This is a genomic window from Vibrio furnissii CIP 102972 (assembly GCF_000176175.1).
Lineage (GTDB): Bacteria > Pseudomonadota > Gammaproteobacteria > Enterobacterales > Vibrionaceae > Vibrio > Vibrio furnissii.
Map to the genome: position 1 here is coordinate 517,126 of NZ_ACZP01000013.1, position 115,343 is coordinate 632,468.

The window sequence follows — 115,343 nt, forward strand, 5'->3', positions numbered from 1 at the left end:
GTTTGGTTTGCCACTTGAACAGGGCAATTTATCGGGCGTACCGAAACTTGAAAATGCGCTGAACCGCCTGAAAATTCATGCCCTAACGCAAACCATTGAGTTTGACACGCAAACCGGTGAACTCGATGCGTGGTGGGTGAATGGTGAGCAGCAACTGACGCGTGGCCTGCGAGACAACTTTTATCGCGCGCCGCTGGATAACGACATTGGCACCAGTGAAGCCAATAAAGTGGATCCAAATTCTTGGATTGCGCGCTGGGATGCCATGGGTTTACCGCACTTGAAACGCGAGTGCGTGCAGTTTCGTCACCACCAGTTGAGTGATTGCTGTTGGATTGACGTGCGGTATGTCCACAGCTTTGAAGGCATGGCCGTGATTCACACCCAATGGCAGTACCACATTTATGCCGATGGGGAAGTGCGACTCAGCGTGGATGTGCAAACTGCGTCTGGATTGCCGTCATTACCACGTGTGGGGATTGAACTGGCGCTAGCCGATAAGATTGACGACATCCGTTGGTTTGGTAGAGGCCCGCATGAGAATTATCCGGATCGCAAAACATCGGCGCACATCGGCGCCTATCAAGCTTCGGTGGCCGAGATGCACACGCCCTATATTTTCCCAAGCGACAGTGGGTTGCGCTGCGATGTGAAAGAAAGTGTAGTAGGCGGCTTCACGGTGACTGGGCTGCACCATTTGTCGGTCAGCCGCTATGATGCACAGGGCGTTGCCAACGCGCGCCATACCCACGAGTTACACCCCAATGGCAAACTGTGGGTACGGTTGGATGCCGAGCACATGGGGGTTGGCGGCGACGACTCTTGGACGCCAAGTGTTCATCTGCAATATCAACTGCTCAAACGTCATTATCATTATCAATTCACCTTGGCATTTCGTTAAGCAGTGTCGCAAATTCAAGGGGAGCCGCTTGCTCCCCGAATGCACTCGCGCTACATTGTAAACGTTTACTCAATCCTGCCTCATGGCAGTCTCATTTCGTCTGCAAAATTCGATCATCACCCCCTGCGAAAAAGAGAACCGGATCTCGCTGTTACACTGTGTTACGTTGGCGGCTCTTATTTGTAATTAGCTTCAAAATATTTAAACAAAATTTTACATTTGGATGCGATTGCAACCAAAACATTAACTGCTTCACATTAATTGTCCTTTTGCTCACTATACTTGGCCAAGTAAACGTTTCCATGCAAGTTGCATTTCGATAACGTTTGTCCCCTACATCTATATAACAAAACAACAAATAGGACTTGTTCAATGAGAAAGTTAACTGTACTCGCGATGCTGACTGCCGGCATGGGCTTCGGTTCTCAAGCAATGGCTGACACCACCGTAGGTTTTACCATCTACAAATACGACGACAACTTCATGTCGGTCGTGCGTCAAGCGATTGAGAAAGAAGCAGCAGCAGATAGCAACACTCGCATCCTGATGAACGACTCTCAAAACAGCCAATCGATGCAGAACGACCAAATTGACGTCATGCTGGCTCGTGGTGTGCAAGCGCTAGCTGTCAACTTGGTTGACCCAGCGGCCGCGAAAACCATCATCCAAAAGGCGAAAATGGACGATGTACCCGTGGTGTTCTACAACAAAGAACCAAGCGCGGATGCGATGGCAAGTTACGACAAAGTATTCTACGTCGGCACGGACTCGAAAGAGTCTGGCATCATTCAAGGTGACTTGATTTCTCAGCAGTGGAAAGCAAATCCATCTTGGGACAAAAATGGTGACGGCGTGCTGCAATACGTGATGCTGAAAGGCGAACCAGGCCACCCAGACGCGGAAGCACGTACCACCTATTCTGTGAAAACCATCAACGAAAACGGCATCAAAACCGAACAATTGCACATGGATACCGGCATGTGGGATACCGCGATGGCAAAAGACAAGATGGATGCATGGTTGTCTGGCCCGAACGGTGCGAAGATTGAAGTGGTCATTGCGAACAACGACGGCATGGCGATGGGTGCAGTTGAAGCCCTGCGTGGCGCGGGTGCGAAAATCCCAGTCTTTGGTGTCGATGCGTTGAGCGAAGCGCTGGCGCTGGTGAAATCAGGCGACATGGCGGGTACGGTGCTAAATGACGCGGATTCACAAGCCAAAGCGACCTTTGAACTGGCGCGTAACCTGGCGGAAGGCAAAGAGCCAACCGCAGGCACCCAATGGCAAATGGTGAACAAAGTGGTTCGTGTACCTTACGTGGGCGTGGATAAATCGACCCTCGAATAATGCACGGATTTGGGGGAGGGCATGTGCGCTCCCCAATACCACTTTAACCAATCACCTTTACCCACGATGCAATCAAACGACACACAGATCATGCGCGATGGCATGAGGTCAGGTTTCGTTTGTTCATCGTCGGGAATATGTATCTAAGCGATATTTATTGGTTCTCGTTTAAAAACAGAAAAGTGATGCCATGGTCGATCAAACACATGAATTCCTGTTAGAAATGACAGGCGTGAGCAAATCATTTCCAGGCGTAAAAGCATTGGACCGCGTCAATTTAAAAGTGCGTCCGCATTCCGTCCATGCACTGATGGGCGAAAACGGTGCGGGTAAATCGACGCTGTTGAAATGTTTGTTTGGAATCTATGAAAAAGATGAAGGCGATATTCTTTTCTTAGGAAAGCATATTAATTTCTCATCATCAAAAGAGGCCCTGGAATCTGGCGTTTCCATGGTGCACCAAGAATTAAACCAAGTAAAACAGTGTTCAGTGATGGACAATATTTGGCTTGGCCGTTATCCGAAAAAAGGTTTATTTGTCGATCACGATAAAATGTATCGGGATACCAAAGCTATTTTCGAAGAACTCGATATTCATATCGACCCGAAAGTGAAAGTTGCCACGTTATCGGTTTCGCAAATGCAAATGCTGGAAATCGCCAAAGCATTCTCTTACGACGCGAAAGTGGTGATTATGGACGAACCCACGTCCTCACTGACGGAAAAAGAAGTCAATCACCTGTTCACCATCATCAACAAGCTGAAAGAGAAAGGCTGTGGCGTGGTGTACATCTCGCACAAGATGGAAGAGATCTTCTCCATTTGTGATGAAATCACGATCCTGCGTGATGGCCAGTGGGTGGAAACACGTCCGCTGAAAGGCCTCGATATGGATCAGATCATCGCGATGATGGTGGGCCGTGAACTGACGCACCGTTTCCCGGAAAAAACCAACACACCGAAAGATGTCATTCTGGAAGTGAAAAACCTGACTGCGTTGAATCAGCCGTCGATCAGCGACATTTCGTTTGACCTACGCGCTGGCGAAATTTTGGGCGTTGCGGGGCTGGTGGGATCGCGCCGAACCGACATTGTTGAAACCATTTTTGGCGTGCGCGAACGCAGTGAAGGGCATATTCAACTCCATGGCCGCGAGATGAAAAACCGCGATGCCCATGAAGCGATTCGCAACGGTTTTGCATTGGTGACAGAAGAGCGTCGCTCGACGGGCATCTACAGTAACTTGGACATTACGTTCAACTCACTGGTGGCCAACGTCGATGAGTACAAAACTCCTTATGGTCTGCTGAGCGACAAAAAAATGAAGAGCGATACGCAGTGGGTGATTGACTCCATGCGTGTGAAAACGCCATCGCATCAAACTTCGATCGGTTCTTTGTCGGGCGGCAACCAACAGAAAGTCATTATTGGTCGCTGGCTGTTAACCCAACCTGAAATATTAATGTTGGATGAACCGACTCGCGGCATTGATGTGGGCGCGAAGTTCGAAATTTACCAACTGATTCTGGAACTGGCGAAGAAAAATAAAGGCATCATTATTATTTCCTCTGAAATGCCAGAGTTATTAGGAATTACAGACCGTATTTTAGTGATGAGTAACGGTCGTGCCGCAGGTATTGTGAATACCAAAGAAACCACACAAAACGAAATATTAGAGCTAGCCTCTCGTTACCTCTAGGGAATGTATTATGGATGCAGTTAAATCTTTTGCACTAAAGCATTTAAAAGAAGGCGCGATCTACGCAGTATTATTTGTATTGCTCGCCGTGATCGTGATTCAGGAGCCTTCCTTCTTAAGTCTTCGTAACCTGAGTAATATTCTGACTCAGTCTTCCGTGCGCATTATTATCGCACTGGGTGTTGCGGGGTTGATCGTCACGCAGGGCACAGACCTTTCCGCCGGTCGTCAGGTGGGTTTGGCTGCGGTGATTTCCGCGACCTTGCTTCAATCCATCGACAATGTGAACAAGGTGTTCCCAAGTATTGGTGAAGTGCCCATCATTGCCGTCATCATCTGCGTGTGTCTGATCGGTGCCATCATTGGCTTGGTCAACGGTGTGATTGTCGCTTACCTCAAAGTGACGCCATTTATCGCCACATTGGGCACGATGATCATCGTGTACGGTATCAACTCGCTTTACTACGACGCGGTTGGTGCATCACCCATTGCTGGCTTTGATGACCGCTTCACGGCATTCACCCAAGGCTTTATTCGAATCGGCGGGTTCAGGTTCTCCTACATCACCTTCTACGCCATTATTGCGACGGTGTTCATGTGGATTCTGTGGAACAAAACCGTGTTCGGCAAAAACATTTTTGCGGTCGGGGGCAACCCTGAAGCGGCGAAAGTATCCGGTGTGAACGTGCCACTGACGTTGCTGAAAGTGTATGCATTGTCAGGTGTCTTCTATGCATTCGGGGGGATGCTGGAAGCGGGACGTATCGGTAGCGCAACCAACAACTTGGGCTTTTTATACGAGCTCGACGCCATTGCAGCGTGTGTGGTTGGTGGCGTGTCCTTCGCGGGCGGTGTGGGGAGCATCGCTGGCGTGGTAACGGGGGTTTTGATCTTCACCGTTATCAACTACGGTATGACGTACATTGGGGTCAGCCCTTACTGGCAATACATCATCAAGGGTTCCATCATCGTCTTCGCGGTGGCACTGGATTCCATGAAGTACGCCAATAAAAAGTAAAACTAACGACACAGTTGCTGCTGGTTCAAAACCGCTCCCTCGGGAGCGGTTTTTCTTTTTCTGTTTCTTTGGTTCGCGACATGATCGTCAAACCCATTGCATGACGTCTAAAACTGACTCAAATCCAAATCAACCGCATCACCCAGCCACGATGCGTACGTGGTGTGATCGGCCAAATCATCGCCGGTATCGGCATGCACCAACACACTCAATTCGCCGCGTTGCTGATCCAGCCACGGAATGAACTGATCGAAATCGTCATGGCTGAACAGGATTTGGTAGCTCCACATGGTATGCGGGCCAACGAGACGTTGATGCAGCCTGCCGAGTTGGAGCGGGAACGTTTGTCCGATGCGCTCATACAAGCGGGTCGCAAACGCCAATGTGTTGGCATCAAAGTACACATGCGCGTGGTACATCGCATGATCGTTCACGGGTCTTTTTTCTGTTTTCACGGCGTCACACTTCATTTGAATGGAGACACGCTGCCGGTCATGGGATTGATTTCCATGTATTTGGCAGGGCGCTTTTTTGATGCAAGGGAGGGTAACACACTCGGCGGGAAAGTCAGGGGAAACGTGAACAAGTTGCGTCGGCGGCAACGCTTTGTGTGTCACACGGCGAGACGAAAAAGCCCGACCAATTGGCCGGGCTGAATCACGTTCACGGAATTATTCGTGTGCTTTATTTGAATTACAGGATTTTGATGAGGTTGAATGGCCACGGACTTTGTTGACCACCATCATCACGATTGGGCTGGCCAGAATCACCACCGACAGGGCTGTAAACGCCAGCGTGATTGGACGCTCCCACAAGAAGCTCAGCTCGCCGTCGGTAATCATCAGCGCGCGGCGCAGGTTTTCTTCCATCAGGCCGCCAAGGATAAAGCCCAACAATAACGGCGCGAGCGGGAAGTTCGCCAAACGCAGCGCAATCGCGCCCATCGCGACAAGCAGCATGATGAAGACATCCATGGTGTTGAACGACACCAGATATACACCGGTGATAGAGAAAAACAGAATCATCGGCAGCAGCACGGTGCGAGGCACAGCCAGCAGCTTCGAAATGTACGGAATCAGCGGCAGGTTGAGGATCAACAGCACAATGTTCCCCACGTACATCGAGATGATGACGGACCAGAACACATCCGGGTGATCGACAAACAGACGTGGGCCGGGTTGGATGCCGTAAGCAAGCAGGGCGCCGAGCATGATCGCCGTGGTGCCTGAACCCGGAATCCCCAGCGTGAGTAGCGGAACAAATGAACCACTAGACGCTGCGTTGTTGGCGGATTCTGGCGCAACCAGACCGCGAATGGAGCCGTGACCAAACTCCTCGCGTTTGTCTTTCGGCGCCAGATTACGTTCCATGCCGTAGCTGAGGAAGGCGGCAATGGTTGCGCCTGCGCCCGGTAGTACGCCGGTAAAGAAGCCAAGGATAGAAGAACGAATCGACACGGGCGCCGCTTCACGCACTTCTTCTTTGGTGATCTTCATGCTGCCGATGTTGCTCAACTTGCTGTTTTCTTCATCGCGCGTGTCGGATTCAGGTTTCAAAATGCCCATCAAGGTTTCGCCTAAAGCAAAGGTCGCCATGGCGAGCAGCAGGAAGCTAAAGCCATCCATCAGGTCGGTCAGGCCGAAGGTGAAACGTTCCACACCTACGCCTTTATCGATACCCACTGTTGAGAGCATCAAACCCAAAATGGTCATCATCCACGCTTTGATTACCTGACCTTTCCCTGCGAACGCTGCCACGGCAGACAAGCCCAGCAGCATCAACGCAAAGTAGTCGGCTGACTGGAAACTCAGAGAAACCTGAGCCAGTGCAGGCGCTGCGACCAGCAGCATGATTGCCGACAGTGTCCCGCCCGTGAATGAGGCATATGCCGCCAGTGCCAAGGCTTTACCCGCTTGGCCTTTTTGCGCCATGGGGTAGCCGTCAAACGCGGTTACCACAGTCGATGAACAGCCCGGCGCGTTGATCAGAATTGATGACGTGGAGCCGCCAAAAATGGCGCCGTAGTACACGCCCGCCATCAGGATCAGGCCGGATGACGGTTCCAGACCGTAAGTAATCGGAATCATCAACGCGATGGCGGAGATAGGGCCAAGGCCCGGTAGCATCCCAATGAAGGTTCCCACGAAACAGCCGACGATCACCATCAGCAGGTTAAAAGGCATGACTGCAGTCGACAGTCCTTGCAAAATTCCGTCTAACATAATCCTTTCCTACCAAAGCGTGAAAATCAGACCCGGTTCCAGATACACATCCAAACCTTGAGTCAGCAGTAAATAAAAGGCGATCACAAACGGGAACGATGCACCGAATAGAATCGATTTACGGCGTTCACCCAGAATGTAGAAGCCTGCCATGAGGAAGAAACCGGTCGCCAGCACAAAGCCAAGATAGGTTAATCCTGCGCCGTAGAGCGCCATCAGCACCAAAAAGCCAATCAGCAGTTTCCAGTTGAACGACATCACTGCGCCGCTCTTTTTGTCCGGTTGACCAACCACTAATAACAGCAGTGACAAGCCGACACCGGCGTAAGTGAGCAGGGTCGGGAGGGTGCGCGCGGTAAACGGTTCGTACTCGTCGCCGGGAAACATAGGAATGAGTGTGCTTTGATAGCCGTAGCACAGGCTAAGGACAAGAAAGATCATCGCGCCGACGCGATCGCGGCACAGTAGATATTCCTTGCTGAATAATTTGGTTGGCAGATCCGACATATCCAACTCCATGACATCAGGTGGTGGTGAAGAAAAGGCCGCAGACAAGCGGAGTTAACGAAGGAATTAACTAAGGGTAAACGGATTGCTGCTAGTCAAAACATCTACCAAAACAAAGGAGTAATTTTTCGCTCGTCTGCGGCAAAGGTGCTGGAACGAGGCAACACTCGGTTGCCCGTTCCGTTGTTTGTGGAGAAAACGCAGCGTTATTTGAGGAAGCCCAGTTCACGCATCAGGTCGCCCATCTGCTTTTCCTGATCTTCGAGGAAAGCGAAGAACTCTTTATCCGCTTTGTAGCTGTCAATCCAGCCGTTGCGGTCACGAACCACTTTCCACTCATCTGTGTCGTACATTTTCTTCAGCGCGACGTTCCATTCATCAATCTTCTCTTGGCTGACACCCGGTGCGGCGAAGAAACCACGCCAGTTCGCAAACACAGTTGGGTTGTTGTATTCAGACAAGGTTGGAATGTTTGGCGCAACGTCCAAGCGTTTCGGGGCGGTGATTGCGAGGATCTTTACCTGACCGCTTTTCGACATTTCGAGCACTTCACCAAGGCCGGTGGACAGGACTTGTGTTTCGCCAGACAGCAATGCTGCCATCGCTTTACCGCCCGCATCGTAGGCGATGTAGCGCACTTCTTTTGGATCGAGCCCTTGGCCTTTGAATGCCGCTGCGGCGACAAGGTGGTCCATACTGCCGCGTGCAGAACCGCCCGCGATTTTCACTTTGCGTGGGTTGTCTTTAAAGTCGGCAACCACTTCTTCCCAGCTGTTGTATTTGGAATCACCCGCAACCACGAACGCGCCGTAATCGGACACGGTCGCTGCCACTGGGGTTAAATCACGGAACGATTGGGGGAAAACGCCGGAGAGCGAACGCACCACGATAGGCGTTGAGTTCACCATCAGGGTGTCTTCTTGACGATCAGCCGTCTCGATCAGGTGTGCAATGGCTTTACCGCCGCCGCCGCCCGAAAGGTTTTGATAGGAAACATTGTCGATCAGGTGTGTTTTCATCAGCACGTCACCGGTGCCACGGGCCGTCATGTCCCAGCCACCGCCTGCGCCGCCGGGGATCAGAAAGTGGATTTTTTCCAGATCCGCTGCCAGAGCAGAGAAAGAGAAGGTGGCGGCAAGCAGCGACGCTGCGAGGGTCGGTTTGAAATGCTTCAACATATTCACGTTCCTTATGTAGGTGCATCATCCAGAGGTATGACGCTTATCGTTATCATCGCGGTAGCAGGGCAGAAGTTTGCTACCGTGTTATTGTAGGTTAAGAATGTGTTAATGGTTTGTCTCTAAAGCGGCGATAAAAACATTATTGGGCATAAAGGGAGTTATGTTCATAAAGTTCACGGCACATTCGCCCGCATCGCCCTGCGCAATTTTGTTCAATATTCTCCCGTTTCCGCTGGTTACTATCACCCCGTGAAAACGCACGAAAGGACGGGATGATGGTTTCTTTATTAAGCGCAATGGCGCTGTTTGCTTTTGTTGGGGCGGTCTCTCCAGGGCCGGTGAATGTGATGGCGACTTACGCGGGCGCGCAGTTTGGCTGGCGCAAAGCGTCCATCCATGTGTTGGGTGCCTCCGTGGCTTACGTGTTGGTGGTGTTTATCTGTGGCGTGGCACTTGGTGAAATGAGCCAAGGCATCCCGCTGCTGGTGCCGGTTATGCGTTGGGTGGGCAGTTTGTATTTGCTCTATTTGGCCGTACGTATCCTGCTGGCTAAGGATTTGGGGCTCAACTCCAATCCGCAAATGGCGATGAAAGCGCTGTTTGTGCAAGGCAGTTTGATACAATTACTCAACCCAAAAGCGTGGATTTTTGCCAGTTCCGGGGTTAGCTTGTATGTTTTGAATCAGGTGAACACGCACTCGGCATTGGGATGGTTTTGCTCGCTGTCGCTGGTGATCTGTTTTATTGGCGTGGGGGTGTGGGCAGTGCTCGGCCAATCGGTCGCGCAATGGCTCAATTCACCACGGCGTCAACGCTGGTTTCAACTCATTTTGGCGGCGATGCTCTGTGGGTCGATGGTCATCATCTGGATGTGAGGATAGGGAATGTCAACATCGTTAAGCAGCAACATCATGCGCCCAACGGCGCTGCCGCAGGTCGAAGCGCGCATCGCCAAGTGGTCACATGTCTGTTATCAAAAGCATTCTCACGACGAATTTTCGTTTGGCATCATTGATAGCGGCAGAGCGCGCTACGACAATCACGTGCGCCAGCATCAAATCGGCGGTGGCGATGTGGTCACCATCAATCCTGCAGACATGCACTCGTGCAACCCACATGAGGGCGAATGGTCGTATCGAATGCTATTTGTCGACACATTATGGATGGGGCAGATGCAGCAAGAGGTATTAGGGCGCCGCCAGATGGATTACTACGCCTTTATTTCGGACTTTGAACGTCGCGCCGATTTCAGCCTTCAGTTTGAACAGTTATTTGCCGCACTCCTGCAAGAACAAGATGCTTTGTCTGCGCATACCTTGATGTATGAATTCATCGAACGATTGTATACGCCGTCGGCGGTGGTGACCGACGGCAGCCAGCTTGCCACCCAGCGCAAACGTGCCCCGGATTATCTGCTGCGCGCCCGTGAGCGCCTGTTTGATGAAATCGATCAGTCGATTGGTCTCGATGCGCTCGCCAATGAGGTGGGCGTCAGTCCGTATCATCTGATCCGCACGTTCAAGCAATACTTTGGCCTGTCGCCCCATGCGTACCTCATGGATGAACGCATCAAACGCGCCAAACAGTTACTGAAGCAGGGTGAAACAATTGTCGACACCTCACTTGCTTTAGGATTTGCTGATCAAGCTCACTTTCAACGTAGTTTTAAAAGTCGTATTGCACTGACACCTAAGAAATATCAGTCCTTCTTCACACTTTAAACCGCCTCAAATCTCCCTATCAGGTCTGCTTACGACCTTAGTCTAAATTGTCGACAATTTGCTTGATTGTCGACAATTTGATCGTCTATCTTAAGTTTAACCCTTTGGTAAGCCCTTCATCGTTGGATGACTTTTCTTGGCTTACCCACTTTGTAGAAGATGAGATGATGACGACTGAATTAAAGAAGCGCGCGGCAGGCGAGAAAGAACATACCAAATCAGAAAGCCTGACCGAATTTTTGATCGAAGCGATCGTAGAAGGGGGCATGGCGCCGGGCAGTAAAATCTCGGAACCCGAGCTGGCCAAGCGTTTCCAAGTGAGCCGCGGCCCGCTGCGTGAAGCGTTAATGCGTGTGGAAGGGTTGGGGTTGATCGAGCGCATTCCGCATGTCGGGGCGCGTGTGATTCAGTTCTCCACGGAAAAATTGTTGGAGCTGTACGCGGTTCGTGAAGCGCTGGAAGGCATGGCGGCACGCTTAGCGGCGCGCAATATTACTGAAATCGAACTGGCTGGGCTGGAAACGTTATTGTCGACACATTCGGCGCACATCGATCAAGTTGATGGCGCGTCGTATTTCCACCAGCAAGGAGATTTCGATTTCCATTACCGTATTATTAAAGCCAGCCGCAACACACAACTGGTGTCGCTATTGTGCGATGAGCTTTACCACTTGCTGCGCATGTACCGCTATCAATCGCCACGCGCTCATTCGCGTCCGATTGAAGCGTTGGAAGAACACAAATTCATTCTGCAAGCGATTCGCGATCGCGATGAAGAGCTGGCAGAAATGCTGATGCGTCGACACATTTCAGGTAGTCGTCGCCTAATCGAAAAACAGATACAAAACGAAGCCCAAGATTAAGGAGAATCCCATGAGCTTAAGTCCGGGTGCGAAGTTCAGGCTCGCTATTCAAACCAATCAGCCGTTGCAGATTGTTGGCACGATCAACCCTTACTGCGCCATGATGGCGAAGAAACTGGGGCATCAGGCGATTTATCTGTCGGGTGGTGGTATCGCTAACGCGTCTTATGGCTTGCCGGATCTCGGGATCACGACACTCAACGACGTGCTGGTGGACGTAGAACGCATCACCAACGCGTGTGATTTGCCTTTGTTGGTCGACATCGACACCGGTTTTGGCGGCGCATTTAACATTGCCCGTACCATCAAAGCGATGGAAAAAGCTGGCGCCGCAGCGGTGCACATGGAAGACCAAGTGGCGCAGAAACGCTGTGGTCACCGACCCAACAAAGCGATTGTCAGCCAGCAAGAGATGGTTGACCGCGTGAAAGCGGCGGTGGATGCGCGTGACAATCCGGAATTCGTCATCATGGCGCGTACCGATGCATTGGCAGTAGAAGGCATGGACAGTGCGATTGAGCGCGCGATTGCGTGTGTGGAAGCCGGCGCTGACATGATTTTCCCAGAAGCAATGACCGAACTGAAACAGTACGAGCAGTTCTCGACCGCGCTGCATTCGGCAACCGGTAAGCATGTGCCGATTCTGGCCAACATCACTGAGTTTGGTCAAACACCGCTCTACAACTGTGAAGATTTAGCCAAATCGAACGTGGATATGGTGCTTTACCCATTGAGTGCGTTCCGCGCGATGAACAAAGCGGCCGAGATGGTGTATCGCCACCTGCTGGAGATGGGCAATCAGGAAGCCTTGCTTGGTCAAATGCAGACGCGTAAAGAGCTGTATGAATACCTCAATTACCATGATTACGAAGACAAGCTGGATCAGCTGTTTTCGGAAGGAAAGTAGGCGACGTTGAACCTGGATTCGACGAGGTTCAGCGCGAAAGCCCATAGAAAAAGCGAAGCCCAAGAAAAATAAAATCGGAAAGAAAAATAGTATCGGAAAGAAACAGGCCCCGACCGGACCATGTGTCAGGCGGGGAACACCCAATAACGTGAAACCGCTGCGCCATCGAGCTTAAGCTGGCCCAATGAGGCCGATTCAACAGGATCCGAAGCGCGGCAAGAAAAGGAGTTCTACATGCCTCAGTCTTTGACAAAGAAAGCTGAATTAGGCGGAGCAGGCCTGCGTGGCCAAAGCGCTGGAAGCACAGCTCTATGTACGGTTGGTAAAACCGGAACCGGTCTAACCTACCGTGGTTATGACATCACGGATCTGGCAAATCATGCGCAATTTGAAGAAGTCGCGCATCTGCTGCTCGTCGGTCACTTGCCCACGCAAGCTGAACTGGATCAATACAAAACCCGCCTGATTGGCCTGCGTGGCCTGCCGCAAGCATTGAAAGAAGTGCTAGAGCGTATTCCTGCCGACGCGCACCCGATGGACGTGATGCGTACCGGGTGTTCCATGCTGGGGAACTTGGAAACTGAACACGATTTTTCACAGCAGCTCGCTGCGACAGAACGCATGCTGGCGCTCTTCCCAGCCATTATCTGTTATTGGTATCGCTTTAGCCATGATGGCGTGCGCATCGATACCGAAGACACCAGCGAATCTTGTATCGGTGGTTATTTCCTGAAAATGCTGACCGACCAAGCGCCGAGCGATCTGTTCAAGCAAGTGATGCACTGCTCGTTGATTCTTTACGCAGAGCACGAGTTCAACGCGTCTACCTTCACGGCTCGCGTGTGTGCGTCCACATTGTCTGACCTTCATTCGTGTGTGACTGGTGCAATTGGCACGCTGCGCGGACCGCTGCATGGCGGCGCCAACGAAGCGGCGATGGCGATGATTGAGAACTGGAAAACGCCGGATGAAGCGGAACAAAACATTCTGCGCATGCTGGAAAACAAAGACAAAATCATGGGCTTTGGTCATGCGATTTACCGTGAGAGCGATCCGCGTAATGCCCTGATCAAACGCTGGTCAAAAGAGCTGTCCGAAAAAGTAGGTGACACCCATTTGTATGCGGTTTCTGAACGCGTGGAAGCGGTGATGAAACGTGAGAAAGGCTTGTTCTGTAACGCCGATTTCTTCCATGCCTCGGCGTATCACTTCATGGGGATTCCAACCAAACTGTTCACGCCCATCTTTGTGATGAGTCGTTTGACGGGTTGGGCTGCCCATGTGTACGAGCAGCGTGCGAACAACCGCATCATTCGTCCAAGTGCGGACTATGTTGGCCCGGAACATCAGCAATGGTTGCCGATTGAAAAACGCGGTTAACTCGCTCAGCAATGACCGTGCGATTGAGCGCGGTCATCATGGATTTGCGATTCGCTGACGGGCGAATTTGCCTGCCACGGTTGTGACGCCCAAACAACTTAAAGCGCTTGCGACACGCTTGCTGCTTTAAGTGGCAAGGGAATAGTAATGAATCGGATGGATACTATGACCACTCAAAACGATATGAACAGCCAATACCGGAAACTGCTAGCCGGCACAAATATCAGTTATTTTGATGCCGAAGAAGCGGTCAACGCAATTGCGCCCGGTGCCTACGCGACGCTGCCTTATACCTCTCGCGTTCTGGCTGAAAACTTGGTTCGCCGCTGCGAACCCGAAGCACTGACAGACTCCCTGAAACAACTGATTGAACGCAAACGCGACCTTGATTTCCCTTGGTATCCGGCGCGCGTGGTGTGTCACGACATTCTTGGTCAAACCGCATTGGTTGATTTGGCTGGCCTGCGCGATGCGATTGCAGAGCAGGGCGGCGATCCGGCTAAAGTGAACCCGGTGGTGGAAACGCAGTTGATTGTCGACCACTCGCTTGCGGTCGAACACGCAGGGTTTGAACCGGATGCGTTTGAGAAAAACCGCGCGATTGAAGATCGCCGCAACGAAGACCGTTTTCACTTCATCGAATGGTGTAAAACCGCGTTTAAAAACGTCAGCGTGATTCCTGCCGGCAACGGCATCATGCACCAGATCAACCTGGAAAAAATGTCGCCCGTGGTGCAACTGAAAAACGGTGTGGCGTTTCCTGATACGTGTGTCGGCACCGACAGCCACACGCCGCACGTCGATTCTCTTGGCGTCATCGCGATTGGTGTCGGCGGTTTGGAAGCCGAAACCGTGATGCTTGGTCGCCCATCCATGATGCGCCTGCCGGACATTGTCGGCGTGAAACTGACCGGCAAACGCAAACCGGGCATTACCGCCACTGATATCGTTTTGGCAATCACTGAATTTCTACGCGGCGAACGCGTGGTGTCGTCTTATCTTGAATTTTTCGGTGAAGGGGCGAAACAGCTCACCATCGGCGACCGCGCGACCATTTCCAATATGACGCCGGAATATGGTGCCAGCGCGGGCATGTTCTACATCGATGAACAGACCATCAATTACCTGAAATTGACCGGCCGCGATGCTGAACAAGTGGCGTTGGTTGAACAGTACGCCAAACAAACCGGCCTGTGGGCGGATGCGCTGGAGACGGCGCAATACGAACGCGTATTGGAGTTTGATCTCTCCCAAGTAGAACGTAACTTGGCTGGGCCTTCGAACCCGCATCGCCGCTTGCCCACCTCGCAACTGGCTGAGCGCGGTATCGCCGGAAAATGGGAACAGAAAGCGGGCGAAATGCCCGATGGCGCTGTGATCATCGCCGCAATTACGTCGTGTACCAACACCAGTAACCCACGCAACGTGGTCGCGGCTGGCTTGGTGGCGAAAAAAGCCAATGAACTGGGCTTGGTGCGTAAACCGTGGGTGAAAACCTCGTTTGCGCCGGGCTCGAAAGTCGCCAAATTGTATCTTGAAGAAGCCAAGCTGCTGCCTGAATTGGAACAGTTGGGCTTTGGCATCGTGGCGTATGCGTGTACCACCTGTAACGGCATGAGTGGCGCGCTGGATCCGACCATCCAACAAGAGATCATCGATCGCGATCTGTACGCGACCGCAGTGCTTTCAGGCAACCGCAACTTTGATGGCCGGATTCACCCCTACGCCAAACAGGCGTTTCTGGCCTCGCCACCGCTGGTCGTCGCTTATGCGCTGGCGGGTACGATTCGCTTTGATATCGAGCGAGATGCGCTGGGACATGATGCCAACGGGAAGCCGATTTACCTCAACGACATCTGGCCAAGCGATGAAGAGATTGATGCGATTGTGAATCAGCACGTTAAACCGGAGCAGTTCAATCAAGTCTACATTCAGATGTTTAAACTCGATGACGCCGAGCAAAACAGCAATCCGCTGTACGACTGGCGCCCAATGAGTACCTACATTCGCCGTCCGCCGTATTGGGAAGGCGCACTGGCGGGTGAACGCACGCTCAAAGGCATGCGCCCATTGGCGGTGGTGGGTGACAACATCACCACCGACCATTTGTCGCCATCGAATGCGATTCTGGCCAGCAGCGCCGCTGGTGAATACCTGACTAAAATGGGCGTGCCGGAAGAGGACTTTAACTCCTACGCGACGCATCGCGGCGATCACCTGACGGCGCAGCGCGCAACGTTTGCCAACCCGAAACTGTTCAATGAAATGGTCAAAGAGAATGGCGACGTGGTGCAAGGCTCGCTTGCGCGTATTGAACCGGACGGCAAAGTGACGCGCATGTGGGAAGCGATTGAAACCTACATGCAGCGCAAACAGCCGCTGATCATTGTGGCGGGCGCCGACTACGGCCAAGGGTCTTCACGTGACTGGGCAGCCAAAGGCGTGCGCTTAGCGGGTGTGGAAGCAATTGTCGCCGAAGGCTTTGAGCGCATCCACCGTACCAATCTGGTCGGCATGGGTGTGTTGCCCCTGCAATTCAAAGAGGGCGTGAACCGCCTCACGCTGAGGCTCGATGGCACCGAACTGTACGACGTAGTGGGCGATATCAAACCGGGCTGCGATTTGGCGCTGGTGATCACGCGTCAAAGCGGCGAGAAGCTGGATGTCGCGGTGACGTGCCGTTTAGATACCGCCGATGAAGTGCATGTGTATAACGCAGGCGGTGTGCTGCAGCGTTTTGCGCAAGACTTTCTGGCCAACTGAGAAGGAGTGATGCAATGAGCAATGTCAGCACAACTTCTCCATGGACCACGGCTGAGATGCTGTCTCAGCCCCTATCTTTTCAAAACCGAGAGTCTTCTCAAACCCGAGTGCCTGCGACGTACATGCGTGGCGGCACCAGCAAAGGGGTGTTTTTCCGTCTGTGCGATCTGCCGCCTGCGGCACAGGTGGCGGGCGCGGCGCGCGATCGCTTACTCATGCGCGTGATTGGCAGCCCGGATCCGTACGGTAAACAGATTGACGGCATGGGCGGTGCAACCTCAAGCACCAGTAAAACCGTGATTGTGTCGCAAAGCACCCAAGCGGATCACGACGTCGATTATCTGTTTGGACAAGTGTCGATTGATAAAGCGTTTGTCGACTGGAGTGGTAACTGCGGCAATTTGTCGGCGGCGATTGGCCCGTTTGCGATTTACGCCGGATTCATTGCGCCCGAGCGCATTCCTCACAACGGTGTGGTTGCGGTGCGTGTGTGGCAGGTCAATATCAGCAAAACCATCGTGGTGCATGTGCCGATCAAAGATGGCTTGGTGCAGGAAACTGGCGAGTTTGAACTTGATGGTGTGACGTTCCCAGCGGCTGAAATTCAGGTCGATTTTATGGATCCGGCTGATGGGGAAGGTTCTATGTTCCCGACCGGAAATTTGGTCGATGATCTTGATGTTCCGGGCGTCGGCACATTGAACGCCACGCTCATCAACGCGGGAATTCCGACGATTTTTGTCGATGCTGCGTCGATTGGTTATCAGGGCACGGAGCTACAGGATGACATCAACAATGACAGCCAAGCGCTGGCAATGTTTGAAACCATTCGTGCTTACGGCGCGCTGAAAATGGGGCTGATTCAAGACCTCAGCGAAGCGCAAACCCGCCAGCATACGCCCAAAATTGCGTTTGTCTCCACACCGCAAACCTACACCGCATCCAGCGGCAAACCCGTTGTGGCCAGTGATGTCGATGTACTGGTGCGCGCGTTGTCGATGGGCAAATTACATCACGCCATGATGGGAACCGCTGCCGTTGCCATCGCTGCCGCGGCGTGTGTGCCAGGAACGTTGGTCAATTTGGCCGCCGGTGGCGGAGAGAAAACGTCGGTGACCTTTGGTCACCCTTCGGGAACATTAAAAGTTGGCGCCAGTGCAAGCGAAACGACGCAAGGTTGGGTGGTTAAAAAAGCCGTGATGGGTCGCAGCGCACGTATTTTGATGGAAGGTTGGGTGCGCGTGCCCGCAGAAACCATCAACCACGGCTAAGCCAGAACAATCAAGGAGAAGCACCATGTCTGCATATTTAAAGGAATATCAATGGGCTAAGGATGAGCCGCAAGCGTTCTGGAAAGCGCAAGCCCAAAACATCGACTGGTTTGAATTCCCTCAAACCATTTTGCAAAAAGACGAACACGGCATTGAACGCTGGTTCCCGGATGGTTTACTCAACACCTCGTGGTTGGCGTTGGATTACCACTGTGAGCAGGGTCGTGGCGATCAAACCGCGCTGATTTATGACTCGCCGGTGACGGGTAAAAAGCAGCGTTACAGCTACACCGCGCTGCGGGATTGTGTCGCGCGCGTGGCGGGTATGTTGGCCGCGCAGGGCGTCACCAAAGGCGATCGCGTGATTATCTACATGCCGATGATCCCCGAAGCGGCGATGGCGATGCTGGCGTGTGCGCGTTTGGGCGCTATTCACTCGGTGGTATTTGGTGGTTTTGCGCCAAACGAGCTGGCGGTGCGAATTGAAGACGCCGAACCCAAAGTCATTATGACGGCCTCTTGCGGCGTAGAAGTCAACAAAGTGATTCCTTATAAGCCCTTGGTGGATAAGGCGATCATGGATAGCCGCTGGAAACCTGAACACGTGTTGGTGTATCAACGTCCGGAATGCCCGGCCGATTTAACCAGCGAGCGCGATTTGGAATGGAACACGCTGATTCAAAGTGCGCTACCGCACGCGTGTGTGCCCGTGTTGGCGACCGACCCGCTATACATTCTGTACACCTCGGGCACGACCGGTAAACCGAAAGGCGTGGTGCGCGACAACGGCGGTCACGCGGTGGCGCTCAAGTACTCGATGAGCAGTATTTATGACATGCCACAAGATGGCGTGTTTTGGGCTGCATCTGACGTGGGTTGGGTGGTGGGGCACTCATACATTGTTTACGCACCGCTGCTGCACGGCTGTACGACCATTTTGTACGAAGGCAAACCGGTGCGCACACCGGATCCGGGTGCTTTCTGGCGTGTGTGTCAGGAATATAAAGTGACCGCGCTGTTCTCTGCACCAACGGCTTTCCGTGCCATCAAAAAAGAAGATCCGGAAGGGGAACACCTCAAAAAGTATGACTTGTCGAGCGTGAAAACCATCTTTATGGCGGGTGAACGTTTGGATCCGCCGACTTTAGAATGGGTGGAATCAAAAACCGATAAGCCGGTGATTGACCACTGGTGGCAAACCGAAACGGGCTGGGCGATTGCCGGTAATCCGACCGGCATTGAGCTGATGCCGATTAAAGCGGGTTCAGCGACCAAGCCGATTCCGGGGTATCAAGTGGAGATCCTCAATGAACTCGGCGAGGTGCTGCCACCCAATCAACAAGGCTTTGTGGCGTTAAAACGCCCGTTGCCGCCCAGCTGTTTGCCGACTGTGTGGCGCAACCACGACCGTTTTGAGACCGGTTATCTGTCGCAATTTCCGGGGTACTACGTCTCGGGTGACGGCGGTTATCTCGATGAAGACGGTTATCTGTTCATCATGGGCCGCATTGACGATGTGATTAACGTTGCTGGCCATCGCCTCTCGACGGGTGAGATGGAAGAGATCGTCGGCGCCCACCCTGCGGTGGCGGAATGCGCGGTAGTCGGCGTGCACGATGAACTGAAAGGGCAGTTGCCACTCGGACTTGTGGTGCTGAAAGATGGCGTGAAGATCGATGCGTTGGCGCTGGAAACCGAATTGGTCAGCAGCGTGCGCAGTCAAATTGGCGCGGTGGCGTGTTTTAAACACGCACTGGTGGTGGAGCGATTACCCAAAACCCGTTCAGGTAAGATTTTGCGCCGCATTATCCGCCAGATTGCGGATGGCGAAAGTTACACGGTTCCATCCACCATTGACGATCCAACCAGCCTCAACGAATTGGAAAAGGTGCTGCATCATTAAGGTGTAGCTTGTGCTCAAGCCGCGTGAGGACGTTCTGGCATGCGGCCTGAGGAAACTAGGGGAAACGCAGTTCATTTTGACCCTTTGTGCTCCGCGCTCGCGGAGCATTTTTTTACCTGCCGCATACGATTCATTCTATGTATTCAAAATATATATGGGTAATTGCCTGAAATTTATCAACTTATGCAAATACTCATTATTTATTTCAATTAGTAGGCTTTACATATAGTAAGTAAAGCTTACTATATGCTTAACTTGTTTCTAAATGTAACCATACATTGAGAAAGATGAATAACATAAATCAAAAGGCGAAGTTATGACGGCTCCATCCATTGGCTATTTACTGTGGGATGTTATGCGTCTGGTACGGAAACAGTATCAGGAAGAATCGGGGGCGAATTGCCTCACCATTGCACAAGCCAAAGCGCTGTCACAGATCGCCCGTTATCAGGGCATCAAGCAGGTGGAGCTGGCGGAACTTCTCGAAATCAAACCGATGAGCTTGGTACGAGTGATCGACTCGTTGGTCGAAGAAGGGTTGGTTGAACGTCGTCCTGATCCCAAAGACCGCCGTGCCCATCAAATTTATTTGTTGCCTGATGCTGAGGCGCAATTAGTGAAAATTAAAGCCGTGAGCAATCGTATTTGGGATGAAGCCTTGCAAGGTTTAACTCCAGAAGCGCGCGAGCAATTCATCAGTACGCTGGAACACATTCACAGCAATCTCTCCAAATAAACAATACGTATCAGGAATATCTTGTATGTCTCACGAACAATCACAGACGCCTTCCCAACCTGCATCCAAACCACGTCGTAAAACCAAGCGGACCGTACTGCTTTTTCTGGTGCCCATCATGGCGGTGGCGGGAAGCGTGGCAGTCTATCTGCATGGGGGCCGTTATGTGGAAACCGATAACGCGTATGTGAAAGCTGATAAAACGTCAATTACTGCGGAAGTCTCCGGGCGCATCATCAATGTTCCGGTGGAAGAGAACCAACATGTCAAAGCGGGCGAGTTGCTGCTGCAAATCGACCCAACCTCATACGACATCGCGGTGGCACAGGCGCGCGCCAATCTTAATGATGTCAGCACCTCACTGACTACTTTGAAGGCAGAATACCAGAGCAAACTGGCGAACATTGAGGTGTCTAAAAGTCAGCATGAATACCTCAATAAAGAGGAAGCGCGTCAGTTTAACTTGTTGAAGAAAAAATACATTTCTGAATCTCAGTTTGATTCGGCGCGCCAGAAAACCCTGGTTGTGGAACTTGAAGTCAACGCACTGAAAAAAGAACTTAAGCAAATTGAAGAGAGCTTAGGCGGCGATGTGACGGCGCCAGTGGAACTGCATCCGAAATATCGTGCGGCGTTGGCAGCTCTGGAAAAAGCGGAAAACGATCTGCAACACGTCAATGTGTACGCGCCCGCAGATGGTGTGGTCACCAAAGTGGTCGAGAAAGGGCAATACACGTCACCGGGCACATTGGCGATGATGCTGATTTCAGCCTCGGATATTTGGATTGAAGCGAATTTTACCGAAACCGAATTGACGCACGTTCAGGTTGGCCAGGACGTGGACATCAATGTCGACTACGCGCCGGATTTCAAATGGCATGGCGTGGTGGAAAGCCTAAGCCCAGCAACTGGATCCGAATTCTCAATCATTCCGGCGCAAAATGCGACGGGCAACTGGGTAAAAATTGCACAACGCTTGCCGATTCGTATCCGCATTGAGGCAAACCCAGAAGCGCCGCAACTGCGTGCAGGGTTAAGTGCCGTCGTGACGGTTGATACCAAACATCAACGTCATCTGTCGCTGTAAGGGTGAGGCGTTCAGATGGAAAGTCATGCGACATCTGTCGCGAGTGATGACAGCGGTAAACGCGGGTTTATTACGCTGTCGGTCATGCTTGCGACCATCATGCAGGCACTCGATACCACCATTGCAAACGTGGCGCTGCCGCACATGCAAGGTGCCATGAGTGCAACGCAGGATCAAATCTCATGGGTTCTGACGTCGTACATCGTCGCCGCCGCAATTGCGATGCCCCTGACGGGCTTTATCGCGGCGCGCATTGGGCGTAAGCGTCTGTTCCTCTATTCAGTGGTTGGATTTACGTTTGCGTCAGTGCTGTGTGGTGCGGCGCAATCGCTGGAACAAATCATCCTCTTTCGCTTGTTGCAAGGGATCTTCGGTGCTAGCTTGGTGCCGCTCTCCCAGTCGGTGCTGCTCGACACGTATCCCACTGAACAACATGGTTCGGCGATGGCGATGTGGGGCGTGGGTGTCATGGTTGGGCCGATTCTTGGCCCGTCATTGGGGGGCTGGCTCACCGAGTACTACAACTGGCGCTGGGTGTTTTACATCAACGTGCCGTTTGGGATCTTGGCGTGGCTTGGCATTGCGGCGTTTGTGAAAGAAACCAAGTTAGACCCCAGTCGGCGCTTTGATGTATTTGGCTTTGCGCTGCTCGGCCTTGCGATTGGGTGCTTGCAGATGTTTCTCGATCGCGGTGAATCGCAGAACTGGTTCTCTAGTATGGAGATCGTCATTGAAGCGGGCATTTCCGTGTTGGCGTTTTACATGTTCACCGTGCACATGTTTACTGCCAAAGCACCGTTTTTAGAGCCGGTCATGTTCAAAGACCGCAACTTTGTGGTCGGGCTGTTGTTTGGCTTCATGATGGGCGTGATTTTGCTCGCGACGATGGCGTTATTGCCGCCGTTCCTGCAAAACTTTATGGATTATCCGGTGTTGGATGTTGGCTTACTGCTCACGCCACGCGGTTTTGGCACCATGGTCGGCATGATGATCGTCGGGCGGTTATCGGGCAAAGTGGATTTGCGTTACCTGATCACCATTGGGTTATTGCTGATGATCTTCTCGTTGTGGGAAATGACGCACTTTTCAGTGTTCGTCACACGTTGGGAAATCATTCATACCGGGATTGTGCAGGGGCTGGGGCTGGGATTGGTCTTTGTGCCGCTGTCGACGCTCACGTTCTCCACATTGGAACCGCGCTATCGGAATGAAGGAACGGCGCTATTTAGCCTGATTCGTAACATTGGTAGCAGCATCGGTATTTCGATGGTGGTAACTTATCTTGCGCACCGCGCGCAGATTAACCATGCGGTCTATTCCGAGCACATCAATCTGTTCAATCCGGCGTTGCAAGAGGCGGTGCAGAAAGGGGTGTATGACATCTCGAGCACGGCGGGATTGGTTGAAGTCAACAGCATGGTCAGCAGCCAAGCCTATATTTTCGGCTATTTGCAGGATTTCCGTTTCATGATGTACGTCTGTGTGGTGATGATTCCGCTTTTGGTTTTGTTACGCAAGCCGGGGAAACGTTAAGTTTCTATTGAATAAAACGCCGCTCTGCGGCGTTTTTGTTTTATTTTCTCAAGTATTAATCTCAATACTTAGCTTTTTGCGATAAAAACTCACCACACCACGATGTTTTTTTCTCGGACGATCTTATAAAATCTCCTCAAGACTTCTTGATTAACTTCACAAAAATGTCATCAGTTTCGCTCCAAGCGGCCCAAATAGCAGATTTAGAAATTTTGAATCAATTGATGTTCGACCTACACGATGAACACCATCGCGCCTGCCCGGAATATTTCAAAACGGCAGAAGAGGTGGAGCAGGAAAAGAGTATCGCGCGCTATATTGAAAATCCGGATTGCTTGGTGCTGGTAGCGAAAGTCGATACCCAGATCGTCGGTTTCATTACGGGGTATTTTAGTGAATTAGTCTCATCGGTCAGTAAGCCTGTGCCGATGGGCAGTATTGATGAGCTCTATGTGATGCCGCAATACCGCCAACAAGGCATCGCACGCCAACTGTTTTCTCGTTTAGAGCAAACGTTTGTTGAGTATGGCGTGGCCGAGGTGTTTGTCGAAGTCTGGGATTTTAACAAGGAAGCACAATTATTTTATCAGGATGTCGGTTTTTCCCATCATATTCATTGGTTGAGAAAGTCAGTGCGTCGTTCTTAGGTGGCTGACCCTTTGTGATAATAGGTTATTAGTGTGTACAAGCGATTGTCAGTACTCGGCTTCAGTTTAGTGATTTCTCTCGCGGCGTCGTTTTTTACGTATGCCGCTCCCCAAGTCGCGCCCGAGCATTTAAGAGGGGCGCTGTGCCTTGTTCGAGCTGACGACAAAATTGTGTTGGTCGACGAGATCATTACCAAACAACTCTCCCTGCCTGGCGGTACCATTGAAGGCGGGGAATCACCAGAATTGACGGCACAACGTGAAACGTGGGAAGAAACAGGCTTGGTGGTAACGGTCGGCAAACTGCTGGGCTATACCGAAAGTGCCGCCGTTTATGATTGCGTCAGCGATTCAGACATCATCGTGTATCAATACATCAATCGCTGGGGCGGGTATGAATTGCCAGTGTGGTTTGCACCGCATTACGGCATTGAAGTGTCACAAGCGATGTTGGTGCATCCGAGCCGAATTGCAGACAGCCAATATCGTTTCCCCAAACAGTGGGCGCATATTCAAACGCTATTTAAGGACGCGACCAATCAGTCAACCAATGTGGTGCCTGAACTGATTAAAGCGGCCCCCGCGCTGCATCAAACCGAAATCGGTTGGATTGTGGCGCTGCAATACGCAGTGGCAAGTTTGCCGCACGTGGTTGAAATGGCGTTGAGCCAACTGATTTTGGTCAGCGGTGCGTTGGCATCACCAGTGCTGGGGCTGTTGCTGTTTCCGTTTTTTTATTGGCAAAGTGGCCGCGCGTTTTGCTACAAAGCTTTCTTTTCTGTCACGGTGATTTCGCTGGTGTGCTTGATCGCTCAGCAAGGGTTTGCCTTGCCGCGCCCACATGCGTACATGCCATCGATTCAACTGGTGAGCAGCTCGGGTCATGGCTTCCCTAGTTTACCGTTGGCGGTGTGGGTGTGTTTAGGCATTCTCTGGCTGCTGGAAAATGAAAAACTGGGTTGGAACAAAAGTACAGGCGCGCTGCTGGTCTCAGTGTTGTGGTTGTCGTTATCCAAGTTCTATTCAGGCAGCGCGTTTATCGTCGATATGTTGGTCGGTGCGGTGCTGGGTGCGTTGGTTGCATGGCACATTGTGCGTCTGGATGAAAAGGCGCAAATTCAGGTGGATCGCTTGCTGTGCTCAAGAGGGCCGTGGCTCACTTTGACGGCGATCGCCGCGGTGGTTACGTATTTGTGGCCGATGCCTGTGTTCACCTCTTGGCTGGTCGTGTTAGCGGTCATGACCGTGGTGGTGATGCTGACGCGAGATGCCAACACCCATGCGATGTCATTTCGACAACTGCTGTTTGTCATTATGGCCTTACTGCTCGCAAATGAGCTGGTGAGTTACGCTGCAACGTTCGTGTCATCCAGTGGCACATGGTCGTTGGCGTTGAGCACACTGCGCGAGCCGATTCTGATCATCTTGTTCGTGCTCATGGCACGGCTCGCAACGCGGCAGTCCGTCACGGAAGTGACTCCCTCATGCGATTGAACAAAGCCCGGTGATCTCACCGGGTTTTTTATTTCCTGTCCTTTGCTCATTACGCCCTTCGAATAATATTCTGTTATTTCAACAAATTGTTCGAGTATTCCTCTCATCAGTAAATTGGCCTGATTCGGCCGGTTTCTGCACCGACTTAATTTCACGCGAAATCATCATGTCATCTGAATATTTGGAAATGGCCGATTTCTTATTGCGATAACGTACTGATATATAATCAGTAAAAATTATTGTAAGAATTTATTTATTAAATATTAATATGAAACGCTTGTCATAAAATTACCGTAGTCATAGGATAGCTGAGAACACTTTTTGTACAGGATATGTGCAAAAGATTCGTCTGGTTTTGACAAAATTATCTATACGTTATGGTCATTCCATCTGAAATGACCTCATGGAGGATACAAGATGTGTAATGTTTTAGTGTCTTTTGCTGAACAGGTAAAAGCGGCCCCAAACAGCATCGCAGTGAGTCACGGTGATCGACATTTAACTTATCAGGAACTTGCCCACAGAAGTGACGCATTGTGTGGCGTTCTACAGCAAAACAACGTGCAGTCTGGCGACATTGTCCCTTTAATTGCACAGCGAACCCCGGAATTTATCATCGGCATCTTGGCCATTTTAAAAGCAGGGGCAAGTTACATTCCCGTCGATATTCATTACCCGCAAAAGCGCATTATTAACATTACCGAGCAAAGCCATGCACCGGTGATCCTCCTGAGTCACAACGCGTTTTCTTCCATCCTTGGCGACACCGACAAACGGGTGATTGCCATCGATCGCGAGACAGTAAGCAGCGCAAATACGTTCACGCCAGTGCCGATTGCCGCCGACAGTACCGCCTATGTGATCTTTACGTCGGGCACCACGGGCGTGCCCAAAGGCGTGATGGTGTCGCATGCATCCTTATACAACTTAGTGAAATGGCATAACGATGAATTCGACATGACGCCCGCCAGTCGTAGTTCCTTGATTGCGGGGATCAGTTTCGACGTCGCGCAATGGGAGGTTTGGTCGCCGCTGATGTGTGGGGCGCGATTGGTGTTGCCAGACAACGAAGAAACCCGCTTACAACCTGCCAGTTTGTTGAAGTTCTTTGCCAAAAACGACATCACACACGGTTTTGTGCCCACGGTGATGGTGGCTGAGTTGGTCGGTCAGCCGCAGCCCGATACGCTGGCGCTGCGTTACTTGTTCACCGCTGGTGAAAAACTCAGTCCGCTTAATTTGAGCCAAGTGCCTTACCAAGTGGTCGATTATTATGGGCCAACGGAAGCCACCATTTTTGCCACGTGCAACCCGGTGGAATGCGTTACCCACAATCCACAACCGAGCATTGGTTTCCCAATTGCAGGCGCCGAGGTGTTTATTTTAGATGAGCAGTTGCAGCGCGTGCCCAAAGGGGAGCCGGGGGAACTCTTTATTGCCGGACCTGGGCTTGCTAAAGGGTATCTTCACAATCCTGAGTTGACCGATCAAGCGTTTGTTACCGCGCCTTCGGTGCCGAATATGCGTTTGTATCGCAGTGGTGACCGCGCGCGTCAATTGGCAGATGGGCGGATTCAGTTCTTGGGGCGTTTGGATGATCAGGTGAAAATCCGTGGGAACCGAATTGAGTTGGGCGAAATTGAAAGCGTTCTGCTGCAAGTGAAAGGGGTAACTTCAGCCGTGGCTCTGGTCACCGATGAAGCGTCGTTGGGTGAGAAAAAAATCCTCGCCTTTGTGGCGGCAGACGGCGTGGAAACGGCGACGTTGCGCGACAAATTAGCAGAGTTGCTCCCGGACTATTTCATGCCTGCGGCGATTCGAATTCTACCGCGTTTGCCATTAACGCCGAATGGCAAAACTGACAAACCCGCGCTGCTGGCGAGTTACCGCGCCGAAGTGGCGCACGAATCCAATGCGGTCTTCCAAGGGCTTGAAGCGGTGTTGGCCGAAATCTGGAAAAGACTGTTGGGCATGACGATTGCGTCGGCGGATGACAATTTCTTTGACCTTGGTGGCCATTCGTTGATGGCGGCCAAACTCGCCACGGCCATCACCCAGAAAACGGGCACACGTGCTTACGTGCGTGATATTTACGACTCACCGACCATTCGCACGTTGGCACAGACATTAGAAGAGCGCAGCAAAGAAACACCACCGACTGCAGATAGCGAGCCGCTGCGTATTTTGCAAGACGATGTGTTTCTCTCGGATGACATCGTGTTCAACAACGATTGGCGTGCTGAACAGATCACCGCGCCACGCACGATTTTCCTCACCGGCGCCACCGGTTTTGTCGGCTCACAGCTGTTAGCGGATCTGTTAAAAACAACGTCGGCGCACATTTATTGCGTGGTTCGCAGCCACAGTGACGAACAAGCGCGCAAACGCATTGGCGACACCTTAGCGCGCCATGCCGTAGGGTTGTCGGCGGAGCAAGCGGAGCGAGTTCATCCGTTAGCCGGAGACTTGGCTGAGCCGAATTTCGCGCTGTCGCCAGAGGTGTACCAGCAATTGTGCCAAGACACCGACATTATTTATCACTCGGCTAGCGCAGTGAACTTCATTCAACCCTATTCGTGGATGAAGCGCGATAACGTGCAAGGGCTGCGCGAAGTCATTCGGTTTGCTGGCGCGACCCGCACCAAACCGCTGATGTTGCTGTCGACCATCTCCGTTTACAGTTGGGGACACCTGCATACAGGGAAAACGGTGATGCGCGAAGTTGACAGCATCGATCAGAACTTGCCTGCGGTGATCACCGATATCGGCTACGTGCGCAGTAAATGGGTGATGGAGAAAATTGCGGATCTGGCTGAATCACGCGGCTTGCCGTTGATGACGTTCCGCCTTGGTTACGCCACTTGCCACAGTCAATCGGGGGCGAGTGCGGATTATCAATGGTGGGGACGTTTGGTGAAAACCTGCTTGGAAAGCAAAACAATGCCGATCTTGCGCGATCTGCGAGAAGGGTTAACCACCGTCGATTACATGACGCAGTCGATTGCGGTCATCACCCGTAATCCAGAGGCGTTGGGGCACAAGTTCAACCTCATTCATGAGCAGAAAAATAACCTGACGTTGGAAGCCTTCTTCCAAAAACTGGAGCATGAGTTCAACCTACAATTTAAACGCATGCCATTCACAGACTGGCTCGCGCAGTGGGAAGAGGATGTCGATGCGCCATTGTATCCGCTGCTGAGTCTGTTTAAAGACAACATGACGGGCGGGCAATCAACCGTGCAGCTTTACCAAGACACATATATATGGGATTGCAGTAACGTGAAAGCGTTTTTGCAGGGCAGTGGTGTTGAGGAACCGATCTTTAACCGCGAGCTGCTAGAGCGCTACTTGCAACGCTCGATCGGTTATACGATTCCTCAATCCGCCAATGTGGCCGAGGAAATGTTGAGTTGAGCGTGACGCCGCTTCAATTCGAACGGTGATTCACCTTATTTGTCATTCACCTAATGGGTGATTCACTGTTTCATTTTATCGGTAGTTCATTTGATTGATAATGGAAAAAGGGCGTCTCAATTGAGTTTGAGACGCCCTTGTTTCTTAAGGTTGAAGTGTTTACCGATTAGCTTTCAAGGCTGAGGTAAGTTTCCAAGAATTGGCACACTTTTACCAAGTCATCGACGGCGATGTACTCTTCGGTGGTGTGTACTTTGGCCATCCCAGTCGAGATGTTCACCGTGGTCAAGCCTTTCTCATTGAAGTTGTTGGCATCGCTACCGCCACCGGTACGTTTGGTTTTCGCTTCAATACCCATGGCGTTAAACGCTGCTTTGAGTTCGCAAATCAGCGGATGCGCTTCGTCCAGCACAAAAGCGTTGTATGCACGAGTCGATTGAATCACCGCTTCTGCACCATGTTTTTTCGCCACGGTGTCAAACGTTGAAATCATGTGCTCGACTTGCGCCGCCAGCTTGTCATCATTCAACGAACGCGCTTCGGCGACGATGGTCAGCTCTGGCATCACGATGTTGGTCGCCTGACCGCCATTCACCATGCCGATGTTGGCAGTGGTTTCTTCATCAATGCGCAGCAGTTTCATTTGGGTAATCGCGTCGGCCGCTACGCTGATGGCACTGATGCCATCTTCTGGCACAAGGCCAGCGTGCGCAGGTTTGCCTTTGATGGTCACAGTGAGTTTCTGTTGACCCGGTGCCGCTTTGACAATAGTGCCAATTGGACCGCCGGTATCCAGTACCACCGCTTTGGTGGATTGAATGAAGTTCATGTCGAAGTTTTGTGAGCCTTTCAAGCCACCTTCTTCATGCACGGTGAACGTAATTTCAATGGTTTTGTGGGCACGGTTTTGTTCTTTCAGTGCGCGCACGGCTTCCAGAATCGCCGCGATACCGGACTTGTCATCGCCCCCTAAAATGGTGTTGCCTTTTGAGCGGATGATGCCATCTTCGATGATGGGTTCAATGCCGATGCCCGGTTTGACCGTGTCCATATGACAGCTCAATACCACGCTGTCCGCTAAGGTGCCGTCGAGGCGAGCATAAATGTTGAAGCCGTTGGAGACCGCTTCAGGAACCGGCAATTTGTGGACCGTAAAACCCAGTTCGCCCAATTGCTCACACAGGTGTTCGCCAATGGCTTTTTCGTTGCCAGATTCACTATCAATTTGAATGAGTTGCAGGAAGTTGTCGATCAGACGCTGCGAGTGGATGTGACTCATAATAATACCTCGTAGGGAACAGTGGTCATACGATGCATGGAATTGCTGCGAACTGTGCTGAGTTAAATCAATAAAGCACGTAAAAAAGGCCAGTGATCACACTGGCCTTTTATGACGGTTTAAGAACATGGCGGTTTAGACCACGCACTCACATTCGTCAGGGTCGTGCCGTAAACAGCAGGTGTCGAGTTCAAGCAGTGCATCCGAGAACGAGAGCGGCTTGGCATAATAATAGCCTTGTTGATACTGCACGCCTTTCTCTTTGAGATAACACGATTGCACTTTGGTCTCGACGCCTTCGGCGACAATTTCGACCTGTAGTTGATGGGACAGATCAATGATGGCGTTTAGCACCGGCGCATTGACCGACTCCACACCGATGGTATCGACGAAGCATTTGTCGATTTTAAGAAAATCGAACTCAATGTTCTGCAATACGGAAAGCGCGGTACGTCCGGTACCGAAATCGTCAATCGCAACGAGAATGCCGCTGTTGCGCAGTTCATGCAGCACTTGTTGGCCTTGCTCATCCAGCAACTGACGTTCGGTGATTTCGGCAATCAACTGCAGGTTAATGTCTTTGTATGCCTTTGCGTACTGCTTCAGTTTTTCGACGCACACCGGATCAAGCAAATAGGATGGGGGAATATTCACCCCCATGTGATGACATTCCATCAATTTCGCTTTGCTCCAATCACGGAGGACGCTATCCAACACATAGTCCGTCAGCTTATTGATGAGGCCGAACTCTTCTGCAATGGGAATAAAATTATCCGGGCCGACAAAGCCTAACTTCGGATTGACCCATCGCACTAACGCTTCAAACCCTTTGATTTCGCAGGGTTCACTTCGAACGACAGGTTGGTACGCCATAAACAGCTCGCGCCGTTCAAGCCCTTTCCGTAAGTCGTCCACCAAAGAGGAACGCCCACCGAAGAAAAACAGCAGAATGGTGATCAGTACGGAGATAGCGAATGACACCGGAAGCGCACCCAATAGGTAAAAGGTTAATCGCTCGGTGACATAAGGATCGCTGGCTTCCAGCATTAACAAAAAGCTGTATCGATCGGACTTGGCGACCACACTGCGATTGACGGTATTGAAACTGGCGTTATATGGGTACGTTGTGTCGTGAAGTTTAAAGGCTAGCTTCTTGATTCGGTTGTCGGTGTGATAACCCAAACGTCCGGCAATGTAGTTTTTTTCAACCACAGAGATCACGCCGTGGGTCGTGTCGTGCGCATCGGCATCAATAACCAACAGCGTCCGTTTTGCAGGATCGCCTTCCAAATCAAACAGCACCACATTCGATTTGATTTGACCGTTCGGATAATAGCGGCTGATGTCACGACTCAGCTCGCCACGCTTGGACGAGCAGGTGATCGTCCCATCATTGACGATCAACATTTCCCGCAAAATGCTCTCAAACAGCAGGTCGTCCTGCAATTTTTCGCAATTTCTCGGGTTATAAAGTGCTTTTTCGTTTTCGTTTCTCAGTTCATTGATAATGACTTCAATACGAGAAACGTATGAATTGGCCATGTTCGTTAAATTGCTGTCGACGCTTTCCATGCCTGCGCGATACGCCGCAGAAATGACAATGGGTAAAGGCAACAGGATGATGGCCAGAGCCCGTTTCATCCATTGAATTTGTTGTTTGGAAAGTCGTCTTAACATAAATGAAATTTGTCTTAAAAATGATACATGCAACCAAATGCTTGCGCAGTATAAGTGAACAACCTCAAATCACGAAGGGTTATATTTGAACATTGCGTAATTTTTACACTGTTAGAATTTTGTCTGTGCCTTGTTTTGCTTAACGATTTTGTAACGTCAAGATTACCCTGTACGCATTTGTGTACTGTTGAATGTTGCTGATATTTTGTTCGCCCCAATCACTTATTCAACAAAATTATTATTTTATATCAATGAGTAATTGAGCATTTTTACCACAGTTTTATTAATTTATACCTTTGATATTAGACGAAGGTAATGAATGTAATAAAAAAGTTACACTGCGTCTGGTCGACAGATGATGGGCAATGATTGGCTCCTCTATATCTTTTTAAAGCGCGCTCATTCAAATTTATAACAACTAATTAACATCAAAGAGACGATTGAACGGAAGGAGTAGAGCATGAGCGCCAACATCAACCCATTGGGTACCGATGGCTTTGAATTTGTCGAGTACACGGCCGCAGATCCCCAAGGTATTGACGATCTAAAGCAGCTGTTTTCTTCGTTAGGGTTTGCTGAAATTGCCAAACATCGTTCCAAAGAAGCGTGGTTGTATCGCCAAGGCGACATCAACTTTATCGTCAATGCGCAGCCGCGTAGCCAAGCCGAAGCGTTTGCCAAAATCCACGGCCCATCCGTTTGCGGCATGGCTTTTCGTGTCGAAGATGCCGCATCTGCGCTTAAACATGCGTTAAACAACGGCGCAGAGGAGTACAAAACTGAAATCGGCCCGATGGAACTGAGTATTCCAGCGATTTACGGCATTGGCGAAAGCTTGTTGTACTTTGTTGATCGTTATGGCGATCACAGCATTTACGATGTCGACTTCCACTTTTATGACGATGCTGCCGCGCGCATGCAGGAAGCCCAAGCGGGTTTGATGGTGATCGATCACCTCACGCACAACGTGAAACAAGGCCACATGGACACTTGGTCTGGCTTTTATGAGCGTATCGGCAATTTTCGCGAGATTCGCTACTTTGATATCGAAGGCAAACTCACCGGGTTGGTGAGCCGTGCAATGACCGCGCCGTGTGGCAAAATCCGCATTCCGATCAATGAATCCTCGGACGATAAATCACAGATTGAAGAGTTCATTCGTGAATATAACGGCGAAGGCATTCAGCACATTGCGCTGAGCACCGACGACATCTACCAAACCGTGCGCACGCTGCGTGAACGTGGCATGGACTTTATGCCAACGCCGGATACGTATTATGAGAAAGTCGATGCGCGTGTTGAAGGCCATACTGAGAATGTCGACGAGCTCAAAGCGTTGCGCATTCTGATTGACGGTGCACCGATGAAAGACGGCATTCTGCTGCAAATCTTTACTCAAACTGTGATTGGCCCAGTGTTCTTTGAAATCATTCAACGTAAAGGCAATGAAGGCTTCGGTGAAGGCAACTTCAAAGCGCTGTTTGAATCGATTGAAGAAGATCAGATTCGTCGAGGAGTATTGAGCGATGCATAAGTGGATGACCTTCCCGCACCGGGAAGGGGTATGCTCCAAACAGGCGCATGCCGATTTCCCGAGTGACGCAATTTATGAACGTGAAGCGGGCCGCAGCGGTTTCTTTGGCCCAGCGGCACACTTCCATCATCAACATGCCCCAACGGGTTGGAGCAAGTGGGAGGGCGAACTGCGCCCACGCGCGTTTAACTTCAATCACGTTACTGAAGCCTCGCAGCTTTCTCCTTGGTGTGTGCCGCACTTATTGCACAACCAGGACGTGAAGGTTCGCGTCTGGAAGCTGGCGCAGCCGATGGAGTGCCTAGTGCGCAACGCCGATGGCGACGACTTGCTGTTTGTTCATCAGGGCAAAGCGGATTTGTACTGCGATTACGGCCATATGCATATCAGCGAAGGGGATTACGTGTTGATCCCGCGCTCGACCAACTGGCGTTTAGAACCGCAAGAGCCGCTGTTTCTGCTGATGATTGAGAACACTGACGCGGCGTACACGCTGCCGGAGAAAGGTATTGTCGGCAATCATGCGGTATTTGATCCTGCCGTGTTGGAAGTGCCAAGCATCAATGACGCGTTCAAAGCGCAGTATTCCGAGCAGCAAACACAGGTTCAGGTCAAACGCCATGAGCAGGTGAGTGTGATTACCTATCCGTTTAACCCCCTAGATGCAATTGGCTGGCACGGTGATTTGGCGGTGGTCAAACTCAACTGGCGCGACATTCGCCCGTTGATGTCGCATCGTTATCATTTGCCACCGTCTGCACACACGACGTTTGTCGGTGCCGGTTTTGTGGTGTGTACGTTTGTGCCGCGTCCGATTGAAAGCGACCCGGGCGCGCTCAAAGTGCCGTTTTACCACAACAACGATGATTACGATGAAGTGCTGTTTTACCACGCTGGTGATTTTTTCAGCCGTGACAATATCGAAGCGGGTATGGTGACTTTCCACCCAGCCGGCTTTACCCACGGCCCGCATCCGAAAGCGTTTCAAGCTGGGATGGAATATAAGAAAAAATTCACCGATGAAGTGGCTGTGATGATCGATACGCGTCATGCACTACAGTTTGGTGAAGCGGCACAAAAGGTGGAAAACCGCGAGTACGTCTACAGTTGGAAAGCAGTCAAAGAATAAGGACAGACAATGAAGTTAGCGACGCTGAAAAATCATACCCGTGACGGGCTGCTTGTGGTCGTCAGCCGTGATTTAACCAAATGCATTGCCGTGCCGGAGATTGCGGAGAATCTGCAGCAAGCGCTGGACAACTGGAGCATGAACGAATCGATGCTCGATGAAGTGTATCAGGCGCTGAATGAGGGGGAGCTGTATAACGAAATGGAGTTTGACCCGACGCTGTGCGAATCGCCCTTACCACGCGCCTATCAATGGGCCGACGGTTCTGCGTACGTCAATCACGTGGAGCTGGTGCGTCAAGCGCGCGGTGCTGAAATGCCGCCAAGTTTCTGGACTGATCCGCTGATGTATCAAGGTGGCTCCGATACCTTCCTCGGCCCGAAAGACGATATCCTGATGGAAAGCGAAGCGTGGGGCATCGATTTTGAAGGTGAGGTGGCGGTGATCACCGACGATGTGCCGATGGGCGCAGATGCGGAACACGCGGCGCATGCGATTCGCCTGATCATGCTGGTTAATGATGTGTCTCTGCGCGGCCTGATTCCCGGCGAACTGGCCAAAGGGTTCGGCTTTTTCCAATCCAAACCGTCGTCGGCGTTTTCGCCAGTGGCTGTTACGCCCGATGAGCTGGGCGAACACTGGGATGGTGGCAAGGTGACGCTGCCGCTGCTGTCGACCTATAACGGTGTGCCGTTTGGTTGCCCGAATGCCGGCGTGGACATGACGTTTGCATTTCCACAACTCATCGCCCACGCGGCGAAAACCCGCCCGTTAGGTGCGGGCGCGATCATTGGTTCGGGCACCGTGTCGAATAAACAGGGCACCGATTTTGGTACTGCGATTGCTGAAGGGGGCGTCGGCTATTCCTGCATTGCAGAAGTGCGCATGATCGAAACCATTCGCGATGGTCAGCCAGCAACACCCTTCATGAAGTTTGATGACACCATCAAATTGGAGATGCTTGATCATCACGGACAAACGATCTTTGGCAGCATTGAACAACGTGTGGTGCAATATTTACCGCCCAAGCAGGTGATTTATGAGTGAACGTCAACTCTACGGCTACTGGCGATCATCGGCAGCGTATCGAGTGCGGATTGCGCTTCATCTCAAAGGGTTGGCATACACACACTGTCCGGTGCATCTGGTGAAAGAGGGCGGCGAACAGCACAGCGCTGCCTATCATCAATTAAACCCCAGTGAGTTAGTGCCGACCTTGGTTGATGGAAAAGTGACATTGTCACAGTCTTTGGCCATTATCGAATACTTGGATGATGTGTATCCGCAAATGCCCTTGATCCCAAGAAGTGGGCATAAGAAATATCAAGTGTTGTCGCTGGCGCACGATATTGCGATGGACATTCATCCCATCAACAACCTGCGCGTTCTACAGTATCTCAGCAGCGAACTTGCGGTGAACGATGCGCAAAAAGCCGAATGGTATCGCCATTGGGTGCAGGTCGGGTTTGCTGCATTTGAAGAGAAGCTCAACACGCGCGCTGGGGCATTTTGTGTCGGCGACGAACTGTCGCTGGCGGATGTGTGTTTGGTGCCGCAGGTTTATAATGCCGAGCGTTTTGGTGTCGATATGACGCCGTATCCACAAATTGCACGAATCAGTGAGTCCTTGCGTCATATTCCCGGCTTTATCAAAGCCGCGCCAGAGCGCCAGCCGGATTCTCAGTAGCGGGAAACTTTGTATCATTGGTTAGAAATAACCTTCGCGCTGATAAGGGTTTAGTTGCATTGCAGCACAATGGCTCCCATAATGTTCGCGTCATGTGTCGCAGGGTCACTACGGCCTTGCTGACACCCAAATATGGGGAATTAAGTGTGCTTACTGCCATTAAAACGCTGCACAGCAAAATGTTTGAATTGGAACAATGGCGCATAGGGATCGTGCATCAAAGCCTCAATGAGGTGCTTACCATGGGCGTTCAGCCGAACAATATGGAGTGGTTTCCAGTTCAGCACTACGATTTTGTTGCCGACCCGTTCTTATTTACACTCGATCATCAACAGTACCTTGCCTGCGAAGTCTTTGACTATCTGCGCGGTAAGGGCAAACTCAAATGTTTCGACTTATCCGGAAAAGAATACCCATTTTTTGATGCCATCAATGCCCTCGGTGGACATAAATCGTATCCGTTGGTGATGGAACATCAGGGCGATTATTACGCCATTCCGGAAACCAGCGATCGCCGTGAAGTGGCGCTGTATCGGTTTGACCGTGCGACCCAACAATTCGTTTGGCATCAGGCGTTGCTGTCTGGTGGCGATTATGTGGATACCTCCGTGGTGGAACATCAAGGATATTGGTATCTGTTTACCTCTGGCGCCAGCGATCCATTCACGCAGCATCTGTTTATTTCCGATGAGTTCGCCGGGCCGTATCAAGAGCACCCATTATCTCCCATTTGTCGTGATGTGTGTGGCGGTCGAAATGGTGGCGCTATCTTAAAACATGAAGGCGATCTGTATCGCTTTGGACAAAACTGCGATGGCGGTTATGGCAAAAGCTTATTGGTGATCCGAATCAACACGTTGACGCCGACAGACTATTCAGAGTCCTACGTCAATGAACTGCGTCCGGTCGCGCCTTACAGCGATGGAATTCATACCCTTGCTCATGACGGTGACACCATCATCATCGATGCTAAAATTCACACCTACTACCTCAAAAACCTGTTGAAGAAGACGATATTTAAAATCATGGAACGATTTGATATTGAACGCCCCTATGATTAAGTGCTATTAAGCGATAGCAGACTGAGAAAAGGGAGCGGCAAGCGCACATATGTCTTTAGAACAATTGATTTCGGATTATGGCTATTTTGCCATTGCGGCCGGGACCTTTTTTGAAGGGGAAACCATTCTGGTTTTAGGCGGCTTTGCTGCGCATCGGAGCTATTTAGAGCTGCCTTGGGTCATTGTGTGTGCGTTTGCAGGTACCTTGTTTGGCGATCAACTGTATTACTACATCGGCCGAATCAAGGGCAAACAAGCGTTGGCCAAACGGCCCCATTGGCAACAAAAATCTCAGCGTGTGTTTGAACTGCTGGATAAACACCAAATTCTACTGATCTTAGGATTTCGGTTTTTGTACGGTTTGCGCACGGTCACGCCGTTTTTGATTGGGGCAAGTAAAGTGCCACCGCTGCGTTTTCTGATTTTTAATGTCATTGGCGCGGCTTTCTGGGCGATTACTGTGGGTGTATTGGGCTATCTGTTTGGCAATACGCTGGAAATAGTGATTGGCAACATCAAGCATTATGAGATGCAGGCCTTCGCCGTCATTGCGCTCGTTGGCGTAGTCGCTTGGTTTCTACGTCATCGCAAGAAACGTTCACCATCAGATACTCAATAACATCATGACGCCCTTGGTTTTTCACCCAGGGCGTTTTATTTAACGGATTAATTTACTTAACGCATTCATTGATTTAGCGCGCTAATGCGGGGTAGGTAAAGAAAACCAGATGCGTGAGGTTAAAGGCGAAATGGAACAGGACCGCGACCCAGAGTCGGCCACTCCAGTGATACGCCAAACCATATCCCAAACCCGCCAATGCGGCGAACATGACCAAGAGCAATCCGCCAGCCACATGGGCTAAGCCAAACAGCAGACTTGCACTCAAAATGCCCACGATGGTGCCGCCCACACGTGTCAATGTTTGCTGAATCACACCGCGAAACAGTGCTTCTTCAACCACACACGTTAGCAACAGGTTGTTGAGCGCAAATAGCCACAACCAACCCGGCAGCGAAAACTCGGGTTTCAGCGCGCCTAAAAACCAAGCGACCAACAACAACCCGAGCAGTGGCGGTAAAACGCATAGCGTCTTTCGCCATTGAGGGGCCGCTTGCGTGCTCAGCAGCGCTGGAAATGCCAGCCAAAGCGCAAAGAAGACCAAAGGTTTGTCGATGTTGAGATAGAGCGAAAATGGCATACTCATCGGGCCGGAAATCACCTTATCGAGAACTTGCGTGTTGCCAAAACCGGGGAGGGCGTGAATCATCAATGCCACGCACCACAGCAGCAATCCGCACCAAGCCAGTGTGTGTTTATAGCCGGTGAGCTTGGGAATGACAGCGCCTAAGCCTAATCCAAGCAGGCTGATCAATAGCGCGAGAGTGGAGAGCTTATCGCCCAGCCACGCCCCCGCTAAAGTCACCGCCAATAAAGTCAGCACGGCCGGGCGTTGTTTGCACAGCGCGGCAAGAATCGCGAGGATCAGAGGGATCCAAATCCACAGCGAGCTAGTGATGTTCATGTTGTTTTCCACAGCGTTTATGGTGCTCATCGCACGAAAGGCGGCGATTCTATGCAACACGGCACAAGAAACAGATTCTACCAGTCAGTACAGAGTTCTAATTATTTGAAACAATGTTTTAAATTTCATTTTCCCTTACGGAATATGAGAGTAATATAGATGGCAGAAACGACAAATAAAGGACCATTCTTGTGTTTATTGGTAAGACTTCACAACTTGAATTTGCGCAATGTTTATCACCTAAGCTCCTTCCGTTGATTCGCGAAGCGCTGGCTAAATTGGCCGATGCAGAAAAAGAGGGCACGCCAATGGCAAGCGGCCGTCATGAGCTGGATGGCGAGCGCGCGTTTTTCTTCATCATGAACGACCACACGCAACATCTTGCGCAGCGTAAATCGGAGTGTCACCGCCGTTACTTAGACGTGCAGATTTTGCTGCAAGGCCGCGAAACCTTTGGTTATAGCCTCACGCCATTTGATGCGTTGGATGAAGACATGCTCGATGATCGTGACTTGGCATTCAGTGAACAACTGAATGATGAGCTGTTTGTCTCCATTCAAGCGGGCGATTTCATCGTATTTTACCCAGGTCAACCTCATCGTCCGTTGATTGCGACTGACGAAGAGCCGATGCCTGTACGCAAAATGGTGATTAAGGTCGATAAAGCGCTGTTTGCGTAATCAGCAACTCAATCTCGACTAATATCAGGTCCTACCCGTTAGGGCCTGATTCATCAATTAATATCGGAAATCGCAGTGTGATAATGCACAAAAACGTAAATGTGCTAACTGTTTTTCTTCTTGCCATTTAACGCCTATATATACTTAACCATCTAACTCCGTTCTCTATATGAAGGTTAACTGAATGAATCTGATAAAATTATTCGCATTTGTGTCGAGTGCTGCGTTACTGGGATGTGCGGACTCCCATTCCTTAAACGTAACGGATGCCAACTCAAATATTAAGTTGACGCCTGATACCGCTGTTTATATTTCTCTATCAAAGGATGGTGAATATGGGGATCATTATTATTCAGGTTCAGGTCAAATGGTGAGCCAGATCATTCAGGGAGAGTTAGTCACCAGACTGAACAACGTGGTGATTGCACAGAAACCAGAAAGCTATGCGTCTGCGCTACAATTTGCTAGTGAAAGAAAATTTGACTACCTGGTTTATCCAACGATTCTTCATTGGGAAGACCGTTCAACGGAATGGTCTGCGAAACCAGACAAAGTCAAAGTCAAAATATCCGTTATCGATGTAAAACAAAAGAGCACAATCAAAGCGGGAATCATTGACGGTAAAAGCGGTTTAGCGACGTTTGGTGGTGATAAACCGCAAGATCTATTACCTGAACCAACCAAAGAGTTCTTCTCTGATCTATTGTGAATCATGAAAACAACGCCCGCATAACGCGGGCGTTTTTGTATTCGATAGTGTGACCGTTAAATAAAGCGACTTGGCCAGTCGGAGAAAATGGCATCCACTTGATTGAGCAAGGGAAACTTGTCGCCATCGTTGACCGTGTAGCACCAGATTTGATAGCCGTCTTGGCGCAAGGTTTGCACGTGTTTTTCCGTCAACCAGCGGTAATTTAAGTTGGCACTGAATGCGTTCACTTCTTTGAGGACCGCTTTGTCTTTGGCAGACAATCGCTCGCTGAGCACGCCGAGTTTATAACCCGGGCAGTGCTGGTGGAGTTCACGAATGATGTCATGACTGAAACTCGACAGCAGAATCTTCTCTTGCGCCAACGGGCTTTGATCCAGTTGCGCTTTGAGTTGCGACGCCACTTGCGCCACATCGTGATTGTCGACTTTGACTTCGATGTTCAACCCTAAATCGTTGGCAGCCGCCAGTTCGAGCAGTTCTTGCAGCGTCATGATGGGTTCGCCGCTGAACTTGGCGTCAAACCAGCCGCCGAAGTCAAATTCGCGCAGTTCTTCCAACGTGTAGGCATCGACGCGGCCTTTGCCATTGCTGCAACGGTTGATGGTGTGATCGTGACATACGATCAGGACATGATCTTGGGTGGGCTGAACATCGATTTCGACCCACTTGAGTCCCATATCGATCGCAGCCTGTACGCTGACTCGGGTATTTTCCGGGAAAGTTCCGGCCACGCCTCGGTGACCCACAATAATCGGAGACATAACGCTTCCTTAAGCTTTGAGATTGGCGAACTACGCCACAACCATATCGACGTGATGATGCTGACACAATTGTGTCATCTCAGGTGTGGCGAGATCGACAAAGAGTCGTTGTATTTCAGACAGTTTACCGCTAACCACCGGAGCATAGCGCCCCAATTTGGTTTTGTCTGCAACTAACCAACATTGTTCGCTCTGTTCGATGATGGCGCGAGTCAGATGGGCTTCTTCTGGCGTGAAATCGAGCAACTGACCTTTGTCGTTCAAACCGCCCACACCGAAAATACCAATCTTGATGTTGAATTGGCGATAGAAGTGGGTGGTGGCTTCGCCAACCGTATCTTCATCCGACGGGCGAACCGCGCCGCCCGCGAGGTGAATCGCCATGTTGGGGTTGCGGCTTAAGGTTAATGCGGCGTTGATGTTGTTGGTGACCACGGTCAGCCCCGGGTGATCCAGCAGTGCGTGCGCCACATGTTTCGGCGTGGTGCCGATGCCCAGAAAAATACTGCTGCCTTCGGGCAATTGGTCCACCACGCGTTGCGCGATTTTCTGCTTCGCGGAGAGATTGATCAGCTCCCGATTGGTGAAGGAGAGATTGTCGTTAGCACTGGGGAGCGAAATCCCGCCATGCACGCGGCGCACCATGCCTTTGTCGCTCAAATCATTCATGTCTTTGCGAATGGTTTGCACCGAAACATCAAAGCGTTCAGACAACAGCGCGCTAGAGAGCACGCCGTGCGCCTGTTGCAAATACGCCAGAATCTGTTTTTGTCGGGTCGATAAACTCACACGTATCCTTACGCAATCGCGCGTTGAGCCAGAGAAACAGGGCAGAGTCGCTTGCCATGTTCATCAAACAGATGCAGGTTGTCGGGTGTCACCGACAGCGTGAGTGGATCGTGGATCTGCAGCGCCATTTCCGGCGTGACGGCAATGAAATCGCGCTCGCTTTCCAAGCCGATGATACGGCCATGCACCAGTTGGTTTGGCCCCAGCGGTTCGACGACGTTGATATCGAGTTCAAAGCACAGCGTGTGTTCGCTGCAATTGAGCTGCGCGTGCTCAGGACGAATGCCGAGCGTGATCGATTCGGCGTTCAAGCCATCATATTCGGGCAGATAACACTGTTGTCCGGCGACATGCAAGCGACCATTTTTCAGCGATGCAGGCAGAAAGTTCATCGCCGGGCTGCCGATAAAGCTGGCCACAAAGGTACTGGCTGGTTGGTGATACACTTCAGCGGGTGTGCCGACCTGTTCAATCTCACCTTGTTTGAGCACCACAATGCGATCGGCCAGCGTCATCGCTTCAACTTGGTCGTGGGTCACATACACACTGGTGACGCCCAATTCACGTTGCAGCTTTTTAATCTCCAAACGCATGTGCGCGCGCAGCGCGGCATCGAGGTTAGAGAGCGGTTCATCGAACAGAAACAGCTGCGGATCGCGCACAATCGCACGGCCCATCGCCACACGCTGGCGTTGACCGCCAGAGAGTTTCGACGGTTTGCGATCGAGGTATTCATCAATCTTGAGCGTTTTGGCGACTTTGCGAATTTTCTCATCGATGGTGTTTTTATCCACACCTCGATTTTTCAGCCCGTACGCCAAGTTATCGTACACGCTCATGTGCGGGTAGAGCGCGTAGTTCTGAAACACCATGGCGATGTCGCGCTTGGCGGGTTTCTCGTTATCAACACGGCGGCCGCCCAAATGAATTTCGCCGCTGCTGATCGACTCCAGCCCGGCAATGGAGCGCAGAATGGATGACTTGCCACAGCCAGATGGGCCAACCAGCACAATAAATTCACCTTGCTGAATCGACAAGTCGACCCCTTTGACTGCGCGGTGGCCGTTTTCGTAGGTTTTCACCAGTTGTTTGATATCGAGCATCACGTTGTCCTGCTCCTTGCGCGCTGCGCTGTGTACTAAATGCATCACGGAATTATTTTTCACTTTCGACAAGTCCTTTCACAAACCAACGCTGGAACACCACCACCACCAAAACCGGCGGCAGCATCGCAAGAATGACCATGGCGAAGGCGTAGTCATAGCGGGGCAGGTTGGTCTCATTAATGTTGTTCAGAATCTGTTTAATGCCCATCACGATGGTGTTGTAGTGCTCATCGGTGGTCATCATGATGGGCCATAAATATTGGTTCCAGCCGACGACAAACATGATGATAAAAATCGCCGCCATCATGGTTTTTGAGAGTGGAAACAGAATATCGATGAAGAATCGAATCGGCCCGGCGTTATCGAGTTGCGCCGCTTCCAGCAATTCGTCAGGAATGGTTTTAAAAAACTGACGAAAGAAGAAAGTCGCGGTTGCTGATGCAATCAACGGCAGAATTAATCCGGTGTAACTGTTGAGCATGCCAAGGCCGGACACCACTTCATAAGAGGGGATGATGCGGACTTCCAGCGGCAGCAGCAGCGTGACGAAAATCAGCCAGAACCACGCGCTGGCATACGGCAAACGAAAGTAAACCAGCGCGAACGCCGCCATCATCGAGATGATGATTTTGCCAATCGCAAAGCCAAGCCCCATCACCATCGAGTTAAAAATCATGGTGCTGGCGGTGACGTTACCGGCAAAGCCGAGGCTCTTATTCCACGCTTCGTCGTACACCGCCGACAGGTTGTCACCGATGCCCCATTGCAGACCTTCACTGATGATGGTGTTCGGATTGTGGGTCGAACTGGCGAAAATCAGCCAAATTGGCGCCAGCATAAAGAGTGCGCCGGCAATCAGGATCACGTGATCCGACAGTTTATTGCTTTTCATAGTCATTCCTTAAACATCGTGCCAATCAGTAGTGCACGCGCTTTTCAACAAAGCGGAACTGAATGAATGTCAGGCCGAGCACCAGCAGTAAAAGCACCACGGATTGCGCCGAGCTGCCGCCCAAATCAGCACCCACAAACCCGTCGCGATACACCTTGTACACCAGCGAAGTGGTGGTGCCGCCGGGGCCGCCGTTGGTCATGGTGTCAATCACGCCAAACGTTTCGAAGAAGGCGTATGTCAGGTTGATCACCAAGAGGAAAAATCCCGTTGGTGCCAACAGCGGAAAGGTAATTGTCCAGAAGCGTTTGCTGTCGCTAACGCAATCAAGCGTGGCCGCTTCTTTGACCGCGTAAGAAATCGACTGCAATCCAGCGAGAAAATAGACGAAGTTGACCGCGACCTGTTTCCACACCGACACCAAAACGAGCGCAAAAGTGGCATCGAATGGGTCGGTCTGAACGCTGAATGTCCAACCGACTTTAGCGAAGAAATCGGTCAGCACACCGATGTGTGGGTTAAACAAAAATCCGCCGATGATGCCCGCGACGGCTGGCGCGACGGCGTACACCCAAGTCAGCGTTACTTTGTACGAGCCTTGGCCGTGAATCACATTGTCGGCTTTGACGGCCAGCAGCAGCGCAATCGCCAGTGACAAAAACGAGACCAGTACCGAAAACAGCACGGTGAAACCGAGTGATTCCAAGTAATCGCTCGATTGAAACAGCATCTGGTAGTTTTCAAACCAGACAAATGTGGAGGACATGCCCCACGGGTCTTCCAGCATGAATGAGAGATAAACTGCTTTTGCCGCCGGATACACGAAGAAGATCGCGATGATCACGATTTGAGGCGCCAGCAAAACATAAGGCAGTGGTGAGTGAAAAAATTGTTGTCGACGTTCCACGACTCTTTCCAGTAATGCTTAACCCCGGCAATATCCAGTGAAGCGAACAACTTCACGGCATCTTGGGGTTGGGTTAGCTACTTTTCGCGCAAGCGAAAACAGCATCAAAAAGAAAGCCTGCTTACTCTGGCGAATAAGCAGGCGAGCGCGTTATTGCACGGTGCGTGCGAAGCGATTGAGCAGTTTTTCACTTTCGTCTTCGACTTTGTTCAGGCTCGCTTCAACCGAAGCACGACCTGCGAAAATGTTGTCGAATTCACGGTGCATCACTTCACGAATCTGCGGGTAGTAACCGAGGCGGTAGCCTTTGGTCCATTCACCCGATGCTAGGCTCAGCTGTTTCACGCCCACTTCCGCGTCCGGCTGTTTGGTGTAGTAACCGGAGGCTTTGGTCATGTCATAAGCCGCGTTGGTGACTGGCACGTAACCGGTGGTTTCGTGCCAGTACATTTGCACTTCCGGGCGAGTGAGATAAGCGAAGAAGGCCGCGACCGCTTTATCTTCCGCTTTCGGATGGCCATTAAGCGCAAACAGCGCCGCACCGCCGATGAAGGTGTGTGTGCCTTTGGCGTTCAGCGACTGCCAGTAAGGCAGGTATGTGGTGCCCAAATTGAAGGTCACGCGGTTACGCAGGCCGCCGAATGAACCTGAAGAGCCCATCCACATCGCCACTTCTTGACGTTCAAATGGCGTCTGGTTTGCATCCCAGTTGCTGCCGTAGTATTTGAAGTAACCTTTGTCCGACCACTCTTTGAGTTTTTTGAAATGCATCACCATGTCTTTGGTGTTGAACATCAGCTTAGAAGAGAGGGACTCGTAGCCGTTCTTGTGATCAGAAAGAGGCAGGTCATGGCGTGATTTGAAGTTCTCAAACATGATCCAAGGGGTGTGTGACTGCGAAAATGCCACGTAACCTTTGGATTTCAGCTTTGCCGCCAGTGCTTCAAGCTGCTCATACGTTTTTGGCGCTTCGCCATCCACAGTGCTCAGAATGTCTTTGTTGTAGTAGAGCACCGGTGTTGAAGAGTTGAATGGCATGCCCACCATTTTGCCGTTGTTGTCGGCATAGAAGTTACGCACGCCTGCCAGGTAATCTTTGGCGTTAAATGAATAGCCCGCATCGATCATGATGTCTTGTACAGGTTTTGCCACACCCGGTGCGTTCATGATGGTTGCTGCGCCGGCATCAAACACCTGAAGAATGTTTGGTGACTGGCCCGCGCGAAATGCCGCGATACCGGCCGTCAATGTTTCGGTGTATTCACCTTTATAAACGGGCGTGATTTTGTAGTCGTTTTGCGATGCATTGAAATCGGACGCAATCTTGTTCACGGTTTCGCCCAACTGACCGCCCATGGCGTGCCACCACGTGATTTCTGTTGCCGCTAAACTGGATCCTGAAAAGGTTGCTGACAGCAGACCCGCTAACCATAGCTTGTTCATTGTATTTTCCCTTGTTGAGTTTCGAACGAGACTGTTCTTGTTTCGTTTGACGCTATGGTGGCGAAGAAATATGTCACATCCGTGGACGTTAAATTTCATTCCGATGAAAGATTTATGGATCGCGTGCGCGGCATCACAGGCTGTGGTTCATCGGACGATTGCACAGTGATGGCGCATAAATACATATGAATGACCTAATAAGGCGCAATATCTCAGTTCAAAACGCCAGAATATGAGAAAAATACAAAATATAATTGGAACAAAGATTGCTAAGATTAGTAACATCACTGGACGTTATTGTCGTTTTTATCAGGGAAAGAAAATGAAAATAGGTGTGATTGGAGCAGGCGCTGTTGGGGTTGGAATCTGTAACTACTTGCTGACCTTAGGCAGTGTGAGTGAACTGATTTTATTGGATCGCGATGTGGCGCGCGCGGAAGGGGAAGTGTTCGATTTTCGCCACACGGCGGCGCTGACGTTTTCTAAAAATACCCGCATTGTGCCCACGGACGATTATCTGGAGCTGATTGGTGCCGACATCGTGGTGATCACCGCTGGCGCGCAAATTCAGCAAGGCCAGTCACGGATGGATCTGGCTGAAATCAATAGCAAAATTGGCGTAGATATCGCCAAGAAAATTGAGCGCGTTGCCCCGAAAGCGGTACTGATTGTCGTAACCAATCCTTGTGACATTGTCACGCATAGCATCGTCGCCAACACCGGCTACAGCCCAGGCCGAGTGATCTCGGCAGGTTGCGTGGTGGATACCGCACGTTTGATGACCATTGTTGCCCAGCGCGTCAATCTCGATCCGAAAAACGTGTTTGGTTACGTGCTGGGTGAACACGGTAGTCACTGTTTTACCCCGAAAAGCTTAATCAGTATCGCCGGACAAGCCGCAGACTATTACTGCGATGCGAACCATCTTGACCGGATTGACGCCGATGAGCTGTTGGAGTCTGTCAAACAGGCGGGTTATGAAATTTTCAAACGTAAAAACAACACCACGCACGGTATCGCGGCCAGTGTATTTCGTATTATTCAGGCGGTGACCATCAACGAACATTCTGTGCTCCCAGTGGGCACCTTGTTGCGAGGGGAATATGGCCTCAACGATGTGGTGCTGAGTTTGCCTGCGGTTGTAGGGCGAAATGGGGTGGAAAAAATCCTGATTCATCCATTTACAGATGCCGAAATGCAGACGTTGGTGTCGATTGCAGACAACTTACGAGAAAATATGATAAACGTCGCCAAATCGACGGGATTGAGCTACTAATTTGATCGGGCGAGTATTTTTGCTCGCCCATTGCGGTTTTTACGTGCCAGCGCCGCGAAGGCTGCTATGCTTACTCCATCCAAGGAATGGATAGAACAGCAAAGGAAACGCGTGAAATTACATACTCTTAAAGGCTACATTCAGAACATCTACCTCGCCGAATACCCCGATAAACTGCTGTTACTTGATGGTGCCAGCCGCGCCGACGTGCCGATGATTCAAGCTTTTATCGAAACGACGCTTGGGCGTCCACTGAGTGACCTCAAGGCCGTGGTCGTAACCCATATGCATCCGGATCACGCGGGCGGCGCGCACAAATTGCGCGAGTTGACGGGCTGCCACATCGTGTCGGCCAACAAGGCAACTCATTGGTATCAAGGTTGGGATGGTGTATTGATGTACCTGACCGATTTGGCGCTTGCGCACTGGATGGCGAATCGCCTGCGCAGCCCCAAGCGCCGCTTATGGTTTGCCCGTAAGTTACTGGCGGACGTTTGTTTGTCTGACGGTGACACCATCCCCGGGTTTGATGAGTGGCAGGTGTTAGAAACGCCAGGACACACTGACCGCGACTTGTCGGTGTATCACGCTGAGCAGGGCATCCTGTATGTGGCCGATTTGATTGTCGAAGTGAAGAAGCGGTTGATTTCTCCCTTTCCTATCTTCTATCCGAATCAGTATCGCCGCTCGGTCAAACGTGTTTTGGATCTTGCCCCCAACACTCTATTACTCGCGCATGGTCAGGACATTCCGTTTGATGAAGCGGCGTATCAGCACCTAATTGACACTGCGCCAGTTCGCCCGGCGACCCATTGGCGTGTCGCTAAGCTCAAAGCGAAAAGTGTGCTCAAATCGGTGTGGCTATTTGGCTTTCTGGAGCGGAAAAATCAGCTTTGAGGTATCAAAGCCCGCCGCCTGCGCTTTTTTGAGGGCGGCTTGTAATTCATTGTCGGCAATGGTCGGTGTGCGTGACAGCAGCCATAGATAGTCGGTGTTGTAGCCGCTGACCAGTGCCAACGAGTAATCATCTTTCAAATCAAACACCACGTAACTGCCATAAAACGGGCCAAAGAACGACACTTTCAAATGCGCGATGTCCGGTGAGGCGACAAACTTGGCTTTGCCTTCGGCTTCCTGCCATTGCTGCGCATGGTCATTCCAGCCCCGATTGATGACCTTGACGCTGCCGTCGTCATTGCGTGAATAAGTGGCGCTGATCTGGTTTAAACCCCGTTCAAAACTGTGGTCGAGTCGCGCAATTTCATACCACGTTCCTAAGTATCGATTGAGCTCAAAATGGCCGACCGGCGTCACTTTATCCGGCGTTCCGGTGCATCCCGCGAGCAACATCATCAGCACCACGAATAGATTAAATTTCAACAATTTCATAACACTATCCTTTTTATACATGTGAAAGGGCATACGGAAGATAACGCATAGACGATCATTATTCATCGCGTGATTGTCGCCAGCAGGAAAAGCGGATAGAATGGCAAACTTAGTTGATAATGAGAGCTTTTATCAATAACATATTCGCATTCTCACGCGGTAAATGATTACAATGATGAACCTTTTAAAACCTAGCCTAGTACTGCTTTCTGCAGCGACCATGCTTCCAGCTTATGCCAATACTCTGGACGATGCGAAAGCCATTCAGAACAAAACCAATGCAGCGTCTGCATCCAGCCAACGCGCAGTCGACAAAAGCTCGGCCGCCGCGATGGAACTGCAATCGGAAATCGAACAATTGAACGAAGAGGTGAAAAACCTCAGCGTTTACCGCGACCACTTGGCCTCATTGGTTGTGAGCCAAGACAGCGAAATCACCAGCCTTCAAGAGCAAATCGTCGAAATCAATCAAACTCGTCAAGGCATTGTGCCATTGATGTACCAAATGATTGATGGGCTGCAAACCAACCTGAGCGAAGATAAACCCATTCGCCTGACGGCTCGTGAAGACCGCATCGAAAAACTCAAAGCACTGATGCCACGTGCAGATGTCAGCGATGCAGAAAAATACCGTCGTATTTTAGAAGCCTACCAAATTGAGATGGATTACGGTTCGAAACTGGGCGTTTACCAAGACACCATTCAACTGGCTGAGAACGATGCCGTAAAAGCAGATATTCTTTACCTTGGCCGTGTGTCGCTGATTGCGCGTAACCTGAACGCCACGCAGTACTGGTCTTGGGATCAAACACAGAAACAGTGGTCTGCGGTGAGCGGCAGTAATAAAGCCGATCTCGATACGGCTTACAACTTGGCGAATCAACAAATTGCACCCACCTTGTTGACGCTTCCTGTATCGCTGACTCAAGCGGAGGCAAAATAATGACCTTGAATAAACTTGTCTCTGTGATGGGGCTGAGCCTGATTCTGACCGCGCCAACATTCGCCGCGACAGACTTAGTGCAACAAGCGAGAACGGAAAATCGCACAGAGCAAACACATAACGTGAAACGCGAAGCGGATTTCAAGAAAACCGAACAAGAACTGAAAGCAGAAAAAGCGGCGCTGATTGCCAAACGTAATGCGTTGCAAGCAGAAGCCGACAAACTGTCAGCTCAATTCAGCAAAAATGAAAACAGCCTCGCGCGTTTGGAAGAAAAACTGCGCTTAGAAACGGGCAGTTTAGGCGAAATTTTTGGCGTTGTGCGTCAAAACGCCAAAGAGATCAAAGCTGAGCTAGAACACTCCGTTACTGGCGTGGATCGTCAACAATACGCATCCGTCATTGATGACATTGTGGCGGCCAAATCACTGCCTTCGATGAAACAACTGGTCGGCTTGTGGCATGCGATGGATGAACAGATTGTCGCCAGTGGCGAGATCAGCACGCACGACATCAACTTCATTGATGGCGAAGGCCGCACGCACAGTGCGTCCGCAACACGAATTGGTGCGCTCGGTTTGGTAACAGACCAAGGTTACGTGAGTTGGAACAACGCACGTAAAGATGCCATCGCTTATCACAAACAGCCTGACAACGGCCCAACGTCGTCTTCACTCACGGCGATCGCACAAGGTGACACCGCGCCTGTGGTTCTTGACCCATCGCGTGGCACGTTGCTTGAACAACTGGCACAAGCACCGACGCTAAAACAACGCCTCGAAGCGGGTGGTGTGATCGGCAAGATCATTCTGGTGCTACTGGCCGTGGGCCTGATCATTGGTGTGTATCGCGGTGTGGTTCTGGCGATCGCACGTCAGAAAATCAAAGCGCAACTGAAAACGCCAAATCAACCGGGCAACAACCCGCTAGGTCGCATTCTTTCGGTCTACAACAAAGAGCAAAACCGCAGCGTGGAAGCGCTGGAACTGCGTTTGCTTGAAGCGGTCGTGGATGAGCAAACGGGGCTTGAAAAAGGGCTGTCGATGCTGAAACTGCTGGCTGCACTGGCACCGATGCTGGGTCTGCTCGGTACGGTGACCGGGATGATTGAGACCTTCCAAGTGATCACTCAGTTTGGTAACGGCGATCCAAAAGTGATGGCGGGCGGTATCTCGATGGCACTGGTCACCACGGTGCTTGGCCTTGTGGCGGCCATGCCACTGTTGCTGGCGCACAACATCCTCAGTACCCAAGCAGAAAATATCCGCAATATTCTGGAGAAACAGGGGATTGGTCTGGTCGCGGAAGAAGCGGAACGCGAATGTGGCGTGACGCCAGCTTCTAGCGTGGTTGGCAACGCAGCGTAAGGAATCAAGATGAACCAAGCAGACTGGTTGTTTTCACTGAAAAATCTGTTTTTGCCACTGTCAGAGTTTATGGCTCAGGGCGGAACAGTACTTTGGTGGCTGGCTGCGGTCGTCGCTTTATGTTGGCTGTTGGTGGTGGAGCGCGTGATTTATCTCGCCTTCACGTTTCCTAAACAACGTAAGCAGTGGGTTGAACAGTGGCATGCGCGTCGCGATCATCAATCGTGGCACGCACATGCCATTCGTGAAGGGTGGATTGGTCAGGCGCATATCGCACTGACACAAAACCTCAACGTCATCAAAGTACTGGTTGCCATTTGTCCGATGCTCGGACTGCTTGGCACCGTCACCGGGATGATCTCGGTGTTTGATGTGATGGCAACCCAAGGCAGCAGCAATCCAAAATTAATGGCGTCAGGCATCTCTCTTGCGACTCTGCCCACTATGGCAGGCATGGTCGCTGCGCTGGCCGGTATGTTCGTGCACGCGCGTTTGGCTAAAACCTGTCGCCTGTTTGAACTGAAATTAGAAAAATCGTTAAGGAGTCAGCGATGAGACTCGGTCGACGTCAGTCGAAACAAGAAGAGGCGCAAATCGACCTCACCTCAATGCTGGATATCGTATTCATCATGTTGATCTTCTTCATCGTGACCAGCTCGTTTGTGCGAGAGTCTGGTGTGGAAGTGAATCGTCCGTCTGCGGCCAATGTGGTGGCGCAGAAAGATGCGGGCATTTTCGTGGCCATTACTTCAGCCAACGATATTTATATTGATAAACGTCAGGTTGATGTGGAGCGCGTTCAAGCCACGTTGGAACATCTCTTACTGGAACAACCGGAAGCCTCTTTGGTGATTCAGGCGGATGAACATGCCTACAACGGCACGGTGGTTAAAGTGATGGATGCGGCGAAAGGCGCGGGCGTGAAGAGCATTGCCTTGGCTGCGGAGAAACGCTAATGGGGCGTCTATTGTTAGCCATGCCATTTGCCGCAAGCATCTCGATTGGGTTGTTTGCCTTTATGGCATGGATGGTCAACAACGACGGCATGCGAGCACCTAAGCAAGGCGAATCACTGAGCTTTAACATGGTGATGGTGGAGCAAGAGCAGGATGTGCAGCGCCGCCAACGCAGCGTTCCGGAGCAACCGAAAGCCCCGGAACAGCCGCCAGAAACACCGGTATCACAAAAACAGACAACGGCCAGCAACACCGTTTCGCCAACTAGCGTACCGTCATTGGGTTTGGATACGGCGATCAATGGCATAGAAATCAGCGCGCCAACCTTTGGTGACTTTGGTGTGAACCAACAAGCGCTGCCACTCTATCGTGTTGAGCCAAGTTATCCGCCGCGTGCGTTGAAACGGGGCGTTGAAGGCTATGTGGTGCTTAAATTTACCATTGACGAAACGGGTCGTCCGACCGACATCGAAGTGGTTGATGCCAATCCGCGTCGTATGTTTGAACGTGAGGCAATGCACGCGTTGAGAAACTGGAAATACCAACCCAAACTATTGGATGGCAGTGCCGTATCTCAGCCGGGTCAAACTGTAAAACTGGAGTTTAAATTAGCCAAATGATGAAACGATTAATCGTCTGTCTATTGCTGATGAGCTCGGCGTCACTTGCGACAGCGGCGGAACTGAGCCAATACGCGGCCAACAAAGCGATGCGCGCCAACCAACTTGCGCAAGATAACAAGTTAACAGACGCCATCAATACGTTGAAAACTTCCGAGGTGACGCGTGCTTACGACAAAGCGTACTTTGCGCGAATGTTGGGTGTGTTTTATTGGCAAAACAAGCAACTGAAACCGGCGATTCAATCGTTGAATGATGCGGTTTCAAGTGGTCAGCTGGTTGATGACCAAGGGTGGACGACGCGTCGCATGCTGGCCGATTTGCTGCTGATGAATCAGCAATACAAGCAAGCATTGCCGCACTACTATGAGCTGGTCAAGTCAGCACCGAAAGATCAAAAGGTGTATGAACTGTGGCTGCGCATCGGGCAAATTCATTATCAAGCGCAGCAGTGGCAAAAATCACTCAATGCGATTGCACGTTATGAAGGTTTTAAACGCCCAGACGAAGTGACGCCACTGTCGGTCAAACTGGGGGCTCAGCTTCAATTGGAGAAATGGAAAGATGCCATTCCCACCTTGAAGCGCCTCATTGCGCTGGAGCCGGAGAAAGGCAACTGGTGGCTGCAACTGGTCAGTTTAGAACTCCGTACCGGTCAGAAGAAAGACGCTCTCAGCAGCTTGGGTCTGGCTAAATTGCAAGGTGTGGCCTTAAGTCAACATGACCTGCGTTTGTTGGCGCAACTTTATGCGCAAAATGGTGTGCCTGAGCGCGCTGCACGTGTGATTGAGTTACTCGATGAGGCGGACTCAGACATTCAACTGATCACCGAGCGTGCCTTCTACTGGCAACGTGCCAAAGAGTGGGATCGCGCGATTGAAACTTGGACGTTGGCTGCCAAATTTGATCGTCGCTACCACTGGAACGTCGCCCAATTGCTCAATCAAAAAGGCGAGTACCGCTCTGCGTTGAGCGAACTCGACCACGTGAAAGAAAAAGATCGTCAGCCGCAAGTGGCTTTGGCACGAGCGCGGGCGCTGTACAAACTTAACCATTTGGAAGAGGCGCTGATTCAAGCGAAGCGTTCAAACAATCTTGACCCATCAGATGAAGCGAAAGGTTGGATCAAATACCTCACGCAGTTGCGTCAAATTCAGACGCGCCAAACGTCGTAATACATCGCAACGCCATCTCGAAAAGACCTCCTTGTGAGGTCTTTTTTCGTTCTGAACACCTGTCGGGTATCGGCGTCGTTGAATGCTTGTTGGCCAATCAAGCGCTGGGCTAGGGCGAATCATGAAATCATAGCAACTTGCAAATGATATTGATTTGCAAACAAGAATAGTTCTTTGTATGCTTTACCCCATCATCGAGTTTCAGGATCATCCTTCGTCATAAATAAGGTCAGCACGCAGAGCCAAGCCGCCTTTGAATCGTTGTTTCACTATGCGCAACAACTTACGCCTTATCTGGATGGTCGTGTGGGTGTTGCCCAAGCGGGGGAAGAGGCGATTGCGCTGGAACGTCACAATGGCGACACGTTTGCCGCGATTTATGACGAGATCAAAGCCGCGTCTCCTGAAGCGGGGCAAGCTTACTGGCTCACTCGCACTTGGGGGCTGTTGTGCTGGCAACCGGTGTACCTGTCATTTCTCTCCGTTTACACACAAAAAGCATTGCCTGATTTTACTCGCATGACGCAATATCGCCGTCCGCTATTTGTGGCTGGATTCAGTTTTGAACCGCATGAATGGCAGCATGGCAATCGCACGCAGTTGATCCATCGCGTGGCCCATCAATTGACGACGCTGTTTGAGCAATATCGCGCTGAGATGAACGAGTTCGTGCGGATTCGTCCGGGGTTTACGCAGCATCTGTTGGCTGACATGCTATTGAGTTGTCTGGTGAAATTGCAGCAGCTTCGGCCGCACTATTCCAACGCGCAAATTCTGACGCAAGCACGCGTGTGGTTAGCGGCGTTTGATCTGCCAGACAAACACCTATCCAGCCTGAAATTGGATCAAAAATCCCAACAACTCACCTTGGTGCGTAGCAGTTGCTGCCTCGTCTACAAATGCAGCGGCCGCAAGGTGTGTCCGGATTGCCCCCGTGCAGCGGTCAATAAACAAGCGCAAGCGCTCGAGCTGACGCTTGTTCATTAAGTTACATATGCAATCCCTATTCGATTAATAACTAAAACCCATTTGGCGCTCGGCGTGCATAGGCTTATCCTGATCACAGATTAATGATAAGAGGAGCATGCAGATGGCAGAGACAACAGCACTGGTAGTAGAAGGCGGAGCAATGCGCGGCATATTTGCCAGCGGCGTGTTAGATTCCTTCATGGATTTTAACTACCGACCCTATGATTTCGTGATGGGTGTGTCTGCTGGGGCATCGAATCTTGTGGGTTACCTTTCCAATCAGCCACTGCGCAGTTATCAAGTCATCACCAAACTCGCGACCAGTAAAGAGTTTTACAATCCAGGTCGATTTCTTCGTGGTGGTAGCTTGGTGGACGTTCGCTGGTTAATTGATGAAGCCAACCGCATCTATCCTGTGGATGAAGAACGCTTGTTCTCATCGATTCCTTTCTATGCGGCGGCCACCAATGTCGACACGGGTAAAGCCGATTACTATCGCGTGACGCAAGACAACTTTGCCACCGCAATCGAAGCCACGTCGGCGCTGCCCCTAGTGTACAAACCCACGCCATGTTTTTCGGGTGGCTGTTACACCGATGGCGGTATTGCCGATTCAATTCCAGTGAAAGAAGCGTATCGCCGCGGCGCTCGTGACATCACCGTGATCTTATCGCATCCGCTGAGCTATCACATGGCGAAACCGAAAAGTGAATGGATGATGAAACGTCTGTTTTCAAAGCATCCTCATGTGGCGAACTCAATCATTCACCGCTTTGAGAAATACAACGGTTCGTTGGAATTCATTCACAATCCACCGAAAGATGCGACGATCCGCGTGATCGCACCGCCAGAAAACTTTGCCGTCAAGCGCTTAACCATGAAGAAACCGCTGCTTGATGTCGGTTACGACATGGGTGTGAAAGCGGGCAGAGCGTACATTCAGTCCCAAGGAGCCTTATGATGAATTTTATAGAGAAAATGGTCGTTTTCGTGTGTGAGATCGAGACGTATCAAGATGTGTTGGCTGGCCTTGCTAATACGTACGAAGAAGAAGTTTGAAACGGCTCGCGACTTGTCACGCAGGGCCATGGCGTTGGGGATGATAAAGCATGATGACTCTCGCATCGTCACACTCACGCTTTTGGCCTCATTCGATAACCTTTCCACAATAGAGCACATCCCTGACTCATCTGGACGTGCTCATGCAACTCAAACTCACTCTTATTGCTGCGGCGTTATTGACGGCGCAGCACGCGCCAGCCATTGCGAATCCACTGGCTTTTGTTCCTGTCGCCCAAGCAAATGAATACCACGATGGCATCAATATTTATGAATATTGGCAGAGTGAAAAACTCGATGGTATTCGTGCTATTTGGAATGGCAAACAGCTGTTGACCCGCAATGGCAATCGAATCTACGCGCCACATTGGTTTACCGACCCGCTACCGGATTATCCATTGGAAGGAGAGTTGTGGGCTGGACGAGGCCATTTCCCACTTGTGCAGCAGACGGTGCTCGATCACACTCCATCCGATGCGGCGTGGCGCAAGATTGATTTCATGCTGTTTGATATGCCGGAAGCAGCCGGCGATTACACCAAGCGTTATTACAACCTCAAATATTTAGTGGAACAGGCCGCCGCATCGCACATCAAATACATCGAGCACTCACCGGTGCTTTCTGAAGCGGAACTGTTGAACTATTTAGACACGTTAACCAACCAAAATGGCGAAGGTGTCATGTTACGCAAAGTGACGGCCAGTTATCAGGCAGGGCGCAGCAACGATCTGTTAAAGCTGAAAAAATATCAGGACGCTGAAGCGCGGGTCATGGGCTACAAATTTGGCAACGGCAAATACAAAGGCATGATGGGGTCGTTGCTGGTCCGCACTGACGAAGGCACCGAGTTTTACGTGGGAACCGGTTTTACTGACGAGCAGCGTCAGAATCCACCCGAAATTGGCAGCCTCATCACTTACCGCTATAACGGCTTAACGGCCGAAGGTAAACCGCGCTTCGCCCGCTTTGTTCGCTTTCGAACCGTATACTAAAGCTATGTCATCATTCAGATCGTAAACGATTCGGTTCATGACCTCACCTGATGGTGTTAACGACCCACCGTGACGGAGCAGCGCTTAAACAGAGCTTGCCAGTATTGCATGTGATGTTGGATCGCTTGGCGAAATGCTTGATGGCTCGGCACAATGGCAAAGGCGTAGTCGCTCAACGGTGTCGGTTCAAACGGCGTTAGATTGGGTGCCAATGTGAAGTAAATGCTGTCAATTTTAGCGAGGTAAGGTTGCAGCTTCTCCACATAAATAGATTGAAATACATTGCGTAGATAATTGAGTTTGGTTGGGTTACGGTTGGCACCACAAACAATGGTGGCATCGTGTTGAGTTAATTGCTGGGTGGCCGCACTCAGCCAGCGCGCCGAATTGTCGAGCGAGAATTTCAATTGACCGAGCAAGGGCTGCTTCTCCAACGCTTCTTGATAAGGCGTGACAATTGGCAATGCCACCGTCAGTTGTTGCTGCGCAATGGCCGCATGGATGGCGGAAAACGTGGTTAACGCCTCATTAATCTGTGCCGTATCCCAATGACCTTCGAGCCATTCATGGCTGGTGAGCTGCTGACGCATGGCTGTGCTGGTGTACAACAAGTTGTGCCACTGCGCCGGTAATTGGTCGATTTTCTCTGCTTCGATGTCACTTAATTGTTGGCGCAATTTCGGCGAAAGGTCGTTGTCGGTGATGCAGCGTGTGAGGCCGTGCAACAGTGCCAATTCATAATCAAAACGGCGAAATTCATCTTGAACTTTCCCCAGAACGGAATTGCGTTCTGCGATCAGCGAAAACAACGCACATTTGCGCAGTTCATAGCTGTCTAGTAAGCCAAGGGTGAGCGGGTCGATGGCGATGAGAAGATTGCGTTTATCCGGCAAGGTTTGATTTTTCGTCTCAGGAAAGGGAATGGCTGCGGCGTCCTGAACATTGGCAATGCGTTGAATGTAGTCGGCAAAATCACGCTCAATCGTAGGCCGCGCCAAGTCGCAACCTGTCATCCACAGCGCCATCAATCCAATCATCCAATAACGCACGCAACCTCCTTATGCTTCATTCCGTATACAAAAAGGCCAGCGTTCTGCTGGCCTTCAAACTCGTGGGTTTAGCGGGACGCAAAATGCATTTGCATGTCGTCGTCTTGTTTCTGCACCCAGTACAGACGCAGGCCGAGCATCAATGCCGCCGAACTTAAGCCGATGATGAAACCAATCCAGAAGCCTTGAGCGCCCATCGGTTCCACAATTAGATCCGTCATCCCCAAGATGTAACCGGATGGAAGGCCAAGAATCCAATACGCGATGAACGTGCGGTTGAAAATCGCCGCCATATCTTTGTAGCCGCGTAGGGCGCCTGCGGCGATAACCTGAATGGCATCAACCACTTGGTAGATGGCTGCAAACATCAACAATGTCATCGCTAGGCTGACAACCGCTGGGTTCTCGGTGTACAACAGTGATACGTGTTCACGGAACAAAACGGTCAATGTGGCGGTGATAACTGCAGTGCCAACCCCCACCATCAAACCGACGTTGGAGGAAATCGCCGCACCACGGAAATCTTTTTCACCCAGCGTATGGCCGACCCGGATCGAAACCGCTGCACCAATACTCATCGGTAACATGAACACCAACGATGAGAAGTTGAGCGCCACTTGGTGCGCTGCCACCACGAGGGAGCCTAATGGCGCCACCATCAGTGCAACCACGGCAAAGAGTGTCACTTCAAAGAACAGCGCCGCTGCGACCGGGAAGCCCAGACGGAACAGACGAATCTGCGCTTTCAGTTGGGGTTTGTGGAACGAATCAAACAGCTTAATGTGCGCCAAACGGTTGGATGTGATGACGTAAAATAGCAGCATGAAGAACATCATCCAGTAAACGATCATCGTGGCCACGCCACACCCAATGCCGCCCAGTGCTGGCGCGCCAAATTTGCCGTAAACAAAAATCCAGTTGAGAGGAATGTTAAACAACAGGCCAACAAAACCAATCACCATGGCTGGCTTGGTGAGAGACATGCCGTCGGTAAAGCTACGCAGCGTTTGGAACAATAAAAAGGCTGGTACCGCAAACACCATCGCGTGCATGTAACCGATGGATTTTTCCTGCATCATCGGTTCGACCTTCATCACGCCCAAAATGGCTTCGGTTTGCAGTAGCACGATGATGATCGGCACGGAAATCACCAGGGCTAAAACGCCGCCTTGATGAATTTCAAACGGAATTTTGTGCTGACGTCCGGAGCCATTGAGTTGTGCCACCACAGGAACCAGCGCCATAAGCAACCCAATGCCAAACAGAATGGAAGGCAACCAAATACTGGCCGCGATGGACACCGCCGCCATGTCGATAGCGCTTACGCCACCGGCCATAATGGTGTCAACAAAGCCCATTCCCGTCTGTGCGACAGATGCGATGAGAACTGGCGTCGCCAATTTAATTAAATTAGACGCCTCGATTTTATATTGATTACGGTGCACGAATTTCTCCGGAAGGAACGACTGCTAGAGCGCATCAAAAGCAAATTTTGATGCTGGAGTGAATGATAAAGAAATGTCACACTAAGCACCACGAAAAACTGTCGGAATCACAAAATGTTTACAGGTATTGTGCAAGGCACAGCAAAAGTTGTGACCATCGAAAAGAAAGAAAAATTCCAAACTCATGTGCTCGATTTACCGGCGGGACTGGGACAAGGCTTGGCGATTGGTGCGTCTGTCGCGCATAACGGTTGTTGTCTGACGGTGACGAAAATCGAAGGCACGGAAGTTTCGTTCGATTTGATGCAGGAAACCTTACGCCTCACTAACCTGGGTGAACTCGCCCCGGGAGCTTGGGTGAACATCGAGCGTGCCGCGAAATTTGGCGATGAAATTGGTGGCCACAACATGTCTGGGCACATCAGTGCAGTAGCGACGATCACCGAGGTGATCGATACACCCAATAATCGAACTATTTGGTTTGAACTGCCAGCCCAACACATGAAGTACGTATTGGCGAAAGGGTACATTGGACTCGACGGGTGCTCACTCACCATCGGTGAAGTCAAAGCGAACCGCTTTAATGTCCACTTGATCCCTGAAACCATGCAGCGCACGTTGTTTGGCCACAAGCAGGCTGGCGATCACGTCAACGTTGAGTTTGATCCCCAAACGCAAGCGATCGTCGATACGGTCGAACGCGTTCTCGCTGCCAAGCAGATGTAAAAAAGAGCGCTTAGGCGCTCTTTTTTGTCTCAGAAAATCTGTTCATCATCCGCATCGATATACAGCTCAATGGTGTCTTGTTGTTCATCCACCATCATGTTGAGGTGAATGGCATGACAACACGCGGGGCAGTCGTCATAAAATTCTTGGCTGCCATTTGAAGAGTCCAGGGTAATGCGGATGGCATGGCCACAATGCGGGCATTGAACCGTTTTTTCAGTGAATTCTCTCATCTCACTTTCCTTACATCTACGGGAGATGACTTAATAGTAAGCTGCGAAGTTAGTTAAAGAGAGAAATTAAGTACAAACTTTGAGGCAAGGCATAAAACCGATAAAGAACACCCGTTAGCGCATTCTTTATCGTCACAAAGTGTATCCGTGATGAGTGACTAACTGTTTAAAAAGTAAGAATTTTCTTAACCAGTTTGTCCGCCTCGGCAAGGTAATGACCACCAAAGTGGTTGTAGTGATTCAAGATGTGGTACAGGTTATAAATGTCTTTGCGTTCACCGTAATTAAAATCAAGCGGTAACACGCTTTCATACCCTTGGTAGAAATCAGGTTGGAACCCGCCAAACAGTTCCGTCATGGCGATATCGCACTCGCGGTCGCCCCAATAACACGCTGGATCGTAGCAGATCGGGCCAAATGCAGAGTTTGCCACGTTGCCATGCCATAAGTCGCCATGCAGTAACGACGGACGAGGCGAGTGGTTGGCCAAACGCTGTTTAACCAGTTCAACAAACTCATTGATGTTGACCAGTTCAATGCCTTTTTCTTTCAGCAATTGTAGTTGCCAGCCAACGCGCTGTTCGGCAAAAAAGAGGCTCCATTTCTTCGCCCATTGATTGGGCTGCACAATGTTGCCAATGAAATTATCGACATCAAAGCCATACTCTTTTTGATCGCCCCATTGATGAAGCTGCGCCAGTTGAACGCCAAACTTAAAACTGTTCGTCGCATCGTCCAGTGGTTTGGTGGGCAGGTAATTGAGGATGATAAACGCATGGCTTTTGCTGGTGCCAACCAACACCAACTCCGGCACGGAAACGGTCGAGCTTTCCCGCAAAACGCGTAGGTTTTCGGCTTCTAACTCGTATTGGGGCAAATGTTCACGTTGGTTGAGTTTGACAAAATAACGCTCACGGCCATCGGAGATCATGTAGCACTCATGCAGGTCTCCGCCGTTGATCTTGTCTTTTTCTGTGATGTCGAATTGGAACATCAAAGTGTCTGAGAGCTGTTGCGCGATCGCTTGCCACATAGTTTTGCTCCGTCCCGGTACGTCGTTGTTGTAAGACAGTTTAGGCGATCATTGACTATATTTCAGACAACGAATGCACATAATTTCATTCACTTACTGACTCCGTCCTATAAATGCATATAAATGTGACTGTTATCAAAAAACCGATAACCCATCATCGTAAGTTATCTCGGTTCACTCATGATCCAGTGCAATAATGTCGCCTTGTAATGCAATATTTAGCCAATCAACATACGACGTCGATTCATCATTTCAGCAAAATGTGTTCGTCTCTTGATATTGGGCAAGAATATGAGGGATTACCTCAGTGAGAAACTGTGAAAAAACGGACACATGGCTTAGTATTACACAAGGTAACGTCGTGTTTGGCATTAAGCGGTATAGCGGAGAAGAAAAGTGGTTGTAGAAACCGATGGTTATTTAGCGCTGATTGAACACCTGGCAATGAACATGGATATCTTTACACGTGAAGGTGACACTGGCGAAGAAAGTGTCGAAGACGTGGCTACGGATATGGTTGCCAGTAACATCATGGCTATTTTTGAACAAAACCCGGAACTCCATTCCAGCGTACGTTTTCAATTGCTGAAAGAAGCGGACTCCGTCGTCGACGATCTCGGCGAAGTGTTAGCGGGCGTGTGGGGTAAACCGGCAACCAACGAACAAATCATCTTCCTTGATGAGTATATTGCGTTGGTGAAAAACCTGTTTGATACAGCAGTCAGCCAATACGATTAATGGATCTCAGGCGGAGTCTCTATCCGCCTGAACTGCCAAAACTTGGAAGCCCAATACGGGTTATCTAACCTCGAAATCATCACACCTTGCGATGTTGAGGCATGCATAAATAGTTTGTTGCCCAGATAAACGCCCACATGCTGCGTGCTACGCGATGTCTTAAAGAACACCAAATCCCCATATTTTGCCTGATTGTATGCCACGGCATTGCCAACTTGGCTTTGTGACGTCGTGGTGCGCGGTAGGGGCTGTTGCCACGCATCGCGATACGCGATCTGCACGAATGCCGAACAATCGACGCCGCGTTTGGTATTGCCACCAAATTGATAAGGGACGCCTTGCCATTGGTTGTAAATATCAAAAAACGCAATCTCTTTGCGCGCTTCGAATGAATCGTCTGACATGGCATTGGCCGGCGACGATGGTACCGCAAGGCTATCCGATGCATGGTGGTCGGGGGGAACGGATGAACATCCCGCAAGTGCGAGGCATACCACCAGAAAGGGAATACGTTTTCTCATCATCTGTCACTTAAATGAAATTTGAATGAAATATTTCTGACACATTCGATTCCTACCATGGCGACGGATCTTTAAAAGTGGAATCGGACTCTCAACTTCCTATGACTCAGTCTAATCAGCCAGGCAAAGCGTTGTCTCTTATTCAAACGCTCACTGCCATCTTTATGTCGATCACACTACTCGTCATCGTTCTTTCTGTCACTAGTATCAAAGGCATTGAACGAGTGGGTGACCAATTCAATCACCTGTCAGAGCAAGCACTGCCTTTGGCGATGACCAATGCGTCGCTCACTCAAAATATTCTCGAACAAGTTAAATTTCTTGGTTATGGCACTCGCGCCAAAACTGCCGATGAGCTCACCACCATTCAGTCCAACATTTCTGAGCTCGAGACGCAAGCCCAGCAATCGCTGGAACATATGAAAACGATTTCGGCGCAGTTTGCCAACCTCATCGACGCCGACAAATTGCAAACGTTGATGGAGAACATTCACCAACTGAGCGCGTTGTCCAACACCATTCTCAATGCCCAGCAACAGCAATTGACTCAGCAAAAGACCATTGCCGATCAAGCGACCGGCTTCCGTTACGGATTAAGCTCGATTGGGCCGGAGATGAGCCGCATCGCGTCGTTTCTTTCGGTCGATAATCCTGAGTCGATGGACGCCGCCAACCGCTTTACGGCCTCAGCCAGCTCGATGGAAAGCACCTTTTTAATGTTGATGATGCAAGATGACCTCAACAACGCGCAAACGCAATACAAAGAGCTGAAAAATCGCCTTGCTGGTTTGGCATTGGCGTTTGATGATTTCAAAGAGTGGCACCCAGATGTCATGGATTTTGCCAGCTTGACTGCGCCGTATGACATGGTGCAAACCGGATTTAAGTCAGGCGGTATTCTTGACCAGATCATGGACAAGCTGCACACCTCACAGCAACAAAACCAACAGTTTGAACAAGCGGCGATCGTGGCTCAAGCGACAGTGAACACACTGAACGCGTTATCAAGCGATGCAAAAGCACTGATTAGCGCCAAAGAGCGCGAAGTGCAAAGCACCATGTTAAGCGTCACTTGGATTCAAGTGGTGAGTGGTGCCGTCTTGGTCGTGATGATTGTGCTGGCATGGTTTGGTTTACGTCGATGGGTCAACCATGGCATGCGAAATATCAGCAAGCACCTCACCTTGATGACCGAACATGATCTTGCTCATCAGGCGTCAATGACGGGGCCGAAAGAGTTTCACCACATTGCGACCCAACTGAATCAGGTGATTGACAGCACCCACGATTCGATTTCGACCGTGACACGCAACTGCGAAACCTTGTATCAAACCGCTGAGTTAAGTTACGACGCTGCTGATCAATCAAACAAAAGTTTGGCGTTACAGAATCAAGCATTGATGAACATGGTGACCACCATTAACCAGTTGGAAGCGTCGATTCGCGAAATTGCTGGCGTGACTAACGATTCTTACACCGATTCGCTGTCGGCAGCGAAGTATTCTGCGCATGGGGTGACCGTGGTGGAATTGAATCGTCAGCGTCTGCAGTCGTTGGACTCAACGCTCAACATCAACGAAGCCGCCATGTTGGAACTCGATACACGTGTGACCAAGATTCGTGAAATGGTCGATTTAATCAGCGGTATTGCCGACAGCACCAATTTGCTCGCACTAAACGCAGCCATTGAAGCCGCGCGTGCCGGTGAACAAGGGCGCGGTTTTGCGGTGGTTGCCGACGAAGTACGCAAGCTGGCCAGTGATACCACCACACAAACGGCAAATATTCGCGAAATGATGAATGAGTTGGTGCAAGCGGCTGGACGCTCGCGTCAGGCGGTGGAAGATTCAAGAGCGGAAATGGCGCATGCCCTGACGTCCAGCGAAGAGGTGAAAACCAGCTTTGCGGATATTGAGCAAGCGGTCACGCACATTCGCGCACGCGTCGAACAGATCTCAGTCGCCACCGAAGAGCAGGAGCGCGCGACGGCCGATGTCAGCCAATCAATCACACACATCTCGGAGCAGGGCGAACAGACCAAACTGCAATTGGAATCAATGGTCGAAAGCTCCGAACAGGTCGCGGAGATTGCCGGTCATCAACAAGCCATGCTGCACAAATACACGCTGAGTTAATGATCGCGAAATGGCTGGGTCAGCATTTTGTCCAGCCATTGTTCTCGGGGCTGCTGAAACAGCGGCAGTCCGATTTTCATGCCATCATGACCTTGTTCCGGCTGGGCGATATAGGTGTGGAACATTCGATCCCAAATCGACAGAAAGAAGCCAAAGTTGGAATGGGTTTCCCGTTCAATCACCGAGTGATGCACGCGATGCATGTCGGGCGTCACCACCACTAGACGCAACCATTGATCCACTTTGAGCGGTAAGCGCGCGTTACTATGATTGAACATCGCACTGGCATTGAGCAGAATTTCAAACACCACCACAGCCAGCGGAGAAACACCAATTAAGGTGACAGCACCCACTTTGATCCACATGGAAATGATGATTTCGACCGGATGAAAGCGCGTGCCGGTTGTGACATCAATGTCTTGGTCTGCATGGTGCATGCGATGCAGACGCCACAGGGTCGGCAGACGATGAAACAGCACGTGTTGAGCATAGATCACACCATCGAGCAGGATCACTGACAGCACGAAAGCAAGGGCAGGGGAAAGGTTGAGCCAATACAACACGCCAAACTGAGTGACTTCCGTCCAGTGAGCGGCAGAGACCGCTAAAATCGGCATGGCGAGGGTGAGCAGCACGCTGTTTAAGCCAACCAACCCAAGATTGTTAACCCAACGCAACCATTTTCGCTGCGTGAGGATTTTGCGTGGCTGATTCGATTCCCATAACGCACAGGCAACCAGCACCAAAGTAAAAAACAGCAATCGAACCGCTTCTGTATGTTGTAGCATCACGCCTCCAGCAAATGTCCATTTCGCTAAAAACTTTGCGTTAATTCCCACACAACACTGGCGAACTTGGGTGGCTAACAGTAAAATCGCTGCCTGTTTTCCCCCTCTGTCACAGCGTTTATGAGAATTCACGCCTTTCATCGTTTGTATCAGTATCGACTCGAACGATCAACCAAACCTTTTTTAGCACGCGGTTCGCGTATTCAACGCTGCCCGTATTGCCATGTGAGTTTGGCACACTGTTTGTGCGACCACCAGCCTGATACTGAAACACATCTGGCGGTGATGTTGATCGTGTCAGAAAATGAAGTCTTTAAGCCAAGCAACACCGGGCGTTTGATTGCCGATGTGGTCAAAGAAACCTATGTGTATCAATGGAGTCGCACCGAACCATCGCGTGAGATGTTGGCGATCCTCAACGATCCTGCTTATTTTCCAGTGGTTGTGTTTCCGGCGGAGCTTGATGAAGACAAACAACGGGTGTTAACAACGCTGCCAGAACGGATGGATTCGCGCACTCCGTTGCTCATTTTCCTCGATGGCAGTTGGCGCGAAGCGAAACGTATTTTCCGTAAATCGCCTTATCTTGCCGATTTACCCCTGATGTCCATCGAACCAGACACGTTATCACGTTATGTGATGCGCAAATCTGACAACGAACAACACCTTGCAACGGCGGAAGTGGCCAGTTTGGTGTTGGATAAATTTGGTGAGTTTCAAGCGGCAGAAACCCTGCGCTTGTGGTTTGACGCCTTTAAAGAAAGCTACCTGATGTGTAAATCCCGTCTCAAAATCGATGGGGACAAAGTGGCGTTGAAACGGTTTATTGAACATCGCGAAAGCGAGAAGTCACTCTAAACTCTGGCAATTTGCCGGGTGTGACCGCCGCGATTCGTGCAACAGGCAAAATAAACCCGCCCTTGGTCACGGACTGTGTCAGATGGTCTATGGATAATACTGCTGTTTAACTTTTGTTATTTTGACCCCAAGATTTGGGGTGTTTTACTAGGAGAGAATCGCATGTACTACGGCTTTGATGTCGGCGGAACAAAAATTGAGTTCGGTGCATTCAACGAAAAACTTGAGCGCGTCGCAACAGAGCGAGTGCCAACACCGACAGAGGATTACCAGTTACTGGTGGACACCATTGCCGGTTTGGTTGCGAAATACGACGATCAATTTGGTGTTCAAGGCACGATTGGTCTTGGTTTGCCGGGCATGGAAGATGCCGATGATGGCACTGTGTTGACTGTGAACGTTCCGTCAGCCAAAGGCAAACCTCTGCGCGCGGATCTGGAAGCTAAAATTGGCCGCAGCGTAAAAATTGAGAACGATGCGAACTGTTTCGCGCTGTCTGAAGCGTGGGATGATGAATTAAAAGATGCACCGTCGGTGATGGGGTTGATCCTTGGTACGGGTTTTGGTGGCGGTTTGGTTTACGAAGGTCGCATTTTCTCTGGCCGTAACCACGTTGCAGGTGAAATTGGTCACATGCGTCTGCCGATTGATGCGTGGTTCCACCTCGGCTCAGAAAAAGCGCCACTGCTGAGCTGCGGCTGCGGTAAAAAAGGCTGCATGGACAACTACTTGTCTGGTCGTGGTTTCGAGCTGATTTACGAACACTACTTCGGTGAGAAGAAGAAAGCGGTCGACATCATTAATGCGCATCAAGCCGGAGAGGCGAAAGCGGTTGAGCACGTTGAGCGTTTTATGGAATTGCTGGCCATCTGTTTTGGTAACATCTTCACCGCAAACGATCCGCACGTGGTTGTACTCGGTGGTGGTCTGTCAAACTTCGAACTCATCTACGAAGAAATGCCGAAACGTATACCGAAGCATCTGCTATCGGTAGCAAAATGTCCGAAAATCATCAAAGCCAAACATGGCGATTCGGGCGGCGTGCGCGGTGCTGCATTCTTGAATATCAAGTAATCGCACCTGATTGGGTCAAGAAACATACCGACTCAAGCAACACATTGAATGAAAGAAAAGGGCGCTGAAATCAGCGCCCTTTTTATCGTCATTTTTTCGGTTTCTTACCTACACCAAAGTTTTCTTTCGGTTGCATGGTAATGAGGCTAAATCCCAGTTTTCGGAAGTGATTGTCGCGGTAATTGCGAACCGCTTTGGTATCCGAAATCGCTTCGATTTGCTGTTCCATTTTCAGATAGTCCGTCAAATCGATGCCTTCTGCTTCCGCCACCGCTTCATGAATGTTGCGATGCTTCTCGTAAGAGAAGGTCAGCGTTTTTTCCTGATCTTTGTAGGTGTAAATGATGGTGCGAGCCATGTTTTCTCTCTCATACCCAATGAATGGGCTAGATTCTGCCTTGTAGTGGGAGGATTGTCACGCTTTCACCGACTTTTACTGTATCAATCGAAGGACTGATTTCAATCAGGCAGTTGGCTTCGCTCATGGAACGCAGAATGCCCGAGCCTTGTTTCCCGGTGGTTCTGACGGTCAGTTGCCCTTGTTCGTTGAGGCTATACACGCCGCGGCTGAATTCCGTGCGGCCTTGACGCGAACGCAGATCTTCTGTCGCAATCGCTTGGATTTTCAACGGTGACCAATGTGTTTCGCCTTGCATTTTCCGCAGCGCCGGTTCCACGAAGTTAATGAATGAGACCATCACAGCCACGGGATTGCCCGGTAAACCAAAGAAAGGCTTGTGGTGGATATGGCCGAACGCCAGCGGGCGTCCCGGACGCATGTTGATACGCCAGAAATCAATTTGTCCCAATTTCTCTAATGCCGATTTAATGAAGTCAGCATCACCAACCGACACACCGCCAGAGGTCATCACCACATCCGCGTTCGCCGCGGCATGTTGCAATGTGTCCATCATGCGCGCTTCGTCATCCTCAATAATGCCCAGATCGATGATCTCACACCCTAAATTGGTCAACAGCCCCATTAGGGTGAAACGGTTGGAGTCGTAAATGCAATGGTCGTTTTGGTCGCTGCCCGGCGCTTGTACCTCATCACCGGTGGAAAACAACGCGACTTTTAATTTGCGGTAGACGGGCAGTGATGCCAGCCCCAGTGAGGCGATCATACCCATTTCGGCGGCATGAACGCGCTGACCTTGTGTAAACACGTTTTGGCCCAGCGCTAAATCTTCGCCTGCTTGACGAACATTTTGGCCCGGTTTGATATGGGCATCGCCAAAGGAAACGTAGCGACCATCGGTGTGTGCTTGTTCCCGCATGACTACTGTATCGGCACCGTCTGGCACCGGCGCTCCGGTCATGATTTTTACCGTTTGCCCCGTATGCAGCGTCGCGTTGTAACCGTGTCCGGCCATCACTTCGGCCAACTGTTCAAATTGCGCTAAACCGATATCTTCGCTGCGGATGGCATATCCATCCATTGCGGAATTGCGATACGCAGGTACATTGATGGGCGAGGTGATCGTGTCGCACAGGACACGCTGATACCCCGCATTGACGGCGATGGTGTCTCGCTCACGCAACACGTTCACCGCATCAAGGATCGCCTGACGGCCTTGTTCGACCGACAAAAAGGCGGGAGAGAGCGTGTCGCAGCTGCCAGATTCCGCTTTCTGGATTGGTTTGGGTTGGCTAACGGTGTTGACATACGCCAAAACAAACTGAGCGATCGCATCTAAGTCATTGATATCCATCTGCGGCAAGGTGGTATCGACCTGCTCATCGGCAGCGATGGCAATGATGTTGTCATCGTTTGGATATAGCCATGGTTTGCCGACTTCAGCGCGGTGCAGTTCGATTTTCGGAAAGGCGATGTTTTTGCAGCCTTCCACCAAAATGACATCCAGTCGCTGCGCGTCGAAACGTTGCAGCAAATAATCAAATTCGGCTTCAGCGTCTGGTGTTTCAGTCATGAGCGCGTATCGGTTTCGTGACGCAATCAGCATCTGTGACGCGCCAGCTTTCCGCAAGCGATAGCTGTCTTTACCCGGTTTGTCGACATCAAAATTATGGTGCGCGTGCTTTAAAATCCCCAAACGCAATCCCGCTGCAGTCAATTTGGGCACCAGCAGTTCAAGGAGGGTAGTTTTCCCGGTGCCAGAGTACGCGGCAAAGCCAAGTAAAGGCAGTGAAGGACGTGAAGAATGATGTGAACTCATGGCTGAAGCGCTCCAAATTGAGCCAGCTCTTGTGGCGTATTTAAATTGAAAAAGCAGTCGGGTGAATCGCTGAAATCGACTTCTACCGTGTGGCATTCGTTGTAGAGTAAGATGATTTTTCGATCACCACGTTCAAGGAAGGCGGCCAGTCGAGGGAGAACGCGTTTGTGAAATAGGGTAAAAACAGGCTGTTGATGGTTGCCATCGGTGGCAACCACGATGTCGGTGTCTGGTGTCACGGCAGCACAAAAACGTTGCACCAAGTTCGTCGCGATCATCGGGCTGTCGCAAGGCACAAAACCAACCCAATCGGTGGTGGCCGCAGTCAGGCCAGCATGGATACCACCGAGAGGGCCCGGATAGCCAGCGAAATGGTCAGAAACCACGGGGGCAAATTGCTGATACCAATCTTGATGACGATTGGCGTTGATAAGAATCCGTTCCGCTTGGGGTTGCAGACGTTCCAAAACGTGCTGCACCAAGGGTTTATCGTTGAGTTTGATCAGTCCTTTGTCGTTTCCACCCATGCGGCTGGCCTGGCCACCCGCTAAAATCACCCAACTAGTTTGAGAGGGAAGTAACATAGGTTTTCTCTTGTTCTTCTTTGACGACATGAAGCAACGGCGATTCAACCAGTGTGAGGTCTTTTATCCACCACTGCTTTTTACACAATGTAGTGAGTGCGTTTGTCTGATGGCTTGTGATCACCAAACTGGAGCCTCGATCCAGTAAATCCTTGGCCATTATAACTAATCTGTCGATGGATTCCTGATCTAATGATGCACTTGGCTCATCCATTAGTAAAATCGATGGTTTCAAAATCCATGCGCGCGCCATGGCCACGCGCTGTTTTTCACCGCCCGAGAGCACCGAAACATGTTCGTCGGCAAGTGTTTCTAGCCCCACCATGCGCAGCGCGGTGATCACTTCCGACCGTTTATCTTGAGCCGACTGAGAGGAAAATCGAATACCATACACCACATTTTGGTACACGGTGTCGTCAAATAGATAAGGACTTTGATGAAGATAAATCACGTTGCGACGAGCGTTGGTGTGCCAGAGACGGCGCCACCATGTGTCTTGATTGAGCACTTGGCCCGTCGTTGGCGTCAGCAAGCCGGCCAAAATTTTGAGCAGAGTGGTTTTACCCACACCGTTGTCGCCCTTGAGATAAATCGCGTCGTTGGGACCAATGGAAAGTTGGGGAATGTGAAACAGAACGCGATCTTTAAAACGCATGGATAACTGCTGTGCGGTTAGCTTAATCGACATTCGACATCCTTATGTACGTAGATAGCCTTTGCCACGCATACTGGTAAGCAAAAAATTGAGAGCCAGTGCTAATGAGAGTAGCACCATTCCCAATGCAACACCTTGCGCAAACGCGCCTTTATGACTCTCCATGGCGATGGCGGTCGGAATGTTACGCGTTAATCCCATGATGTTGCCGCCCACCATCATGGAACAGCCAACCTCGGTCACGATGCGAGAAAAACCAGCGATTGTGGCTGCGCAGAGCGGGAAACGGGTTTCCCACATGATGGTGGCTGCGATGCGAGGCACGGATACGCCTAGCGTCATCGCGGTTTCAACCGAACGACGATCGCTTGATTGCAACGCGCCATGCATCATGGAAACCAAAATCGGAAAACAGATCAGCATCTGGCCCGCAATCATCGCTTTTTGCGTGAACAGCATCTGCCAATCGCCCAAAGGACCAGAGCGCGACAGCGTCATGTACAGCAATAAACCAATCACCACGGTCGGCACTGCTTGCAGGGTGTTGATCAATGAAAGCAGCAGCCACTTGCCTCGAAAATTGGTGTAAGCCAGCACAAAGGCGAGCAGCACGGAGGGCACCATCACCAAACTGATGGCCGCTAAAGAAACACTAAAGGAGACCGCAACGATCTCCCAGAGTTCGGAATCAAAGCTCACCAGTAAGGTGAGCGCATCCAATGTGGTTTGCCATAAGCTCATGAATGGCGATTACTCGTTCGCGTTTGCAACAAACAGCTGTTGTCCATTCAGTTTAAAGTCGTTAATCAACTTTTGGCCGTTGTCCGCAACCAACCAATCACTGAACGCTTTTGCGCCTTGGTAGTTGATGGTTGGGTAGCGTTCTGGGTTAATCAGAATCACTTGGTACGGGTTGAACAGCGCTTTATCGCCTTGGAACAGTACTTTGAGGTCCAGCTTGTTGGTGTACGCCAGCCATGTGCCGCGATCGGTCATGGTGTAGGCTTGCATCTCAGACGCCATGTTCAGCGTTGGTCCCATGCCTTGACCGACAGAGCGGTAGCCACCAAAGTTCGGTTCAATGTTGGTTTGCGCCCAAATGCCCAGCTCTTTCTTGTGTGTGCCGGAGTCATCACCGCGCGAGATGAAGCTGACACCGCTTGTGGCGATCTGCTTAAACACTTGCGCGACATCTTTCTGTTGCGCAATGTGCGCCGGATCGTTCTCAGGGCCAACAATAATGAAGTCGTTGTACATCAGTTTACGTGGCATCACACCGTAGCCATGCTCAACAAAGCTCGCTTCTGCTTTTGGTGCGTGCGTCATAACCAAGTCCACGTCACCGTTTTCACCCATTTTGAGCGCTTTCCCGGTGCCTGCGGCAATCACATCCACTTTGTAACCAGAATCGTGTTCAAACTTCGGCAACAGGTAATCCAGCAGGCCGGAATGGTATGTACTGGTGGTGGTCGCGAGGCGAATGCGTTGAACATCATCGGCACTGGATGCGGAATAACTGACGAGAAGCAAAGAAGAGGCTGTAAGGCTGAAGATCACTTTTTTCATTCTAATTTCCATTTGGCAGATAAGAGTCATTACAAAGGCATTGCAGCGCGCAGAAGCCGCACGAGCAATCCGCGTCTTCTTGCAATCTGGATGCCAAAACTAATAACTCAATTCACCATCAAAAAACAAAGGTTATTCGACAAATCCTGACTAAAATAAGTGTTAGTGCACATATGTTAGGACAAATTGTCCCATGTTAAGCGTATCGATAGTAAGGTTAATTGCGTCGATATGTCTCACTAGGTAATTAGAATCCATTATGTCTCAAACGTTTGATTTGCAACCGTCTCTGCAATACCAGGCCTTTTCTGTTCTCGTCGTGGATGATGAACCTGGCATGCAAGCCATCCTCAAAAAATCGCTCGGAAAATGGTTTTCCAAAGTCGACTGCAGCGGCAGCATCGAAGATGCCGAAGCCCTGCGTTGTGAACAACATTACGATCTGATTATTCTCGATATCAATCTTCCCGGCCGCTCCGGCATTGAATGGGAGGAAGCATTCAATGATGAATCCCGCCGTGCGGACGTGATTTTTATGACTGGTTACGCCGATCTCGAAACCGCCATCCGTGCGCTCAAGCTGGGGGCGTCGGACTTCATTCTCAAACCGTTTAACCTCGAACAGATGCTGCAAGCGGTCAAACGCTGCATGGATAAGCGCCTCAACGAGCGCATGCAGTACGCATTGCAGCGCGATTATCAACGCCATTGCGCCACTCAAATCATTGGTCAATCGCAGAAAACCGCACAACTGAAACAGTTGATCCTGCAATTTGCGCCGTCCCGCGCCTCCGTATTGATCGAAGGTGAGTCAGGCACCGGCAAAGAGTTGGTCGCCCGAGCGATTCATGAAGCCAGTGAGCGCCAAGGGCCGTTCGTGCCGGTGAACTGTGGCGCCATTGCGCCAGAACTGTTGGAAAGTGAACTGTTTGGTCATACGTCGGGCGCGTTTACCGGCGCCAAAAAAAGCCGTGAAGGACTGTTTCGTGTCGCCAATGGGGGCACGTTATTTCTGGACGAAATTGGCGAGATGCCTTTGGCCATGCAATCGGCGCTGCTACGCGTGTTAGAGCAGCGTGCCATTCGTCCGGTGGGTTCTGAAAAAGAGATCAGCATTGATGTGCGAGTTGTGGCAGCGACCAACCGAAATCTGATACAAGAAGTGGAACAGGGGCGGTTTCGCGGCGACCTGTTTTATCGCCTGAATGTGCTCAAAATCGATGTCAGCCCACTGCGTGAACGCAAAGCGGATCTCACCGATTTAGTGCCATTTTTTACCCAGAACCTGTGTGCAGAATTGAGTATGCCGCTGCCCAAATGGGCACATGAGGATGTTTCCGCGATTCAGGATTACGATTGGCCGGGCAACATTCGTGAGCTGAAAAACTTAATTGAACGTTGCATTTTACTCGGCAAACCACCGGCGCATTACTGGCGTGAGCTGCATGGTTACCCTGTGCTTGATGAGGTGACAACGTCACTAGAAAACTCCGCCAAACCAACCAGCCATACCGCACTCAGCGACAGTGCGATCGTCCTGCAGCCAGGCGAAACCGGGTATCCCAACCATTGGACGCTGAAAGAAGTGGAAAAAGCGCACATCATGCAGTTGGTTGATTTTTATGAAGGCAACAAATCGGCAGCGGCGCGCGACTTGGGCGTCGCCCGCAAAACCTTAGAGCGTAAATTCAAAGAGTGGGATGGCGATGAGCAAGAGAATCTTGGCTAAACTCCCGCTGTGGCAAACGTGGCACCAACGCGTCAAAACCATGGTGCGTTATCGGCTGCTGATACTGACATCCGTACCCATCGCGTTTACGTTGATTGCGCTGATTGTCATTTCCATCTATTGGTCGATTCACTACACCTGGCAAAGCGCCTTGGTGGATGTGTCGGAGCGTTTGGGCGTCGCCTACAACAGCATGACGCTGTTGCAACAAAAGCAGGCCAGTTATGTTCGTGCGATTGGCGATTCCTATGAGTTTCGAACCCGAATTCTCACATCCAACCACGATGAGACGCTCAATCAATGGATTGACGAGCAAAAGCAGCGCTTTGACCTCGACTTTCTGGTGTTTGAGCCCGTGGACACGCTGGAGCAGAAGTTTCGCTATCTCGATCTCACTCGCCGTGAATCGTTTTTTGATGTGCTGTCGTCACACGAATTAGCCAAACTCAGCTCGCAGTTGGCTAAACGAGCCGAGATTCCATTCGCTGATTTACCTCAAACCGCTGATTTACCGCAAACAGAAAAGCGCGGCCTCGTCAGCCGCACCGTGATTCCGGTGCTCAGCCAATATAACGACATCATCGGGTTTCTGGATGGCGGGTTGCTGCTCAACAACAGCAGTGTGTTGGTCGATCAAACGCGCGACCTGATTTATCCCATCAAACAGGACAAATTACGGCCCAACGGTACGCTGACGATTTTTCTCGATGACCTGCGGGTTAGCACCAACGTGCCGCTCGACAGTGATGAGAGCGCTGGCCGAGCGATTGGCACACGCGTTTCCAACGCGGTGCGCGATACAGTACTCAATCAGGGCAAAGAGTGGGTGGATAAAGCCTATGTCTATGATGCGTGGTACATCACCGCATATCGACCCATTCGAGACCAATACGACAACGTGGTCGGTATGCTGTATACCGGCTATTTGGCGTGGCCATTTGTCAAAGCGTATCTGACGAACATTGTTGAGATCGGCGTGGCGACGATTCTTTTGCTGCTGGCCTCCGGCGTGTTTGTTTACCGAGGTTCGCGCGATCTATTTCGCCCGATTGAGCGGATTCACCGCGTGGTCAAAATGGTTCAATTGGGTAAAAATCAGCGCATTGGTGCGATTGGTTTGGACGAACAACATGAACTGGCACAACTGGCCAAGCAATTTGACAACATGCTGGATCTATTGCAGCAGCGCAATGAGGAGATCCAACGTGCCGCGCATGAGCTGGAAGAAAAAGTGCTCGACCGCACCGCCAGCTTGCAAGAAAAAACCGAGCAGTTAGAGCATCACATTCAATTACTCAACCAAACCCGCGATAAGCTGATCGTCCATGAAAAACTCGCGGCGCTGGGCGAGCTAACGGCGGGCATTGCCCATGAGATCAACAACCCGACTGCGGTGATCTTAGGCAACACCGAACTGATTCGTTTTGAATTGGGCGAAGACGCCAATCGAGTGACAGAAGAAATCGACGCCATCATGTTGCAAATTGACCGCATTCGAAACATTACGCGCAGTTTGCTGCAATACAGTCGTCATGGCGGCGTGCAGGACGAAATCACTTGGCAGCATGTGAACCCAATCATTGATGAAAGCATGACGTTGGTTAAAACCGGCTCGAAGAAGCGCGACATTGAATTTGTGACCGATCTGCAAGCGCAAAGCTCAGTGGAGGTGAATCGTCATCAACTGCTCCAGATTTTGGTGAACCTGCAAATGAATGCGATTCATGCCATGAATGGCAAAGGGAAGCTGACCATTCGCAGTGAAGATTGGTGTGAATACGGCGACGTGTTGGGCGCCATCGTTCACATTGAAGATGAAGGCTGTGGCATCAAGCCGGAATACCTGAAACGCGTCTTTGATCCGTTTTATACCACCAAGCGCGATGGTACGGGGTTGGGCTTATCCGTCTCACAGAGTCTACTCAGCCAAACAGGCGGCGAAATTCGCGTTCAATCCGAATGGGGCAAAGGCAGTACGTTTAGCGTTTATCTGCCGAGCAAAGCCGATACGCATCTGCTCATCACCAAAGCGTCTTAAATCAGCGCGACACACCGTCATCCATCGTTAAAAAAAACGCCTCTCATCTTGAGAGGCGTTTTGACTGATTTACTCTGTTTACTGTAGTTACTCGCTAAAGCTTAAGGCGGGCTTGGCGCTTACTGCGCCTGCACCGCGATCTTCGGCGGTTTGATGTCGTGTTTTTTGAACTCTTTCATCACCCGCAAGGTAATGTCGGTTTCAAATAACTTTTCGTACGCGGTATCCACCACGTAAGCCTTACAGGTCAACTGTACCGCCAAGTAGTTATCCGTAATGGTTTGTTTCACCAACACGGTCACCGGTTTGGGCAGGTGAATATAACGGCTTGACGATGCGGCTTCTTGAATCAGGTTACGCGCTAATTCAATGTCTTCATCCATGCCAACATAGAAAGGGATCACCACCTGCATGTCCAACGCCCCGTAGTTCCCACTGATGGTTACTTCGTTGAGGAATTTGTTATTTGGAATGGTGATGATGTCGTCCGTTAACGTGCGCATGCGTACCGAACGCAAACCAATCGCAATAATATCGCCGTAGTTGCCTTCAAACGTGACGCGGTCACCCACTTGAAACGGGCGGTCAATCATCACGGTCATGCCCGCGATGAAAGAGGCGGCCAAGTCTTTTAATGCAAAACCCACCGACACTGCGAGCGTACCGCCAATCAGCGCGAGGATGTGGTCGTTGATGCGAAAGCTCAACATGAACACCACAATCCCCGCACTCATGTAGATAAAGAACTGCAAGAAGGAGTGACACTTGTGCAGCACCATTCGGTACTGCGCAAATTGAGAGCCGATGGCATCCACCAAGGAGGTCATAAATTTGAGCAACAACCACGTCGCCGCGATGATCAACATCGAGAAGAAGACGCCGCTCCAGCGGATCAAGCTGGCAAATTGTTGAAAATCTTCTAGGTTCGCCAAGTCGTCGGCCGCCCAAACCGGGCGAGCCAATACGAGTAGCAGTAGTGCTGCCCAGCGAAATGATTTGAATCGAGAGAGTGTATTCATTACTTCACCAGCAAATGTTGACGGTCGAGCACGTTGGTAATGGTGCGATACCAGTGGTCAGATACGCGGGTTTTATCTTCAGCCCATTCGATGTAACCGCGGCTTTCAAAGTAGCGCATGATGCCAATCACTTCAGGCACACTGAGCTGCGTACATTCCGATAATTCTTCCGGCGCGGCCACTTCGAGTTGAACAATCGAACGCAGCACCGCCAGCATCGGCTTGGGCATTTTTTCCAGCTCTTGAGATTCAGGAATGTGGAACAAGCGCACCACCACCTGCTGCGTTTCTTTATTGCGATTGAGCGAGCGGCGGAAGAAGCGCAACGCAAACGTCGGGTTACCATCGGCGTAATGCCACAAAATGCGATAGAAACCGCGACGAGCGCGCGTTTCATCACTGCTTTCTTCTTGGCCCCATTGTTTGGGAACGATCAAACCATCGAAAGAGACCGGATGTTCTACGTCGGGATTGATGCGACTGTCGAGCAGATCTTCGAACTGTTTTTCACTCCAGCGTGGCAGAATGCTCACCCAGTCAAACAGCAAACGTTCGCCTCGCGCGCGGTCTACAAAACGCCAGCTCGATTTTTCAATCGCCATCACCACGCGGTGGTTTTTCTTCGAGCGGCGCAACAAGTTGGTCAAGCGCATTAAACTGCTTAACCCGCCCACCATTGGTTTCACCAACCGCTGTGCGTTATCAACGGCAATCAGATAGGTTTGCTCGCTTTTACGCAGATACGCCAGAATCTGCACTTCGGTGGCGTCTTCATCCAAGCCTAGGCTCAACGCCAATAGCGACAACAGTTCGTTGTAGCCGGAATATGGGCAGTTGAGATACAACGGCTCGGCATTTTTCACCTTGTTGAGTAGGGTATACAGCAAGGTCGTGGTACCAATGCCACGTTCACCGCTTACCACACAAATGGCGGGGCTGTCAGTCAGCAGATAGCGCGAAAGCTGTTTGATTTCATCATGCGCATAATCAACCAGTGGGCTGTCGATGGTGCCAGGCAAGACGTAGTTAAACGTTTCGTCACCCCGAATGCGGACGTAGTTCTGATCGGCTGCAATGTTGGTGGTTTGCTTCGCCGCTTCAATCCGAAACAGGTACGCCAACGCTTGACTGAAAAAGGTGTAGTTCGACAACGCAGAGACCAAGCGGCGCTGCGTGCCATGTACCGAAATCCAGACCATGGCAACCAAAGTCGCCGCCACGCGAATCAAAAAGGTGTCTTTTTTACTGATGGCCCACAAAACCCACAGCGGCTTATCGGGTGTTTTCTCCACGATGGCAAAAATACGTTCACGCCATAAGTTGAGCACCGAAATAATCATCAACAAGAACCATGCGTACATGGTGTTGAGAATCCAGGTATAAATGGTGCCTTTGCCCAATGTGCGCATGGAGATTTGTAGCACAACGCCCGTCACAATGATGGTCCAGACAATGCGCCGAATGGTGCTCAGGCGCAGCGCGATCAACGCTTTGTTTGAGGTGTGGCTGGAACGATAGGTGAATTCCAATATCAGACTGACCGCAATCGAGCCTCCCCAAATCCACCAAATGAAGATTTCGAGAAACACCAAATGCTGCAAACTTTTAATGGCACTCAGCACCTGAAGCGAAAGGGTGATCGCAATCAACCAAGCAATGGCTTTGTTTGCACTGCTGATGTACCACACGAGGCGAGCCAACAATGACGGCGACTGTTTATCCTTGAGGTAATTTTGCCAAAACAAGTCAATCAGATGTTTGCTGTTTCTCAACCACCATACCAGCAAGACGTAGATGAACAGCACTTTGCACACCGACCAAATAAATGGCACCGGCGAGATCAGCAAGTCGTTGACCAACGATTGGAAACTGCGAATTTGAAACAGCAATAGGTATTCAAGATTGAGTTGAACCTGTTTCAGTTCGCGTTTGAATTGTGTGACGCCGCCGGGGCCAAAACCGGTGAGCTCTTCACGCGTGTATGCATCGGTGAGCGACAACAATTGCTGTTTTGAGTAGGAGAGGCTGGCGAGAGACAAATAGCTTTGTTGCAGATTGAACCAGTTGAGTTCATCGCTTTGATGGCGATAGTTATCAAGATAGTGTTCAAACTGCTCCACCGTATCGCGCTGCGATTTGATGGTTTCACGCAGCAACAAGTTCACTTTCTGCTGCTCGCTTCGGGACATAAACAACGGTTCCGGTAAAGCCGAGACCTGTTTTTCCAATTCAAGTGCGCTGTCCGACGCTTTGGGGATCAAATCAACGTGGTCGTATTCCCATTCCGCCAAGGCGGGAAACGCCACACACCAACATAACAAGAGTAAGACTCGAGACACTGCCTGCATAGAGGATTCGCTTAGTTAACTTATTGATTATGAGAATTTAGTGTAGTTGATACACAGCCAGAGTCGCGACTCAAGATTGGGATCGCGACTCCATATCGGCAGGCGAAATGACGGGGAGGAATGTGAACGTGGCGTGACAATGTCACACCGTAGGGAGCCTACTCGATGCGTTACGCATTCTCGTCGGCAAGGTGACCTTTAACATCAAAGGTTACCTTATCGACGCCACTGTATATTTGGAAACGCAACCCTTTTGCTCTGGCAATGGTGGTGATGCCGAACTGATGTGCCAGCTCCAACCCCATTTGTGTCACGCCAGAGCGGGATAACAACACGGGTATCCCCATCTGCGCGACTTTAATGACCATTTCCGACGTCAAGCGCCCTGTGGTGTAGAAAATTTTATCTTCACCGCGGACGCCATTCAGCCACATTTCCCCAGCAAGGGTGTCCACCGCGTTGTGACGGCCAACATCTTCTACGAAGGAAAGCACCTGATTTCCCTGACACACTGCACACCCATGTACAGCACCTGCTTTCTTATAGGTGTCATTGTAATGAGTCAGCGCTTCCAGTGCCGCATATATTTCAGATTGTTTCAGTAGAATTTGCGGAACTTGGTAATTTTCCAACAATTTCATGACATTCCCGTACATGGTGCCTTGGCCACAACCGGAGGTGACGGTCTTTTTCTTCAAGGCTGGCTCAAGATGATCCAAGTTTTCTCTGGTGACGACTGCCGCAGAGCTGGTTTCCCAATCAATGATCACCGAATCCAGTGCATCCGGATCGTTAATAAATCCCTGATTCTTCAAATACCCCAGCACTAACGCTTCCGGCCGAGAGCCTAACGTCATCAAGGTGACAATCTCTTTCCAGTTCAGCAATACCGTTAACGGACGTTCACAGGCAATGGACTTCACCAACTTGTCACCGTATTCGTCATACACCTCCACATCCATGGTTTGTAATGGGTTTTCACTGGTTTTAATGATCGAAAGTTTTGTCACTGCCAATTCCTGTTGTTTTGCACATCATGTCTTCACGGGTTCTGAAGCGCGCTATCGGATAAGGGGTGTCCTCAGCAAGGATTGTTCCAAATCTGACTTCAACACTAGCGAAAAAAGCCAAAACGGTCTAATCGTTAATCACACACATGTGGCGCGCCCCTCGTGATAGCGGACGACTGGCGCAATAATTGCTAATTCACGTGAATACGCCAACAAATATGATTGGGTTCTCGTGAGCAGCGACGTTGAGTCGCGACCACAATAGAACAGGCCAATCAAACCAAGAACGATTAGGTATCCCCATGTCAGACACACACTCCACCATTTTGGATACAGCGAAAACAGAGACCACCTGGCCACTCGGTTGCGAACTGGTGGCGCATGAAATCACGACGGGTATGTGGGTCACCACCCAATGGCAACTCAAAGGCTTTCAATTGCAGGCTGACGACGCGCCGTATCCGGCCATTCTTGAGCTGTATCGTGATGAACGCACCGATTACCGCTTTAACCTCAGCTCGCAACAGCCCAAACTCTTTCTGGTGCTGGAAAATCCCGAAGAAGACGCTCAACCCAATATCATTCGTTTGACCGCATCTCAGAGCGTGGCAGGCCAGTATATGGATGGCGATTACTTGGTTTTGTCGAATGAAATGCCGCTGCCTGTGCAGGCGTGGATGGAAGCCTTCATCGGCCGTCATGGCGAACTATTGGAAGTGAAACGTAAGAAGCGCAAAGGCGCGGGGAGAGCCAGTGGCCAGTGAATCGTTTTTATCCCGTTGGTCTCAGCGCAAACTGGAACCGCAAGAGGAATCAGCGTTAGTTGAGGCGCCCACTGCGAGTGTCGAAACGGATGTGGAGCATACCGAAGACGTTGAACTCACAGACGGCGTTGAACTTACAGAAGCACATACCGGTAGCGCTGAAGAGACGCCCCAAGACGCCAAAGCGCCTTCGATTGCGGCATTGCTGGCTTCAGAAGCAACTCAGCAGGTAAAAAAGGCCGCGCTGCGTAAACTGTTTTTGAGTGGTGAGTTCAGTGAAGTCGATCGCCTCAACGATTACGACCATGACTACACCGCAGTGAAATCTCTCAGCGCTGAAGTGGCACAGGGGGTACGAGATTGGATGAACAAAGCCGAAGAGGGTATTCAAACTACCGACGTGGACGAGAAACTTGATGGTGAAAGTAGTCACATCGACGCCATGCCAAGTGAATCTGAGCAAACCGCTGCGGTAGAACCGTCCCAAAACTCAGATTCCGATGCGACTACCCATGAGGTAAAGCAGGAGACAAAACATGAGACAAAAATTACCACATAAATCGTAGGTACATTTTGACCTATTGAATGAGAAACAGGGTGCGACAATTTGTCTCATCCTTTGTTTTTGTCGCAACTAGAACGTCGCGAAATCGGGTTAACGGGCTGAATTGGCGGTCAAAATCAGGTTGGAACACTAATTGCTATTTTCATCAAAAAAGGGCGAACACAAAAGATTCGCTTCAATCATGGAAACGAGCAATGTTAAAACAATTTCTGCAACAAGCGACGTCACCCAATGGCAGCGCGCGGTGGTTTGCCATTGAAAACACGGTGGAGCTGACCAACTTGATCCCACCGACCGTCAGCTACGAGAGCGGCGGTCATACATTGATTCTCGGCCCCACCAGTCTGATTGAACGCACCGCGCTGCAATTATCTCAAATGGCGTCCATCACGCTGCTGTCGGTTGATGGTGAGCAGGGAACGCATGAGCAGCTCTATTTTGCGGATACGGTTGAAATCAGCGGCTTTCTTGGGGCTTTTAACGTCACCGTCGAAAATCATGGCAAGCGTATGAATCTCGCCAATGCAGCACTTGATCTCGACTGCTTTGATATCGTGCTGGATATGTCGCTCAATGGCGTGATGAGTGAAGAAGTGCCCGTGCCGGGGTATTTCCCGGTTGGACGCGGGTTTCCGAAACTCTCCGATGCGCTGGAAGAAATTCCCGATTTGATGGGCACATTCGATAAACCCAAATACTTTCGTCTCGATACCGATTTGTGCGCGCATTCATCGCGTGGCGTCAAAGGGTGTGACCGATGTGTCGATGCGTGTCCAGCCGGCGCCTTATCCAGCGAAGGCTCCGAGCAGACGGGTCATCGCATTCAAATCAACCCGTATTTGTGTCAAGGCGTGGGCACTTGCGCCACATCGTGTCCAACCGAAGCCATTCACTACGCGCTGCCCAACCCGACCGAAACGCAGAAATTCATTGAGCGTTTGCTACATAACTATCATCAAGCGGGCGGCGAAAAGCCGATCGTGCTGATTTGTAGCTCGCGTCATGAGCAATACAACTTGATGGCGCTGCGAGTACTGCCTGACAACGTCATGCCAGTCACGGTCGAAGAGCTGCCTTCGGTGGGGATCGATACCTGGTTTGCCGCGCTGGTCAACGGCGCGACGCAAGTGTTGTTTGCTGCCAGTCGTCATATGCCGCCAACCATTCTGCGCATACTCAATCAAGAAGTAAGTCTGGCGCAAAGCTTTTTGACTCACCTTGGTATTCGCAAAGAAACCATCGACATACTTTATCTCGAATCGCTACGCGAAGCGGCACCAACCTTGTGTGATGAACCCCTTGGTTTGCACATTGGCGAGCTAGATGGCAAGAAACGCGATCGTTTATATGTCGCACTTGATGCGCTAGCAACAGCGCGTGGCACAGAATTGAACGCGCAGCCGCTGGCGGCCACAGCACCTTATGGCGCCATTGCATGTTCCACCACCGATTGCACCTTGTGCATGAGCTGTGTGGCGGTGTGTCCAACCCGTGCGCTGCATCATGAAGGGGACTTACCGTCGCTGAAATTCGTTGAGCAAGATTGCGTGCAATGTGGGTTGTGTGTGAAAGCCTGCCCTGAGAACGCGCTCACGGCAGTTCAACAACTCAACTGGAATGCTGCGCAGCGTCAATCGGTGGTGACCTTGCATCAAGAAGAGCCGGCGAAATGCCTGCGTTGTCACAAGCCGTTTGCGCCTCAATCGATGATCACCATGTTGCAAGATAAGTTACGTGGTCACTCCCATTTCTCCGATCAAGCGTCTCTGGATCGCATTGCGATGTGCGAAGACTGCCGCGTTGTCGATGTGTTTGAGTCGATGGCCAATGATCCCGAAAAACAACTGCGCTACTAAGGAGAACGAGAGATGCCACACGATCCATTGAACGACACCACCGCCTCGGACACCACCGCCTCGATGCGCTCAGACATCTATTTGTTGCTGGCGACGTTGCTGCGTGATGTGCCGTCACCGTCACTGGTCGAATTCCTTAGCCAGTTGGACTATGAAAACAACGGCACGCCGATGGCTGATGCGTGGCGCGCGTTAACACAAGCCGCACAAACCACGCCGCCAACGGAACTTGCGCAAGAGTATCAAGAACTATTCATCGGCATTGGCCGAGGCGAAGTGGTCCCGTTTGCATCATGGCATTTGACCGGTTCGCTGATGGAAAAACCGTTGGCGGAAATACGATTCCACCTCAATGAACTTGGGTTGGAGCGTGATGCGTCGGTGAAGGAGCCGGAAGATCACATGGCCGCCTTGTGCGAAACCATGGCCTATCTGTGCGACGCCAATGATGGCGCGCAACAGGCGTTCTTTAATCGCCATATTTCACCGTGGTTTGAAAAGCTGGTGGACCAAATTCAACAGGCGCAGCACGCGCAGTTTTATCTGTCCGTCGCTCAGTTACTGTTGGCGTTCCTGACACTGGAGAATATTGCGCTCACACAAGCGCCAGCAAGTCGCCGTAATACACACCGAATTGAGGTGAAAAACCTCACCGATAAAGCTCAGCAATGACGATAAGAAAAGCAGACGAACCAACCCGTGTTGGCACCGACGTGTTCAATCAAGGGAAAGGGAAAAGGAAGCAATGATGAAAGAAGATAAACCGATCAACGAAAGCAGACGTGAGCTGCTCAAAGGTCTCGGAACCGCCGCGGTCGCAGCCGCTGTCGTGACGGGCGTTTCTCAGCACGCAGTCGCGAGTGAAAAGCCCGTCGAAGCGAAAGATACGCTGAAAAAAGGGTATCACGAAACACAACACATTCGTGATTACTACGACACGCTATAGGAGCGCCGTGATGAGACTAACCAAACGTTCAGACAGCACGAGCAAGGAAAAGAATCAGCTTGGTATCAGCCGCCGTGCGTTCATGAAAAATACCTCGCTGGCCGCAGGGGGCGCCGCTGTCGGTGCAGCGTTGTTTGCGCCGGGCATGATTAAGAAAGCGCAAGCAAGCGACGTGGATCGCAGCGCAAAAACCGAAGTCAAACGCACCATTTGTTCTCACTGTTCAGTCGGGTGTGGCATTTACGCCGAAGTACAAAACGGCGTATGGACCGGCCAAGAGCCCGCATTTGACCACCCCTTTAACGCCGGCGGCCACTGCGCCAAAGGTGCCGCGCTGCGTGAGCACGGCCATGGTGAACGTCGCTTGAAATACCCCATGAAGTTGGAAGGCGGGAAGTGGAAAAAGATCTCGTGGGATCAAGCAATCACCGAGATCGGCGATGAAGCACTAAGAATTCGTCAAGAATCCGGCCCAGATTCAGTTTACTGGCTTGGCAGTGCGAAACACAGCAACGAGCAAGCGTATCTGTTTCGCAAAATGGCGTCGATTTGGGGCACCAACAATGTGGATCACCAAGCGCGGATTTGTCACTCCACCACGGTCGCTGGCGTCGCCAACACGTGGGGTTACGGCGCGATGACCAACTCGTTTAACGACATGCACAACTGTAAGTCGATCCTGTTCATTGGTTCTAACCCAGCCGAAGCGCACCCGGTGGCGATGCAGCACATCCTGATCGCGAAAGAGAAAAACAGCTGCAAAATCGTGGTTGCGGATCCTCGCCGTACCCGAACCGCCGCCAAAGCCGACTATTTTGTCTCGCTGCGTCCGGGCACCGACGTCGCGTTCATTTGGGGCATTTTATGGCATGTCTTCAAAAATCAGTGGGAAGACAAAGAGTTCATTCGCCAACGTGTGTTTGGCATGGACGAAATTCGTGAAGAAGTTGCGAAATGGAACCCAAAAGAAGTGGAGCGCGTGACGGGCATTTCGGAAGCCGAAGTGTATCAAACTGCGAAAATTCTGTCTGAGAACCGTCCCGGTTGCGTGGTGTGGTGTATGGGCGGTACCCAGCACACCACCGGCAACAACAACACCCGAGCGTATTGTGTGTTGGAACTGGCACTGGGTAATTTGGGCAAATCAGGCGGCGGCGCGAACATTTTCCGTGGTCACGATAACGTGCAGGGCGCGACCGACCTTGGCGTGTTGTCGCACACATTGCCGGGCTATTACGGCTTAGCCGACGGGGCGTGGAAACATTGGTGCCGCGTTTGGGATCTTGATTTTGCATGGCTTAAAGATCGTTTTGACCAAAACGAATATCGCGGTCAGAAACCGATGAACAACATGGGCATTCCGGTCTCTCGCTGGATTGATGGTGTGCTGGAAAACAAAGCGAACATCGAGCAGCGTGACAACATTCGCGCCATGTTCTACTGGGGCCATGCGGTGAACTCGCAAACCCGTGGTGTCGAAATGAAAAAAGCGATGCAAAAGCTCGACATGATGGTCATTGTTGACCCGTACCCAACGGTAGCGGCAGTCATGAACGACCGCACCGATGGCGTGTATCTGCTACCAGCAACGACGCAATTCGAGACTTACGGCAGCGTGACTGCATCGAACCGTTCGATTCAGTGGCGCGATCAAGTGATTCAGCCGCTGTTTGACGCCAAGCCCGACCACGAAATCATGTACTTGATGGCGAAGAAATTGGGCATCGCCGACCAGCTGTTCAAACACATTCGTGTCGAGAACAACCAACCGGTGATTGAAGACGTCACGCGTGAGTTCAACAAAGGCATGTGGACCGTCGGTTACAGCGGCCAAAGCCCAGAGCGCCTCAAAGCACACCAACAAAACTGGCATACCTTCCATAAAACCACCTTGGCAGCAGAAGGCGGCCCAGTACATGGTGAAACCTACGGTCTGCCTTGGCCTTGTTGGGGCACGCCAGAAATGAAGCACCCCGGAACGCACATTCTGTACGACACGTCAAAACCTGTGGCAGAAGGCGGCGGGACATTCCGCGCGCGTTATGGGGTCGAATTTGAAGGCAAGAGCTTATTGTCAGAAGACAGTTTCTCCAAAGGCAGTGAAATTGAAGACGGCTATCCAGAATTCAGCGATAAATTGCTGAAGCACCTTGGATGGTGGGACGATCTGACACCCGAAGAGAAAGCGGAAGCCGAAGGCAAAAACTGGAAAACAGACTTGTCCGGCGGCATTCAACGCGTTGCCATCAAACATGGCTGTATTCCGTTTGGCAACGCCAAAGCTCGCGCGATTGTCTGGACGTTCCCAGACCGCGTGCCTTTGCACCGCGAACCGCTCTATACGCCGCGTCGCGATCTGATTGCCGACTACCCAACGTGGGATGATGCCGAGTCAATCTATCGTTTGCCAACGCTGTATAAATCGATTCAGGACAAAGACGTCTCGAAAGAGTACCCCATCATTCTCACATCGGGTCGTTTGGTGGAATACGAAGGGGGCGGTGAAGAAACCCGTTCGAACCCTTGGCTGGCGGAACTTCAACAAGAGATGTTTGTGGAAGTGAACCCGAAAGATGCCAACGATCTCGGGTTCAAAGATGGCGAATACGTCTGGGTGGAAGGGGCTGAGAAAGGCCGCATCCATGTCAAAGCCATGGTCACACGCCGCGTGAAACCGGGCATGGCGTTCATTCCATTCCACTTCGGCGGTATTTATCAAGGCGAAGATTTACGCAGCAAGTATCCAGAAGGCACGCAACCTTACGTTGTCGGTGATTCCGCGAACATTGCGACCACCTACGGTTACGATCCAACCACTCAAATGCAGGAAACCAAAGTCACCCTGTGTAACATTCGTAAAGCGTAAGGAGCGCAATCATGGCCAGAATGAAATTTCTATGTGATACCAAACGCTGCATCGAGTGTAACGGTTGTGTCACGGCATGTAAGAACGAAAACGACGACGCACTAGAGTGGGGCATTCAGCGCCGCCGCGTGGTGACGTTAAACGATGGCGAACCGGGCGAAAACTCGATCTCGGTGGCGTGTATGCACTGTACCGACGCGCCGTGTATGGCGGTGTGTCCGGCGGACTGTTTTGTGCATACCGAAGACGGGATCGTGCTGCACAACAAAGATCTCTGCATCGGGTGTGGTTACTGCTTGTTTGCGTGTCCGTTTGGCGCGCCGCAGTTTCCAAAACAGTCGGCGTTTGGTGAACGCGGCAAGATGGACAAATGTACTTTCTGTGCTGGCGGCCCGGAAACCGAGCCGGGTTCGGAAGAAGAGCGCAAGAAATACGGCGCCAACCGGATTGCCGAAGGCAAACTGCCGATGTGTGCGTCACTGTGCTCAACCAAAGCACTGATGGCGGGTGATGCCGAAAAAGTGTCTGACATCTTCCGTCAGCGTGTGGTGGAACGTGGTGCCAAAGGTGCCGGTTGGACCGATGGTGAAGATCTCTCTTACGATGCAACAAGGAGCTAAGTGGTGATGCAACATATTTGGATGCGCGCCACTCGGTATGTGCTGCCGTTACTGGCAGCACTGATGTGCTTTGCTGTTCAACCTTCGTTTGCCGAAGAGAAAAGCAAACCGGATGTGGTGCAAAGAGAAATCACGCAACTGGCAGGCGCAGATTACTGGCGTCAAGTACGGCAGGGAGAGTCGGGCTATACCACATCTCAGTCCCCTGAACATGGCGTATTGATCAGTAAGCCCGGCGAAACCTGGTTCATCTTGAAAGAAAAATGGATGTCGCCCGCTGGCGCAGTCGCCATTTTTGGCAGTATCGCGATGGTGATTTTTGCTTATGTGGTCATGGGGCCGCTGATGCTGAGCAAGCCGAGAACTGGGCGAAAACTGAAACGTTGGTCGCGTTTGGACCGCGCGCTGCACTGGAGCATGGCGTTTACCTTTTTAACCCTGGCGTTCAGTGGCTTGATGCTGGTCTATGGCAAACACTTTTTGAAACCCTATGTACCGACGGATCTTTGGGGATTCATCGTGTATGCCGCCAAGCAGTACCATAACTACATGGGGCCGATATTTTTTGTGTTACTGGTGTTTATTCTGCTCAAGTGGTGGCGTAAATCACTGTTTAGCAAAGTGGATCTGCATTGGTTTATGAAGCTGGGCGGCATGGCAGGCAAACACAAAGGCAGCCACCCGTCGGCCGGTTTCTCCAACGGTGGTGAGAAAGCCATTTATTGGCTGCTGATCTTTTTTGGCGCGTTCGCAGCATTCAGTGGCTTGGTGTTGGATTTTCCCATCTTCGGCCAAACGCGCCGTGATATGGAACTGTCGAATTTGGTGCACATGATTTCCGCGTTGATTCTGATCTGCGGTTTCATCTTCCATATTTACATTGGTTTGTTCGGTATGGAGGGTGCATTAGAAGGGATGGTCACTGGCAAAGTTGATGAAACTTGGGCCAAAGAGCATCACGATCTTTGGTATGAAGAGATGAAGCAGCAAGGCCAAATCGAAGAAGCAGACGCCGCTGAAAAGACGCATCACGTTGTGACAGGAGAGCCTAAGCATGAAACCCGCTAGTCAAAACGGCGCCGTGTGGTTTGTTTATATTGCCAGCTTACTGACACCGTTCACCTGTTTGGTATCCGGCGTGATTGGGATCATTTACGCAGGCTATCGTCTGGACAAGAACGAAGATGGGGAGGTGGCGAATTCTCACTATTATGGGCTGATTCGCAGCTTCTTCTTGTTTCTGACTTTCTTTGTGGTCTTGCTTGTCACCGTTGCGACCTCCAACGGCTTGATTATTGGTGTGAACCGATACTGGTACGCCAATTCTTGGCTCAATAATGTGGGGTACGCCATTCCTTACATCGGCGCACTGATTGCGTGTTTTGCCATGCTGATCTGGATCGGACGCATGGTGCAGGGGATGAAGCAGTTGAAAAGCGATATTCCGCATAAGCCATCGAACGGCCCTAATCTCTGATTCACCACCCGGTTTTATACCGGGTGTTTTTTGCGCAACATTCCAGTGCGCATCAAAGTAGTGCCATTTCTCCATAATGGTGCATTGTCCGCACCAGCATAAACCAACTCATCCACCATGCCCCAACTCATCTTTTTACTTATTTAAATCATTTCAATCACTTATTGATTGCGTATCAGTCATTGATATAACGTTCAATCATTGGAACGTATCTTGCTCTATCAGTGAAAAAATAGAATAACCTCACCAACTTGGTGAAAATTTAAACGAGTAGCACAGGATTAGTGCACTACTTTACTTGGAGTAAATGAGAATGAGTGAAACCGTAAGTCAGGTACAAGGTGCCGTTCAAACCCTGACCCAAAGTTCAGATACTTTATTTTTGCTGCTTGGCGCCATTATGGTGTTTTTGATGCATGCAGGATTTGCATTTCTGGAAGTGGGAACCGTCCGAAAGAAAAACCAAGTCAATGCGCTGGTGAAAATTCTGGCCGATTTTGGCGTGTCCACCATTGCCTATTTCTTTATCGGGTATTGGATTGCCTACGGCGCCAACTTCTTTTCTGATGCCGCAACGTTGTCGCAGGGGAACGGCTATGAGTTGGTAAAATTCTTCTTTCTATTGACGTTTGCCGCAGCAATCCCCGCCATCGTATCGGGCGGCATTGCAGAGCGCGCCCGTTTCTACCCTATATTGATGGCGACATTTTTCACCGTCGGGATCGTGTATCCATTCTTTGAAGGCATCATTTGGAACGGAAATTACGGCATTCAAGCGTGGTTTGAATCTAGCTTCGGCGTCGGGTTTCATGACTTCGCAGGTTCCGTGGTTGTACATGGTGTCGGCGGTTGGATTGCGCTGATCGCAGTGATTTTTCTGGGCATGCGGAAAGGGCGCATTCGCGCTGGCAAACACACCAACTTCGCACCATCGAACATTCCGTTCTTAGCGCTTGGCGCGTGGATCCTCAGTGTGGGTTGGTTTGGGTTCAACGTTATGTCCGCGCAAACCCTCAACGGCATTAGCGGCTTGGTTGCGATGAACTCCTTGATGGCCATGGTTGGCGGGATTTTAGCCGCGTTAATTGCCGGCAAAAATGACCCCGGCTTCATTCACAATGGCCCGTTGGCAGGCTTAGTCGCAGTTTGTGCAGGGTCGGATTTAATGCATCCACTTGGCGCATTGGTGACGGGTGCGATCGCTGGCGCGTTGTTCGTGTGGCTGTTTACGCAGTTACAAAACAAAACCAAAATTGACGATGTGCTGGGCGTTTGGCCATTGCACGGCGTATGTGGCGCGTGGGGCGGCATTGCTGCGGGGATCTTCGGTCAAGCTGCATTGGGCGGCATGGGCGGTGTTAGTTTCGTCGTGCAAGTGCTGGGAACCGGATTGGGCATTGAGGTTGCGGTCGTTGGTGCGTTTGTCGTGTACGGCGCGCTGAATCGCGTTTCAGGCTTGCGTCTCTCGGAAGAAGATGAGTTTAACGGGGCTGATTTGGCGATCCATAAAATCTCTTCGGTGAACGAAGAGTAGTACGCCACACTCTAGGATGAAAGAGCAGGTGATGAACCTGCTCTTTTGCATTTGGGCTCACAGAAGAGGGCATTGTTGTTTCAATTAATACTATGGTCTAACCCGCAAAGCTAGGGATGTCGGGGCATCGGTGCTAAGCTAGCCGAAAAGCAAAATAAAAGGACGTTGTATGAATTTTCCGTATCGCAATGTTGTTGTACTGACGGGTGCAGGCATCTCGGCAGAATCCGGGATTCAAACTTTCCGAGCCCAAGACGGACTATGGGAAAATCACCGAATCGAAGATGTCGCGACACCGGAAGGGTTTGAGCGAGATCCGAATCTCGTCCAAGATTTCTACAATCAACGCCGCCGTAAACTCCAGTCTGAGAGTATCCAACCCAATGCTGCGCACATCGCGCTAGGTAAGTTAGAGAAAGCGCTCGAAGGCAGCGTCACCATCATCACCCAAAATATCGATAACCTGCACGAGCGTGGCGGCAGTCAAAACATCATCCATATGCACGGCGAGCTACTGAAAGCGCGCTGTAGCGTCTCCAATCAAGTGGTTGAGCATAAAGATGACATTCTCACTGGCGAGTTGTGTCATTGCTGCCAGATGCCTTCTCAGATGCGCCCACACATTGTGTGGTTTGGGGAAATGCCACTGCGCATGGGCGATATCTATGCTGCGCTGGAACAAGCGGATCTATTTATTTCGATTGGCACGTCCGGCGTGGTGTATCCAGCGGCTGGTTTTGTCCACGACGCGAAAATGCATGGCGCGCACACGATTGAAATTAACTTAGAGCCGAGTGCAGTAGAAAGTGAATTCGCCGAGAAACGCTACGGTAAAGCCAGCGTAGAAGTCCCACGTCTGGTCGAAGAAATTCTGGCATTACAAGAACCAACCATCAAGCACGCGTGACGATAACATCGCGCGCCAATAGGCGGTAGATACCGTGATGGAGAGACAGGGATAAAAAAGCGGCCAATGGCCGCTTTTTGCTTGGTTGCGAATTACTTTGAATTCACTTTAAGCTTTTGGAAGTACTCTTCGTACAGTGCGGCGGCTTCGCCGACTTCATCTTGCCAAACGCCACTGTCCATCACAGATTGAGGCGGGAAGACATTCGGATCATTTGCAAATTCAGCAGGCAGCAGGCTGTATGCGGTTTTTACTGGCGTTGGGTAGCCAATTTCCAGCGCAATTTTCGCTGCATTTTCAGGGCGTAGCAGGAAGTCGATCATTTTGTGCGCTGCTTCTACGTTTTTCGCACCGGCTGGAATCGCGATGCTGTCCATCCAGAAAATCGTGCCTTGCTCTGGCCAGATAATTTCAATTGGCGCGCCTTCTTCACGAGCCATGTATGCAGAACCATTCCACAACATGCCCAGAGAAACTTCACCCGCCAAATATGGGTTTGCTGGGAAATCCGAGTTAAAGACCAACACGTTTGGCATCAGCTTTCTCAGTTCGTGATAAGCCGCTTCGATTTCTTTGGGATCGGTGGTGTTGGGTGAGTAACCAAGCTTGCTGAGCGCGATGTGGAACACTTCACGAGCATCATCCATCATCATCAGCTGACCTTCCCACTTCGCGTCCCATAGGTCGCCCCAGTTTTTCACGGAAGATTTGTCCAGCATGTCAGTATTGATACCAATACCAGTTGCGCCCCAGATGTAAGGAATCGAGTACTTGTTGTCCGGATCGAAAGGCTTGTTCAAATAGTTAGGATCCAAATCCGAAAAATGACTCAATTTTGATTTATCGATTTCGCGCAACATACCTTCTTTGCGCATTTTTGAAACGAAATAGGTTGATGGCACAACCAAATCGTAACCCGAGCCTTGAGTTTTCAATTTCGCATACATGCTTTCATTGGACTCATAGGTCGAGTAGATGACTTTAATACCAGTTTCCTTAGTGAAATCTTCCAAGACTTCGTTAGGAATATATTCAGACCAGTTGTAGAAATACAGTTGTTGGTCGTCAGCAATTGCATTGGTAGTGAATAGAGTCGCAGCGCATAGTGCGCCAGCATACAGTTTACTTTTCATTACTTTTCCATGATGTAGTGCAAGAGCCTAGCCAGGCAGGAGCGTGTTCATTTGGGGGGAAGAGTATACCAGCTCAAAAAAAAATAGGCAGCCAAGGCTGCCTATTTCATTCATTTTCGGAGTTTACTGACCCGCTTTGAGCTTCATGAAGTAATCTTCGTACTTCACAGTTTTGTCGCCAACAGCCGCTTGCCATTCAACACGGTCCAGATCCTCTTGAGAAGGGAAGAGGGGTGCGATGTCTTGGAACTTGTCGTTCGATGCTTTCACGCCGGTGAGGTAACCCGTATCACGAGAGATTTGCTCTGCAATTTCAGGACGCAGCAAGAAGTCGATCATCTTGTGTGCCGCTTCTACGTTTTTCGCGCCAGATGCAATCGCAAAGTTATCAACCCAACCGATACCGCCTTCTTTCGGGAAAACCAGTTTCAGAGGAAGACCTTCTTTTTGCGCTGCTGCTGCTGAACCGTTCCACAACATGCCTAGGCCAACTTCACCAGACAGGTAAGGTGCTGCTGGGTTATCCGAGTTGAAAACCAAAACGTTTGGCATCAGTTTTTGTAGTTCAGCGTAAGCTTCGTCGATCTGTTTGTCGTCAGTGGTGTTACCTGAGTAACCCAGTTTACGTAGTGCGATATGGAACACTTCACGCGTGTCATCCATCAGCATCAACTGGCCGGCCAATTCCGGTTTCCACAGGTCGCCCCAGCTTTGGAAATCGTTTGGATCGTACATGTCGGTGTTCACTGCCAAACCGGTGATCGCAACAACGTGAGGAATCGAGTAATCGTTGTTTGGATCATAAGGTTTGTTCAGATAGTTTGGATCCAAATTTTTGAAGTTTGAAAGCTTAGATTTATCAATTTTCTGAAGCATACCCTCATCACGCATCTTAGAAACGAAGTAGGTTGATGGAACAACCAGATCGTAACCTTCGTTATGCGTTTTGAGCTTAGCGTAGAGTGTTTCATTCGACTCGTAAGTCGAGTAAATCACTTTGATGCCTGTTTCCTTAGTAAATTGTTCCAGAATGCCGCTGTTGATGTACGGTCCCCAGTTCATAAATACCAGTTCTTTATCTTCCGCTGCTGCTGTACCCGTAAACAGTGAAAGCGCACATGCACTACCAGCCAATAGAGTAGCCCATTTTTTCATTGACGTTAGCTCCAAACCAAACGTTGCCCATTCGGGCGTTAGATAGAAAAACAGAATGACGTAAGTCATTCTGTTTCGTGCTTTTTAAGAAATTGAATTCTACTTCACTTTTTCCCTTGCTAACAACTGTGAAGTGATAACAAGTACTAAAGAAATCACTAACATCACTGTAGCAAGTGCGTTGACTTCTGGCGAAATACCCACTTTAACCATCGAGTAAATCTTCAAAGGTAGAATTTCGTAGGTTGGTCCAGTCACAAATGAGCTGATAATCACGTCATCTAGCGATAGGGTGAAACTTAATAACCAACCCGCAGCAACCGCAGGTTTTGCCAAAGGCAGAATGATTTTTTTCAAAATCACCCATTCGCTGGCACCCAAATCTTTTGCGGCTTCCAACATTTTCACGTCAAACCCATTGAGGCGGCTGTAAACCGTCACCACCACAAATGGCAAACAGAATGTAATGTGTGCAATCAACAGGGTAAAGAAGCCCAGTTTTGCACCCAACACTAAGAATAGCGCAAGTAGAGAAATTGCCATGACAATATCTGGGGACATCATCACAACAAATAGCATCCCGTTAACCATGCCTTTGCCTTTGAACTGATAACGGAATAGGGCAACTGCTGTCAGGCTACCAATAATGGTTGCCGCCGTGGCAGAAAAAACCGCCACGTTCAAGGAGTGCCAAGCCGCTTGCATCAAGCTGTCATTGGCAACAAGAGCGTGGTACCACTTAACCGTAAATCCACCCCATTTAATGCCGAATTTGTTGTCATTAAACGAGTTGGCAATTAGCACGATGATTGGTAGGTACAAAAATAAGTACACTAAGCTCATAAAGCTAAATCTAACTGCTCTTCCCATTAGTCTAGCTCCACTTTTTTGTTCAACAGTTTACCCGCGCGGTAGTACGCATACAGCATGACCGCCATGGCCATCGTCAATGCAATACTGGTTGCAGCGCCAAACGGCCAGTCACGCGCGTTCAGCACTTGGCTCTTAATCACGTTACCAATGAGCAAGTTCTTCGCCCCGCCCAGCAGGTCAGCAATGTAGAACATGCCCAACGCCGGAAGCAGCACCAACAAACAACCGCCGATGATACCCGGCATCGTCAGTGGCAGGATCACTTTGGTGAGCGTTTGCAGTTTGTTAGCGCCCAAATCGCGCGCCGCTTCAATGTAAGTGCCGTCTAGTTTCTCAATCGCAGAGTAGAGCGGCAGAATCATAAATGGCAGCAGAATGTAAACCAGACCAATCATGACCGCAGTCTCGGTGTACATCAGACGAATCGGAGTATCAATCAAACCAATGCCCATCAGCGCTTGGTTCAAAATCCCTTGCGTCCCCAGAACAATCTTTAAGCCGTAAGTACGGATCAGAGAGTTAGTCCAAAACGGCACAATCACCAAAAACAGCATGATTGGGCGCCATTTCTCGGGCATTTTGGCCACGATGTAGGCAAATGGGTAACCGATAATCAAGCACAAAATAGTGGCCACAATCGCCATGTAGAACGAATGCAGCATGACTTTGGCATATAGCGGATCCAATAAACGCGCGTAGTTTTCAAGCGTGAATGTGAGGTCAATCAGATTGGCTTCATCACGCGTTAGAAAACTGGTCCCCACGATCATAAGGTTAGGGATCAGAACAAATAGAACCAACCAACCAACAATGAGGGTAATGATCGCGTTTTGAAGACTAAGCTTTTTGCTCATCATTGAGGACTACCTCCCAGCTTTCAACCCAAGTGATTGCGACTTTCTGGCCGATAGAGTGGTCCACATCCGGATCATCTTCGTTAAAGAATTCGCTAACCAGTACGCGCATACCAGAATCTTCTAGTTCAATGATCGATTCCAACGTCATGCCTTTATAGGTACGATCGGTCACTCGACCCAAAATACCGTTGGTTTCAGACTCTTTAATCTCTTCAATACGCAAATCTTCAGGACGAAGCAGAACTTGCAACTTATCACCCGAGTTAACGTCTTGATCGTAATAAACGACCGAATCAACGCCTTCGATTTCAACACGCACGCGTTTTTCATCCAGACGCTCTTGCATCACGGCGTTGAACACGTTGATTTCACCGATAAAGCGGGCAACAAACAGGTTCTTCGGTTCTTCGTAAATTTCACGTGGAGAGCCATCTTGTTCGATCACACCGTCACGCATCACGATGATACGGTCCGACATCGACAGGGCTTCTTCCTGATCGTGAGTTACGAAAATAAAGGTAATGCCTAATTGACGTTGCAGCTGTTTGAGCTCGATTTGCATCTGTTTACGTAATTTGTAATCCAGTGCAGACAGCGATTCATCCAGCAGCAATACTTTCGGTTTGTTGACAACAGCACGAGCAATCGCAATACGCTGTTGTTGGCCACCAGAAAGCTGATGCGGTTTGCGTTGAGCCATTTGCTCAAGACGTACCATCTTCAGTGCTTCTAGAACGCGAGGTTCGATCTCTGCCGTTGGCACTTTCTGCATACGCAGACCAAATGCAACGTTCTCGAATACCGTCATATGCGGAAAGAGTGCATAGCTTTGGAAGACAGTGTTGACGTGTCTTTGCTCAGCAGGAACGGAAGTAACATCTTGACTATCAAGAAGAATTTGACCTTCATCTGCCGTCTCAAAACCGGCGATCATTCTCAGGACGGTGGTTTTACCACAACCAGATGGCCCCAATATGGTTAGGAATTCACCGTGGTTTACATCAAGATCTAAGCGACTGATGATTTCCTTACCATCGAAACTTTTACTAATGCCAGAAAGACGAATAACTGGCTTTCCTACTGAATTTTGTTCGTTCAACGTCTGTTTTTCTCCCACCTTGGTCCGTAGATTCGCTCTACTGATTAGACCTGTAGCAATACACCAAGTAAGGCGCGAATCATAATCATCATGGAAACGAATTCAAAGTTTTTTCTTATTCTGAAACAGAAAAAATTTTGCACCTAAAAGTAAAGATTAATTACCATAGGCGTTTCGCTTAACTCTTAATGGTTTCAAGTGGTTAATTATCAACCATAGTTTCCAGAAAGCAAGACGAGTTTGGCACACAGAGTTTAGACTCGGTAGCATTTCAGTATAATGACCGAGTATTTTATCTGTCTTGTATAGGTCGCATTTTTGACAAGCCAACTTAGGGCACATTATGAATAACGATATCGAAAAAGATTTCAATTTGGGAGGAACGGTTGAGCGCGCTCTGTCGGGCCAGTATCAACTCAAGATTGGAGAGGTGTTTAAAGAAGCCTTTGACTGCACCATTAAACATTTTCTGTCCTTTTCTCCTGCCATTGTGATGCTCATTGTCGTTCAGGTTGCGATCTTCTTTATCGCACTCAAACTGCAACTTGGTGATCCATCGATTATTGTCTCTGCCATCGCTCAAGACGGCGTGTTCCCACAAGGGCTGGTGCAGGCAATATTTATCGCAAACTTCAGTTATGAAGTGGTCAGCGCGCCGATTTATGCTGGTGTGTGTCTGATGGCAATGAGCCACGCAGCAGGGTTGAAGACCAAAACTGGCCATATCAGCAAAGGCCTGCAATACACCGTGCCGGTGATCATTGCCACACTATGTGGGTTAGTACTACAAGGCGTGGCGGGCATGCTGTTCCCGCTGTTGTCGATGTATCTTTCATTGGCGTTTAGCAACTCAGTGCTTCTGATTTGTGAAAAGCAAGTGACACCGATGCGTTCATTGCTACTTTCACTGCGCGCCGTCAACAAGAAAATTCTGCCGCTGGTCGTCATCTACATCGTCATGATGATGATGTTCGTCGCCGCTGCAATCTTTTATGGCATTGGCCTTATCTTTGTGCTGCCATTTTTCTTCCATGTCAAAGGCATTATTTACCGCAATATGTTTGGTATTCGCCTTAAGATCGTCACCACATCGTCAAACCATGACGACGATAACAATGATAATAACCAAGATTCACAGGTGTTTAATGCTTAATAAGAATAAGTATCTCGCTTTATCTGTCGTTGCTGTGATTGCTAGCTGCAGCGTGTACTATGTTAAACAACACTCGACCGACTCAATGTTGATTGAGATGAATGGTCAGGCTGTGTCTGATGCGCCAGATTTCGCCGCCATCAGCGATATTCCAGAGAAAAAGCATGCATTTTTCTCTTACCTGAAACCTGGGATTGCGCTGGAAAACGAGCGCGTCATGAAAGAGCGTAAAATTATCAAGCGCATCAAAGACAATTTTGAGAAAAATCGGGTGTCCGAAAAAGATCTCGATGATGCGAAACACTTAGCGCGTCTATACAATGTGGCGTTGACCGACAACCAAGTCGACGACAAATGGCTGGCCATCATGCTGCATCGTGTGGACGTCCTCCCAGAAGCGCTGGTATTGACTCAAGCGGCCAATGAATCGGCATGGGGTACATCACGCTTTGCCCGCGAAGCAAACAACTACTTTGGTCAGTGGTGTTACACTGAGGGCTGTGGTTTGGTGCCTCGGGCACGTGCCGAAGGCATGACTCATGAAGTGGCGAAATTTAGCTCGGTACAAGAATCGATTCATCGCTATTTCATGAACGTGAACCGCAACGCTGCGTATTACGACTTACGCAAAATTCGTTACGATCTACGCCAAGACCAAAACAACTTACTCAGTGTCGAGACTGCCGTTGAACTCACGAACGGTCTGCTGAAGTATTCAGAACGCGGCGCAGATTATGTGGCAGATCTTCAAACCATGATCCGTCACAACCAAAAATATTGGCTCAACTAAGCATGAAAAAAACACTGTCATCCTTAATGCTCGCGACACTTTGCGCGAGCTTCTCTGCGCCAACCTGGGCGCAAGAGTACATGTTTACCTATTCAAAACTGTACTCACAGATGAAAAACAACGTGAAAGACAACCATGAAGATGTCAAAGTTGGCTTTTTCTTTGTCGATGCCGACAACAAACAACTTTGTCACATTGAAAAAGCATGGATGGAGAAAGAGGAGCACTACGAAGCGCTGACGCCATCGGCGGGGCATGAGTTGATTGTGCCACTGGATAATAATCTTCGCCAAGCCAACCCGTTGGTGTTTGTTGATACGCCGAATGATCGCCGCTGCGATTTTTCCATGGTGGTCATGACAAAAGCGCCACTTGAAGGCAAAGTGACTTACGCGCAAGTTGAAACGTTGCTGCCACAGATGCAAAGCTTACTGGAAGATTTAGGCGGCATGTTTGCCAGTTGGTTTACACCGGCGGTGACGGGCGTGACGCTCGAATTTGCTAACGATCTGAATTCGACGATCGAACTCAGCAGCGGCGAAAGCATTCCCGTCATTCACGGGAAAGCACAGGTTGATTTGGCGCAAATCGGCCAAGACGGTTGGATGATGCTGCCTGAAACCACAACGCGCGTGTTGCCTTATCTGCCGAAAGGCAAAAAATAGCATTCGAAACGTTCATCCATCGATACAGAGATAAAACAAAGGCTGCATACGCAGCCTTTGTTTTTATTAGATATTCGTGACATCTAATTTTAAACTTGGGTCAAACTCCATCACCAAATCTTCGTCTTCAACCTGTTGGGTGGGCATCTCTTCTTTATCGAAGCCGATGTCACCACCGTTGATCACGCCAGAATCGCGGTCGATGGATTTGAAATCAAACAGTTCAAAGTCTGCCAAGTGGCTTGGTACCACGTTCTGCATCGCGCGGAACATAGACTCAATACGACCCGGGAACTGCTTGTCCCACGCATTGAGCATCTGTTTGATGTTTTGACGCTGCATGTTTGGTTGTGAACCACATAGGTTACAAGGAATGATCGGATAACCACGCATGTCAGCATACTTAATGATGTCTTTCTCACGGCAATAGGCCAATGGTCGAATCACCACGTGCTCACCGTTGTCAGAGACCAACTTTGGCGGCATGCCTTTCATTTTACCGCCGTAGAACATGTTCAAGAACAATGTCTCGATGATGTCATCGCGGTGATGGCCCAAAGCAATCTTTGTCGCACCTAACTCTTTTGCGGTGCGGTAAAGAATGCCACGGCGTAAACGAGAACACAGTGAACACGTCGTTTTACCTTCAGGAACTTTGTCCTGAACGATCGAGTAGGTGTCTTCTTCGACAATTTTGTATTCTACGCCAAGGCTAGCCAAATACTCAGGCAGAATGTGTTCAGGGAAGCCAGGCTGCTTCTGATCAAGGTTAACGGCAATCAGAGAAAACGAAATCGGTGCGCTTTTCTGTAAGCTCATCAAAATTTCGAGCATGGTAAAGCTGTCCTTACCGCCGGACAGACACACCATAATGCGGTCGCCATCTTCAATCATGTTGAAATCAGCGATAGCCTGACCAGTATTACGACGAATGCGCTTTTGCAGTTTATTGAAATTGTATTGTTGAGCTTTGGTCAACTCTTGTGTTTGCTCTGTCATCAGCCTGCAGTCTTACTTCTTCAAAACAAAATGAAGTGCGTATGATACGGATAAATTATCCAGATGCTAGTGCTATCCGTGCTAGAAAAGAAAAAATCCCCAGCACTCAGGCCGGGGATTCATCACCATGGTGATCAGGTTAGCTGGCTGTTTTGGGATCCAGCGGGCTAATGTAGCCAGGTGGTTTCAATGCCAACACGTCACAATTGATTTTATCAATCACATGTTCGGCGGTGTTCCCGATAAATACGGCAGATAACCCCGTGCGGCCCGTAGTTCCCAGGATCACCATCGCCGCGTTCAGTTTGGTGGCCGCTTCAGGAATGACATCTTCTGGCAACCCTTGTTCAACCATGGTTTGTGCTTCATCAATACCGTGTTTCTGACGCAGCGCTTTCATCGATGTTAAATGATGACCGCGTACCGCATCCGTGTAGGTGGTGGGGTCAAATTCCGGCAGCTCAATCGTAATATTGGCAGGGGTGACCGGGTAGGCGTTCACCAGATAAGGCGTAGCTCCCAAGCGTGACGTCAGGCACAGCAACTGTTCGACCATGATGTCGTTCAATTGCAGATGCGTTTCAACTTCTGAGCCGACATGGACAGACGCGACGATATTTGCATCTGCCGGCCATTCTGCGTTTTTGACCAACAGCACTGGCGTAGGGCATTTACGCAACAAGTGCCAATCCGTCGGTGTAAAAATCACCGACTCCAACACATCATGCTTACGCGTGCCTTTGATGAGAATATCGTGCTCACCGGCAAATACTTCGCCGATGATCGCTTCGTAAGGGCGATTGTGCCAAACCACTTTGACATCAAACATCACCGACTCATCAACATAAGATTCCGCGACTTTTCTCATCCACTGCTCACGCTGGTGAATTACGCCTCTGCGCATGGCGTCACGCTCATCAACAGAGAGCATGGATGTCATATCGTAAGAAAAATCATAGATAGACAGGAAAAACGTAATGCGGCTGGTTGATTTGCTTTTAGCAGCCAGTTGCATCGCACGGGCGAGGGCAGGTTGCTCATCATGATTGATGTCGGCAACAACTAAGATTTTGCTATAGATACTCATAACAAACTCCTTGTGAGTGGAGGAGATTTCTTACTTTTACTTTAGCGTAGTTAATCGAAGAGTTTTAGCTATTTAGGAAGGAAAATCGGAGAAGTATGAAGTAGCTCATTAATGAGCTACTTCATTGATGTTACTTGCTTTCTTGTGAGACGCCAGCCAATTCCATCAGCGCATCATGATCAAGAATGGTAATGTATTTACCTTTGACGCTCAGAATTTCTGACTTTTGGAAACGACCCAGTAGGCGACTGATGGTTTCAACCGTCAAGCCAAGGTAGTTACCAATATCACCACGTGTCATGGTCAGGCGGAATTCACGAGGGCTGAATCCACGCTGAGAGAAACGAGTTGAAAGGTTGTACAGGAACGCTGCCAGACGCTCTTCAGCGTTTTTCTTCGATAGCAGCAGAATCATTTCCTGGTCGCCTTTGATTTCATTACTCATCAGGCGCATAATTTGCTGACGCAGTTTAGGCATTTTGCCAGACAGGTCATCAAGAATTTCGTATGGAATCTCACACACCATAGATGTTTCAAGCGCTTGCGCGAAACTGGGGTGAGAATCACCGGTAATCGCATCAAAACCGACTAAGTCACCGGCAAGATGGAAAGCGGTAATCTGCTCGTCACCTTGTTCAGTAATGGTGTAGCTTTTGATGGTGCCTGAACGAATTGCGTACAGAGAGCGCAGATCATCACCAGCTTTAAACAGTTCCTGACCCTTCTGAATCGGCTTTTTACGCTCGATAATCTGATCAAGCTGATCCAACTCTGATTCATTCAGAGTAAACGGGATGCAAAGTTGGCTAATACTGCAGTCTTGACAATGAATTGCACAACCACCGGATTGAATGCGTTTTGCAGCAGGCTTTTCAGAAATCATAACAACCTTTCACTATTTGATATACATCAATATTTTAGCATCCCTTAACCCCAAAGGATAGCGAAAATAATTGTGCAAAGAATCAACTACCTAAACTAAGGTAATCAGCATGTTTACGGCTCCGACACCGGTATAAACGCCGTAAACGATAATAAATATTGCCGCTATATGACGAAATATTTTCGATTGTTGCAACTCTTTTATTTTTGTTGCCCCAAAACCGACCAACAGCATCGCGGGTAATGTACCTAAACCAAACGCCCCCATCACAAGTGCGCCTTGCAAAAAACCACCTGAAACCGCGGCCCAAGTCAAAATTGAATACACTAAGCCACATGGCAACCAGCCCCAAATGAAACCAAACGGCAGGGCATACCAACTCTTTTTCAAAGGCAACAGTGCTTTACCGGCAGGCGAAATGCGTTTCCAAAGACGTTGTCCTAACGCCTCGAGCTTGAGGACACCAAACCACCAACGTCCCACATACAAGCCAAGCCCAATCATTAGGATCGCGGCCAGCAATCGTAACCAAACCAAAAAATGGTTGAGATCCGCAACGGCAGAAAGAGAGGCGGTTAACCCGCCAACAATGGCCCCAAACACCATGTAACTGCCAAGACGGCCGATATTATAGAATAGCAGCGGCATAGCTGGATTCGTTTGATGATTTAAGGTGAGCAGCGACCCCAAACCGCCACACATCCCCATGCAGTGACCAGCACCCAATAAGCCAATCACAAAGGCGCCGATAAAATCGGGGCTCATTGTTTATCCTTACCGGATTGATCGGCGTGCTCATCATCTTCAAACAAAATGTTGTGCCCCTGACGCTCCAGATCCTCAAACTGCTCGCTTTTCACTGCCCACAAAAAAATGGCAACAGCGACACACACAAGCACAATCGCAATCGGGATCAGAATATAGAGGCTTTCCATTTACTTACCTTGTTCTTTCAACAAACGAAGAGAGTTGGATACTACTATAATTGAGCTGGCAGACATACCCACCACCGCCACATAGGGTGCAACTAATCCCGCCACCGCCAAAGGTAAAATCAGCAAGTTGTAGCCCAAAGACCACGCAAGATTTTCACGAATAATACGTCGAGTTTTCAGCGCTAACGTGCGAGCCTCTAACAATTTATCCAACCTATCACCAAGTAAAACCATGTCGGCCGACGCTTTCGCGACGTCAGTGCCGCCACCCATCGCCACAGAAATGTGCGCGCCAGCAAGCGTCGGCGCATCGTTAATGCCATCGCCAACCATCATGGTGATATCTTGGGTATTGATTTGATTCAAGTACGCCAGTTTATCTTCTGGTTTGGCCTGAGCAACCACATGATCAATGCCCATCTGACGAGCGACGGTTTGCGCGTTTACTTCAGAATCGCCGGTCAACAAGGTAATTTTGATGCCAGCATCGTGAAATTTGTCGATAAATGTTTTTGCTTCTTTTCGTATTGGGTCTTGGTAATGGAAGGTCGCAACATGGTCACCGTCAACCGCGAGATAAATGGCGTTCACTTCACCTTGGTGACTGTCATCCAATACAAATTGCGCGCTACCGATCTTCACGTCATGTGTTCCGTGTCGGCCCACAACACCAGAGCCAATCACGTTCCGTACTTGCTCTACAGCAAACGTTGTATCAGCATACGGTCTGAATGCCTTGGCAATGGGATGATTCGCGTGTTGTTCCAACGACGCTGCGAGCGCCAAACATTGTTTTTCCGTCCACGACGAATGAAGAACCACTTGGCCGATTTCGATATTACCATGCGTCAAGGTGCCCGTTTTATCGATCACCAAGTGATGGACCTTACACAACGTTTCAAACACGTGGCTCTTGCGAAGCAAAATCCCGAAGCTCCCCATGCGTGACGTGGCACACGTGAGCGCCGTCGGAGTGGCCAAAGAGAGTGCACAAGGGCAGGTGGCGACCAAAACAGACAACATGATCCAAAACGCATCATCTGGCTTTGCTTCATGCCAATAGAACCATGTCCCGGCGGCAATAATCAAAATGACTGCAACAAAATAACGCGCCACAACGTCTGCCACTTCAGCAATACGAGGTTTGGAGGACTGGGCATCATCTTGAAGACGTACGATATTGGAGATGACCGAATCGGCTTTCGATGCCGTCACTTCCAGCTCAAACGCCTCTTCTCCATTGAGGGTACCCGCAAATACCGCATCGCCAACACTTTTAACCACTGGTAGCGATTCACCCGTTAACATGGACTCATCGACATGGACGCGCCCCTGTCGAATATGACCATCAGCAGGAATATGTTCCCCAGGAAGCACTCGAATTCGATCGCCCAATTGCAGCGTTTTCACTGGCACTTGCTGACCATCGAGCGTGGTAGCAATCGCCGGGATCAGTTTGAGTAAATTACCGCTGGCCGCCGCCGCTTTACGGCGTGCTCGCATCTCAAGAAAACGTCCAACCAACAGGAAGAATGTGAACATGGAGATGGATTCGAAAAAGACTTCGCCTTGTTGGGTCACCGTTGCAACCAAACTCGCCACATAGGCAAAGATCAGCGCAATTGACACCGGAACGTCCATGCCAAGCGTTCGACCTTTAATACTGCGCCACGCGTTAAAGTAAAATGGCAATGCCGAGTAGAGCAGAACGGGGGTCGCGAAGATCAAACTGACCCAGCGAAAATAGTTTTTAAACTCCGTGTCCAAATCGCCGAAGGCTTCGAGATACAACGCGACAGCCAACATCATCACTTGCATTGTGGCAAGGCCCGCAATGCCGAGACGATAAAGGTATTGCTTCATCGTCTTGTGGTAAAACGCTTCATGTTGGTCTGCTTCAAATGGCGCAGCTTTGTATCCCAGTTTGTGGATTTGGCTGAGAATCTCGCTTAATTTGGCTTTGGATTTATCCCAACTCAGCAGCGCACGGTTGGTGGTGGTGTTAACACGAATCGAAAGCACGCCGGGTTCGTTAGCCAATTGCTTTTCAATGAGCCAAGCACACGCAGCACAAGACACGCCATCAAGTGACAATGTCACTTCACTGCAATCTCCTTGATTGCGCACAAACTCGGCTTGAACATCGGAATTGTCGTAATGAATGAGCGATTTCAGTTGCTCAGGTACCAACTCCACTTTTTCAGCGGGTGCCGTGCGAAATTGGTAGTAGGAGACAAGGCCGTTTTCAACGATGGTCTGCGCCACCGTCTGACATCCAGGACAACACATTTCTCGGTCTTCTCCGAGAATTTCGACTTTAAAATCCGTGTTGGCTGGGACATCTTCACCGCAGTGATAACACGCTGTCGTCATGGCATTAATCATTCATCAGGCGAGTTGGAGACTCAGAAGGGAACGTGACTCGGCCTTGAACCAACCATTCGCTATTGTGAGGCGTCAATTCAATAAACCAAGGGCCTTGAAGTTCGTTATCGCGCACAATTCGATAACGGCCTTTTGCATCCGCGGTTAATAGCATGGAGAAATCACGATCAGGGAGCGTGCGATGTGCAAACATGGCCTGAACGGCCGGGTAGTGCCCAAGCTTACCTTTATCCAACTCAATCACAATGTCATTCCCGTCAGAATAGACCGACGCGTTGAGACCGAGCTCTTTGGCCACATGAATTTTCGACAAATCGATATTAATGCCTTTGCCTTTTTTATAGTAATCCTCCGTCACCAAGGATACTGAGTTATTGGAAAACACGATGACAGTGATGATTGTCCAGACAACGACCGTAAGCGGAAGAATAATCAGAAACCACGGCCAGAATTGTTTATACCAAGGCTTTACCATAAAAAAGTTCTCTACAACAAATAAGAAGGCTCTAACTTAAGAGAAAGACAGCCCCTTTGAAAAGGGGCTGTTATTGGACTGTTACTTATTTTTCTGAATTGCTCAGGCTCCAGACATAAGCCGCAACCAGTTGCACCTTGTCTTCACCGAGGATATCAATCCATGCTGGCATCACACCTGAGCGGCCGTTCGATACAGTCTCAGTGACCGCAGCGCGTGAATCGCCAAACAGCCAGTCTTGGTCTGTCAGGTCTGGGGCACCCACAGCTGGGTTACCTTTACCGTCAGTACCGTGACACGCGGCACACACAACAAAGCGTGCTTTACCCGCTTCAGCTTCACGAGCGTTCACAGAACGACCCGATAAGCTCAGAGCATAGCTCACGACTTCCTGAACGCCTTGTTCACCCAGCGCATCTTTCCATGCAGGCATTTGACCAATACGTCCGTGACGAATTGTCGTCACGATAGCATCAGGTTCACCGCCATACAGCCACGCATTGTCAGTTAGGTTAGGGAACCCCTTCTGACCACGCGCATCTGAACCGTGACACTGAGAACAGTTTTGTAAGAACAAACGCTGTCCAACTTTTAGTGCATCGGAATCGGCTGCAATTTCAGGAATAGGGCGCAGATCTGAGCCGCCATCTTTGTAAGCCAGACGTTTGAATGCTTCACCAAAATAGGTGTCTGCATCGTCGAGTTCTTTCGCGTATTGCACCAGTGTTTTGTTATCCTGAGCAGCCGCAATCGAGGCTTTTGATTCTTCCAGTGAGCGAACTCGCTGGTCAGAACTTTGCCAACCCAACACGCCCTTAAAGTTACCCAGACCCGGGTAAAGGGTCAGGTAGACCGCCGCAAAAATGAATGTACTTACAAATAGATAAGTCCACCATTTTGGCAATGGGTTGTTGATTTCGCGAATACCATCGTACTCGTGGCCCATGTCTACGCCTTCTTCCACGCCCATTTTGTCTTTCAGACACCAAAAGAGCAGGAAAGCACAGCCGAACAGGGTTCCAAGTGTGATGACGGTAATCCATAGACTCCAGAATGTTGTCATTACTTAGTCACTCCTTGTTTTTTTGAGGGCGCTTGCTGTTCGTCAGCAAAAATCAAATTGGCAGCCTCATCAAAGCGAGCTTTACGTTTCTTGCCGTATGCCCACCAAACAACGCCAATAAAGCAGACGAAAAGCACTATGGTCCAAATACTGTGAATAGTACCGATATCCATAATTACCCCTGTTATTTCATTGCATGACCAATAGACTGAAGGTAAGAGATAATGGCATCCATCTCCGTTTTACCTTCCACATCTTTTGTCGCATTCGCGATTTGTTCATCAGTGTATGGCACACCAAATTTGTCACGGAACAGCTCAAGTTTTTGTTGAGTGTATTTTCCATCAAGGACATTTTCAGCGAGCCACGGGAAGCCTGGCATGTTTGATTCTGGAACCAGCTCACGAGGATTCATCAAGTGAACACGGTGCCATTCATCAGAATAACGGCCGCCAACACGAGCGAGATCCGGACCAGTACGCTTAGAACCCCATAAGAATGGGTGTTCCCACACACTTTCTCCGGCAACAGAGTAGTGACCATAACGTTCAGTTTCAGAACGGAATGGACGCACCATTTGGCTGTGACAGACGTTACATCCTTCGCGAATGTAGATATCACGACCTTCCAGTTGCAATGCCGTGTAAGGCTTCAGGTTTTCAACCGGCTCAGTTGTTTGCTTTTGGAAAATCAACGGTGTGATTTCAACCAACGCGCCCCAACTGATCGCAAAAACGATGAAAATAGCCAACAAACCGACATTACGCTCAATGATTTCGTGGCGATTATTAGAATTATTACTCATTCCTCAATCTCCTTAAGCCGGTTGTTGGATAGCTTTCAAGCTATGTTTTGGTGCAGCAATGGTCTTATACGCGTTGTATGCCATCAGGAACATGCCCGACAGGAAGATGAAACCACCGATGAAACGAACGGTATAGAACGGATAAGACGCCTGAACTGATTCGACAAAGCTGTAAGTCAATGTACCGTCAGAGTTTACGGCACGCCACATCAGGCCTTGCATCACACCAGAAATCCACATCGCAACGATGTACAGCACTGTACCGATGGTTGCCAACCAGAAATGGGCATTCACCAGACTCATGGAGTACATGCGCTCTTGACCAAAGAGGCGAGGAATTAGGTGGTAAACCGAACCGATAGAGACCATCGCAACCCAACCCAGCGCACCAGAGTGAACGTGACCAATCGTCCAGTCGGTGTAGTGAGAAAGTGCGTTCACTGTCTTGATCGACATCATCGGGCCTTCGAAGGTCGACATGCCGTAGAAAGACAGAGAAACGATCAGGAATCGAAGAATTGGGTCATAGCGCAGTTTGTGCCATGCACCTGATAGCGTCATGATACCGTTGATCATGCCACCCCAAGATGGTGCGAACAGAACCAAAGACATCACCATACCCAACGACTGAGTCCAGTCAGGTAGCGCTGTATAGTGAAGGTGGTGTGGACCCGCCCAAATATACAAAGAGATCAGTGCCCAGAAGTGAACGATTGACAGACGGTAAGAGTAAACTGGACGTTCAGCTTGCTTAGGGACGAAGTAGTACATCATACCTAGGAAGCCGGCGGTCAGAAGGAAACCAACTGCGTTATGGCCGTACCACCACTGAACCATGGCATCCACCGCACCAGAATAAATCGAGTACGATTTCCCCATAGAAACAGGGATTGCCATGCTGTTCACGATATGAAGAACTGCGACGGTGAGAATAAACGCACCGAAGAACCAGTTTGCTACATAAATATGAGACGTCTTACGTTTCACCAGCGTTCCAAAGAACACCACGGCGTAAGAAACCCATACAAGAGCAATCGCGATATCAATCGGCCATTCCAATTCCGCGTATTCTTTACCTGAGGTGTAACCCAAAGGCAGAGAAATAGCGGCAGAAACGATTATCGCTTGCCATCCCCAAAAGGTGAATGGGACGAGCGGGCCACCAAAGAGACGAGTTTGACAGGTACGCTGCACAACATAATAAGATGTTGCAAACAGTGCACTGGTACCAAACGCAAAAATTACCGCATTTGTATGCAGAGGACGTAAGCGACTATACGTCAGCCACGGCGTATCAAAGTTGAGCTGTGGCCATACTAATTGAGCGGCAATCAAAACACCAACACCCATACCGACAATACCCCAGAGAATAGTCACCAAGGTAAATTGACGGACGACTGTATAGTTATAGTTTTGTTCAAGCTGCTTTTCTTGGCTCATTTGCATGCTTCCAATGTCTAATTAACTACACTTTACTTCCAACACGACACATGTCGTAATGCCACCCAAGTTCACAATAAAAATTAATGTCTTTTCATAACGTTAATCCTATTGCTGACTTTATAAAAAAGTGGCATTTTCAGGCCACAACTATACTGCAATTAACAATTCAATGACAGTGTAGTAACCTTACTATCCATCTGGATTTGACCTTTTATTTCAAAACTTTGAAGTTTGTTACATGGGGAACACAAAGACATGGCGGCTGAAAAGCTAACCAAACATAGACTTGCTCAAATAATCATCACCTTAGCTGTGCTCGTGATCGCTTTTTTTTGGCGCACGATCACATATCGTGATGTACCAACACAGGAATGCATTCCACAACCAAAATGTTCTTTATTTGTGAATGGACAAAAATTAACTGTAACAAAAAGTGAAGAGTTCCCAGGCGTGTATATAATTCGTCCAATCCCCGTGGAATGGCGCTTAGAATCGGATGATGAATTGATTCGAGAAGGCGAAAGTGTGCAGCTCAAGGTGATTCGCAACAACTCAAAAACAAATAGCACGATTAATATTAATGACTCGGTAAACATTAATATTAATGATTAATAAGGTCGTATAATTTGCGAGACAGCGTTCATTAAGTTAAGAGAAAAAATTTAATATCGCCTCAAGTTAATGTATAAAGATTGAAGAATTTTTTTAACTTATATTCGCATATGCGATTGATAACGACTTTTACTCAATCTTCTGATCTCATCAATGCTATTCATCAACTGAGAGAGTCCCTAATATTAAAGGGGCTTTCTAGTGTTGTTCTCTATTATACTGACGAATATCCTATAGAGACATTATTCACGCTATTTAAGACAGCATTTCCTAATATTCCTTTTATTGGGTGTTCATCGTGTAAAGGCGTGATGACTGAAAAAGGTTATCATGCCGGCCCAGTCATCGCCGCCATGGGGATTTACGATTCAAACCAGAGCGCGTACGGAACCGGATTGATTGCATTGGATGAAGGCCAAGACTTTCGAAAATCCACTCGCAAAGCGATTCAACAAGCACTGCGTTCTGCAGGTAGAATTGGCGAAGTTCCAAGTCTGATTGTGCTTCATGCAACCCCCGGTCATGAAGAGCTGTTTATCGATGAAATTGACGATACGTTCGGGACTCAAATCCCCATCATCGGGGGCAGTGCAGCAGACAATTATATTCAAAAGCAGTGGTCAAGCATGACGGAGCAAGGCTGGATTCAACGTGGCATTGCGATTGAGCTCTTTTTCCCATCTAAGCCGCTGACCACTGGATTTAGCGCAGGCTATTCACCCACCGAATTTGTTGGCACAGTCACGAAAGCATCCGGACGTTTTATCCATGAAATCGATGGCGAGCCGGCTAAACAAATCTACAAAGAGTGGATCAGTGATCACTCCAGCGTCCAAATATCAGAACATTATCTCTTTCACCACGTCACTCGCTTTCCACTTGGCCGCGTTGCTGGGCACATTCATCAGCAGCCGTATTACAAACTATCTCATCCAGTGCGCATGACACGCAGCGGATCGATGGAGATGTTTACCGCTGCTGTTGAAGGCGAAACCGTCACGTTGATGACCGGATCCAGAGAGCAACTGATCAATCGAGCATCTCGAGTTGTAAAAGAGGCCAATACCCAGAATTATCATGAGTCACAACTACTTGGCTCAATCATCATCTATTGCGCCGGTTCAATGTTGCGCCTTGGCGAAGATATTCTCGAAGTGCAACGCCAATTAAAATCCCAAATGAACAATCAACCGTTTATTTGTCCCTTTACCTTCGGTGAACAAGGGCGTTTCATCGGTGGCGAGAACGCACACGGGAACTTGATGATCTCGTCAGTCCTATTCTATGAGTCTGAGTAACCATCTGATGGAACAAGAAAAGATAGAGCAGCTTAATGAAGCGTTATTGGAACTGGAACGCAGCAAAGAACGAGAACAGCGTCTGGCCGAAGAAAACCGGGTCATTTTGGCGGCGTTATCCGCGCTTAGTCACGCCGACAACAAATACCAAATTTTTGAAGAACTGAAAAAAGTCCTCAGTCGCTACATTCGGTTCGACGACTTCATCGTGATTTCAAAAGATAAAGAAAGCAGTATCTTTTCGACGTATCTAGCATCTAACTTAGCGTTTCAAGGCAAAGAGTGGTTCAACGGCGACAAGTTTCAACGTGTGTTGGATGGCGAATGCATCATTCTTTTCGAGCCCAGCAAACTCGATGAGTTTCAAAACTTAAATCACTTTCTAAAAGATCAGATCAACTCAGCACTCGTGACGGGGATTCGAGCGCAAACCAGTGACTCTGTTTTGCTATTACTGGGCACACGAAAAGGGCAGTTTAGCCTCGAAACTAAATCAACGCTGTCACGCTTTCGCCCATTACTTGAACGCGCGATCAACGACATTGAACACAAAGAAGCGCTGCAAAAACTGGTCGATTTAAAAACTCGAGAACTGAAAGTTGCTCAGCAACTGGCGGAGCAGGCGAACCAATCCAAGTCACAATTCCTTGCCATGATGAGTCACGAACTACGTACGCCACTTAATGCCGTGTTAGGGCTGATTGATTTACTGCGTGATGATTCAGATGCTTATCAGCAAGACATGCTAGAACAGATGGAAAATTCGGCTGAGTTACTTTTGGTCATCATCAACGATATCCTCGACCTCAGTCGCATCGAGTCAGGTCATTTTGAGTTACAACGTCACTGGATTAGTTTAAGCCGTAAGCTCCAACATGCACTCGAATACCATAGCCAAGTAGCGCAAGCCAAAGACATTACCTTCAACGTCAAAGCCTCCATTTGTGAGCAATTTGAATATTGGGTCGACTCAGTTCGTCTCACTCAAATCCTATTTAACATCATCGGCAATGCAATCAAATTTACCCATCACGGTTTTGTTGATGTATCACTGGTGACCGCACGGGATCGCCTAGAGATTGAAGTCAAAGATTCCGGCATTGGGATCGACAACGAGCGAATCGAACACCTGTTTTCACCCTTCATTCAAGCCGATACCTCGATTACGCGGAACTACGGCGGAACCGGGTTAGGGTTAGCCATCACCAAACATCTGGTTGAACTGATGGGGGGTAGCATTACCGTGAGTAGCAAACTAGGCGAGGGAAGTCTGTTTACGATTTCGATTCCTTTGCAATCGCGGAGTTCAGAAACGTCTCATCTCGATGAACTTCCGCTCTCTCATACCGCATCACATCGTGCGCTTGATGACACCAAACACATCCTCGTTGTCGAGGATACCAAGACAAACCAAATGGTCATCCAGCTCTTACTTAATCGAATGGGTTACAACGTAACACTTGCTAATAACGGACAACACGCCATCGAACTGGTTGAAAAAGATAGAACTTTTGACCTGATCTTCATGGATATTTCGATGCCAATCATGGATGGGATTCAAGCAACTCGCATTTTGCGTTCTCGAAAACTCGCCACACCGATCATTGCACTGACTGCACACGCCATGAATAGCGATCATGAAAACTGTTTGGCCGCAGGGATGAATGACATTGTGTTGAAGCCCATCCGAAGCAAAGAGCTACAACGAATCTCAGATCGCTACCTGAATCACCAGCGATAGGTGAGACCTATCTCTGTAATAGTTACAACCTGAGTGGTTGATATTGATTCTCATTTAAATGAGGAATATGTTGTCTATAGCAGATTTATTTCAGGCATGACAACTGATGAACACCACACTTTATTCGCCTAAACACGACCGATTCACTCAGCTTTCTTTTAAGTTTAAAAGCAAACTTCTGTTACTCGGACCAGCATTCATTGCCGCAATTGGTTACATTGACCCGGGTAACTTCGCTACCAACATCGAAGCCGGTTCAGCCTTTGGCTATCAACTTCTTTGGGTAGTACTGTGGGCAAACCTCATGGCGATGTTAATTCAATATCTATCCGCGAAACTTGGCATCGTGACCGGCAAAAACCTAGCGGAACATCTAAGAGAACGGTTGCCAAAATGGGCGATAGTGCCTTACTGGATCCAAGCAGAACTCATCGCCATTGCGACTGACCTAGCTGAATTTATTGGGGCTGCGGTCGGTTTTCAATTGTTGTTTGGTATTCGGTTGATTGATGGCGCCGCCATTACAGCCGTCGCGACCGTGGCCATATTGATGCTCAATAAGAAAGGGCAAAAACCGTTGGAAATGACGATTGGTGGGCTGCTACTGTTTGTCGCCATTGTCTACGTGGCAGAATTGCTGTTTGCACATCCATCGGGCTCAGACCTCACAACCGGCATCTTGGTCCCAACACTAAATAGTAGTCATCAAATCTACTTAGCAGCCGGTATCTTAGGGGCAACGGTTATGCCGCACGTCATCTACCTGCATTCCGCATTGTTTAAAAACACCTACAATCAAACCGTAGAAAAACGTCTGCGTTCAACCAAATTCGATGTATCCATCGCGATGATTATTGCCGGTTTCGTGAACATCGCGATTGTTGCAATGGCGGCGGCAGCATTTCACGCCAGCGGAAATCAACATGTGGCAGAAATCGAAACTGCATACAAAACGCTGGAACCGCTGGTTGGTAAGGCCGCATCCATCTTGTTTGGTATCTCACTGATAGCATCAGGTTTGTCATCCACGGTTGTTGGCACAATGGCAGGCCAAGTCGTTATGCAAGGGTTTGTCCGTATGAGCATTCCCATGTGGTTGAGAAGAACCATCACCATGGCGCCGTCGTTTGTGGTGATTGGGCTAGGCATTAACACCACACAAATATTGGTGATGAGCCAAGTCGCACTTAGCTTTGGTATCGCATTGGCGATCATTCCGCTGATTCTGTTTACCGCGAACTCAAGCATCATGGGGAAATACACCAACAGCAAAGCAGTCACATCGACTGGCGGTGTCATCATTGGTTTGGTGTTGTTATTGAATGCGTATCTGCTTACGACACTGATCTAAACAAAAGCAAGCCATCTTAATTACCATATTGATTACGCGTGGGAACGTGAATCAATATGGTAATTATATACTTTATGGTAAATCGTTTATGTTCAATGCCTTAAGTGGTTCTCAGCAAGAAAGAGGGCCAAATCAACATATCTCATGGTGCTCAATCGACATCATTTAACATAATATACATAATGCGCACTAAGAACAATGGATTTAACATCTGATAAAACCTGTCGGTTTTCATGACCTAAACCCCTGATACATGAGCCGTATTTCTAGTTAACTGAGTTTTTTTTCGTCGTTTGACGTTTGTTTTCGCTGAGTCGTCTTCATCGCGCTTTAATGATTCCAGCCTCACACCTTATCAAGATCATCTTGTCACACACATTGGTTAGAGTTCCCGTGCATCAATTTGAATTCTGATGAACCGTTCTGGGATTTGGTATTTGTATTTTTTGCCAACCTTGATGGCCTGTTTGACGCGTTTACAGAGTTGCGCGTCGCCAAGCGTTGAGACTTGTACGACCTTGGCGTACTGATTGTCGATGTGATTCATGTCGACAAATACATCGCAAAAACCTTTTGCAGACACATTCTGTTTGCTCAGCACTTTGAGCGTTTTGGCTTTGATGAGCCTTGCGACGTTGTTGATTTCTGTGTCGTCTGCCCATGCGTGCTGTGAACAAAGCCATATTGCGATGATGAGTAATTGTGGTTTCATTGTGTCACTCCAATAAAAAACGGCTGAATACTACATCTGGTATTCAGC

At 49.9% G+C, this 115,343-nt stretch carries 107 protein-coding genes and 1 pseudogene (1 of these 108 running past the window's edge); 62 read left to right on the forward strand and 46 right to left on the reverse strand.

Translation table 11 applies throughout. From position 1 onward, the window contains the following. The 4 genes from VFA_RS06340 to mglC form a co-directional block, all read left to right on the forward strand. Window positions 1-901 carry the 3' portion of a beta-galactosidase gene (locus VFA_RS06340; protein WP_004725767.1) on the forward strand. It extends 2,192 nt beyond the left edge of the window, so 901 of the gene's 3,093 nt are visible here — the last part of the coding sequence; the start codon falls outside the window, past its left edge; it ends in the stop codon at window positions 899-901. Between the two features lie 372 nt (window positions 902-1,273). Further along, entirely contained in the window at window positions 1,274-2,248 is a 975-nt protein-coding gene (mglB, locus tag VFA_RS06345) for a galactose/glucose ABC transporter substrate-binding protein MglB (protein ID WP_004725769.1), read from the forward strand. 190 nt (window positions 2,249-2,438) lie between these two features. Further along, window positions 2,439-3,947 (forward strand): galactose/methyl galactoside ABC transporter ATP-binding protein MglA, encoded by a 1,509-nt coding sequence (mglA, locus tag VFA_RS06350; protein WP_004725771.1) that lies wholly within the window; start codon window positions 2,439-2,441, stop codon window positions 3,945-3,947. A gap of 10 nt (window positions 3,948-3,957) precedes the next feature. Next, window positions 3,958-4,965: a galactose/methyl galactoside ABC transporter permease MglC gene (gene mglC, locus VFA_RS06355; RefSeq protein WP_004725773.1), complete on the forward strand. Its 1,008-nt coding sequence runs from the start codon at window positions 3,958-3,960 to the stop codon at window positions 4,963-4,965. Window positions 4,966-5,072: 107 nt separating this feature from the next. Here mglC and VFA_RS06360 read toward each other — a convergent pair whose 3' ends face one another. From VFA_RS06360 to VFA_RS06375, 4 genes are all read right to left on the reverse strand, one after another. Next, window positions 5,073-5,384: a DOPA 4,5-dioxygenase family protein gene (locus VFA_RS06360; protein WP_004725777.1), complete on the reverse strand. Its 312-nt coding sequence runs from the start codon at window positions 5,382-5,384 to the stop codon at window positions 5,073-5,075. 252 nt (window positions 5,385-5,636) lie between these two features. After that, window positions 5,637-7,187, reverse strand: a complete 1,551-nt coding sequence (locus VFA_RS06365) for a tripartite tricarboxylate transporter permease (RefSeq protein WP_038151099.1) — start codon at window positions 7,185-7,187, stop codon at window positions 5,637-5,639. Between the two features lie 9 nt (window positions 7,188-7,196). Further along, the gene (locus VFA_RS06370) at window positions 7,197-7,694 is read right to left on the reverse strand and encodes a tripartite tricarboxylate transporter TctB family protein (RefSeq protein WP_004725779.1); all 498 of its coding nucleotides are present in this window, start codon (window positions 7,692-7,694) and stop codon (window positions 7,197-7,199) included. Between the two features lie 206 nt (window positions 7,695-7,900). Next, window positions 7,901-8,872 (reverse strand): tripartite tricarboxylate transporter substrate binding protein, encoded by a 972-nt coding sequence (locus VFA_RS06375; protein ID WP_004725780.1) that lies wholly within the window; start codon window positions 8,870-8,872, stop codon window positions 7,901-7,903. A 275-nt stretch (window positions 8,873-9,147) separates the two neighbouring features. Between VFA_RS06375 and VFA_RS06380 the strand changes: the two genes are divergently transcribed. The 14 genes and pseudogenes from VFA_RS06380 to VFA_RS06445 all read left to right on the forward strand — a co-directional run bounded on the left by VFA_RS06380 (window position 9,148) and on the right by VFA_RS06445 (window position 28,594). Beyond that, the gene (locus tag VFA_RS06380) at window positions 9,148-9,750 is read left to right on the forward strand and encodes a LysE family translocator (protein ID WP_232281689.1); all 603 of its coding nucleotides are present in this window, start codon (window positions 9,148-9,150) and stop codon (window positions 9,748-9,750) included. A 9-nt stretch (window positions 9,751-9,759) separates the two neighbouring features. Then, a complete protein-coding gene (locus tag VFA_RS06385) occupies window positions 9,760-10,596 on the forward strand; it encodes a helix-turn-helix transcriptional regulator (RefSeq protein ID WP_004725783.1) in 837 nt (278 codons plus the stop codon). A 164-nt stretch (window positions 10,597-10,760) separates the two neighbouring features. Then, on the forward strand, window positions 10,761-11,459 hold the full coding sequence (locus VFA_RS06390; protein ID WP_038151103.1) for a GntR family transcriptional regulator: 699 nt from the start codon (window positions 10,761-10,763) through the stop codon (window positions 11,457-11,459). A 10-nt stretch (window positions 11,460-11,469) separates the two neighbouring features. Then, the gene (prpB, locus tag VFA_RS06395) at window positions 11,470-12,366 is read left to right on the forward strand and encodes a methylisocitrate lyase (protein ID WP_004725787.1); all 897 of its coding nucleotides are present in this window, start codon (window positions 11,470-11,472) and stop codon (window positions 12,364-12,366) included. A gap of 234 nt (window positions 12,367-12,600) precedes the next feature. Then, window positions 12,601-13,746 (forward strand): bifunctional 2-methylcitrate synthase/citrate synthase, encoded by a 1,146-nt coding sequence (gene prpC, locus VFA_RS06400; RefSeq protein WP_004725789.1) that lies wholly within the window; start codon window positions 12,601-12,603, stop codon window positions 13,744-13,746. Window positions 13,747-13,911: 165 nt separating this feature from the next. Then, on the forward strand, window positions 13,912-16,509 hold the full coding sequence (acnD, locus tag VFA_RS06405; RefSeq protein WP_004725791.1) for a Fe/S-dependent 2-methylisocitrate dehydratase AcnD: 2,598 nt from the start codon (window positions 13,912-13,914) through the stop codon (window positions 16,507-16,509). 56 nt (window positions 16,510-16,565) lie between these two features. Next, window positions 16,566-17,780: a 2-methylaconitate cis-trans isomerase PrpF gene (gene prpF, locus VFA_RS06410; protein WP_086027288.1), complete on the forward strand. Its 1,215-nt coding sequence runs from the start codon at window positions 16,566-16,568 to the stop codon at window positions 17,778-17,780. A gap of 13 nt (window positions 17,781-17,793) precedes the next feature. Next, window positions 17,794-19,683: pseudogene (locus VFA_RS06415) on the forward strand (propionyl-CoA synthetase); the annotation flags it as partial. A 316-nt stretch (window positions 19,684-19,999) separates the two neighbouring features. Continuing rightward, window positions 20,000-20,419, forward strand: coding sequence for a MarR family winged helix-turn-helix transcriptional regulator (locus VFA_RS06420; RefSeq protein ID WP_004725797.1), 420 nt, complete (start codon window positions 20,000-20,002; stop codon window positions 20,417-20,419). A 25-nt stretch (window positions 20,420-20,444) separates the two neighbouring features. Further along, the gene (locus VFA_RS06425) at window positions 20,445-21,506 is read left to right on the forward strand and encodes an HlyD family secretion protein (protein WP_004725800.1); all 1,062 of its coding nucleotides are present in this window, start codon (window positions 20,445-20,447) and stop codon (window positions 21,504-21,506) included. Window positions 21,507-21,521: 15 nt separating this feature from the next. After that, entirely contained in the window at window positions 21,522-23,039 is a 1,518-nt protein-coding gene (locus VFA_RS06430; protein ID WP_004725802.1) for a DHA2 family efflux MFS transporter permease subunit, read from the forward strand. 164 nt (window positions 23,040-23,203) lie between these two features. Then, window positions 23,204-23,686 carry a GNAT family N-acetyltransferase gene (locus VFA_RS06435; RefSeq protein WP_014205034.1) on the forward strand — a complete coding sequence of 161 codons (483 nt, stop codon included), beginning with the start codon at window positions 23,204-23,206 and terminating at the stop codon, window positions 23,684-23,686. 33 nt (window positions 23,687-23,719) lie between these two features. Further along, window positions 23,720-25,180: an NUDIX hydrolase gene (locus VFA_RS06440; protein ID WP_038151108.1), complete on the forward strand. Its 1,461-nt coding sequence runs from the start codon at window positions 23,720-23,722 to the stop codon at window positions 25,178-25,180. A gap of 417 nt (window positions 25,181-25,597) precedes the next feature. Continuing rightward, a complete protein-coding gene (locus VFA_RS06445) occupies window positions 25,598-28,594 on the forward strand; it encodes a non-ribosomal peptide synthetase family protein (RefSeq protein WP_004725807.1) in 2,997 nt (998 codons plus the stop codon). Between the two features lie 166 nt (window positions 28,595-28,760). Here VFA_RS06445 and VFA_RS06450 read toward each other — a convergent pair whose 3' ends face one another. Together VFA_RS06450 and VFA_RS06455 are read right to left on the reverse strand one after the other, a co-directional pair. After that, entirely contained in the window at window positions 28,761-29,873 is a 1,113-nt protein-coding gene (locus VFA_RS06450) for a M20/M25/M40 family metallo-hydrolase (protein ID WP_004725809.1), read from the reverse strand. Window positions 29,874-30,008: 135 nt separating this feature from the next. Further along, complete coding sequence (locus tag VFA_RS06455) at window positions 30,009-31,550, reverse strand: EAL domain-containing protein (RefSeq protein ID WP_038151111.1); 1,542 nt, start codon at window positions 31,548-31,550, stop codon at window positions 30,009-30,011. 460 nt (window positions 31,551-32,010) lie between these two features. Between VFA_RS06455 and hppD the strand changes: the two genes are divergently transcribed. From hppD to VFA_RS06485, 6 genes are all read left to right on the forward strand, one after another. Continuing rightward, window positions 32,011-33,084 carry a 4-hydroxyphenylpyruvate dioxygenase gene (hppD, locus tag VFA_RS06460; RefSeq protein ID WP_004725813.1) on the forward strand — a complete coding sequence of 358 codons (1,074 nt, stop codon included), beginning with the start codon at window positions 32,011-32,013 and terminating at the stop codon, window positions 33,082-33,084. Then, window positions 33,077-34,213, forward strand: a complete 1,137-nt coding sequence (locus VFA_RS06465) for a homogentisate 1,2-dioxygenase (protein ID WP_004725815.1) — start codon at window positions 33,077-33,079, stop codon at window positions 34,211-34,213. The genes hppD and VFA_RS06465 overlap by 8 nt, the downstream gene beginning before the upstream one ends. A gap of 9 nt (window positions 34,214-34,222) precedes the next feature. Then, entirely contained in the window at window positions 34,223-35,260 is a 1,038-nt protein-coding gene (locus VFA_RS06470; protein WP_004725816.1) for a fumarylacetoacetate hydrolase family protein, read from the forward strand. Continuing rightward, window positions 35,253-35,900 carry a maleylacetoacetate isomerase gene (gene maiA, locus VFA_RS06475; RefSeq protein ID WP_004725817.1) on the forward strand — a complete coding sequence of 216 codons (648 nt, stop codon included), beginning with the start codon at window positions 35,253-35,255 and terminating at the stop codon, window positions 35,898-35,900. Before VFA_RS06470 ends, maiA begins: the two co-directional genes overlap by 8 nt. Window positions 35,901-36,046: 146 nt before the next feature. Next, window positions 36,047-36,961 (forward strand): glucosamine inositolphosphorylceramide transferase family protein, encoded by a 915-nt coding sequence (locus VFA_RS06480; protein ID WP_004725821.1) that lies wholly within the window; start codon window positions 36,047-36,049, stop codon window positions 36,959-36,961. Window positions 36,962-37,010: 49 nt separating this feature from the next. After that, on the forward strand, window positions 37,011-37,580 hold the full coding sequence (locus tag VFA_RS06485; RefSeq protein ID WP_004725823.1) for a DedA family protein: 570 nt from the start codon (window positions 37,011-37,013) through the stop codon (window positions 37,578-37,580). 73 nt (window positions 37,581-37,653) lie between these two features. On the opposite strand, the gene VFA_RS06490 is transcribed toward VFA_RS06485, so the two are convergent. Beyond that, entirely contained in the window at window positions 37,654-38,484 is an 831-nt protein-coding gene (locus VFA_RS06490; RefSeq protein ID WP_004725825.1) for a CPBP family intramembrane glutamic endopeptidase, read from the reverse strand. Between the two features lie 191 nt (window positions 38,485-38,675). On the opposite strand from VFA_RS06490, the gene VFA_RS06495 reads away from it, so the two are divergent. Beyond that, complete coding sequence (locus VFA_RS06495; RefSeq protein ID WP_004725826.1) at window positions 38,676-39,164, forward strand: NanQ anomerase/TabA/YiaL family protein; 489 nt, start codon at window positions 38,676-38,678, stop codon at window positions 39,162-39,164. A 184-nt stretch (window positions 39,165-39,348) separates the two neighbouring features. Beyond that, entirely contained in the window at window positions 39,349-39,873 is a 525-nt protein-coding gene (locus VFA_RS06500) for a DUF4823 domain-containing protein (RefSeq protein WP_038151114.1), read from the forward strand. Window positions 39,874-39,929: 56 nt separating this feature from the next. On the opposite strand, the gene VFA_RS06505 is transcribed toward VFA_RS06500, so the two are convergent. The 6 genes from VFA_RS06505 to VFA_RS06530 form a co-directional block, all read right to left on the reverse strand. Then, window positions 39,930-40,637: a glycerophosphoryl diester phosphodiesterase gene (locus tag VFA_RS06505; RefSeq protein ID WP_004725831.1), complete on the reverse strand. Its 708-nt coding sequence runs from the start codon at window positions 40,635-40,637 to the stop codon at window positions 39,930-39,932. A 30-nt stretch (window positions 40,638-40,667) separates the two neighbouring features. Next, entirely contained in the window at window positions 40,668-41,426 is a 759-nt protein-coding gene (locus tag VFA_RS06510) for a DeoR/GlpR family DNA-binding transcription regulator (protein WP_004725832.1), read from the reverse strand. 8 nt (window positions 41,427-41,434) lie between these two features. Then, a complete protein-coding gene (locus VFA_RS06515) occupies window positions 41,435-42,529 on the reverse strand; it encodes a sn-glycerol-3-phosphate import ATP-binding protein UgpC (protein ID WP_232281700.1) in 1,095 nt (364 codons plus the stop codon). Between the two features lie 52 nt (window positions 42,530-42,581). Beyond that, window positions 42,582-43,424 (reverse strand): sn-glycerol-3-phosphate ABC transporter permease UgpE, encoded by an 843-nt coding sequence (gene ugpE / locus VFA_RS06520; RefSeq protein ID WP_004725836.1) that lies wholly within the window; start codon window positions 43,422-43,424, stop codon window positions 42,582-42,584. 25 nt (window positions 43,425-43,449) lie between these two features. Further along, on the reverse strand, window positions 43,450-44,331 hold the full coding sequence (locus VFA_RS06525) for an ABC transporter permease subunit (protein ID WP_004725838.1): 882 nt from the start codon (window positions 44,329-44,331) through the stop codon (window positions 43,450-43,452). A gap of 150 nt (window positions 44,332-44,481) precedes the next feature. After that, on the reverse strand, window positions 44,482-45,774 hold the full coding sequence (locus VFA_RS06530; RefSeq protein ID WP_004725839.1) for an extracellular solute-binding protein: 1,293 nt from the start codon (window positions 45,772-45,774) through the stop codon (window positions 44,482-44,484). A 322-nt stretch (window positions 45,775-46,096) separates the two neighbouring features. Between VFA_RS06530 and VFA_RS06535 the strand changes: the two genes are divergently transcribed. Then, on the forward strand, window positions 46,097-47,050 hold the full coding sequence (locus VFA_RS06535) for a lactate/malate family dehydrogenase (RefSeq protein WP_004725841.1): 954 nt from the start codon (window positions 46,097-46,099) through the stop codon (window positions 47,048-47,050). Between the two features lie 111 nt (window positions 47,051-47,161). Further along, entirely contained in the window at window positions 47,162-47,947 is a 786-nt protein-coding gene (locus VFA_RS06540) for an MBL fold metallo-hydrolase (RefSeq protein WP_004725844.1), read from the forward strand. Here VFA_RS06540 and VFA_RS06545 read toward each other — a convergent pair. Beyond that, the gene (locus tag VFA_RS06545; protein ID WP_004725845.1) at window positions 47,912-48,439 is read right to left on the reverse strand and encodes a lipocalin family protein; all 528 of its coding nucleotides are present in this window, start codon (window positions 48,437-48,439) and stop codon (window positions 47,912-47,914) included. The two genes, VFA_RS06540 and VFA_RS06545, sit on opposite strands and share 36 nt — an antisense overlap. Window positions 48,440-48,614: 175 nt before the next feature. Here VFA_RS06545 and VFA_RS06550 point away from each other — a divergent pair, with 175 nt between their 5' ends. The 9 genes from VFA_RS06550 to VFA_RS06590 all read left to right on the forward strand — a co-directional run bounded on the left by VFA_RS06550 (window position 48,615) and on the right by VFA_RS06590 (window position 56,520). Further along, entirely contained in the window at window positions 48,615-49,382 is a 768-nt protein-coding gene (locus VFA_RS06550; RefSeq protein ID WP_172475423.1) for a DUF3450 domain-containing protein, read from the forward strand. Beyond that, complete coding sequence (locus VFA_RS06555; RefSeq protein WP_004725849.1) at window positions 49,382-50,749, forward strand: MotA/TolQ/ExbB proton channel family protein; 1,368 nt, start codon at window positions 49,382-49,384, stop codon at window positions 50,747-50,749. Before VFA_RS06550 ends, VFA_RS06555 begins: the two co-directional genes overlap by 1 nt. A gap of 9 nt (window positions 50,750-50,758) precedes the next feature. Further along, the gene (locus VFA_RS06560) at window positions 50,759-51,304 is read left to right on the forward strand and encodes a MotA/TolQ/ExbB proton channel family protein (RefSeq protein WP_004725850.1); all 546 of its coding nucleotides are present in this window, start codon (window positions 50,759-50,761) and stop codon (window positions 51,302-51,304) included. Continuing rightward, window positions 51,301-51,705 (forward strand): ExbD/TolR family protein, encoded by a 405-nt coding sequence (locus VFA_RS06565; RefSeq protein ID WP_004725853.1) that lies wholly within the window; start codon window positions 51,301-51,303, stop codon window positions 51,703-51,705. The genes VFA_RS06560 and VFA_RS06565 overlap by 4 nt, the downstream gene beginning before the upstream one ends. Then, window positions 51,705-52,325: an energy transducer TonB gene (locus VFA_RS06570; RefSeq protein ID WP_004725855.1), complete on the forward strand. Its 621-nt coding sequence runs from the start codon at window positions 51,705-51,707 to the stop codon at window positions 52,323-52,325. The genes VFA_RS06565 and VFA_RS06570 overlap by 1 nt, the downstream gene beginning before the upstream one ends. Further along, on the forward strand, window positions 52,325-53,500 hold the full coding sequence (locus VFA_RS06575) for a tetratricopeptide repeat protein (RefSeq protein ID WP_172475422.1): 1,176 nt from the start codon (window positions 52,325-52,327) through the stop codon (window positions 53,498-53,500). The genes VFA_RS06570 and VFA_RS06575 overlap by 1 nt, the downstream gene beginning before the upstream one ends. Before the next feature lie 261 nt (window positions 53,501-53,761). Continuing rightward, on the forward strand, window positions 53,762-54,487 hold the full coding sequence (locus tag VFA_RS06580; protein WP_004725858.1) for a siderophore ferric iron reductase: 726 nt from the start codon (window positions 53,762-53,764) through the stop codon (window positions 54,485-54,487). 103 nt (window positions 54,488-54,590) lie between these two features. Next, entirely contained in the window at window positions 54,591-55,430 is an 840-nt protein-coding gene (locus VFA_RS06585; protein ID WP_038151119.1) for a patatin-like phospholipase family protein, read from the forward strand. A 241-nt stretch (window positions 55,431-55,671) separates the two neighbouring features. Continuing rightward, window positions 55,672-56,520 (forward strand): DNA ligase, encoded by an 849-nt coding sequence (locus VFA_RS06590; protein WP_004725862.1) that lies wholly within the window; start codon window positions 55,672-55,674, stop codon window positions 56,518-56,520. A gap of 56 nt (window positions 56,521-56,576) precedes the next feature. On the opposite strand, the gene VFA_RS06595 is transcribed toward VFA_RS06590, so the two are convergent. Together VFA_RS06595 and VFA_RS06600 are read right to left on the reverse strand one after the other, a co-directional pair. Beyond that, complete coding sequence (locus tag VFA_RS06595; protein ID WP_004725863.1) at window positions 56,577-57,569, reverse strand: DUF3080 domain-containing protein; 993 nt, start codon at window positions 57,567-57,569, stop codon at window positions 56,577-56,579. 68 nt (window positions 57,570-57,637) lie between these two features. Further along, window positions 57,638-59,014, reverse strand: a complete 1,377-nt coding sequence (locus VFA_RS06600) for an MATE family efflux transporter (RefSeq protein ID WP_038151122.1) — start codon at window positions 59,012-59,014, stop codon at window positions 57,638-57,640. Between the two features lie 114 nt (window positions 59,015-59,128). Between VFA_RS06600 and VFA_RS06605 the strand changes: the two genes are divergently transcribed. Continuing rightward, window positions 59,129-59,740 carry a riboflavin synthase gene (locus VFA_RS06605; RefSeq protein WP_004725867.1) on the forward strand — a complete coding sequence of 204 codons (612 nt, stop codon included), beginning with the start codon at window positions 59,129-59,131 and terminating at the stop codon, window positions 59,738-59,740. Window positions 59,741-59,769: 29 nt separating this feature from the next. Here the strand turns inward: VFA_RS06605 and VFA_RS06610 are convergent, their stop codons facing one another. Both VFA_RS06610 and VFA_RS06615 read right to left on the reverse strand, forming a co-directional pair. Further along, window positions 59,770-59,973 (reverse strand): CPXCG motif-containing cysteine-rich protein, encoded by a 204-nt coding sequence (locus VFA_RS06610; RefSeq protein WP_004725870.1) that lies wholly within the window; start codon window positions 59,971-59,973, stop codon window positions 59,770-59,772. Window positions 59,974-60,139: 166 nt separating this feature from the next. Further along, entirely contained in the window at window positions 60,140-61,006 is an 867-nt protein-coding gene (locus tag VFA_RS06615) for a fructosamine kinase family protein (protein WP_004725873.1), read from the reverse strand. A 396-nt stretch (window positions 61,007-61,402) separates the two neighbouring features. Between VFA_RS06615 and VFA_RS06620 the strand changes: the two genes are divergently transcribed. Beyond that, entirely contained in the window at window positions 61,403-61,744 is a 342-nt protein-coding gene (locus VFA_RS06620; RefSeq protein ID WP_004725876.1) for a DUF3802 family protein, read from the forward strand. Here the strand turns inward: VFA_RS06620 and VFA_RS06625 are convergent. After that, a complete protein-coding gene (locus VFA_RS06625) occupies window positions 61,741-62,268 on the reverse strand; it encodes an NlpC/P60 family protein (RefSeq protein ID WP_038151125.1) in 528 nt (175 codons plus the stop codon). The genes VFA_RS06620 and VFA_RS06625 overlap by 4 nt on opposite strands. A 98-nt stretch (window positions 62,269-62,366) precedes the next feature. Between VFA_RS06625 and VFA_RS06630 the strand changes: the two genes are divergently transcribed. After that, the gene (locus tag VFA_RS06630; RefSeq protein ID WP_172475407.1) at window positions 62,367-64,400 is read left to right on the forward strand and encodes a methyl-accepting chemotaxis protein; all 2,034 of its coding nucleotides are present in this window, start codon (window positions 62,367-62,369) and stop codon (window positions 64,398-64,400) included. Here the strand turns inward: VFA_RS06630 and VFA_RS06635 are convergent. After that, window positions 64,397-65,188, reverse strand: a complete 792-nt coding sequence (locus VFA_RS06635) for a sterol desaturase family protein (RefSeq protein ID WP_004725884.1) — start codon at window positions 65,186-65,188, stop codon at window positions 64,397-64,399. The two genes, VFA_RS06630 and VFA_RS06635, sit on opposite strands and share 4 nt — an antisense overlap. 120 nt (window positions 65,189-65,308) lie before the next feature. Here VFA_RS06635 and VFA_RS06640 point away from each other — a divergent pair, with 120 nt between their 5' ends. After that, window positions 65,309-66,046, forward strand: a complete 738-nt coding sequence (locus VFA_RS06640) for a tRNA-uridine aminocarboxypropyltransferase (RefSeq protein ID WP_038151131.1) — start codon at window positions 65,309-65,311, stop codon at window positions 66,044-66,046. A gap of 162 nt (window positions 66,047-66,208) precedes the next feature. Next, a complete protein-coding gene (gene nagK / locus VFA_RS06645) occupies window positions 66,209-67,120 on the forward strand; it encodes an N-acetylglucosamine kinase (protein ID WP_004725888.1) in 912 nt (303 codons plus the stop codon). Window positions 67,121-67,208: 88 nt separating this feature from the next. Here nagK and VFA_RS06650 read toward each other — a convergent pair whose 3' ends face one another. The 6 genes from VFA_RS06650 to VFA_RS06675 are packed head-to-tail and all read right to left on the reverse strand — an operon-like array spanning window position 67,209 to window position 72,102. Then, window positions 67,209-67,478 (reverse strand): DUF2960 domain-containing protein, encoded by a 270-nt coding sequence (locus VFA_RS06650; protein WP_004725890.1) that lies wholly within the window; start codon window positions 67,476-67,478, stop codon window positions 67,209-67,211. 28 nt (window positions 67,479-67,506) lie between these two features. Further along, complete coding sequence (locus tag VFA_RS06655; RefSeq protein WP_004725893.1) at window positions 67,507-69,297, reverse strand: bifunctional molybdopterin-guanine dinucleotide biosynthesis adaptor protein MobB/molybdopterin molybdotransferase MoeA; 1,791 nt, start codon at window positions 69,295-69,297, stop codon at window positions 67,507-67,509. Continuing rightward, complete coding sequence (gene mobA, locus VFA_RS06660; protein ID WP_038151133.1) at window positions 69,294-69,881, reverse strand: molybdenum cofactor guanylyltransferase MobA; 588 nt, start codon at window positions 69,879-69,881, stop codon at window positions 69,294-69,296. The genes VFA_RS06655 and mobA overlap by 4 nt, the downstream gene beginning before the upstream one ends. Further along, window positions 69,859-70,569, reverse strand: coding sequence for an energy-coupling factor ABC transporter ATP-binding protein (locus VFA_RS06665; RefSeq protein WP_004725897.1), 711 nt, complete (start codon window positions 70,567-70,569; stop codon window positions 69,859-69,861). Before VFA_RS06665 ends, mobA begins: the two co-directional genes overlap by 23 nt. Before the next feature lie 9 nt (window positions 70,570-70,578). Further along, complete coding sequence (locus tag VFA_RS06670; RefSeq protein ID WP_004725898.1) at window positions 70,579-71,277, reverse strand: ABC transporter permease; 699 nt, start codon at window positions 71,275-71,277, stop codon at window positions 70,579-70,581. 9 nt (window positions 71,278-71,286) lie between these two features. After that, entirely contained in the window at window positions 71,287-72,102 is an 816-nt protein-coding gene (locus VFA_RS06675) for an ABC transporter substrate-binding protein (protein WP_004725900.1), read from the reverse strand. Between the two features lie 259 nt (window positions 72,103-72,361). On the opposite strand from VFA_RS06675, the gene VFA_RS06680 reads away from it, so the two are divergent. Together VFA_RS06680 and VFA_RS06685 are read left to right on the forward strand one after the other, a co-directional pair. Beyond that, window positions 72,362-73,831, forward strand: coding sequence for a sigma-54-dependent transcriptional regulator (locus VFA_RS06680; protein WP_038151136.1), 1,470 nt, complete (start codon window positions 72,362-72,364; stop codon window positions 73,829-73,831). Further along, entirely contained in the window at window positions 73,821-75,869 is a 2,049-nt protein-coding gene (locus VFA_RS06685) for a sensor histidine kinase (protein ID WP_038151425.1), read from the forward strand. The genes VFA_RS06680 and VFA_RS06685 overlap by 11 nt, the downstream gene beginning before the upstream one ends. Window positions 75,870-75,988: 119 nt before the next feature. Here the strand turns inward: VFA_RS06685 and VFA_RS06690 are convergent, their stop codons facing one another. The 3 genes from VFA_RS06690 to fdhD all read right to left on the reverse strand — a co-directional run bounded on the left by VFA_RS06690 (window position 75,989) and on the right by fdhD (window position 80,246). After that, window positions 75,989-76,888: a mechanosensitive ion channel family protein gene (locus VFA_RS06690; protein ID WP_014205071.1), complete on the reverse strand. Its 900-nt coding sequence runs from the start codon at window positions 76,886-76,888 to the stop codon at window positions 75,989-75,991. Beyond that, entirely contained in the window at window positions 76,888-79,236 is a 2,349-nt protein-coding gene (locus tag VFA_RS06695; RefSeq protein WP_038151139.1) for an AAA family ATPase, read from the reverse strand. Before VFA_RS06695 ends, VFA_RS06690 begins: the two co-directional genes overlap by 1 nt. Window positions 79,237-79,406: 170 nt before the next feature. Further along, window positions 79,407-80,246, reverse strand: coding sequence for a formate dehydrogenase accessory sulfurtransferase FdhD (fdhD, locus tag VFA_RS06700; RefSeq protein ID WP_004725912.1), 840 nt, complete (start codon window positions 80,244-80,246; stop codon window positions 79,407-79,409). A gap of 302 nt (window positions 80,247-80,548) precedes the next feature. Here fdhD and VFA_RS06705 point away from each other — a divergent pair, with 302 nt between their 5' ends. The 11 genes from VFA_RS06705 to cobB all read left to right on the forward strand — a co-directional run bounded on the left by VFA_RS06705 (window position 80,549) and on the right by cobB (window position 91,781). Next, window positions 80,549-81,010 (forward strand): DUF3305 domain-containing protein, encoded by a 462-nt coding sequence (locus VFA_RS06705; RefSeq protein ID WP_004725914.1) that lies wholly within the window; start codon window positions 80,549-80,551, stop codon window positions 81,008-81,010. After that, entirely contained in the window at window positions 81,000-81,569 is a 570-nt protein-coding gene (locus tag VFA_RS06710) for a DUF3306 domain-containing protein (protein ID WP_004725916.1), read from the forward strand. Before VFA_RS06705 ends, VFA_RS06710 begins: the two co-directional genes overlap by 11 nt. A gap of 200 nt (window positions 81,570-81,769) precedes the next feature. Next, window positions 81,770-83,431, forward strand: a complete 1,662-nt coding sequence (locus VFA_RS06715; protein WP_004725918.1) for a 4Fe-4S binding protein — start codon at window positions 81,770-81,772, stop codon at window positions 83,429-83,431. A gap of 63 nt (window positions 83,432-83,494) precedes the next feature. Continuing rightward, the gene (locus tag VFA_RS06720) at window positions 83,495-84,103 is read left to right on the forward strand and encodes a TorD/DmsD family molecular chaperone (protein ID WP_172475420.1); all 609 of its coding nucleotides are present in this window, start codon (window positions 83,495-83,497) and stop codon (window positions 84,101-84,103) included. A 73-nt stretch (window positions 84,104-84,176) separates the two neighbouring features. Beyond that, the gene (locus tag VFA_RS06725) at window positions 84,177-84,377 is read left to right on the forward strand and encodes a twin-arginine translocation signal domain-containing protein (protein WP_370447159.1); all 201 of its coding nucleotides are present in this window, start codon (window positions 84,177-84,179) and stop codon (window positions 84,375-84,377) included. 10 nt (window positions 84,378-84,387) lie between these two features. Further along, complete coding sequence (locus tag VFA_RS06730; protein WP_004725924.1) at window positions 84,388-87,243, forward strand: formate dehydrogenase subunit alpha; 2,856 nt, start codon at window positions 84,388-84,390, stop codon at window positions 87,241-87,243. A gap of 11 nt (window positions 87,244-87,254) precedes the next feature. Continuing rightward, window positions 87,255-87,863 (forward strand): formate dehydrogenase FDH3 subunit beta, encoded by a 609-nt coding sequence (gene fdh3B / locus VFA_RS06735; RefSeq protein ID WP_004725926.1) that lies wholly within the window; start codon window positions 87,255-87,257, stop codon window positions 87,861-87,863. 6 nt (window positions 87,864-87,869) lie between these two features. Next, window positions 87,870-88,931 carry a formate dehydrogenase subunit gamma gene (locus tag VFA_RS06740; RefSeq protein ID WP_004725928.1) on the forward strand — a complete coding sequence of 354 codons (1,062 nt, stop codon included), beginning with the start codon at window positions 87,870-87,872 and terminating at the stop codon, window positions 88,929-88,931. Then, a complete protein-coding gene (locus tag VFA_RS06745) occupies window positions 88,918-89,340 on the forward strand; it encodes a hypothetical protein (protein WP_004725930.1) in 423 nt (140 codons plus the stop codon). The genes VFA_RS06740 and VFA_RS06745 overlap by 14 nt, the downstream gene beginning before the upstream one ends. Window positions 89,341-89,653: 313 nt before the next feature. After that, window positions 89,654-90,874 (forward strand): ammonium transporter, encoded by a 1,221-nt coding sequence (locus VFA_RS06750; protein WP_038151142.1) that lies wholly within the window; start codon window positions 89,654-89,656, stop codon window positions 90,872-90,874. Window positions 90,875-91,043: 169 nt separating this feature from the next. Next, the gene (gene cobB / locus VFA_RS06755; protein WP_004725934.1) at window positions 91,044-91,781 is read left to right on the forward strand and encodes a Sir2 family NAD+-dependent deacetylase; all 738 of its coding nucleotides are present in this window, start codon (window positions 91,044-91,046) and stop codon (window positions 91,779-91,781) included. Window positions 91,782-91,873: 92 nt separating this feature from the next. Here the strand turns inward: cobB and VFA_RS06760 are convergent, their stop codons facing one another. The 5 genes from VFA_RS06760 to potA form a co-directional block, all read right to left on the reverse strand. Beyond that, a complete protein-coding gene (locus VFA_RS06760; RefSeq protein ID WP_004725936.1) occupies window positions 91,874-92,914 on the reverse strand; it encodes an extracellular solute-binding protein in 1,041 nt (346 codons plus the stop codon). 123 nt (window positions 92,915-93,037) lie between these two features. Next, window positions 93,038-94,069 (reverse strand): extracellular solute-binding protein, encoded by a 1,032-nt coding sequence (locus VFA_RS06765; protein ID WP_004725938.1) that lies wholly within the window; start codon window positions 94,067-94,069, stop codon window positions 93,038-93,040. A 99-nt stretch (window positions 94,070-94,168) separates the two neighbouring features. Continuing rightward, a complete protein-coding gene (gene potC / locus VFA_RS06770) occupies window positions 94,169-94,939 on the reverse strand; it encodes a spermidine/putrescine ABC transporter permease PotC (RefSeq protein WP_004725940.1) in 771 nt (256 codons plus the stop codon). Continuing rightward, complete coding sequence (gene potB, locus VFA_RS06775) at window positions 94,939-95,796, reverse strand: spermidine/putrescine ABC transporter permease PotB (protein WP_014205083.1); 858 nt, start codon at window positions 95,794-95,796, stop codon at window positions 94,939-94,941. The genes potC and potB overlap by 1 nt, the downstream gene beginning before the upstream one ends. Next, window positions 95,780-96,916, reverse strand: coding sequence for a spermidine/putrescine ABC transporter ATP-binding protein PotA (gene potA / locus VFA_RS06780; RefSeq protein WP_004725943.1), 1,137 nt, complete (start codon window positions 96,914-96,916; stop codon window positions 95,780-95,782). Before potA ends, potB begins: the two co-directional genes overlap by 17 nt. 325 nt (window positions 96,917-97,241) lie before the next feature. Between potA and VFA_RS06785 the strand changes: the two genes are divergently transcribed. The 3 genes from VFA_RS06785 to VFA_RS06795 are packed head-to-tail and all read left to right on the forward strand — an operon-like array spanning window position 97,242 to window position 99,506. Continuing rightward, on the forward strand, window positions 97,242-98,051 hold the full coding sequence (locus VFA_RS06785; RefSeq protein ID WP_004725944.1) for a hypothetical protein: 810 nt from the start codon (window positions 97,242-97,244) through the stop codon (window positions 98,049-98,051). Then, a complete protein-coding gene (locus tag VFA_RS06790; protein WP_038151145.1) occupies window positions 98,044-98,841 on the forward strand; it encodes a glucosaminidase domain-containing protein in 798 nt (265 codons plus the stop codon). The genes VFA_RS06785 and VFA_RS06790 overlap by 8 nt, the downstream gene beginning before the upstream one ends. Window positions 98,842-98,843: 2 nt before the next feature. Beyond that, entirely contained in the window at window positions 98,844-99,506 is a 663-nt protein-coding gene (locus VFA_RS06795) for a DUF2987 domain-containing protein (protein WP_004725947.1), read from the forward strand. A 66-nt stretch (window positions 99,507-99,572) separates the two neighbouring features. On the opposite strand, the gene ttcA is transcribed toward VFA_RS06795, so the two are convergent. The 11 genes from ttcA to ccoN all read right to left on the reverse strand — a co-directional run bounded on the left by ttcA (window position 99,573) and on the right by ccoN (window position 109,578). Then, entirely contained in the window at window positions 99,573-100,505 is a 933-nt protein-coding gene (ttcA, locus tag VFA_RS06800; protein ID WP_004725949.1) for a tRNA 2-thiocytidine(32) synthetase TtcA, read from the reverse strand. A 139-nt stretch (window positions 100,506-100,644) separates the two neighbouring features. Beyond that, window positions 100,645-101,592, reverse strand: a complete 948-nt coding sequence (gene uspE / locus VFA_RS06805) for a universal stress protein UspE (RefSeq protein ID WP_004725950.1) — start codon at window positions 101,590-101,592, stop codon at window positions 100,645-100,647. A gap of 130 nt (window positions 101,593-101,722) precedes the next feature. Next, window positions 101,723-102,475 (reverse strand): FNR family transcription factor, encoded by a 753-nt coding sequence (locus VFA_RS06810; protein WP_014205085.1) that lies wholly within the window; start codon window positions 102,473-102,475, stop codon window positions 101,723-101,725. A gap of 90 nt (window positions 102,476-102,565) precedes the next feature. Next, on the reverse strand, window positions 102,566-103,240 hold the full coding sequence (locus tag VFA_RS06815) for a sulfite exporter TauE/SafE family protein (RefSeq protein ID WP_004725955.1): 675 nt from the start codon (window positions 103,238-103,240) through the stop codon (window positions 102,566-102,568). Further along, the gene (gene ccoS / locus VFA_RS06820) at window positions 103,237-103,410 is read right to left on the reverse strand and encodes a cbb3-type cytochrome oxidase assembly protein CcoS (protein ID WP_004725957.1); all 174 of its coding nucleotides are present in this window, start codon (window positions 103,408-103,410) and stop codon (window positions 103,237-103,239) included. The genes VFA_RS06815 and ccoS overlap by 4 nt, the downstream gene beginning before the upstream one ends. After that, complete coding sequence (locus VFA_RS06825; protein ID WP_004725959.1) at window positions 103,411-105,783, reverse strand: heavy metal translocating P-type ATPase; 2,373 nt, start codon at window positions 105,781-105,783, stop codon at window positions 103,411-103,413. It lies immediately after the preceding gene. A gap of 4 nt (window positions 105,784-105,787) precedes the next feature. Then, entirely contained in the window at window positions 105,788-106,270 is a 483-nt protein-coding gene (locus VFA_RS06830) for a FixH family protein (RefSeq protein WP_004725961.1), read from the reverse strand. 85 nt (window positions 106,271-106,355) lie between these two features. Beyond that, the gene (ccoP, locus tag VFA_RS06835) at window positions 106,356-107,333 is read right to left on the reverse strand and encodes a cytochrome-c oxidase, cbb3-type subunit III (protein ID WP_004725963.1); all 978 of its coding nucleotides are present in this window, start codon (window positions 107,331-107,333) and stop codon (window positions 106,356-106,358) included. Continuing rightward, complete coding sequence (locus VFA_RS06840; protein WP_038151150.1) at window positions 107,333-107,506, reverse strand: CcoQ/FixQ family Cbb3-type cytochrome c oxidase assembly chaperone; 174 nt, start codon at window positions 107,504-107,506, stop codon at window positions 107,333-107,335. The genes ccoP and VFA_RS06840 overlap by 1 nt, the downstream gene beginning before the upstream one ends. Before the next feature lie 11 nt (window positions 107,507-107,517). Further along, window positions 107,518-108,138, reverse strand: coding sequence for a cytochrome-c oxidase, cbb3-type subunit II (ccoO, locus tag VFA_RS06845; protein WP_004725967.1), 621 nt, complete (start codon window positions 108,136-108,138; stop codon window positions 107,518-107,520). A 12-nt stretch (window positions 108,139-108,150) separates the two neighbouring features. Continuing rightward, window positions 108,151-109,578 (reverse strand): cytochrome-c oxidase, cbb3-type subunit I, encoded by a 1,428-nt coding sequence (gene ccoN, locus VFA_RS06850; RefSeq protein WP_004725969.1) that lies wholly within the window; start codon window positions 109,576-109,578, stop codon window positions 108,151-108,153. 258 nt (window positions 109,579-109,836) lie between these two features. Between ccoN and VFA_RS06855 the strand changes: the two genes are divergently transcribed. The 4 genes from VFA_RS06855 to VFA_RS06870 all read left to right on the forward strand — a co-directional run bounded on the left by VFA_RS06855 (window position 109,837) and on the right by VFA_RS06870 (window position 114,583). Continuing rightward, a complete protein-coding gene (locus tag VFA_RS06855; RefSeq protein WP_038151153.1) occupies window positions 109,837-110,193 on the forward strand; it encodes a hypothetical protein in 357 nt (118 codons plus the stop codon). A gap of 110 nt (window positions 110,194-110,303) precedes the next feature. Beyond that, window positions 110,304-111,491, forward strand: a complete 1,188-nt coding sequence (locus tag VFA_RS06860; RefSeq protein WP_081454429.1) for an FIST signal transduction protein — start codon at window positions 110,304-110,306, stop codon at window positions 111,489-111,491. 7 nt (window positions 111,492-111,498) lie between these two features. After that, window positions 111,499-113,232 (forward strand): ATP-binding protein, encoded by a 1,734-nt coding sequence (locus tag VFA_RS06865; protein ID WP_004725975.1) that lies wholly within the window; start codon window positions 111,499-111,501, stop codon window positions 113,230-113,232. A 106-nt stretch (window positions 113,233-113,338) separates the two neighbouring features. Then, window positions 113,339-114,583: an Nramp family divalent metal transporter gene (locus VFA_RS06870; protein ID WP_004725977.1), complete on the forward strand. Its 1,245-nt coding sequence runs from the start codon at window positions 113,339-113,341 to the stop codon at window positions 114,581-114,583. A gap of 382 nt (window positions 114,584-114,965) precedes the next feature. On the opposite strand, the gene VFA_RS06875 is transcribed toward VFA_RS06870, so the two are convergent. Further along, a complete protein-coding gene (locus tag VFA_RS06875; RefSeq protein WP_004725979.1) occupies window positions 114,966-115,295 on the reverse strand; it encodes a hypothetical protein in 330 nt (109 codons plus the stop codon). Window positions 115,296-115,343 lie beyond the last annotated feature (48 nt).

Bases quoted from the DNA above. Each gene is read 5' to 3' on its own strand.
- VFA_RS06390 (WP_038151103.1), top strand. From the start codon at position 10,761: ATGATGACGACTGAATTAAAGAAGCGCGCGGCAGGCGAGAAAGAACAT.
- VFA_RS06665 (WP_004725897.1), bottom strand. From the start codon at position 70,569: ATGTCGATTAAGCTAACCGCACAGCAGTTATCCATGCGTTTTAAAGAT.
- VFA_RS06490 (WP_004725825.1), bottom strand. From the start codon at position 38,484: ATGAACATCACTAGCTCGCTGTGGATTTGGATCCCTCTGATCCTCGCG.
- VFA_RS06570 (WP_004725855.1), top strand. From the start codon at position 51,705: ATGGGGCGTCTATTGTTAGCCATGCCATTTGCCGCAAGCATCTCGATT.
- VFA_RS06365 (WP_038151099.1), bottom strand. From the start codon at position 7,187: ATGTTAGACGGAATTTTGCAAGGACTGTCGACTGCAGTCATGCCTTTT.
- VFA_RS06545 (WP_004725845.1), bottom strand. From the start codon at position 48,439: ATGAAATTGTTGAAATTTAATCTATTCGTGGTGCTGATGATGTTGCTC.
- potB (WP_014205083.1), bottom strand. From the start codon at position 95,796: ATGAGCAAAAAGCTTAGTCTTCAAAACGCGATCATTACCCTCATTGTT.
- VFA_RS06380 (WP_232281689.1), top strand. From the start codon at position 9,148: ATGATGGTTTCTTTATTAAGCGCAATGGCGCTGTTTGCTTTTGTTGGG.
- VFA_RS06565 (WP_004725853.1), top strand. From the start codon at position 51,301: ATGAGACTCGGTCGACGTCAGTCGAAACAAGAAGAGGCGCAAATCGAC.
- VFA_RS06370 (WP_004725779.1), bottom strand. From the start codon at position 7,694: ATGTCGGATCTGCCAACCAAATTATTCAGCAAGGAATATCTACTGTGC.
- VFA_RS06505 (WP_004725831.1), bottom strand. From the start codon at position 40,637: ATGTCTCCGATTATTGTGGGTCACCGAGGCGTGGCCGGAACTTTCCCG.
- VFA_RS06715 (WP_004725918.1), top strand. From the start codon at position 81,770: ATGTTAAAACAATTTCTGCAACAAGCGACGTCACCCAATGGCAGCGCG.
- VFA_RS06605 (WP_004725867.1), top strand. From the start codon at position 59,129: ATGTTTACAGGTATTGTGCAAGGCACAGCAAAAGTTGTGACCATCGAA.
- VFA_RS06450 (WP_004725809.1), bottom strand. From the start codon at position 29,873: ATGAGTCACATCCACTCGCAGCGTCTGATCGACAACTTCCTGCAACTC.
- VFA_RS06485 (WP_004725823.1), top strand. From the start codon at position 37,011: ATGTCTTTAGAACAATTGATTTCGGATTATGGCTATTTTGCCATTGCG.
- acnD (WP_004725791.1), top strand. From the start codon at position 13,912: ATGACCACTCAAAACGATATGAACAGCCAATACCGGAAACTGCTAGCC.
- prpC (WP_004725789.1), top strand. From the start codon at position 12,601: ATGCCTCAGTCTTTGACAAAGAAAGCTGAATTAGGCGGAGCAGGCCTG.
- VFA_RS06695 (WP_038151139.1), bottom strand. From the start codon at position 79,236: ATGCAGGCAGTGTCTCGAGTCTTACTCTTGTTATGTTGGTGTGTGGCG.
- VFA_RS06385 (WP_004725783.1), top strand. From the start codon at position 9,760: ATGTCAACATCGTTAAGCAGCAACATCATGCGCCCAACGGCGCTGCCG.
- VFA_RS06360 (WP_004725777.1), bottom strand. From the start codon at position 5,384: ATGTACCACGCGCATGTGTACTTTGATGCCAACACATTGGCGTTTGCG.
- VFA_RS06690 (WP_014205071.1), bottom strand. From the start codon at position 76,888: ATGAATACACTCTCTCGATTCAAATCATTTCGCTGGGCAGCACTACTG.
- VFA_RS06630 (WP_172475407.1), top strand. From the start codon at position 62,367: ATGACTCAGTCTAATCAGCCAGGCAAAGCGTTGTCTCTTATTCAAACG.
- VFA_RS06745 (WP_004725930.1), top strand. From the start codon at position 88,918: ATGAAACCCGCTAGTCAAAACGGCGCCGTGTGGTTTGTTTATATTGCC.
- VFA_RS06670 (WP_004725898.1), bottom strand. From the start codon at position 71,277: ATGAGCTTATGGCAAACCACATTGGATGCGCTCACCTTACTGGTGAGC.
- VFA_RS06530 (WP_004725839.1), bottom strand. From the start codon at position 45,774: ATGAACAAGCTATGGTTAGCGGGTCTGCTGTCAGCAACCTTTTCAGGA.
- VFA_RS06840 (WP_038151150.1), bottom strand. From the start codon at position 107,506: ATGGATATCGGTACTATTCACAGTATTTGGACCATAGTGCTTTTCGTC.
- fdh3B (WP_004725926.1), top strand. From the start codon at position 87,255: ATGGCCAGAATGAAATTTCTATGTGATACCAAACGCTGCATCGAGTGT.
- VFA_RS06435 (WP_014205034.1), top strand. From the start codon at position 23,204: ATGTCATCAGTTTCGCTCCAAGCGGCCCAAATAGCAGATTTAGAAATT.
- VFA_RS06625 (WP_038151125.1), bottom strand. From the start codon at position 62,268: ATGATGAGAAAACGTATTCCCTTTCTGGTGGTATGCCTCGCACTTGCG.
- VFA_RS06610 (WP_004725870.1), bottom strand. From the start codon at position 59,973: ATGAGAGAATTCACTGAAAAAACGGTTCAATGCCCGCATTGTGGCCAT.
- VFA_RS06825 (WP_004725959.1), bottom strand. From the start codon at position 105,783: ATGACGACAGCGTGTTATCACTGCGGTGAAGATGTCCCAGCCAACACG.
- VFA_RS06705 (WP_004725914.1), top strand. From the start codon at position 80,549: ATGTCAGACACACACTCCACCATTTTGGATACAGCGAAAACAGAGACC.
- VFA_RS06855 (WP_038151153.1), top strand. From the start codon at position 109,837: ATGGCGGCTGAAAAGCTAACCAAACATAGACTTGCTCAAATAATCATC.
- VFA_RS06655 (WP_004725893.1), bottom strand. From the start codon at position 69,297: ATGAGTTCACATCATTCTTCACGTCCTTCACTGCCTTTACTTGGCTTT.
- VFA_RS06725 (WP_370447159.1), top strand. From the start codon at position 84,177: ATGATGAAAGAAGATAAACCGATCAACGAAAGCAGACGTGAGCTGCTC.
- VFA_RS06585 (WP_038151119.1), top strand. From the start codon at position 54,591: ATGGCAGAGACAACAGCACTGGTAGTAGAAGGCGGAGCAATGCGCGGC.
- VFA_RS06425 (WP_004725800.1), top strand. From the start codon at position 20,445: ATGTCTCACGAACAATCACAGACGCCTTCCCAACCTGCATCCAAACCA.
- VFA_RS06500 (WP_038151114.1), top strand. From the start codon at position 39,349: ATGAATCTGATAAAATTATTCGCATTTGTGTCGAGTGCTGCGTTACTG.
- VFA_RS06430 (WP_004725802.1), top strand. From the start codon at position 21,522: ATGGAAAGTCATGCGACATCTGTCGCGAGTGATGACAGCGGTAAACGC.
- VFA_RS06560 (WP_004725850.1), top strand. From the start codon at position 50,759: ATGAACCAAGCAGACTGGTTGTTTTCACTGAAAAATCTGTTTTTGCCA.
- VFA_RS06720 (WP_172475420.1), top strand. From the start codon at position 83,495: ATGCGCTCAGACATCTATTTGTTGCTGGCGACGTTGCTGCGTGATGTG.
- VFA_RS06575 (WP_172475422.1), top strand. From the start codon at position 52,325: ATGAAACGATTAATCGTCTGTCTATTGCTGATGAGCTCGGCGTCACTT.
- ugpE (WP_004725836.1), bottom strand. From the start codon at position 43,424: ATGAAAAGCAATAAACTGTCGGATCACGTGATCCTGATTGCCGGCGCA.
- mglB (WP_004725769.1), top strand. From the start codon at position 1,274: ATGAGAAAGTTAACTGTACTCGCGATGCTGACTGCCGGCATGGGCTTC.
- uspE (WP_004725950.1), bottom strand. From the start codon at position 101,592: ATGAGTATCTATAGCAAAATCTTAGTTGTTGCCGACATCAATCATGAT.
- VFA_RS06815 (WP_004725955.1), bottom strand. From the start codon at position 103,240: ATGAGCCCCGATTTTATCGGCGCCTTTGTGATTGGCTTATTGGGTGCT.
- ttcA (WP_004725949.1), bottom strand. From the start codon at position 100,505: ATGACAGAGCAAACACAAGAGTTGACCAAAGCTCAACAATACAATTTC.
- VFA_RS06810 (WP_014205085.1), bottom strand. From the start codon at position 102,475: ATGATTTCTGAAAAGCCTGCTGCAAAACGCATTCAATCCGGTGGTTGT.
- VFA_RS06650 (WP_004725890.1), bottom strand. From the start codon at position 67,478: ATGGCTCGCACCATCATTTACACCTACAAAGATCAGGAAAAAACGCTG.
- nagK (WP_004725888.1), top strand. From the start codon at position 66,209: ATGTACTACGGCTTTGATGTCGGCGGAACAAAAATTGAGTTCGGTGCA.
- VFA_RS06790 (WP_038151145.1), top strand. From the start codon at position 98,044: ATGCTTAATAAGAATAAGTATCTCGCTTTATCTGTCGTTGCTGTGATT.
- VFA_RS06830 (WP_004725961.1), bottom strand. From the start codon at position 106,270: ATGGTAAAGCCTTGGTATAAACAATTCTGGCCGTGGTTTCTGATTATT.
- VFA_RS06420 (WP_004725797.1), top strand. From the start codon at position 20,000: ATGACGGCTCCATCCATTGGCTATTTACTGTGGGATGTTATGCGTCTG.
- VFA_RS06675 (WP_004725900.1), bottom strand. From the start codon at position 72,102: ATGAAAAAAGTGATCTTCAGCCTTACAGCCTCTTCTTTGCTTCTCGTC.
- mglC (WP_004725773.1), top strand. From the start codon at position 3,958: ATGGATGCAGTTAAATCTTTTGCACTAAAGCATTTAAAAGAAGGCGCG.
- VFA_RS06865 (WP_004725975.1), top strand. From the start codon at position 111,499: ATGGAACAAGAAAAGATAGAGCAGCTTAATGAAGCGTTATTGGAACTG.
- prpB (WP_004725787.1), top strand. From the start codon at position 11,470: ATGAGCTTAAGTCCGGGTGCGAAGTTCAGGCTCGCTATTCAAACCAAT.
- VFA_RS06465 (WP_004725815.1), top strand. From the start codon at position 33,077: ATGCATAAGTGGATGACCTTCCCGCACCGGGAAGGGGTATGCTCCAAA.
- VFA_RS06760 (WP_004725936.1), bottom strand. From the start codon at position 92,914: ATGAAAAGTAAACTGTATGCTGGCGCACTATGCGCTGCGACTCTATTC.
- VFA_RS06550 (WP_172475423.1), top strand. From the start codon at position 48,615: ATGAACCTTTTAAAACCTAGCCTAGTACTGCTTTCTGCAGCGACCATG.
- VFA_RS06750 (WP_038151142.1), top strand. From the start codon at position 89,654: ATGAGTGAAACCGTAAGTCAGGTACAAGGTGCCGTTCAAACCCTGACC.
- VFA_RS06455 (WP_038151111.1), bottom strand. From the start codon at position 31,550: ATGTTAAGACGACTTTCCAAACAACAAATTCAATGGATGAAACGGGCT.
- VFA_RS06765 (WP_004725938.1), bottom strand. From the start codon at position 94,069: ATGAAAAAATGGGCTACTCTATTGGCTGGTAGTGCATGTGCGCTTTCA.
- hppD (WP_004725813.1), top strand. From the start codon at position 32,011: ATGAGCGCCAACATCAACCCATTGGGTACCGATGGCTTTGAATTTGTC.
- ccoS (WP_004725957.1), bottom strand. From the start codon at position 103,410: ATGGAAAGCCTCTATATTCTGATCCCGATTGCGATTGTGCTTGTGTGT.
- VFA_RS06615 (WP_004725873.1), bottom strand. From the start codon at position 61,006: ATGTGGCAAGCGATCGCGCAACAGCTCTCAGACACTTTGATGTTCCAA.
- prpF (WP_086027288.1), top strand. From the start codon at position 16,566: ATGCTGTCTCAGCCCCTATCTTTTCAAAACCGAGAGTCTTCTCAAACC.
- VFA_RS06515 (WP_232281700.1), bottom strand. From the start codon at position 42,529: ATGCTCGATATCAAACAACTGGTGAAAACCTACGAAAACGGCCACCGC.
- VFA_RS06875 (WP_004725979.1), bottom strand. From the start codon at position 115,295: ATGAAACCACAATTACTCATCATCGCAATATGGCTTTGTTCACAGCAC.
- VFA_RS06470 (WP_004725816.1), top strand. From the start codon at position 34,223: ATGAAGTTAGCGACGCTGAAAAATCATACCCGTGACGGGCTGCTTGTG.
- VFA_RS06640 (WP_038151131.1), top strand. From the start codon at position 65,309: ATGAGAATTCACGCCTTTCATCGTTTGTATCAGTATCGACTCGAACGA.
- mobA (WP_038151133.1), bottom strand. From the start codon at position 69,881: ATGTTACTTCCCTCTCAAACTAGTTGGGTGATTTTAGCGGGTGGCCAG.
- VFA_RS06730 (WP_004725924.1), top strand. From the start codon at position 84,388: ATGAGACTAACCAAACGTTCAGACAGCACGAGCAAGGAAAAGAATCAG.
- VFA_RS06785 (WP_004725944.1), top strand. From the start codon at position 97,242: ATGAATAACGATATCGAAAAAGATTTCAATTTGGGAGGAACGGTTGAG.
- VFA_RS06680 (WP_038151136.1), top strand. From the start codon at position 72,362: ATGTCTCAAACGTTTGATTTGCAACCGTCTCTGCAATACCAGGCCTTT.
- potC (WP_004725940.1), bottom strand. From the start codon at position 94,939: ATGGGAAGAGCAGTTAGATTTAGCTTTATGAGCTTAGTGTACTTATTT.
- VFA_RS06635 (WP_004725884.1), bottom strand. From the start codon at position 65,188: ATGCTACAACATACAGAAGCGGTTCGATTGCTGTTTTTTACTTTGGTG.
- mglA (WP_004725771.1), top strand. From the start codon at position 2,439: ATGGTCGATCAAACACATGAATTCCTGTTAGAAATGACAGGCGTGAGC.
- ccoP (WP_004725963.1), bottom strand. From the start codon at position 107,333: ATGACAACATTCTGGAGTCTATGGATTACCGTCATCACACTTGGAACC.
- VFA_RS06870 (WP_004725977.1), top strand. From the start codon at position 113,339: ATGAACACCACACTTTATTCGCCTAAACACGACCGATTCACTCAGCTT.
- VFA_RS06860 (WP_081454429.1), top strand. From the start codon at position 110,304: ATGCGATTGATAACGACTTTTACTCAATCTTCTGATCTCATCAATGCT.
- VFA_RS06740 (WP_004725928.1), top strand. From the start codon at position 87,870: ATGCAACATATTTGGATGCGCGCCACTCGGTATGTGCTGCCGTTACTG.
- VFA_RS06590 (WP_004725862.1), top strand. From the start codon at position 55,672: ATGCAACTCAAACTCACTCTTATTGCTGCGGCGTTATTGACGGCGCAG.
- VFA_RS06555 (WP_004725849.1), top strand. From the start codon at position 49,382: ATGACCTTGAATAAACTTGTCTCTGTGATGGGGCTGAGCCTGATTCTG.
- ccoO (WP_004725967.1), bottom strand. From the start codon at position 108,138: ATGAGTAATAATTCTAATAATCGCCACGAAATCATTGAGCGTAATGTC.
- maiA (WP_004725817.1), top strand. From the start codon at position 35,253: ATGAGTGAACGTCAACTCTACGGCTACTGGCGATCATCGGCAGCGTAT.
- VFA_RS06445 (WP_004725807.1), top strand. From the start codon at position 25,598: ATGTGTAATGTTTTAGTGTCTTTTGCTGAACAGGTAAAAGCGGCCCCA.
- ccoN (WP_004725969.1), bottom strand. From the start codon at position 109,578: ATGAGCCAAGAAAAGCAGCTTGAACAAAACTATAACTATACAGTCGTC.
- VFA_RS06375 (WP_004725780.1), bottom strand. From the start codon at position 8,872: ATGTTGAAGCATTTCAAACCGACCCTCGCAGCGTCGCTGCTTGCCGCC.
- VFA_RS06795 (WP_004725947.1), top strand. From the start codon at position 98,844: ATGAAAAAAACACTGTCATCCTTAATGCTCGCGACACTTTGCGCGAGC.
- VFA_RS06535 (WP_004725841.1), top strand. From the start codon at position 46,097: ATGAAAATAGGTGTGATTGGAGCAGGCGCTGTTGGGGTTGGAATCTGT.
- cobB (WP_004725934.1), top strand. From the start codon at position 91,044: ATGAATTTTCCGTATCGCAATGTTGTTGTACTGACGGGTGCAGGCATC.